Consider the following 115343-nt stretch of genomic DNA (forward strand, 5'->3'; position numbering starts at 1 on the left):
TGCCAAAAAACTTTTAAAATAGGATGGATGTGTCAAGAATTGAAATTTATTACTCCAGATTGGTAATAAATAGTACCAATCAACGTTTTGCAAAGAGAATACGAGCACGAGCAAAATAGATGGAATAAAAAGCAATGCATATAACATCGCTGCTCTAAAAATGGATCGTATGCCAAGTGCCGCTAAATAAGCCGAGATCAGCAACAGCAATGCCATCACACACCATAACGGAGTATTCGAAAGAAATATAATGATAATAATCTCTGAATAGGCTCTGACGGAAACTACCAATACGATGAAGAAGTAGAAAAATAACGGCAGCAAAAATAAGAATGAATAGACTTTTCCAGCCTCCGTAAAAATCGAGATCACCGATTGACCAGGGAAATAGCTTAATCCTTTCAGATAAAGAATTAATAAAATAAAATGGCTCGCTACAGCTACAAAAATCGGGATCCAATGACTGCTTTCCGTACTCTCAATAATATTCCTCGGATACATAAAAAAGATTAATCCTAAATGTAAAAGAAAATATAATATTGGAACTTGCAAATTTTTAGCCACTAAATGACATCACCCTGTTCTCCCTTTAGCGGAATATATGGTATATCGAACGTTCTAATGCTGGATAGGTATGAACAAATAATGAAGAGCCCTGCAAAGATTCCAAGTATCCCATAAATCGAGGCCAAAAAAACGAAAATATATTTGAAAAGGCGAATAGATATAGAATTTTGAAAACCAATAACCGTTGAATTAGCAATCATTGTTGCCGCCAACACAATGATCAACAAATTGCTTACTAATTTTGCGTCCACTGCTGCTTGGCCTAGAATAATCCCACCCACCATCGTAATCGTTGGACCGATACTTTTTGGTAAGCGAACGCTCGCTTCAATTATAAGTTCCAGTACCAATAACATAAGCAATACCTCAAGTAGGGCTGGGTAAGGAACTCCCTCTCGGCTCTGCGCAATGGATAAAGCTAGCTCAATTCGTAATACTTCTGGATTTACTGATACTAAGGCAATATATAATCCCGGGGCCAATACGGCTACAAATATTCCAATAACGCGAAGACAGCGCAGCATCAGCGTCATTGGAGACAAAAAATTCCGATCGTTCTCTGAAAAAAACATATCCGAAAGCTGGCTCGGCAGAACTAATGCGAACGGAATTCTATCTATGATAAAAACCACCTTCCCCTTCGTTAACGCTTGACTCGCCTCATGAGGCAGCTCTGTTATACGAAATTTAGGGATGAGTGTCCATGTTGAAATTCCAAGTAATTTCATCAAATCCTGCATCGTTTCCAAATTGGATTTTCTCTTATTTCGTAGATGCTCAGTAATGGATTCAACCAACTTCTTACTCGCTTTCTTTTTTACGTAAAGAAGTGTTACTTCCTTTTTATGCTCCTCTCCAATTAAAAAACTGTTGACGATCAAGTCCTTCGTCACGAGCTCTTTTCTCATTAAACCGAGATTTATGGATAAATCCTCAGTAAAAGAGTTCCTTGGTCCACTTAGTATCGTTTCGTTAGCGGGAGCCTCCACTGCTCTATCGAGAGTACGCGGTCTCGCCTTAATACTAATAAAGTATTTTTTACTTGAGGTACAGCAAACAAGATTCCCTTTTAATATTTCTGAATGAGCCTCTTCTTGATGTTCCAAGCGTTGACCTAACGATTGAAGAACCGATGCAAGTTCCTGTTCATTTCTCATATTTGTAACAACCTGTTCAATCTCTTGAATCGTGGAAGAAAAATCCATTAACGAATGCAGTCCAAAAAAAATAAGCTGAAGATCATCGACTAACTGTTCAATTTTAAAAAAGTCATCGTTTTCCCGAAAAGCTTCCCACAAATTTTTCCAAACTTCATCCATATTGGAATCTCCTTTTCATAAATATGGTATAGTATCCCAAAAATAGCAAAATTATATGTGAATCTCCCAAAACTATTACAACATCTTCAGTTTTATTGTGAGCGTATTGAATAAAACAAGCGCCAAAATGCAGCGTTATTCAGTAACTAAGGAAACAGTTGGAGCAAAGCATACTTCTAAAATAAAGGCTCTGTTATACGTCGGTGTTGATTTTTGGCTCATTTTCTCTCTGATTCCATGAAACGATAGGAGAAAACGAGATTTCTCCTATCGTTTCATGAAATCAGAAGACCTTTCAGTTATACTGAAAGGCATGTTTGAAACTTTGGTTTCACATGAAATGAGCCCAAAATCATTTTAACAACCATTCTATTTAACAAAGCCAAAATAAAAAAGCCTGCGAAATGTTACTAAACGTAAAATTTCACCGGCTATGAATAATGTTGAATTCACCTGAATCAGTCCTTATGTCTCCACCATTTAACTATCCTCTTCTCCGCTCCACTAGGTTAATACCAATTCCCATGTAAATAACAAATATAAGCAGTAAAATGGCAACAGTTAAGGAAATATCATTCCAACTTGCATTATACAAAGTAATATTTAACATCGCTTCGGCCGCATGTTTTAACGGGAAAAGGTCGGCAATAAATAACAGAATTGGATTGCTGACCGTCCCTGGCGGCATATATAATCCACTTACAACGGGAATCATCGGGATAAAAGAAGTGAAGACCATATTAAATTTTTCAGGTGTCCTTAGAAAACCGCTTATAAGCATGGCCAAACTGACGATACTTAACGTATAGATAGCAGCAACCATCATGATTAATCTCAAATCGCCCAGCTCAAACTTTAGTACATATTGAAATAATAAAAGGACGACGCTTATTTGAAAGAAACCAATACAAAAACTATAAAGCAAATGCCCTACATACATATTTGTTTTCGTAACAGGGGAAAGGATCAATCGATTCCATATCCCATTGACTTTATCTTCATTAATTCCATTTACTTTGAAGCCGATCGTAAACATGGCGGCGAAAAGTGTGAAAACAAACAGTAATTGCGTTCCCATATCATGCTTAGGAATTTCCCCACCACTAACGGATTTCACTTCGGCCTGTAGAGGTGGATTCTCTAAATAACTCTCAACAACCTTCCTGATTTTTGTCGTATCCTCCTCACCAACCACCGCTTGAAGCTGAGCTTCTTCTGAAAATATGGTATGGATCTCTTGCTCAACGAACGGAACAATTGAATTATTAGAAGCTGTAATGATACGATAATCATTCTCCATCAATTTGATCGCTACACTACTTTTTCCAGATGCCACATCTTCAAGTGCTCCTTCCTCCTCTGTAAGTACAAAATTTAAAGCTTCGCTATCTTTCAACAAATGAATCCATTTTTCTTCTATTTCTTTCCCATTAGGTTCGGTGCTAAATACAGGCACGGTTGGCGGTTTTCCAAATGTACTATTTCCGAATATAAGGGTTGCTAATATACTCACAACCATAAATACAATGATTGTAACCGGCTTTCGAACATCTTTTTTTAATTGTGCTTTAAATACCGCAAGCATTATAGACTCTCCCTCCTTGGAAACAGTACCAGACTAACAGCTAAAACAATTGAAAAGAACAACACAAGGACTAGCAGTGGCATCAAAAGATTGGAATACATTCGATTTTGAATCCAATCGATCAGTACCGTTTGAATTAATCCGTTCGGCGTCCAATCACCCATTTTCTGAAATACAACCGGAAGGCCTTGAAGAGGGAAAAAACTTCCGCCAAGCAGTCCCATTAACATAATAATTAAGCTAAAAATCCCGTTGGCTGCATTAAGGTTCTGCAGCCTTAAAGTAATCGTAGTAAACAATGCGGACAAGCCTGATACTGTTAAAACAAAGACTGAAATGATTAGCACCAATCCACTCCAAAACTGTATGGAATGATCCGGAAAAATATTAAGAAAAAGCTGAGTAACCATTAAGGTAAGCATTATTTGAAACCAACAAAAGCAAAAAGTGGATGCCATTTTCCCCATTAAAAAAGCGAAAGGACTGCTATTTGATAAAACAATGCGGTTAAATACCCGTTCTCTCTTTTCAGTGACCGTTTTCATTGCCACTGTTTGGGCAATGAACAACGAAAAAAGTGTCGCCACCGCAATCGTAAAGTATTGTGCCATCGTGTATGCTTCAGAACTTTCAATTCTTTCCACCCCACCAATTGGAAGAACAGGTTCGCCCCCGTTTGATTCGTTTGTATTTTCAAGAGCAAACTGAAAATTAAGGCTGTTCACAAATTGATTGATCATCTCCTGCAGGGTTTGGACTTCAGTCGAGTACTCCTCTGCGTGGATGGAGATCAGCGCTCCCACTTCATCCCCAAGTACCCCTGCCCTCAATACATCAAGCGTAAAACGGGCCGGAATTCTCATATAGGCGTCAAGCTTCCCTTCCTCAACTTGACTAACTGCTTCTTCCATAGATAACTCTCGCATATCAAGCCAATCCTTAAACTCTGGACGATGAAGCATATGGTAAAGAACCGTTCCTGGCTCATGAATTGCTGCCTGCTGGAGCAGTTCATCCTTTTCTTCTTCCATCAGCTCCATTTCTTCAACCAATGCTTCAAACTCCTGCATATCTGAAACGGGATCGTCCTCCTGAACAATTCCTAACCTTATGTTTACTGAATGATCATCACTAGTAAATAATCCGGCGTATGCAAAGTTAAGCACAACAATAAGAACAATCGGAAGGAATAAAGATAATAAAAATCCTTTGCGATCGCGCCAAAATACGATTAAATCTTTTTTGAAAAATGACCACATTTCCATTGCCCTCCTAGTCTCTTAAAGATTTTCCTGTTAAGTGCAAAAATACATCTTCAAGACTAGGAATCTCCATTTGAAAGTGGATGATTTCTACCCCTTCCTTTTCGGCTCCATGGACTAGAGTACTTAAAAAATGACTCCTCTTTTTGGCAATAATCCGTAAGCCATTCTCCGTTTCATCCACCTGTCGAACATCCTTTATTAATCTTACGGCATCAATCAATTTTTCACTTCTCTTACTAAGCTGAACATGGAAAGTATCATCGTTTGAAAGAATGCTTAATAGCTCTGATTTATTACCTGAAGCAACAATACTGCCGTGATCCATAATATAGACACGATCGCATAATTGCTCAACTTCTTCCATATAATGACTCGTGTAAAGGATTGATGTTTCATACTGTTCATTTAATTTTCTGACCGTCTCAAGAATGTGGTTTCTTGACTGGGGATCAATCCCTACAGTCGGCTCATCAAGAATTAAAACCTTGGGCTGATGAAGCAACGCAGCGGCAATATTAATTCTTCTTTTCATTCCTCCAGAAAAAGTTTTAATTAGTTCCTTCTGTCGATGTTGCAAACCAACCATTTCCAACACTTCCTGAATGCGGCTCTCAAGATCACCTTTACTGATCTTATAGATCTCTCCAAAGAAATTCAGATTTTCATGAGCGGACAATTCTTCGTATAAAGCAATTTCTTGAGGGACAACACCGAGTACCCTGCGAATTTCAGCAGGATTTTTAATAATGCTGTTTCCATTAAACAGCACATCCCCTGATGTTGGCTTCAACAAGGATGAAATCATCGAGATGGTCGTCGACTTCCCCGCCCCATTCGGTCCTAAAAGCCCAACTGATTCACCTTTATTGACATATAAATTTACGTCGTCAACTGCCTTTTTATCTTTAAACGTCTTGCTCAAATTTATCGTTTCAAGCATCCTAATCCCTCCTTCATCATACTATTACCTAGCTAGCTCTATCTAAGCGTAAAAAAAAAGAAACAGTCTTACTACTGTCTCTAGTCACTTCCCTCCAGCAAAACCATGACTTTCATCATTATATTTTTAAGCTGTCTCATTTTCTCCATCTTTTCATGGGAAGCAAAGAAATTTTTGCATAACCCATTTCGTGTGCAGCCAAGGCTTCACACGAAATGAGCCAAAATCGCTTGAACAACCGTAGTTTTAAACAAGATTATGACGAATGGCGTAAATTGCCAGCTGTGTCCGATCCCTAAGCTCAAGCTTATTCAAAATTTGACTTGTATTATTTTTCACAGTACCTACCGAGATTGCAAGTCGTTCAGCAATTTCCCCATTGCTAAGCCCTTCCCCAATGCAAGTCAAAATATCTCTTTCTCGCGGCGTTAAAGACGGGTCCGCCTCCTTCTCTTCCCCACGTTTGAGAAGAAGCGGCATCACTTTTGCCGCGACGCGATCTTCAATGGAAAGGCCTCCAGCTAATGCACTACGGATCGAGCGTAACAAAGATTCTGTATCACCCGATTTGAGAATGTAACCACTTACACCGATTTTCAACGCCTCTAATACATATTGATTATCATCAAATGTCGTAAGCATCAAAATTTTGATATGCGGCCAACGGGCATGTATCATTTTTGCGGCTTCAATCCCATCCATTACCGGCATTCTAATATCAAGAATAGCAATATCAAAAGCCTGGCGCTCACATAGTTGTACAGCCTCTTTACCATTATCCGCTTCACCTGCAACCACCAATTCACCATCAGACTCTATCATCATTTTTAGTCCTTGCCTAACCATAATCTGGTCTTCAGCCAATAAGATCCGAATCATTCTACTCCTCCGTATCCAATTTTTAAATAACCATTTACGATAAACTTCTCTCTCGTCATATATGTATCTAAAGCACCACCAAATTTTTGTAACCTTCTACGCATCTCCGTGAGACCAAAGCCTTCCTCAAAATGAGTATATTCGGTCACTGGATTGCTCACTTCAAAGCGAAAAATCCCACCACCTGGGGCCTCAAATGAAATTTCTGCTTCCCGGGCCTGACTATGCTTCATCACATTTGTCAACGCTTCCTGGACTGAACGGTAAATAATAAACGACTGTTCACCCGTTAGCGGAGCTGTAAAAGCACCATGTTTAACAGAAAAATGGATTCGCAAAAAGCTTTCCGTCTCAAGCTTGCGTATTAAACGTAAAATCCCTGGTAAACCACCTGCTTCATTCACCTTTAATGATTTCACCGCTCTTCTCGTTTCTTCTAAACTTTCATGTGCCAGTTCTTTCAAAAATTGAACCTGATCCCGATCCTGTTCCCCAGCTTTGAGGCGAAATGCTTCTAATTGAATCATTAAAGCAGACAGCTTATGTCCAACAGAGTCATGAATTTCATGGGCAATTAACATCCGTTCTTCTTGTCTTGTTGCTTCTTCTTCTGAGAGAACGCGTCGCTTTACATCTCGATATTCATTAAGAAGCGCCTCATATCTCGCCTCCAAATCTTGATTATGTTCAATCGTTTTTTTATAAAAAATCATTCCCACCAGAACTATGAGTATACAGACTACTACAAAAATTTGCATCGATTGGGCAATTTCTGCTTGAAAGGCAGTTAAACTTAAAACGATTGCACTTAAGATTCCTAATAACAGACCTACTCTAAATGTCAGACGGTAAAATCCTTCTCCAATTAATAGAGAGAGTACAAGAATAAAATATAAATTGAAACCGCCATCTCGTTCAGGAAAAAAAGTGATCATCGCGATCATTGCCTGCATAAAAAGAAACAAACTGACTATTTTCGGTTTGTTCAAAAATAATGGCAAAATAAAAAAAAGAATAAAATAACATGTCATTGCAATTAAACTTCCTGTCAGTTCCATTATCTCTTCATTTAAGTACCTTATCCCAAGTAACCAAACAATTAAATTGAGTAAGAGCCAGAGCCAATATGAACGCAAAATATCCCCCCTCTTCCAACATAATTGTACCGCATTTTATCCAGTTCTTTAGGACTTATTGTAATGAATTTGTTCCTTCATAATAACGGAAACCAAAAAAATTCATTTTTCATTCATGTTATAATCAGGTAGATACTCATCTAACACAAGGGAGAGAACATACATGAAGTTAATTGCTCTTGATATGGACGGTACAACCTTGAACTCTCATAAAGAAATAAGTTCAGAAAACATTGAAGCGGTGAAAAAGGCTCAGCAATATGGGCACATCGTCATGATTTTATCTGGTCGCTCATCCTTATTGATTCATGAACAGCTTTCCAAGCATCATCTAAATTGCCCTGTAGGCGGCAATAACGGTGCTGAGTTATATGCGGAAGGTAAATTAATCGAAACTACTTCTTTAACTTCCGTTCAAAGCCATCAGATTGCTATCGAAATAGAGAATGAGAAATTGCCTTACAAAATCGGCACAAACAAGGGAACATTTGTCCACAAGGACTGGTTTGAACGATTTGATCAAATTCTAGCATCCGGACGTGTACCTTCTGAATACTTTGAACATAAAGATTACCAAATATTTACCGCCTCTCCAACCGTCTATGGACAGGGATTTTTCCAACAGTTTGAAGACATTATTTACGGTAATTCATTAGTACAAAAGTTTTTTATTCTATCACTTGATCCTGAACAGAAGCAACGCTTACAAACCAAGTTACAAGCCATTGAAGGAATCTATGTCACTTCTTCCTCACCATTTAATCTTGAAATTACCCATATCAATGGAAATAAAGGAAACGGCCTTATAAAAATGGCGCGCCATTTTCACATCCCACTCAAAAATACGATTGCAATTGGAGATGAAAGAAATGATCTGCCAATGTTTCATACGGCAGGGTTATCTATTGCAATGGGAAACGCTGATGAAGAGGTGAAGAAGCATTGTGACCTTATTACCTTAACGAATGACGAAAACGGGGTTGCCTATGCAATTGAAAATTATATTTTAAAAGAATCCTATAAGAGCACATTATAGCATTGCCACAGATCACAAAAAGAAGCCGTGCAATTGATCAGCTTCTTTTTTACTAGGCTTTGTACGATGTCGGTGTTGATTTTTGGCTCATTTCCGCTCTCATTCCATGAAACTTTTAGGAGCAAACGAGATTTCTCCCACCGTTTCATGGAATGAACAAACCTTTCAGCTATACTAAGAAGGCGCCACACGAAATAAGCCTAAAATTGTTTGATTAACCATTCAATTTAACCAAACCTTTACTAAAACATTTTCTTTCATTGCTATCTCTTGTCCATTTCCTTAACACACCTGAGATAACCTAACGATATTTTAATTTTCTACATCCGTTTTCAGCAGCGAATATATAAACAGATTATCAAATTTACCCTTAGTAAACTCATAATCCCGCAATAACCCTTCTCGAGTAAATCCCAGCTTCTCAACCAGCCTTTGTGACGGAAGATTAGGTGGTTCAATTAAGGCTTCTATTCGATGTAGCGTCATATATTCCATCCCATATTGGATGATGGCTTCAATCGCTTCTCTTGCTAACCCTTGGCCCCAATATTTTCTACTAAGTTCAAAGCCAATTTCCGTTCGATAATGCTGTGAAACTTTGTTATGAAATCCACAGCTCCCGATCACTTCTCCTTGTTCTTTCAAAGTAATTCCCCAGCGAATTCCTTTTTTTTGATTGAAAAGTGATTGATACCATGAAATTTCGTCTAATGCTTCATCAATTGTTTTAAACGGCTCTAGTCCATAATACTTCATGACTTCTTCATCCGAAAGATAGTCAAAAATTTGCTGAGCATCTTTATTCGTCACTTCCCTTAAAACTAATCTTTCCGTTTCCAACACTGGAAATAATTCAGTTGCTTTATCCATCCTTTATGCTCCTTGCTTCTCTATTTATGCTTGCAGGCACTTCGTGACAGTATCCCCAAAACCTCTAATATTTGATAAATACGCAAAACCAGGCGTTGAGCCGAAACGATTATACATACGAACTGCTACTGTTTCATTTTTAGGGATAACAAGAGCAGCGACATTTGTATAACCTAAAATTTGATAGGAACCTTTAGGTACACGCTCTCCCATTTCAGTTTTCTCCACATCTCTATCTTTCACAAACCACAAAAAGCCGTTTTGAGGGCAGTCGTCCTTTAAGGCAGGACTTTGAAGTGATGTCGCCAATTGGAATATTTCTTTGGCTATGACCTGCTCTCCGCCTATCACTCCTTGTTTTAAATGAACATATCCCCAATAGGCCAGTTCTCTAGTTGATACGTACATATTCATCTGAGAACCATCTGTTTCTTTTTCAGTTGACCAAAATCGGTCGTCCTCATCTCTTATCACTTCTACTAATTTCTCCGTCTGCTCAGCGTACCAGCCAGTTTCTTTAAAACCTAAGGGCTGAAAAACCTCATCTTCAAGAATTTGAGCTACTGTCCTTCCTGTTGTCTTCTTCACGATCTCAGTTAGTAAATAAATATTTATCCCGCGATAAGCCCAATTCTCACCAGGATTGAATTCCTTAATCACTTTTCCTTCTTTGACATTCAAACCATGAGAATGGGTAAGCAAATGGCGAATCGTCACTACATCATTATGGACTGACAAATATTTGGAGAGTGGGTCATCAATCGAGTCTATATAACGATAGTGGATCGCATAAGCAACGGCGAACCCAATATAGCTTTTTCGAACGGAAGCCACATGAAATTGTGAGTCTTTTTGAACCCTCCTTGCATTGTCTCTATTTGCATGCTTGCCCCAATACGCTTCAGAAACAATTTTATCTTTATGAATAATAAGCATACTCGAGCCTGAGCAATCAAGAGCTTGTGCTGTATCCTTCACATGGGTGACCACCTCAGCAAATTTCCCGTTAAGCCTTTTTTCTATGTTCATTTTCCGCTCCTCTACCTGATTCGTCATAGATAATTTACCTTAACCCTATGCCAAATAGATGGCCAATTTTTCGTTTTAACTCTTTTTTCATAGAGAAAGTATTTTTCTTTCATAAAATCCGGGGTTGGATTAACCTCCAACTCAATAACGTCACGAACTCCATGGGGAGCAATTAATACGACATTGCTTTGTTCATCCAGCCTCACCCCTAAAGCCGTCACTGTTTCAGGAAACCTTGAAATGGCATCAAACGTCGATAAATACGGTTGATTACTATTTATCAAATGCATCCTTGCTTGATTTTTTACAGACCAAGGAACATCAGGCTTGATCATTTTCAACCTTTGTTCCAATTCTTTTTCATAAGACTCTTCAATATTAGCTCGATCGTAATAAACTACGTCCACGTCAGAAAGCGGCGTTCTTCGCTTAAATCCATGAAGAACATCCCATATTTTAGCACGGACAAAACCAGCACAGATCCACCAGTCTGGCAAATTCAATCCTTTGGCTATTTGTAAAACCTCGATCATCCATTGGTCCTTTTCAATCATTGCGATTATATCTTTTTCATTTTTTAGCATTCTTGAACCCCTTATCGTCTCTCTAGCTTCCATCGGAATACAGCCTCTCAAAGACTTTATCTTTTATACAAGCAAATTTAATGTCTTCTCCTACAGTACACTTCTTTAGTCAATCGTGAAAATCCTTCCAAACAAAGGGATGAATCAATTACATTTCCTCAGGTGCTGCCATTCCAAGTAATCTTAACCCTTCTTTGAGAACGATCTTGACTGAATATACGAGCGATAGTCTCGCCTGTTTTTGTTCAGAATCATCCAGTATACGAACGGAGGCATAGTATTTATTAAAAGCTTTTGAAAGATCAAGTAAAAATTTAGCTATTTGTGACGGGTCATACTGTTCATATGAGCGTTTAATGACATCTGGAAATGACATTAATGCAGTTATGATCGGCCAAGCTTCTTTATCTCCGATCATTCGTTCCTTGTCTTCTTGATAATTTCCTTTTCTCAACAGTGATGCTGCACGAGCATGCGTGTATTGTACATATGGCCCCGTCTCTCCTTCAAACCGAAGCATATCTTCTAAAGAGAATTCAATATCGTTAAGGCGGAAATTTTTCAGATCGTGAAAAATGATCGCCCCGACTCCAACTTGATGGGCCACTTCCTCTTTAGCCACTAAGTTCGGATTCTTTTTCAAAATATCCTCCCGAGCGAGTTGAATCGCTTCCTCAAGCACCTCTTCTAATAACACAACTTTCCCTTTTCGCGTCGACATTTTCTTACCGTCTTTCAAAATCATGCCAAACGGGACATGCGCCATTCCCTCATGCCACGGAAAGCCCATTTTCTTCAGCACCGCGAATAATTGCTTAAAATGGAGAGACTGCTCATGGCCAACAACATATAAGGACTCGGTGAAATGATAGTTTTCCTTGCGATAGAGAGCTGCTGCTAGGTCGCGGGTCGCATAAAGAGTCGTCCCATCCTTTTTCGTAATTAGACAAGGTGGCAACTCTTCCGCGCTTAGCTGAACAACCATCGCTCCTTGTGATTCTTCTAAAAGCCCCTTGTCCTCAATCATTTGCACGACTCGCTCCATCTTGTCATTGTAAAATGCCTCTCCATGATAGGAATCGAAGTGAATTCCTAGTAAATCATATATTTTTGTGAACTCCTTTAATGATTCATCTCTGAACCATTCCCATAAATGACGTGCTTCTTCATCCCTATTCTCTAACCTTTTGAACCACGCTCTTCCTTCATCATTTAGTTCAGGAGTTTTTTCGGCTTCTTCATGAAATTTTACATATAGCGTCAAAAGCTCTTTAATCGGGGCTTCCTTCACTTTCTTCTCATCGCCCCACATTTTATAGGCGACGATTAACTTGCCAAACTGTGTCCCCCAATCACCCAAATGATTAATTCGAATCGGAGAATAACCATATTTTTCAGCAATTAACGCTAATGAATGGCCAATAACGGTAGAGCGTAAATGCCCCATGGAAAACGGCTTGGCAATATTAGGCGAGGAAAAATCGATTGTAATCACTTCGTTCTTTCCTAAATTGAGATTCCCGTATTGCTCTTTCTGCAATAGAACTTCCTTCACAACTTTACTTGAAACATCCTTTCGATTTAAAAAGACATTTACATATCCGCCAACTGCTTCCACCTTTTCAAAAATAGGTGAATTTATCTTTTCTACGATAGCAAGTGCAATACCGTTCGGAGACTTACGATATATTTTTGCTAATTCAAAACAAGGAAAGGCCATATCGCCCTGCTGTTCAAACTTCGGTTTCTCAATCATTTTCACGATTTGCTTACGTTCCAATTGACCATTCAAAGCTGGATATAAACATTCAACTAAATCATGTTTAAAGTTCATTTTATTCCCTCCATAAAAAACCGTATTGTCAAAACTTTTATAAGAAATAGGTTATAAATGACCTAGTTAGAGGGCTTTGTAAGCAAAAAAATTGCCACCCCCTGAATTTTAAGGTTGGATGAGGTTACCACACGACATCAAAATCCCTAAAATAGGAAGTGACAAGTTGTACCCTCAACTTATAAACTATCTATTAACTTTTATAAACTGTTAAGAACAAATCATTCGAACATTGCTTCCTCTTCTTGTGGGGAAGAGTATGTTCGTAGAAACTCCCGTAAATAAACCTTTTCGAAAGCTTCAGGTGGACGAACCTCCCGTCATTGTCGTCCCTGAAAAACTTAATTATCAAATACTTCTCACGGAGCAAACCATTGAAACCAGTTCGAAGACATAGAAACGCAAAAATAAAAGTCTCAAAATATGAGGACAAGGTTGCTCTATTCTGGCTATTCTTTGTCCCCATGAACTCTTTATGAGGACACGCTTTGCTTTTTTTTGGCCTTCTTTGTCCTCATGAACCTCCTATGAGGACAAGGTTCGCTTTTTTTCAGCTTTCTTTGTCCTCATGAACTCTCTATGAAGACACGCTTTGCTTTTTTTTGGCTTTCTTTGTCCTCATGAACTCTCTATGAGGACAAGGTTTGCTTTTTTTCAGCCTTCTTTGTCCTCATGAACCCTCTATGAGGACACGCTTTGTTTATTTTCAGCTTTCTTTGTCTTCTTGAACCCTTTATGAGGACAAGGTTTGCTTTTTTTAACGTTCTTTGTCCTCATGAACCCTCTATGGGGACAAACTTTGCTTTTTTTCAGCCTTCTTTGTCCCCATGAACTCTCTATGAGGACAAACTTTGCTTTTTTTTGGCCTTCTTTGTCCTCATGAACCCTTTATGAGGACAAACTTTGCTTTTTTTTGGCTTTCTTTGTCCTCATGAACCCTTTATGAGGACACGCTTTGCTTTTTTTTGGCTTTCTTTGTCCTCATGAACTCTCTATGAGGACACGCTTTGCTTTTTTTCAGCCTTCTTTGTCCTCATGAACCCCCTATGAGGACAAGGTTTGCTTTTTTCAGCCTTCTTTGTCCTCATGCATCCCTAGAAGGGAAATCATCCAGAATTATCAGCCTTGCCAACGATGCCAGCCCGATCGACTAAACTCATTGGGTTCGCTCAACAATGGATTACCCAACAGAGGCTGCTTCACTAGCAGAGCCCTTGAGTTTTTGAGCTGTTCAGCAATCGGCGTCAGCGAACTCTTGACAGACCGAGCTTGCCAATGGTTTAAAATGGAAATAACCAAGGGCGATTTTGTATGCCTTCTTTTTGCCCCCTTTGCCCTTGTTACCCCACACACAAACCATTGGCGTGTTTGTCAAGAGCGATTGAGTGGCAATTCCACCTAATAAATGGGAGAAAACCTAAACATCTAAGTAATTTTCATAGAACTTTTGACACTACCAAAAAAACTCCCGTCTCTTAAAAAAAGAGACGAGAGTTTTATAATCCCGTGGTACCACTCTAATTGTTTTTAGAAATCTAAAAACCACTTCCGCTTGATAACGGGGCTGTCCCCGTCCTTTCCCTACTTACGTTCAGGAAAGAATCTCCAAAGTGCGCTTCATCATTTGCTCCGCATTAGGCTTCCACCATCCCTAACTCGCTCTTACTTTCACAAATAACTACTCTCTTTGTCATCGATTGTTTTTAAGTATTGTTATTATTATATCCATTCTTTTCGAATTTTCAAGATCATTTTTTTAATCCGGTCTTGAAATAACAACGATTTTACATCCCCGCCCCTGTTCGTCCTTATGATCGAAAAACAACAGGTTTCGTCGATGTATTCCTACACATATCTTCTGTTTTCTATTCATGAAAGCTATTAATAAGAAAACGCAGTGACAATGACTCCTCGTATCAAAACGGATTTTGGACCGAAACCGGTTCTTTTTTGCATGGAGGGCAAAATAATTGATTGGCATATTTATTAAATATAGGTTTTCAAAGTGCAGAAGTCTGAACTTGTGACCATTCCTTTTTTGCTGTATTTCTACTTATTCTAAATAAAATGGGTGGACCATTTCAGGCGCTTTATCATCTAAAACTCGGTACGTAGAGCGTCCAATATGAAGGGGTATGGCAAGTTTAGCAAGGTCAGGCAGTCCATTTTCTAAAAACACCTCTTTATCCTGATAACGTTGCACCACTTCTCCAACTATCCATTCCTGATCGGCTATCGTCGTGATGCTCTTCACTTCACATTCATAGGCAAAATAGGCATCCGTCAAAATAGGGATATCTGCTTTAATGCCGTTCTCATAGGAGATATTAAATGTTTGAAATTTATCAATTTCTGAACCGCTGCACGAACCAACAGCTTGAATAAGATCAGAAAAATTTGCTGGTAAAAAATGAACACCAAACACACCGCTTTTCTCAATCATATGGTACGTGTGTGCTTTCTTTTGCAGTGAAATCCCATACATACCTGGATTTGATCCTATATAGGTATGCCAACCAGAGGCCATGATGTTCTGTTCCCCATTATAACGAGCTGTTACGACAGCAACCATCCCGGGATAAGAATACCAAATTGGTTCTTGTATTGGGGTTCTCATTTTCGAAAATCTCTCCTTTTTCCGTTAAGATCCAGTTAAAAATTTTATTAATTACAACAGATAGTAAGGTTCATTCTGTTTACAGCTGGACTTTGAAAAGTATCATTCAGATTGCCGGTCCTCCTCCCCTCTCATTCTAAGATGTACTTAACTATAAGCGAACATTCCTTTATGTAACGCATTTTAAACCCTATAGTTGCTATAGGGTCAAGTGCTAAACTTGAAAAATTTTATTTTACAATCTCAGCAAAATTAATTTAAAAACCTACATATTCGGGAATGAATCACGATGTAATTTACACCTTAATAATTATGAGCCGTTCGATTTTTTTATCCTGATTTCTGTAATAAAACGGTCTTCTCTTAGGGCACTGTAATTAATTGGGACTGAGACTTCATACACATTCCCTTCTGTTTGGATTTGATTAGAGTTAATATATTGATACAATTTTTGATAATGGTTGATGTATTGTTGAAGAGACCAATTAAAAGCGATGCATACATATTCTCCTGATGAAATGGTACCAAATTCAAACTGTTTTTCTTTTGAGCTTAATTCGATATTTTTGTGAGGGATAGTTGTATAAAAAAAATCGTATTCAATTTGATTCGTATTTTGATAATCTTTCATTTCATATGTATAACCGCATTGGTTATCAATCATTAAACATTTATCCTCAAGTGTGTCGGCTAATTTACGAATGTGGAAGTAAGGTACAGAATTTGGGCTCGAATTGGAAGTGGCAATTTTTAATATAGTTTGCTCGTCTATATAGCGTGTGTAAATTTCCTTCTCATCACTTTTTTTGCATATCTCAAGCTGCTCAGCTAATTGAAGCTTCCTCCTTTCAAGCAACTGTTCTGCTTGAACAAGCCTTGCCTTTTCTTCTTGTATAGCTTTTTCTTGTTTTTTAAGGGAGTGCAGCATATTTTCAGGAGTATCTACTAAAATCTTTTTTATTTCTTCCAATGGTGTTTGGATATATTTTAATGACTTTATAATGTCAAGATAAAAAAATTGTCTAATATGGTAGAATCTATAACCATTTTTCAAGTCAACATGATCTGGTTTGAATATACCTAATTTATCGTAGTAACGAAGAGTCTGAACGGATATATTATTTAATTTGGCTGTTTCACCAATCGAATAATATTCTTTCAAATTGATTTCCTCCCAAATGTAAGAAATTTAATCCCTGCCCAAGAAAGTAATTAGCAACTGAACGGTTCGTCTTCAATCGGTTCAATTATACCTTCTCGAATCGCTGTTACAAGCACCCTTTCGATATGCAAACATTTGAAACAGTTTTTTAACATTATCCTTTTTATTTCTTACCTAAAACTAGATTTGAAAATATTTGCTGAATTGTTTTGATAACGCAGTTCAACTGAAATTTGCATATCCTTGCCCCATTGATTTATAAACGGATTAAAGTCTATATACCGTACCATCCTTAATTGGATAGCTGTCCGTCATATTTTATCAAAATAGTGCATGTATATTTTTTTATAACATGTTACATTCAAAATGGAATATCATTAACGAACAAGGAGGCAAAAATTTTGAATATGAAAGTGGAGATTCTTCCAAATTATCGACTTGCCTATATGCGAAGAGTTGGTCCCTATGGTCCAGGCAATAACGAAGTAATGGCCAGATTAAAAACATGGGCATTAGAGAACAACCTTATGTCATCAGCGATCCTTTTCGGTATCCCACAGGATAATCCACAAGTAACACAACCTGAAAAATGCAGATATGATGTCGGCATTGTCATAACAAAAGCATATCAACTAGATGATTCAATAGCTGAGCAAACATTTTCTGGAGGAAAATACGCTATTTATTTAGTAAAGCATACAGAAGAGTCCCTGCAGCAAGCATGGTCAGAGATATTTCCTCTCTTGCAAAATAGCGGACATCAAATCGACAAGAAACCCATTGTTGAAAGATATTCTGCAGAAATGCTCGCTCATGGATATTGTGAGCTCTGCGTGCCAATCCTTTAACGTAGAAAACTTAGAGGGGAAAGTTACCTCCCTTCATTCATTCGTTTTCTGTTAATTCTTATGTCAGAAACGTTTAGTTTACAAAAGCTTCCTCACCCTTAATCAAAATAAACTGGCTCAGCCAAATTTCGAAGATACTTGAAGACCCATTTCAATTGAGATTCGGTGTTTCTCCCTAGTGACAACAAAGGTAAATCGTCTTCAGGGAAGAAATTAACTTCACTTGTCTCCATCCCTTTCGTTGCTTCTCCACCAATGATTTCACATTGGATAAATAGCTTGTACACATAATAAGGCGACGGAGGGTGTGGGTGGCATTTTTTATCTTGCACCCCTAATAGTTTGATTGCTTTGACATCAAAACCAGCTTCCTCTTTTACCTCTTTGACGGCTACTTCACTAGGGGTTAGCCCTATATCTCCCCAACCACCTGGCATGGCCCAAGCGCCATCACTTTTTTCTTTTACTAATAAAATTTTGTTGTCTTTAAAGACGACCGCTCTAATATCTACCTTCGGCGTTGCATACCCTGTTTCATTAGCAAAAAGATTTCTTATGACTCTTTGGTCCAGTTCAGTTTGTTGTGACATCATTTCAATGCTTATATTGCGGATCATCTCGAATCTCTCTAAATCATAAATATCTTTTGAGTACGTCAATCCCGCTTGTGCAATCGCTTGAAGCTGCTTCGCCCACTCAAGCCACTTTGTATCCATCCAGATCCTCCTACACTTATATTTTCTAAACTTTGATAAACAGAAGTGTTGATAAAACCATTTTGGCTCATTTCGCATGAATGTCCGCATCTTTTTAGTATACCTGATTCCATGAAACGTAGGAGAAATTTCTATTGCCCCTTTGCTTCATGGAATCAGAAAGAAAAATAAGTCGAAAATAAACATCGACATATAACAAAACCTTATCTAAAGAACATATTCAATAAAAAGTATGGTAATCCTCTGACTTTGTAAAAATTTCAATGTACAGTTAAGCTTTGTCCAATAAGTAATGAGCACCGGACAAGGCGACAACATAGAAAGTGTTCGCTTCCGGGTAAGGAAATTAATCCATGTATTAATTGGTATAAAAACACCCTAATATTCCTAAGCTGCCAAATGATCTGCTCGATATAGCAGCAATGGCAAAATGCTCAAAGCAAACATGTTCACACGAAAAGCAAGCGAACCATCAGTCGACTTGCTCTGCTTTTTTCTTATACCAAATTAAAGCAATGAAATGAAGATGGTTATTAAATTGATCCAATAAACATGAGTCACAGCTGGCACCCCAGAAAACTCGTATGTAGTTCATACTCCCATAAAAATAATAGCGTTAATCCTTCTTGGATCAACGCTACTCAATCGTTTTGTCTTGATTGCAGGGATATTAACCACTCACTTTACTTACCTTCACCCCTTGGCCTCTCTCTCCAGGTTGCTTCTTCCAGAACCATGTTATCACAATTCCAATTACAAGAATGACTGTCGCAAAGTAATAAGGATAGTTAATATCGATATCGAACAACATACCGCCGATAATCGGGCCACTGATGTTCGCTAAACTGGTAAACATGGAGTTCATTCCTCCAACAAAACCTTGTTCATTTCCAGCAATATTTGTCAAATAGGAAGTAACAGCTGGTCGAAATAAATCGAAACCGACAAAAACAATAAATGTAACGAGTAAGATAGAGAAATAGGAATGAACAACTGTCATGAGATAAACAAGCACGGCAGATAAGATTAAACTGTACCGAATCAGCTTAATTTCACCCCAAATCCGTGTTAGCTTATCAAATAATAATACCTGTGAAATAGCACCAAAAATCGCACCACCTGTAATTACAATCGCGATATCGGCCGGTTTGAATTGAAACTTATGATCAACAAATAAACTAAAAAAAGACTCGAATGCTGCTAAGCCAAAAGATGCAATAAAAATGAGAATAAACGCCAGAAGATATTTTGGTGCCAAAATCCGCCGCAAACCAAATTGACCTTCGGTAGCTTGCTCAGTATACTCTTCTGAGCGAGTTGGTTCCGATAATAACATAATCGATAGAACGGCCGCCGTTGTACCTAAGCCGCCTGCAAAAAAGAACGGTATACGTGTACCAAATTCAGCTAAAAATCCGCCAATTCCAGGACCGATGATAAAACCTGTGCTGATTGCAGCCGACATATAACCAAGAGCTTTTGGTCGCGTATCCATATTCGTAATATCTGCAATAAAGGCGGTGACTGCCGGCATAATAAAGGCCGCACTAACTCCCCCCAAAATCCGAGAAATAAATAGTACTTCAATTTCTTTCCCAAGTCCGAATAACAACTCCGAAATACCAAAAATGAATAAACCAATAACAATCATTATTTTTCGGCCGAATTTATCAGCTGCTTTCCCTGCAAACGGGGAAACAATTAATTGAGCTATCGCAAATGCCGCCGTTAAATAGCCAACGGTTGTACCTGTAATCCCTAATTCATTCATCAAGGTAGGCAAAACTGGAATGACAAGGCCAATCCCTAAAAAAGCAATAAACAAATTCATTAATAGTAATCCTAACGTGACTTTATAACTTCTCATCCTGTATAAGCTCCTTAATAAACGACTTTCCGTATTTACTCTTTCCATCTTAATGTATATAGTAACTATATAGTCAAGGAGGTAAATTTTAAATGAGTAAAAAAAGCGGCAAATATTTAACGACAGGAGAATTTGCGAAACTTTGTAAAATCAATAAACAAACCCTCTTTTATTACGACCAAATTGGACTTTTTTCTCCCGAATTCAAAAATGAAAAAGGCTACCGTTTTTACTCTATTCATCAAATAGAACTCTTCTTTGTTATAGAATTATTAAAGGATCTTGATATGTCATTAAGTGATATTCAACATTACATGCAAAACAAATCACCGGAAACATTTTTAACGATGATGTATCAAAAAAAGGATGAGATCGTGAAAAAACGGCAAGAGATTGAGATAAAGGAAACGATGATTGATGCCAAAATCAGACTCATGCAAGAAGCGGCAAAGCTTGATTTCAATCGAATCATTTTGGAGGAATTACCTAGAACAACCCTTTATTTGAGTCGAAATATTGAAAATATTGCCGATGAAGGTTTTGTTGAAGCAATTTCAAACTTTGTCGATGAATTATATTTATCTCATCTCGATACAGGGTACCCTATCGGGGTCTTAACGAAGCGTGAACAGTTAGTAAAAGGGGAGTTCTCCAATTATAGCTATTTATACATGGAACAACCTAAACCAAAGAAAGGGTATTCCTATTTTGAAACAGTTCCAGGAAACTATCTCACTGGATACCATATCGGCGATGAAAAAGCAATCGATCAAACATACAAGCGTCTTTTTTCTGAAATGGAACGGCTGAACTTAACATTAGGAAACTACGCTCTTGAAGAATATATTTATGATACGGTCGTAAAGAACGAGAAAGAAGAATACATTACCAAAATCATGATCCACGTGAGAGAAAAAGATTAAGTGACTCCACATCACGCAGCAATTTGTCGACAAAGGCATCGAGAGTACTACCTCTGTGTCTTTTGGCATTTTTGGCTGGATTTGCATCTGTTGATTTCCGCTTTGGGGGCGGGTGATGATCCTCCTCGGAGCAGTCACTCCTGCGGGATCTCTCCTTGTCCCGCAAATGAGGCCATTGAAAAAGTTTTCAGCGGTCTTTTTTCAGATTTTTAGCGCTGCTGTCCCTCTGTTCTGTCTCCCGTAGAAAGCAAATAACGTTGTTCCGACAGTTTGTTTTCTATTGGTGCCATTAATCGGATTGAACTCTTGCATTCCTCAATTGTTCTGTCCGAATTCAACTCTTATTCGGACTGGAGTTTTTCTCGTTTCACTCGTTCTGTCTGGATACACCTCTCGCAAAGACTCGTTCAATCAACTCGTTACGGCATGCGAATATTTCTTTGACTTCATTCTAAGACCTTTTGCTCTTTTCTTTGACGCGACCAGATTACAACCGGAATGAGGATTAAAGATAAAGCTCCACCGGCTAATGACAATGTTTCATAATTCGAACCAGCAACAACCATTCCCGAAAAAGCTCCGCCTGAAGCCCCTGCCAAGGCAATTAATACATCGACTTTCCCTTGGGTTTTAGCCCGCGTTGCCGTGTTCGTTGAATCTACAATAAGAGCGGTTCCTGTTATTAATCCAAAGTTCCAGCCTAATCCAAGCAAGGACAGGGAAACGATTAGAAGAATCATTGAATCACCTGGTGCAATCGCGGCAACAATCCCTGACAAAAGCAAAGTAGCTGTCGATGCGATTGCCATCACAGTACGGCCAAACCTATCAACAAGAACGCCTGTCACTAAGGATGGGAGATACATCGCACCAATATGAAAGCCGATAACAAGTCCTACGGCTCCCAAACCATGACCATGATGCCCCATATGGACTGGGGTCATCGTCATAATGGAGACCATGACAATTTGCGTCAGCACCATCATTGTCGTGCCAACAATAATCCCCTTCTTATTTTCCTCTTCGTGCGCATCACCTAAAGCTCCCATAACAGGACGCTCTTGAGTTGATGCTTCAAGCGTTCTGGCAATCATCAACGGATCTGGACGAAGAAAGATGAAAATGACAAGGCCAGCTAGGATAAATGCAGTGGCAGATAAAATAAACGGACCCGCAAGAGATGGAATCCCGATTGATACAGCAAACTCTCCCATTACATTGACTAAATTAGGTCCTGCGACAGCTCCAAATGTAGTTGACACCATCGCAATACTGACTGCTGTGGCCCGCTGCTTTTGCTTTGCTAAATCGGTACCTGCATAACGTGCTTGCAAATTCGTCGAAGTGCCTGCACCATAAATAAACAGAGATACAAATAAAAGAATAATATGATTCAGTAAAGCGGCTACGACCACTCCGAATGCTCCCAAGCCACCTATTATAAAACCTGCTGTAAGACCTAGGCGACGTCCAAAACGTTGAGAAAGTCTGCCAACTAATAACGCCGATCCTGCCGACCCGAATGTAAACAAAGCAACAGGAAGTCCTGCCACCGCATCTGTTCCAAGCATCTGCTGTGCAAGAAGCGCTCCGACTGTTATACCTGCCGCTAGTCCTGCCCCACCAAATATTTGTGAAATAACAACAATGATCAATGTCCGTTTATACAGTTTTTTCTGTTTCTCTGGCTCCATATAATCTTCCGCCAAACTTTTTGACACATGAACACCCACTCTTTTTTCTCGATCTCCCATACCATTTCAACATCGTTCTTGAACGCTTCCTATCTTGTTATAACATCATCCTCACTTAGCTCCATTCATTCTGCATAAAAAGATCGCTAATAGATCGTAAATTAGTAAGGTATTTTGAAGAAGTTGACTATTCCTATCCATCACTGTACTTCTTAGAAAAGCAATTTCATTTATCTTATCATCCTGACAATCATTAGGGTAGAGAAAGATTTCTATTTTTAAAGAGAAAAAAGGAAACAGCGGGGTAAGTATCTCCTTTAAGCAAAATTTAAAGGAGATACTTTATAAGCATTTCTTACATTAAAAATGAGGAGATTCACTCAAAATTGAACTGCCATTTAAAATACTTTCCTTTGATAAATGACCGTGCTCATCCCCCAGGAGATACCATAAATTACGATAATCACCAGGGCGGTTCCAGTATATAAAACAAGGTCAGATAAATTCATAATAAAATTGGAAATGGCCGTTAAACGTTCGGCAAAAAATATCACAACAGGTGGCCCTGCAGCCGCTAACAAAAGAAAGCTAATAATGACTACTGTTGAGATGTAACCTGGTTTAAGGATATAGAATAACGGAAAAGTAAATGCCGCAAATGTTAAAAATAAGCCTCCTCCAATTGCCATATCCGTCAGTGTAAACGGTCTATCGAAAAAAAATAATGCCAGACCTGTCAGGCCGCAGGCTAAGCCCATATAAAAAATGGCACCAAGGTAGCGCGATGCAATGATTTCTTTACGTGTATAAGGCAAGGAATTTAATAATATATTCGTCTCTGATTTTTCGTCATAAGCATATGCGTTTAAGGGAATAAAAATACTGGCAACGAGAAAAATTAAAGCGGGATGTTTATCCATGTAGATAAAAAACAGAACAATCGGAATAAAAAGTATAAGTTGTTTCTTCTGCAGTATGATATCGCGTCTGATAAGATTAAACATGATGAACGCCACCTTTCATGTAATACATAATATCTTCAAGAGAAGCCTTTTCAATGACAACCGCATCCCCGAAAGTGTTTTGTACATCCTTTATATTATCTGTTAATGCTTCAAACCCTGTCGGTGCACGATGAACTTGTATAAAAAACTTTTCCGTATCCCTATCCAAAAGATCCGTCCCACCTTTAACAAGGGCATAATTTTCAGCTACATCATGAACAGAGCGATTGAAGATGATTTTCCCGCTCTGTATGAATGTAATATAATCAGCAATTCGATCCAGATCAGTCGTAATATGCGTGGAAAAGAAAATGGTGCGATTCTCATCAACCATTAATTCCTGCAATAGAGCCAGCAGTTCTCGCCTAAAAATCGGATCTAAGCCCGCTGTTGGCTCATCCATAATAATCAACTCTGCATGATGTGACAGTGCAAGTGCTAAGGAGGCTTTCATTTGCATTCCTTTAGAAAATGTTTTGATCGCTTTGTTTAACGGTAACTCGAACTGGTCAATATAATGATCAAATACTTGATTATCCCATCGTTTATAAGCTGGTCCCACAATTCGTTTGATATCTTTTAAATTCAACCCTTCAAAAAAGACATTGCCATCATAAACAAATCCAATTCGCTCCTTAATTTCCTTCTCATGTGTCCTGTAATCCAGTCCAAAAAGCTTAACCTCACCGGCATCCGGCCTTAACAAGTTCATCATCATTTTTATCGTTGTCGATTTCCCTGCTCCATTTGCACCAATAAACCCTGTTACAAAGCCTTGCTTCACATCCAAATTTATATTTTCAACGGAAAAACCTTTAAATTTTTTCGTTACATTTTTTAGTTCAACCACGTTCTCCATCATTTCACTCCTCATATAGTATCTTCAATAATTGTTGTAGTTCATCCAGTGATAAACCAATTTCTTTGCCATTTGTAATCACGGAGTTCATTTGATCCTCAATCGCTTTCAGCTTCTTCTCTCTTATGACCTCTAAATTTTGCTCTGCCACAAATGATCCTTTGCCAACAATCGAATAAATAAAGCCCTCTTTCTCCAATTCCTCATAGGCCCGTTTCGTCGTTATGACACTGATTTGCAAATCCTGTGCAAGTTTTCGCATCGAGGGTATTGCTGTTCCTTCTTGTAATTCACCTGCTAAAATAGACGATTTAATTTGATTCATGATTTGCTCATAAATTGGCTCCTTGGAACTATTAGAGATAATTATTTTCATGCCAATCCCTCTTTTTTGTTTTTAGCTTTGTTAAATAGAATTGTTGATAAAATGATTTTTGGCTCATTGCATGTGAAACTTTGGTTTCACATGCCTTTCAGTATAACTGAAAGGTCTTCTGATTCCATAAAACGATAGGAGAAATCTCGTTTTCTCCTATCGTTTCATGGAATCAGAGAGAAAATGAGTCAAAAATCCACATCGGCTATAACAGAGCCTTGTTTTTTAATATTAACCTTTGAGTGATTCAGTAAAGGGCATATTATTCATTGTTACTAATTGGTTAAGCTTATAAATGATATAATGTATATATACTATATATACATTATATATACTCTGAAAAATTTATGCAACCTTTTTAGGTTAACCATATTGTTAATAAAACGATTCATTGACTCATTTCTTATTGGCACCTCCCTCATGATCGATTTGCTTGTTTTTTCCTTTTAAAATGATATCCAGTGAAGATAGTGCAAAAGATTAGATAATTATGGCCTGTTAAAAAAAGAAAGAGCACGAGACCGAATTTAATCCTTGGTCTTGTGCCCTTTTGAATATATTGAACCCCATCTCTATTTCCTTTACAATCCCACCTGTAAGGATAATGTCACACCACTCCGAATTTACGTACTTATTCCACCTCTCTTAACAAAGATAAAATCGATTGTTTCGCAATCATTTGATAAAGAAGTCTGCTGCCGAACATGAGTAATATAAACAAAAAAAGAATGGATAAGAAAAAGTAATATAAGTAAAATGAAATGGGGAAAAATAAATTGATTGAGAGTAGAACTGTTATAAACACAATAAAGCCTATGATAGTGGCCAGAATATAATATATCACCATTTCGGCTGTTAAAAAATAGTAAACTTTTCTTTTTGACATCCCCATCGACAAGTAAATACCCCAGTCTTTTCTTTGAAGCTGGTACTTACTAAATACAATAATAATGATACTCGTAAGCGTCAAAAGTGAAGCAACTACAAAAGAAAAAATCCCAAGAAAGCGTAAAAGTGAAGTAATGCTCGTTTCTTTTTGGATAAATTCCGGTATATTTTGGAGCAAGCTTCCTGGCACTGTTGCCATTAATTGATTAACATTATCATCAATTTCCTTGAACTCTTCCTCTTTTATATCTTGCTCTAAAAAAATGTCTAACTCATGATAACCGACAAAAAGGTTTAAATCTTCCAGTGTACTCTTAGCAATCACAATCGTAAATTTATCATACCTGATGTCCTTCATCCCATCCAAATGCTTAACAAGCGCTTCGTTTCTTGCATCATATACTTCAAATTGCTGTTCAATTTTGCGTATATTTTCCTCTTCCTTTACTAATTTAACAAAGCTAAGCTCTTCGCCAATCAGCTTATGTAAATCTGAGTCTTTTGTGCCATTTTCGCTTGGGACGAACAACAGGATTTTCCCTTTAAAGTCTTCGTAATCTCCCTCTGGATAGACTTGTTTGAATTCTTTTTCATCAACAACTTCATATTTTACATTCGGAATGATCCATTTATTTTTGTATCTTAACGCTCCTCCGTTTTGATTGATCCACTGATCGATCGCTATTGTTTTTTTATCTGCCCCAATTAGCGGAACAACATCCTCCAGAAAAGGATTTTTTTCCACATGTTTAACTCCGGGAAGACGGGTCAATTTCATCACGTTCTCTTCAGAAAAAGTTAAACGTTGATCAAATAAGACAGGTAAATGATCTACCATATCAAATCGATAGATTTCTTGTGAATTTAAGTAGTAGTATTCATCCACATCCCAAATTCCCTCTGATTCTTTTTGCAAAACAATAGAAAATACGAACACGAGAATGGATAAACAAATAATAGAAACAGTAAAAGTAAATTCCTTAGGGAATAAAAATAATTGTCTTAATAATTGTTTTAATGCAAAAGGCTTTATTTTCTTTTCGATAAAGTGGTGAAGAGAAGAAATATTTCTCTTTCCCGCCATTATACTCCTGATTGAAAGATGTTTAGAACAAAATACAGACCTAAGAGAAATAATTAAGATCCATAAAAATAACAAAACAAAATAGCCGATCATGATCACATATGTATGATGAGGATATGAAGATTCTAGGCTTTCGATAAAACTCATTCTGATCATGTTAGTTTTAAAGACATACTGAAGTGGTATTGCCAAAACAAGGCTTGTCAAGAAAAGAATAAAAACTTGATAACAATAGATTTTATACAAGCTTATATCTTTGACACCGATTGCCTTCAAAATGCCTATTTTTTGCATTTGTTTTCTATTAAAGTATGTAAATATGCTTGTTAAAGCAACCGTTGAAATGAAAAGAAGGATGCTTTGAAAAACGATGGATAAGTTCCGAACGGTGTCATAATGCTTTAATCCCTCATCAAATAACTTAAAATTTTCAAATCCCTTATATTCATTTAACAAATCATCCATTTTTTCCATTGAAGTATTTTTATCACCCTCAAGCTTGACCAAGTAATTACTCTTAAGCTGAGGCTCAGCATACGTACCCATAAAAATATTTGGAAAGGCATGGACTCCTTGCTCTAAATCAATCGGGGCGTACCATCGAGAAGAATAATTATCTAGAATTCCGACTAATTTGATTTTCCATCGCTGATTCTCACCCTGCAGAGTTTTTGTTTCGCCAATTTTCCAATCTTTATCAATTAAATTTAAATAAGCAGATTCTATCGCTACTTCATTTTTTTCTTCCGGAAACCTGCCTTCCTTAATTTTTATATGGCTCAGCTCTAATGCATCATCATCCAGCCAGCCGATAACAGCTTTCTTATCTTTATTTCCAAAATGATAGAAATCAATTAATTGATAAGCGCCTACCTTCTTTATGCCTTTTTCGAGATCACTTTTTTTAGTCACTACATCAACCAAAATCCCACTATGTTCCCCATATTGCGAATAAGCGTTGGTTAACAGACCCGCTCTAATCGTTTCCGAAGCTGAAAATATCGAGAGGATAGAGGAAATGACCAATGTCAAAGTAAATACAAGCAAAACAAGCCAGCTTTTTCTCGAAAATAAAAACTTACATCCCAGCTTAAACATTCGATTTTATCCCCTTTAAAACTCCATCTTTCATGGAGTACAAATAATGCGGTGTTGGAAATAAGTTCGTTTCATGCGTAACAATCACCAAGGACAAATTTTTGTCCTTGTTTAATTTGATTAACAAATTCACAATACTCTTAGTTGTTATTTGATCGAGGTTCCCAGTTGGCTCATCAGCAAAAAGAATATCCGGTTCAGTGATCAATGCCCTCGCAATAGCAGCTCTTTGTTGTTCCCCTCCGGATAAAAAGCTTGGCCGCTTATCTAAGTGATGGACAATACCTAACTCATTGGCAAGTTCTTTGATCTTTGCTTTCAAATCAAATTCTTTCTTTTTTTGAAATTTTAAAGGAAGTTCTATATTTTCATAAACTGTAAGCTCGGGTATTAATTGAAAGGACTGAAAAACAAAGCCAAATTTTTCACCTCTAATGAGTGATTGCTTCGCATCAGACAATTCATAAAGCGATTCATGTTGATAATATACTTTTCCGCTTGTAGGAAACTCCATGCCACCAATAATGCTTAGAAAAGTCGATTTCCCGGAACCACTCTTTCCTTCAATAACATGAATCGTTCCTTTTTCGACCATAAAATTGGTTTTTTCTAAAACTTTTTTCTGCCGATTACTTCCATAATCCTTGGTTATCTCAACTGCTCTTAAAATTGCTGCCATCTGTTTAACCTCCATGGATTTTTTTGATCTTAATTTACCAGAATCAATTTCACCATGTACAACCGCTTAATAAAAATCTATATCCGAACTTTCACCAATTAAAATGCTGTAAAAATCGAATGACGTTCGTTTTTTAATTGAAGTGCACAATGATAGAATGGTTTCATCAATATATTTATATAACGTAATATCCTTCGAAATAATTTCTTATGACAAAGAAAAAAAGACGAGGATGTCCGAAAAGTTGGGCTATTCGACCTGAACGAGCGATGTGAACGCTGTAACTGTCACAATAGAGGGGCTATTCAACCTGAACGAGCAATGTGAACGCTGTAACTGTCCCATTAGAGAGGCTATTCGACCTGAACCAGCAATGTGAACGCTGGAACTGTCACAATAGAGAGGCTATTCGACCTGAACCAGCAATGTGAACGCTGGAACTGTCCCAATAGAGGGGCTATTCAACCTGAACCAGCAATGTGAACGCTGTAACTGTCCCATTAGAGAGGCTATTCGACCTGAACCAGCAATGTGAACGCTGTAACTGTCCCATTAGAGAGGCTATTCGACCTGAACCAGCAATGTGAACGCTAAAACTGTCCGAATAGAAGGGCTATTCGACCTGAACCAGCGATGTGAACACTGTAACTGTCACAATAGAGAGGCTATTCGACCTGAACCAGCAATGTGAACGCCAAAACTGTCCGAATAGAAGGGCTATTCGACCTGAACGAGCGATAAGAACGCTGTAACTGTCCCATTAGAGAGGCTATTCGACCTGAACGAGCGATGTGAACGCTGTAACTGTCCCATTAGAGAGGCTATTCGACCTGAACGAGCGATATGAACGCTGTAACTGTCACAATAGAGAGGCTATTCGACTTGAACCAGCAATGAGAACATTGAAACTGTCACAATAGAGAGGCTATTCGACCTGAACCAGCAATGTGAACGCTGGAACTGTCCGAATAGAAAAGCTATTTGACTTGAACCAGCAATAAGAACATTGAAACTGTCCCATTAGAGAGGCTATTCGACCTGAACCAGCGATAAGAACATTGAAACTGTCCCATTAGAGAGGCTATTCGACCTGAACCAGCAATGTGAACGCTGGAACTGTCCCATTAGAGAAGCTATTCGACCTGAACGAGAAATAAGAACTCTGTAACTGTCCGAATAGAGGCTATTCGACCTGAACCTGAAATAAGAACTCTGTAACTGTCCGAATAGAGAGGCTATTCGACCTGAACGAGCGATGTGAACGCTGTAACTGTCCCATTAGAGAGGCTATTCGACCTGAACCAGCAATGTGAACGCTGTAACTGTCACAATAGAGAGGCTATTCGACTTGAACCAGCAATGAGAACATTGAAACTGTCACAATAGAGAGGCTATTCGACCTGAACCAGCAATAAGAACGCTGTAGTTGTCCGAATAGAAAAGCTATTCGACCTGAACGAGAAATAAGAACGCTGGAACTGTCCGAATAGAAAAGCTATTTGACCTGAACCAGCAATAAGAACGCTGTAGTTGTCCGAATAGAAAAGCTATTTGACTTGAATCAGCAATAAGAACGCTGTAGTTATCCGAATAGAAAGGCAGCATAGCTTTAAAGACGAAGCTGTCCAACAAAAAAGCAAGAGACGAAAAACGGATCGTTTTTCGCCTCTTGCTCTATTTTAGGGGCTTTTCAGACAACCTCATCTCAGTTTGTCGACAAAAGGCACCGAAAGTTGAATGAACTTCGATACAATTGTTGATTTCCACTCTAGGCACTTGCTTTCCGGGGGGCGTTCCGCCAAGCCCCCTCGTCGCTTGACGCTCCTGTGTGGTCTCGGCAATAACGCTAAAAGCACCTTCCGCTCCAATCAACTACTGTTTTTAACGCACGACTACCGACACCATTAACATCATGTAGACGCTTAATACGCATAAGCTGCTAAAAAAGAAAGAGATGATGATCGGTGTTTTTTTGAAAAACGACCAGCCCATTAATCCCAGCAAGCTGATTGATAAGACGAGAAAGAACACCGTATTTAGATTTCCCGCAAAAGCAATGGTGCTTGATGCATCGATCATTTCATCGTGAAAAAGGCGAAATAATGGTGATACTGCTTCATTCGACATGTAGTTTCCATATGGCGGTGACTTTTGTGAAAAAACAGCTGTTATCGCAAAAATAACCAGCAATATAAGCCCTTCTAAGCGCACCCAAGGGATAGGATTAAAATGAGAGTTTCTTAATATTAAACTTTTCACTAGAGCCCCATTCACAAATGCATAAAAAATAAGTGGCAGCAAAAACACATGCTTGATTAATAGCCCCTGACCATATGAGACCCGCCAAGAGTTCGGATAATCATCCACCATAATACTCATCAGCATCAGCCCACTAATAGCTGTTATCACGAGACAACTAATCGCCACCATTGAAAACCAGCGTAAAAACTTAAGCCAGTTATGGTGATTTACTGAATTCCAGCCTACAACAAGAATCACTCCAACCCAAATACTAGAGGCTGTCAGATGGATAAAGTCGCTGATTATTCCTCTGACCGGATCTACTGCACCTGCATGGCTGGACCATGCAACCGTAAGGATAAGCCCTAGCGTAAGCCCAATTCCTAGAAAAGCAAACACTCCTTGCTCTGAACGTCTTGCGACGAGCATTAATAGAAGCAAAAGAACGGAAGCAAGGAGGGTAAAATTCCAAGCTGTTCCTACTGTATAGGTCGTTAACACCATTTTCAGCGAATCAACGAATCCGAGTCTTGGAGCGAGCAATCGCGTAATATCTAGAATCGGTATAAATGAAACAATAGGGACGGTGATGACACTAGCGCTCATAAAACCTTTTGAAATTCTCAGATCAGGTCGATAATTGTTTGGGACAAGCAATAGAAGAAAGCTTCCCGCTAAAAGCGAAAAGCATACATACAATAGTACTTGACTAATAATCGTTATGACTTCCATCTATTATTTCTTTCTTTTTGTAAAATAGATTAATCCGCCTGCCACCAAAACGATGGCAAGAACAACGAAAACAATTGTCAACGACGATGACTCCTTCTCGTCACTAGTCTTTGTAGAATCCAACTCTTCATTATCCACAGATTGTTCAGATGTTTCAGTACCATTATCCTCTTCCGTTACTTCTTCTTGGTCTTCCTCAACCATTTCGGGAGCATCGACTGTAAAGGAAAATTCACCATCTAAAGAGTGACCGTCTGCGCTAATAACACTCCATGTCACTTGATATTCACCGTTTGCAAGCGTCTCAGCAGCCACTGCAGTCAATTTATCTTCATCAATCAATGTATCCTGCAGTTCAACGGCTTGTCCATCTGTTGTTGTTACTTCAAGAAAGCTTCCCTGCTCAATTCCACCATCGAAATCAAGGACAATTTCATTCAGGGCTTCGGTTACTACCGCGCCGTCCGCAGGATTAGAGCTTTCTAAATGCGAGTGTGCAAAAGCATTGTTTGATATTGATGTTACGAATAAAAACGCGATTAGCGCGATAAAAAAACGTTTCAAAACAATTCCTCCTTGCTGATTTTGCCTATCTTTTTATTTGTATAGCACTAGATGATATTATAAATACAATCGTAATATTAAATAATACCCCGAAAGAGTGATTTTTTTATTATAACCATTAAAAAAGTGTAAATAGGTGTTAAAATATAGACACAATTTTATATAGTATTGTTAAAGATTATGATGCAGCCTGATTTTCGCTATATTTTAATTCAAATGCACAGCTTTCACCTAGCACTTGCTCAAGTCAGAGCAATCAACACGATCGTCTTTAACCCTATTTCCTCCGTAAGAATGAGAAAAAGCTTAGAAAAAAGGTGAGAACTTGAAATATAAACATATTAAATGGCTAATTTTAATTACACCATCGGTGACAATTGCCTTATGGGAATATATACGCCACGAATTTCTCCTTTCCTATATCTCCATGGAGTTGGGAAATTATCTCTCACCTCTTTTAGTCTTTATCGTTACACTTTTATTTGTACGTCATCTCTTCTCTATTTTAGAAAGAATGCAGGAAGAGCTTAGATTGGAAAAGACGAAGAAGGCGGCGCTCGTCGAGAGAGAAAAATTAGCACGGGAACTCCACGATGGCATTGCCCAATCTTTATTTCTATTATCAGTAAAAATGAATAAGTTTGGCAGAAAGAATGAATTGGAACAAGACCCTGATTTTCAAAGGATTAAACAAACCTTGCAGCATATTCATGAGGATACCCGCCAAGCAATTACGAACTTAAAATATTTGCCTGACAAAGAACCATTAAATTGGACGGAAGCGTTCTACCAATATGTTGAAGAAATTAAAAACCATCATTTGATCGATGTCCATTTGCAGTGGGAGATTCAGGAGCATACATTAACCTCAAAAGAAAAGATTGAGCTATTTGCCTGTATTAAGGAAGCGGTTATGAACGTCATAAAGCATGCGAGAACCAATGAAATATGGATTGATGCCAAAGAAACGGACGATGGATGGCATTGCGAAATTAAAGATCGCGGAATCGGATTCACGGATGAAATGATCGGGCATAACCGAGGATACGGACTTCAAATTATCCAAAACAGAGCCTTTGATATGGGCTGGAAGTTTTCCATAGAAAGAATAGAAAACGAAACGATCGTTACCTTAAAAAAGGAGTGTACGTAAATGCAACCGTTTCGCATACTTATCGTCGACGACCACGCACATGCCAGAGAAGGGATTCGAGAAATTTTAGAGGAGTTTGAGGACTTTCTCATTATTGGAGAAGCGAAAAACGGAAAAGAAGCCATTCAACTTACTGAACAATTATTGCCTGACATTATATTAATGGATATACAGATGCCTGAAATGGACGGGCTTGAAGCAACGAAAAGAATTAAGCTTCAATTCCCTGCAGTGAAAATTGTCATGATCACCGTTTCTGATGATATTACTGATCTATTCGATGCTTTAAAGAAAGGGGCGCAAGGATATTTACTAAAAAACATCCAGTCTGATCAATGGGTAGAACATTTAAGAGCTTTCGCCTTAGATGAAGTGCCGATGTCCAAAGAAATCGCCTTCCAAATTTTAAAAGAATTCCCACAAAAAAAGGCGCTATCAAAGGAAAATATCCCTCTGTCCACAAGAGAATTGGAACTGCTTCAATTAGTGGCCAAAGGGCTGTCAAATAAGGAAATTTCCAAGGCACTCTTCATTTCCGAAAACACGGTTAAAAGTCACTTAAAAAATATTTTAAGTAAGCTTCATTTGGACAATCGGGTCCAGTTGACGAGTTACGCTTTTCAGCAAGGCTTGGTCGACTAGACTAGCTTAAAAATATTCTAAACAAGAAATGTTTTTAGGGCAGGTTCAAGCAACGGATCTGCCTAACCCTCTTCTTGTTCAAAAAATGAGTCTTCCCTCTATTTAACTCTAACTTATTTATCCAATATTAAGAAATCATACGAAGCTGCATATTTTTTGCCCAAGCTATTCATAATCTCTTTGATTCCAGATAGTTCTTGCGTTGCCTCCAATTTTCCGCTATTCAAATTATATTGCTCTAACGTATAAATTTCAGTTTTGGGATCAAAGCTGAAGAAATAGATCAAATCATCTTTAAAAGCAACTTGTTCATCACAGGTTATATTTGGGTTCTCTTTTTCAAAGTTCAAATGAAAAGAATTAGAAACTTTTGCTTCTTTCGTGTCATATGAAAATACATGACCTAACCCATTAACATAATATAATTTATTATTTAATAAATAGATTGATTTTCCACTATCAAATGGGCTTTTTGCCGTAGAATCTGATGAAGTTTCTATTTTCTCTATAAAAAATGAGTCCCTCTTAAACGTCTTTTTGTCTATTCGAACAATGTTTGATTCACTATAATGATTTGTAGTTAATGCAGAAACCTCTTCAACATAATAATAATAGCTTTCATCCGTAACAATATTGGACATCAATGAATTATTTTCTGACTGCCTCCATTCTGTCAAAACTTCAATATTTAAACCATTTTTAAGAGAAACTCTACTTAGTTTTGCTGCCTCAAAATCCGAGACTTCATTTGTAATGATATAAATGAATTCTTCATCCTGCCCTGAACTTAAAATATAATTAGGGATAACTCCATTCTGTATTGCTTCATGATCTCCCCAATAAATATCTGATTTATATCCGCCATTGTCATCAAACCCTGAGTTAAAAATCGTATAAAATATGGCACTTTTAGGCAAGTAACCTACTCTTTCTCCTGTATGTTGATATTCTTTCAACTTAAATTCTTTGTAGTGCTCACCTAAAAATATTAGTTTATTTTTATCTTCCAATAATAATTGACCATTATGATTTGCCATGCCGCCGAGTTCTAATCCACCCATCTTATATGTACGAGTTTCGCCCTTTTTGTCAATAAAAGTGGCAAAACCTTTTCCATCATCAAACATATCTTGATCGGCCGTTGTTGAAAAGTAAATGACTGCTATTTTATCCTTTAAAAAATCTGTCTCCTTAATTTCTTCTTCATTTATGAGAAACTCTCTACTAGCATCGAAAACAAAATTTTTAAGTAAATAGAAAGCAGCTATTATTATAAAAAAGGTTACACAAACAAAAAACCAATTTTTTCTCCTCATACTTCCTCCATAAAAGAAAGCGATTCTTCTTCTGAAGTAATCGCTGATCTTTATTTAATTAACTTTATTTTATCGTTTTATAGGTTTTTGTATAATGAGAATCTCGAATATCTCTTGGATATACTCCTAGACCACCATCTTTATCTATATCAATCCCACCATATTGTATATATGCTGACCAAACTAATTTCGAACAATTTTTTTTACCAGTATGTGAGGTGGTACGGTTAGTTGCAAAATTATACGAATACTCATCTTTACCTACTCTGCTATACGCCCAACCAACAGCTTTATTTCTTTCACCTACTGTAACACTATTTACCGATTGTTGTACAGCACCAGCATGGACTCTTCTTTCACTTGTTTTAATTGTTCTTACTCCCTTTTTGGGAACAGATTCTACAAGTTCCTTGGGCATATAATACATACCTACATGTCCGTGGTTTACCTCAATATCAATTGCTCCTGTATATGCATCCGTATAATATATATCACCTTTCGTTCCAGGGTCTAAATAAAATTTTCCTGCCGATCCACCGAAAGTAGTATATTTTTTATTGCTTTGTTCTCTTTCTTTTTGTCCTTTTTCAATATCTGCTTTTAACTCATCATGCATCTGTTTCAATACATCTTCAACAGTTCTGTTTTGATCAATGGCAACATTTTCTGCAGCTTCTTTTACCTCATCTAAAGTAATACCAGGTTGCATTTCAACTAAATAGTTTAAATATAAATCACTACTTGACGCTTGTGCAGTATCTATATTAGTTCCGCCTAGTAAAATTGACATAATTAAAGTTGAATAAATCAATCTTTTCATTATTGACATCCTTCCCGCTCTATTTTTTTGGCATTCCTCTCTAACTTGTTTTTAATTAAAAATATTTAAAAATACAATTATTAAAATACTATTAAAAGTAATAGATTCATTTAAAATTGATCTGGAAAATCATAAGATTTGTAAGTATTCATCTCACTCGTTTTTTCCAGTACGTATAAATTAACAACAGCAAAGAATAAAGCAGAAAAATAAAATAGAGTATGCATTTTAAAATTCCTACTATCTATTGTAAACACCTCCCTAATTAAGATTAACTAGAGTCGAATGGTCAATATATCATTATAAGAGGTAATTAAGTACTAACTATTTTTTATAACTAGCACCATGTTTAGTGAGTGATTTATGACCAAAATTCAAAAATTAGAAACAATTCTAGTTAATAATTATTTTTGTGAAATGTTATAATTTAACTATACTCCCAGTTTATCCTAGTAAACTTAATATGCAAATTATATAATTCCACCTGAATCCTTTAAATGTGACAAATAAGTATTTATATCCCCCAATTTTTTAGAATCCCAAGAATTTTATGCAAATTATCATATTGGAGTGAAAAAAAGCGATTGAATCTTTAGGTGATAGAATAAAAAATTTAAGAAAAATGATCGGAATGCCACAAAAAGCTTTGTGCTTGGGTATATGTTCTCAATCAGAAATAAGCAGAATAGAAAATAATAAGTTAATTCCTTCCTCCTATGTAATCCAACAAATATCAGATAAACTAAATGTTAGTATTGAATATTTTTATGAAGATAATCAAACTCAAAGAAGTGATTATTTCAATGATGTTAAAACACAATTAGCAAAAGCAAGAAGATTGAGAAATTATAATGAAATTCGTGATATTATTCAAATTGAATTAAAAAATCCTTCTATACAAAAGAATATTTATATGAAAAAGTATCTTAAATGGCATGAAGGTATTGTACTATATATGATAAATCAAGATAAAAAAGCTGCGATTGACATTTTGTTCACTTGCATTGATATTAACGCAAATTATTTTTCTGAATTAGAGATTAATATACTTAATAGTCTAGGAATTTTTTATCGCAATGACTGTAATTTAGAAGACGCAACAAAATATTTAGAGATCGCTTATGATTATATAACTACATTTCCTCTTGCAAATAAAAATAGATTAAGATTGAAAACAAGCTATAATCTTTCAAAAGTTTATACTGATAGTGGATTATTTGATAAATCTTTAGTATTATGCGAGAGAGGTATTAATATTTGCAAAAATACGGAAGATATGTATTTATTTGCTGAATTTCATTATCAATATGGACGAAATTGGATAATGAAAGGTAATGATATTTTAGGATTAGAGTTTTGGAACAAGGCAAAAAATATTTTATCTTTAGTAGGAAAACAGCCATTAATAAAAATAATTGAAGCTGACATTGAATACTATTTAAAGACTAAAGAGGTAAATTGACTAACTCAACTTTTACATATTGAAGTCAACAATTGACCTCTGACCAAACTGCGGGGGTTGACCACTTATTACACCTGCGTTTCCTTCAGTCTTTTAAAACTGGTGATTAACTGGCTCACACAATTAAAAGCTGAACTGTCTACGGCCATTTTATATCTATCAAATAAAAGACTCTTGCAGAGACGACATAAAGTCTTTTATTCCACATGTGGAAATATCAGTGATATGGTCAATCCCGAGCCTAAATCGGATTTTGCATCGAACTGAATGGCTAAATCATTGGCCATTTTGCTTACTAAAAACAGACCCATTCCTGTTGCTTCTCTTGTATAAGCTCCACTTCTTCCAGTAAAGCCCTTATCAAATATAAATGGTAAATCTTCAGCGGATACGCCTGGTCCATTATCACTAATATTGAGAATTATCTGCTTACCCGCTTTATCATAAGCCGTTTCAAACCTCAGAGCTGGCTGTGCCTGATGCTGATTAACGTATTTCGTACTATTGGCAATGATTTGTTCTAATATAAAAGCCAGACCTTTACGGTCGGAGATAATTTCTGCTTCTTCACCGGTAAACTGTACTTGAAAGCCGGATTCATCTAATAGTGATTGATGGTTCTCTGCTGCTTGTTTACAAAAACGGAGTACATTTATTGGCTCGAATATATAATCTTTATGAGCTGCTCCAAGTCTGGCAAAATACAAAATTCGCTCAACATCTCCAAGCATTTGATCTCGAATGTGAAGCATGCGTTGTCTAACAAGGGGAGACATTTCATCACCACGATTATCAATGACCAACGTCATTAAGGACAGAGGCTTTTTAATTTCATGAACCCAGCCTTCTATGTAGTTTTCATAATCGGCCAACTCCATCACTTGGTCATTGAGTTTTTCTTGATACTCTCTGATTAAGTCTCCCATTCTCCGAATATACAATCGATGTATGTTAGGAATGGTTTGGCAAAATATTTCTTCGTTTGTCTCATTTGGTTCTAACAAAAAGGCTTGAAAGGCGGATTCGATGATTTTTTGCTTTCTAATCATCAGAAAGACTGGTAAACATATTATGATCAGCGTATAGACAATCATTAGTCCAACTAATGCCTTAAAAGTATCAGGGTAAGCCAGCCAAGCAAAAAAAATAAATAAAAGATTTGTAGCAATGATGATGAAAAACCATAACTTATATGCATGAAAGCAGTCATAGATTTGCTTTATCCATCCCACGGTATCATCTACCCCCTAAGTCGATAACCCTGTCCCCTTACAGTTTCAATTTGCTCTTCCAGATTTAGTTGACGCAGCGTTTTTCGCAGGCGTGTAAGGTTGACTTGAAGGGCATTTTCATCAATAAATTGCTCAGTTCCCCATAATAATTCACTCAATGCCTTTTTAGATACTAAATCAGGTCGATTCTGAACTAACGCCAATAAAATTTTTCCCTCATTTGGGGATAATACTAATGAGTGAGTGCCCTTATACAAGGTAAAAGTATTGGGATCGAGTGAAAAACTGCCCCCGTCGATTAAACCTGGCTGGCCTTCAAACCTTCTTAACAGATTCTGAATGCGCGCCAATAATCGATCGCGATTGCATGGTTTTGTGAGATAATCATCTGCACCTAAATGAAGACCATGCAGTTCATCTTGAAGCTTATCTCTAGATGTAAGTATTAAAATAGGACCGAGCCCCTTTGATTTTAAACTTTTGCATATTTCAAATCCGGATTGTTCCGGTAAATTGATATCTAATAAAACTAGATCCGGTGCTAAAGTAGCAATTTGATGAGCAATATCATGGAAGCTGGTAACGGCTGAAACTTCATATCCAGCTTTTCGCAATATGTCCATTAACTCCTCTCTCATCCATACATCATCTTCAATAATGGTAATTTTTGACATCTTTAGCACCTTCTCTTATGAAAAATGTGTAAAAATCTTTTAATCGATATTGGGCTTCCAACGTAATTTGTCGATTTCATGAACTGCTGAACGGGCTACTGCTACTCCATATATTGCCACAATGAAAATCACCATACAGGCAAAGGCAAAAGCAAGCGGATATAGAAATGGAACGTCCTCAAAATGAATAACCACAAATGAAATCATGGCCTTTATTCCAACAGCTCCACTTACGCATGCAAGAAACATCGGTAACAGAAAGGTCCATAACACCTGTTTCTGCATTGATTTTTTCATTTGCTGACGTTTGGCTCCCAACATGGAGAGTGTTACATAACGTCCGCCCGTCTGCTTCATTTGAGTCAAAAATTGTAAAGCCAATACCGTACATGCAATAATTAAAAATAAGAATCCCATATATAAGACTGTATAACTTCCAGCAACAATATAAAACAATTTACGTCCAAAGTTTTGTAAATAACTTTCAAAGGCGAAGCCCGAAGATTTCAATATGTCTCTTGCTTCCATCATCGGTTTCATCAACCCCTGCTGTGCCTGCATCTTTTGCGGGATACGAAAGTTCCAATAGGAAGCATACGTATCAGGATTGACTAATTGTTTGAACATAGGATCGGGAACAACAAAAGCCGAAAAAATTTCTACGGAACGATCAGCTACCAATCCTCTCATAGGAATAGATGGACGAATGGTAATGACCTGATCATCAATGCTTAACAAACTTCGCCCTTCCTTTACAGCCTTCTCAAGAATACCATTAAGTACAGGCATATAATCAAGCTTTTCCATAGGCATGAAATCCGGATTAAAATATAAGGCAATTTCATCTGAATGTAAGTTCAACGGCTGTTCTCCTACCGCTTTTAAAAGCCCATTATATGAGGATTCGGGAATGAGGTGAGGGGTTGTTGTATCCATTTCCAGAACTCCTAACAGATTAAGAGCTTCAGGGTTTTCCGAACTAATATCATAACTTTGCATTTCTCCGGATAAAACCTGCTCTTTATATGGGGCTGGCAAAGCCATCGTTAACTGTTCTTTTAATTTAGACCAATCCACCAATGACAAAGGCATACCATCTTCCATGCGCTCGCCCTTATGCTTCATTTTTCCCATTTCCAAAAGATTTGCGTCCTCTACATAGGTTACCATTTTTCCTGTACTCAAAAACTCTTCAACCTTCTGGCTGTCTCCATTAACAGTAAAATCATAGACCGACGAATTCCTATTATATAAACCGTCCAAACTCAAAATAGTTGAAGCACCGTTGGCAATCAAAATGATCGATAATGTGATAAGAATCGATGTGACAGCGACAGAAGTAGAGCGATTCGCAACGTTCTCTTGAAACTGCCTTAATGTAAAAGTGTGCAACCCTTGCAGCGATTTATGCTTGGACAGGCTTGCCAACAAGCCAAGTAGCTTTCCCAATCCCCTCATAAAAAGGATTGTTCCTATGCTTCCAAGAGCCAGTGCCACAAACAGAAGCAGTCCTGCAAAATCAGAAAAGCGATACAAAACGATCCAATAGGCTGCACCTAATAACGCTGCGCCTAGTAATATATGAAGGAGATTGCCTTTAACATGGCCCATATCAGTTGTCTCATCCATTTGCTCATAAAGCAATTGATGGATCTCTTGATAAAATAGTCTTCCTCCAAGAATGGCTAATGCTGTAAACTGAATCAATAAAAAACCAATGATCGTAAAAATAATCGCATTGACCGATAAGCTGATTTGATGACCGATAATTCCCTGTCCGACTAATTTAGAAACAGTCAGACTGATCATTTCTGCTAAAATGCCTCCAATTAAAATGCCTCCAGCAAGTGCCAAAATAGAAGTGATAAACCCCTCTGCTAAAAGCTGGCGAACAAGGCGCTCCTTGCGCATTCCTAACATGAGATAGAGCCCAAACTCTTTACTCCTTCGATTTAATTGGTAGCGATTCGCAAATAAGACCAAGAAAAACAGGATAAATAACGCAAATACATAGACAATGTTCATCTCATTTAACAGCTTATCAATCGCATCGCTTTCAAACTCTCTTAAAAATAAGATCACATCTTGTTTCCCCAGTGAAAGAATCATATAAAACGAGGCTACTGCAACTACAAGGGTTGCAAAGTAGATCAAATTTTCCCTGCGACTTCGTTTTGCATTACGGTAGATCAACTTAGAGAACATTTGCGCTTCCTCCCCCAAGCTGAGCTAACACCTTTAAAATTCTCTCATAAAATCTCTCGCGCCTTTCTTCTTGTTTGCGGCGCAGCTCATGAAAAATGACACCATCTTGAATAAAAAGAATTCTTGAGCAAAAGCTTGCTGCATTCGGGTCGTGGCTTACCATTAAAATCGTTCTGCCACTATCCTTATTAATGCCTTCCAGCTTATTCATCAAAGCTTTCGCTGATCGTGTATCCAAGGCGCCTGTAGGCTCATCCGCAAGTACAATATCTGGCTCCGAGATTAAACAGCGTGCAGCAGCTACCCTTTGCTTTTGCCCTCCAGACATCTGCGCTGGAAATTTGTTTAAAATCTCTGTTATCTCTAAATAACCTGCTAGTTCTTCTAATTTTCCCCGCGCTTTTGTATAGTTCATCCCATGAATGGCTAAAGGTAATAATATGTTTTCCTGCCCTGTTAAATTATCCAACAATTCAAAGTCCTGAAACAAATAACCAATTCGACTGCCACGATATTCAGATAAATCCCTGCTATCAAAAGCACTAATATTTTTGCCATTTAAAAGGACACGTCCTGAGGTTGGTTTTATAATGGTAGCAATACAGTTTAATAACGTTGTTTTACCTGAACCACTTGGCCCCATGATCCCTAAAAATTCCCCAGGGAGTATATCGAACCGAACACCGTTTAAAGCTTTTGTCAGATTGTTTTTCTTTCCATAATGTTTTTGCAAGTCTTGGACCTCTAACAACTTCCCTTGTCGAACCATGTATAACTCTCCTTTTTAATGCTCATTTTTCCAAAATTCCCATCGATCGATTGAGCTATACACATTATAACCAACGAAAAAGACTAGAAACACTTACAAGTAATGTAAGGAAACCATTCTCCCATTTCACTTGTCATCATAAACGCAATGCACCCATTCATGTCTTTATTTCTGCTCCTAATAAAAGCAGAACAAACGACGAAGGAATGGAATGTTAATAGTGGGAATTTTGATAGCGGGGAGTAAGAGTTTGGAAGCTGACAAAAAAAGAAATGAAGAAAAATGACTCCTGATTTCTTCACTTCTTTTTTTGTATTGAAAATTTTCGGACTACCTTTTTTTTATTTTATATTACTATAAAGCACACTTAGGCAAGCTTTTATTTTTTCACCGGTATCCATATCTCACTATAGTAATCTGCTGAAGATGGATCCGCATCACTTAAATAAACTTCCATTTCTGGCCCTCCAGCATGTTCATACCCAGTTGCCGGGAACCACTCAGAGAAGATCCTTTCCCACACCTTTGGCATGGCATCAGGCATGGCACCGTGCACTGGAAAGACTGCCCAAGTTGCGGATGGAATTCGCCGTTCCTCCCACCCAGCAGGGAGGCTTTCAATATTTTTTTCCGCACCAATGAAATAGGTGAGATTCTCTTGTTGCTTATCAAAATCCATACAAATTCCAATAAGTCCAAGGGAACCACTATTTTTAGCAAGCTCTCTTGAAAACCCGTTTCGATTCGACTCATCCCAAAAAGCCGCTATCTCCCGATGGTTTTCACCTCCGATCGTAGTTGTTTGAATACTCTTACCCACAACAGTGAAACAATTCTTTTCAACAATTTTATAATCCATCTCAACATCACCCTTTAGCTGAATTTGAAAGGAAAGCTTTGGATAGGCCTTCAAAAATTGACTGTTTTTCTTAGCAACCGATGGACTGATGCCATGAATTCTCCGAAATGCTTTCGTAAATGCTTCCGGACTCTCGTACCGATACTTCATCGCAATGTCAATCACCTTACAATTAGAATGAATTAACTCCTGCGTTGCTACTGTAATACGCCGATTTCGAATGTATTCACTTACGGAAAAACCAGTCAGCATACTGAACATCCGCTGAAAATGAAATTTTGACATGCAAGCAACTGCAGCGATATCTTCTATAGAAAGACTCTCTTCTAAATGACTCTCTATATACTTGATACTATCTAACATTCTTTGAAGTCCCTCCATATGAACTCTCCCTTCATACTCAGTCTAACAACAATGCCCTAAACCTTCCTGTTCATCTGTGCTCTTTCATGACAGGTTCATTTTTTTAAAAATTATAGCATTAGTCTAACATTAGAAACACGTCATTTTAGTTATTACAATGACTTTGATAATTCTTCTTTGCTAAAGGGCTATAAATCGATATTTTTAGTAAAAAGATGAAAAAATCCCCGTCCTTTATGGCGGGGATAAATACTTATTTGATTCTCACCGTTAAATGTTCAGTCCTCCATCATCATCGCATCTGCTTTTGTTGCATGAACAGTGCCAAATGGATGGTTAGGAGGAGCATAAATGGAGTAAAGCTTAAGTGGAATATTGCCCGTATTGGTTACATTATGCCATGTTCCAGCTGGGATCATAATTGCAGAGTCATCTTTCACTTTTCTTTTAAAATTTAAGTGTTCTTTACGTTTTCCCATTTGAACAATTCCCTGCCCCTGTTCAATACGTAAAAACTGATCTACATTTGGGTGAATTTCCAATCCAATGTCTTCACCAACATCAATACTCATCAATGTGACTTGCAAGTGATTCCCTGTCCATAGTGCTGTGCGAAACGTTTTATTTTGTTTCGAGGCTTCATTAATATTCACGACAAATGGTTCTTTGCCATAGTCCTTTAGCTTTAATTTATTATTCCAGTTTTGTTGCTGCAGGTGATAAAATCGCTGCGTATCTTCTGTGGCATTAGGCATTGTCCAATATCCAGGATATCTTGGAACGTTGTACAATGGGGTATTATTATAATAAAGATGTTGCGATGGATACACATAAGGAGTGTAGTACATGTTCAACCACCTTTCCTAGGTTTGATAAAATATCATATGCGAATAGCTGAATGATGTACTCTTTTAAAAAACCGTTGCATAAAAAAACAGCAGCAAAATCGCTGCTATCTCTTATCCTTCTGGCATTGGCGTTGGAGTAGAAGGGATATCTAAACTTTCATACTTTTTGTCAATATTTTCACGAATGGTTTGAAGATCGACTCCTTTTTCAAACTCTTGCTTCGCCTCACGGGCGATATCAACGCAAACCCCTCAACCAAAGCCCATCGTATCTAACACTGCTACATCTTCATGAACGGAATCAACGAAACATTGGGTATTATTCGTATGTCCATCTTCCTCATAACAGCCGCAATAGCACGGCATGTAATCAAGTACTTCTGGATGTTCAACTGCAAACTGATAGGCTTCTAAAACTTTCGGGCTATCAGTCAATGCTGTCACGACAGACCAGTCATTACTTCCTATTTTATATTCCAGCTTCGGCTGTTGTGGCTCGGCATGTTCATGTCCATCTTCAGCTTCTTGTGTATGGTTTGACGAGCATCCCGATATAATCAATGAACTGAGAAGCATTGGGAAAATGAATTTCTTCACTCCGCCACCTTCCTTTCTGTTTAATTAATATATGGCTTTGTTAAGCAGAATGATTAAAGAAATCTTTGGCTCATTTCATATGAAACCTTGGTTTCGCCAGCCATTTAAGTGTACTGAAGAGCGCGAAAACGAGCCCAAAACCAACACCGACATATCAATGTCTAAATTATTTAAAAATCACCAAAAAATAGCTAAATCTATGATTCTAGCTATCACATTCACCTGCCTTATTATATCAAAGTAAACAACACGTTCAGAAGTACAGCAAAATTTCTTTTTGACAAATTTGAGAACTTTACAATGGTTACAATCTCTCCAAGAATGCTAGTGTGGCTTTTAGTAATGTGTTCTTGGACTTATTCAGAGCATAATAACGTCCGTCCATCACATTGGGCATTGAAATTAAGAATTAAATGAATTAAAGACCTGTCCAACTGCATAGGATTTTACTGACTCTTCTCCCCTATCCGACTGACAAAACTACCTCTATTTACACAAATCCAAAAAGGATTTTAAACTAACACAAACTAGCTTCCCATCCATAACTCTACCTAATTAGACATATTCTTTGGAATTTTGCAAATATAAGGTTTACAAATACAGGAAACTACTATACGATAAAACTGGGATTTCAATTACCAAATAATTGGAGGCAATGCAATAAAATGGTTATTAGCTTTTACATTGTTGTTTCCACTCTTTGCATTTGGTTTTTTAGAAAAAGGCGAGGCTGCAGCATACATTTCACCACCCTCTCAAACAATATACGGATCTCAGGCTGTTGCAAAATGGAATTTCTCTTGGTCTGGAACATCACCTTTCAAAATTTATTTCAGAACAGACACTACTAATGGCTATACATTGATAAATGCTAGAAGTACAAGTCTCTCCATGTCTTACCAACGTGAGTATAGTTCCAGTGCCTCGTATGTAAGCTACACACCCGGACTCCTGGTGGAAGATAACAATGGCCATCTTCAAGTAGCAAGCGCAAAAGTATATAAGTATCTCACTAGGCCATAAAATACTCCAAGTTTTTATCTAAACTGTCCACCTAAGAATGATTGTAGGTGGACAGGCTTTATAGGGAGGCAAATCTATGAATATTGTTCAATTAACAGATGTACAGGTGGAATATACTGGTCTTCATACAGTGCAGGCTCTTAAAGATGTCACTTTATCCGTTGAAGAAGGGGAATGGATCACGATATTGGGTCCGTCAGGTTCAGGGAAAACAACACTGTTGAATATGATTGGTGGCATGGAACGACCTTCAACCGGAGAAGTTCGTGTTGCAGACATGCAGTTAAATAAGCTTTCAAATGAAGAACTTCAAGATTTTCGCAGAGAAAAAATCGGTTTTATATTTCAGCATTACCAGCTTTTAGAACAATTTACCGTCCTTGAAAATGTAATGCTCCCGCAATGGCCTTATTTGCCGAAAAAAGAAATTGAAAGTCGCGCAACTGAAAGATTGTCACAATTGCTTCTAGCTCACCGATTGCATCACTTGCCTGGGGAATTATCTGGAGGAGAAAAGCAGCGAACCGCGATTGCGAGGGCGATGATCCATTCTCCACAAATATTACTGTGCGATGAACCGACAGGAAATTTAGATCGCGACAATAGAGATAATGTTTTGGCATGCTTGCGAAGCCTCCATCAAAACGGGATGACGATTCTCATCGTTACTCACGATGAGGAAATAGCTACATACGGTGATCGAATTCTCTTTCTCCGAGATGGAATTCTGAAGGAGAGAGTTGAGGCATGAAAGGTTTGATCTTTAGGCAATTTAAACATCGTTTCGGGGCATCTTTATTATTTTTATGTGCTTTTATTCTAATATTTACAATCACACCTTTTGTGATGTTATTTTTAGAAAACTCGCAAAAACAAGTCGAATCCGACATCAGCTTTTATGGTCGCGGCAGCTATGATTTGCTTGTTCGACCCCTTGGGATTGAAAGCGAAATAGAAAAGAAACGTGGAATTGTCCATGAAAATTACATTGGCTTCGGGAAAGGCGGCATTTCCATCGATCAGTGGAAGGAAATTCAAGACCGCTCCGACATTGAAATCGCTGCACCAGTTGCTTCTCTAGGATATTTTACTGGGATTCGGTCAAATATCGGAATTCAAATGCCTGAGTCTTCAACAAGATATGTAGGTCAATTTAAAACGACTGACGGGATTAACCATTACCCCATCAGTGAAAAATATGTCTGCGCCATGCTTGAGACCGCTGGCACACTCCCTCTTGAAGTAAAAAGATTGTATCCAAAGTTTGAAATTATTTACTCTCATAGCTTATTAAATCTTTGTACTGGTGAAGCCGTTCAATTTCCACTGCCCGTTACCTATCATTTACTAGTCGGAATTGACCCAGTCGAAGAAGAAAAGTTAACTGGCATCGCCTTTGAGGGAATTAACGAAGAGAATCCCAAATCAGGATATGCAGCAATGAACCAATCTGCTTTCCCTCATGCTACACTTATTCCTGTCCTAGACAATCAGGATGCGACAGTATCTGTGGAACTTCATGCATTGACTGAGGAGTTGGATATTGGTCCTGAGGATACTAAAAAATATCGGAATGCACTCGAATTATCAGATGAGTATAAACGGGATGATGTGAACTTTGTCAGATTTGAAGACCTATGGAACCGAAGTCCGAAAGCTTATAACGATTTCCTTTCTGAAATCGAACAATTGCCACCAACTAACTCGAAAAAACTGACCATCGATATGAGTCCTATGGTAAACCCCTTTAATCAGGATAAAGCAATTATGTTGAATGCAGACGGTGAAATGAGCGAGCTTATTGCAGGAAACGGCTATGTTCAAGAATTAGACTTTAATTATACATCAGAATATTACCGTGCAAGTCAGCTTATATACGAAGAAAAAAACGGGATGCTGACAATCAAAAAGCTCGGTGAAGAAAATAATGTGCCGCTTTATCGGGAAATAGAAAAAGTCGGGATGACCTTAACAGAATCACTTGAACATAATGAGCCCGTCTGGATCATTGACCCAGTTGGAGAGTTTGCACCAGGCAAAAGACAGGACACTTTAGCATCTAGTCCACTCGGAATTTACCAACAGGCACCTGTAACATTGAAAGACAAAGATGGTAAAGAGAAGACTGTTCAAGCAACCGCCATTCCTGGAAGTTTTGTAACACCGGCTGCTTCAGGCGTAACCAACATTCACTTAGCAGCGTTGATTAAAGGAGAAAAAGCTATTGATGCCATTCGCGTAAAAGTAGCTGGAATCGACAGTTATACGAAAGCTGCTGCGAAAAAAATTGAAAAGGTTGCGAGCGAGTTAGAGGCAATGGGGCTTCATGTCTCTATCGTAGCTGGAGCGTCTCCACAAAAGCTAGATGTCAACGTAGAGGGTCTGGGCACTGTCACCGAATCATGGACAACACTTGGTGCAACTGGGACACTGGTGAATCAGTGGGATTTAACGAATATGGTTCTTAGTATCGCTTTCTTCTTTGTGGCGGCCACTTACGTCATTAACCGCATACTATTTTGGCAGGTTACCAAAGAACGTGAACTTAAAATCCTAAATCTTTTGGGTTGGAATCGAAGACATGTTATGAAATTTTTACGAATGGAGGTCTTCTTCTTAACAGGCATTGCCTGGATTATTTCACTAGCTGGGATCACGGTATTTCAAACATTGCGAGATACTTCTGTTTCAATTTATATATGGCATTCAGGCTTAACGCTAGCTACTTTTCTTTTTTTATCATACTTTGCCGGAAAAATTGGAAGAAAGAACACTCCGCAAAGAAAGAACGGAAAAATTGGAAAAGGCTTGTTCTTAAAAAATATAAGTTTTTATCGCAAATATATACGCTCTCCATTTATTCAGCTTATGTTTGTTAGTGGATTGTCCACATACGTTTACTTGTCACTAACTGAAACCGTTCAGCAAACAAGTGTAACAATACTAGGAGAATATGTAAATTTGCAATCGAGCAGCTGGCATATCCTCCTGATTATATGTGCCTATTTACTTGCTATATTAACCTTAGCTGAAGGTTTTACTTCATTATTAACCGCAAGACAGCAGGAAATTGGAATTTTTCGTTCAATAGGTTGGAAGAACCGACACATTATCCGCTTCTACCTGCAAGAAATTGGTTTATGGTCAGCGTGTTCTATTATAATTGGCAATGTTTTATGCATCATCTTGTTTTCTTCACTATTTGGCATCAATCATACAATGTGGATTGTCTGCTGCGTATCTGCCATCGGGTTTTTCTTAGTAGTTATTCTCTTTGCATTGATCAATCTAGTTTTCTTTCTAAAGAAAGATTTAACTTCAACTCTACAATTAAGAAGAAGAAATTCATTTAAAAAGTTGGGCAAGGAACAGATTAACCCTTCTAAATTAAATCAGTAGCTTATTCAGACTTACGAACTATCAAGCAAGCAGGAAAACAAATAAGCTGTTTTCCCGCTTGCTTTTCCATCTTCCTATGATTTTTTCTCATTAAGATGAATGGTAACTATTTAAATTGTACGGAATCCGCTTTGTTCTTATAAATGTTAGCCCTATTAAAAAAGTAACGTTAGTTTCTAATCCCTTTAGTTGATATCGATTTTACAAATTATTTAAAAATGAAAGTTATCTGGATCGGCACCTGTACGTTCATTAATATTTAAACCACTTATTCGCTGCATATCCTCTTCAGCAAGCGTAAAATCAAAAATATTTGCATTATCAACAATACGACTCTCTGTAATTGACTTGGGTATCGTAACAACATGATTTTGTAAATCCCAGCGTAAGATGACCTGAGCAGAGTTTTTATTATACTTGTTTGCAATTTCAACGATAGTTGGATCATTTAGAAGCTGCCCCTTTTTTAAAGGAGACCATGCTTCAAGTTGGATTTTTTCTCTTTCACAGTATGCGCGAACTTCCTCTTGGGTTAAATGAGGATGATACTCCACTTGGTTCACAGCTGGTTTTACTTCACAAACAGCTAAAATATCCTCTAAATGATGAACATTAAAGTTACTAACTCCAATTGCACGGACCTTTCCTTCTTTATATATTTTTTCCAAGGCTCTCCATGTATCAACATATTTGCCCTTTACAGGCCAATGAATTAAGTATAGATCAAGATAGTCCATATCAAGCTTTTCAAGAGTAGACTCAAATGCTTTTATAGTAGATTCATACCCTTGATCCGAATTCCAAACTTTTGAGGTAATAAACAATTGATCGCGCGGTACACCACACTCTTTAACTGCTCGGCCAACTCCTTCTTCATTATTATAGAAGGAAGCTGTATCAATGCTGCGATACCCATTTTTAATGGCTGTTTTTACTGCATCCACAAGCACTTGACCATCTTCTACTTTAAATACTCCTAAGCCCATCCACGGCATATGAACACCATTATTTAACACTGTTGTATCTTGTAAACTGTTAACCATCATATTTCCCCCTGCTTTTATTTCTCTATCAATATTTTTAACTCCGGCACAATATTTTCTGGTACTTTACCCGTGACACCTGCTACCAAGTTTTCTGCAGCTTTCATTGCCATATCGAACCGAGCTTTTGCAGTTGCCGAGCCAATATGAGGTAGTGTAACTACATTGTCCATTTTCAGTAGTGGATTATCTTTTTCAACAGGCTCCTCTTCAAATACGTCTAAGCCAGCACCACGGATTATTCCATTTTGAAGGGCTTTAATCAGCGCCTTTTCATCAACAACCTTACCGCGTGAGCAATTGATAAAAAAAGCTGTTGATCTCATCAAACTAAACTCTTTTTCTCCAATTAATTGATAGGTGGAATCTGTCAATGGCAGCATCACCAAAACAAAATCCGAATTTTTCAGTAAAAATTCTGTTTCACAATACTTGATTCCATATCTCTCTTCTAAATCGGGCTTCCTCGTTCGGTTCGTATATAAAACGTTCATTTCAAAACCCAAGGCTGCTCTTCTGGCAATCTTTTCGCCTATTCTGCCCATTCCAATGATGCCTAATGTAGCATGATGAACATCCTGACCATAAAAATCGTCTTCTATCCCCCTCCATTTTCCACTTTTTACAAACTGATCAAGCTCTGCTAATCTCCTGGCAGAAGTAAGTATTAACCCAAAAGCTAAATCGGCAACCGTTTCATCTAACACGTAAGGGGTATGGGTTCCAATGACATTTCTTGCCTTCATGGCTTCAATATCAAAAGCATCATATCCAACTGCGACATTGCTAACGACCTTTAATCGCGGTGCATATGCTAAAAACTCTTCAGTGATTATCCCTTTGGGTGTCATCAAGCCTTCAACATCTTCCACTTCCTTTAGTAAAACCTCTTTTGGAATAGGCTCTTCATGGTTCCATATTTTATAATCGCAGTAATTAGCAATTAATTCTTCCACTTCTTTAGGTATTGGTTTCGCAATATATACTTTTGGTTTCACTTTCTTGCTTTTCCCCCTTACACTTTTGAAAAACCCATAAAATTACCACTCGGCAATACTGCCGTCATTATGACGCCACACAGGGTTCCTCCAATTATGACTGGTTACCGCTTGTTTCCTTACTTGCTCTTCATCAACCTCAATTCCTAATCCTGGACCTTGCGGAATCTTCACAAATCCATCCTCATATTCAAAAACAGATTTATCCTTAATATAGTCCAGTAAATCACTGCCTTGATTATAGTGGATACCTAAACTTTGTTCCTGAATAAAGGCATTATGAGCAGTTGCATCTAGCTGTAAACACGAGGCAAGCGCAATTGGTCCTAATGGACAATGTGGAGCAAGAGCAACATCATAAGCCTCAGCCATACTAGCAATTTTTTTACACTCCGTTATCCCGCCTGCATGGGACAAGTCTGGTTGAATAATATCTGCATAGCCATCAGAAAGCAAATCTTTGAAATCCCAACGTGAAAACATCCGTTCACCGGTAGCAATCGGAATAGTTGTGTGATTGGCAATTTCGCGTAATGCTTCATTATTTTCAGCAAGAACAGGCTCTTCAATAAACATCGGACGAAACTGTTCTAATTCTTTCGCTAAAATCTTGGCCATCGGTTTATGAACACGACCATGGAAATCAACTCCAATTCCTATATACTGACCAACCGCTTCACGTACGGCAGCAATTCGTTCCACTGCTTGATCAATTTTCTCATAAGAATCAATATATTGAAGTTCTTCGGTGCCGTTCATTTTAACAGCAGTAAATCCTGCCTCTACAACATCCTTAGCTGCTTGACCGACATCTGAAGGACGATCTCCACCAATCCAAGAATACACTTTAATTGAATCTCGACATGCACCACCTAATAGTTGATAAATAGGCGTGTTGAAATATTTCCCCTTAATGTCCCAAAGTGCTTGATCAATTCCTGAAATCGCACTCATAAGAATCGGACCGCCTCGATAAAATCCTGAACGATACAATGTACTCCAGTGATCCTCAATTCGAAGCGGATCCTTACCAATTAAATACTCCATTAATTCCTCGACACATGCCTTTACTGTATGTGCTCTACCTTCGATCACTGGTTCTCCCCAGCCGGCTATCCCTTCATCCGTTTCTATTTTTAAAAATAACCAACGAGGCGGAACCTGGAAAAGTTCAAAACTACGAATTTTCATAACAACTCTCCTTTGCCATTTCTTTTATTCTGGAGTACTGCTTTAAATATTGGCGTAAATAACGTAATAATGGCAATTGTTAAGAGCACAACTGTAATTGGCCTTGTGAAAAATATGCTTATATCCCCTTCTGACATAACAAGAGAGCGTCTGAAATTACTTTCCATCATTGGTCCTAAAATTAAACCTAAAATAATCGGAGAAGCTGGGAACTCAAATTTTTTCAAGAAGTAGCCAATGACTCCTGCAACAAACATCACAACTACATCGAAATAATTGTTCCCTAATGAGTAGGAACCAACCACACATAGGACGATGATCATCGGTATCAATACCGCTTTAGGGATCAATAAGACTTTAGTAAATAAACGGATACCAGCTAAACCAATGAATAGCATAAAAACATTTGCTAGTAGCATTCCGACAAATAATGTGTAAACAATTGGCCCGTTAGTCTCAAACAACATTGGACCTGGCTGCAATCCTTGCACCATTAAAGCTCCTAAAAGAACTGCTGTAACCGCATCTCCAGGTATCCCTAACGTTAATAAAGGGATCATTGCTCCACCCGTTACACTATTATTAGCCGCTTCCGGTGCCGCAACACCCTTTAAGGCCCCTTTGCCAAATTCCTCTTTATTTTTCGAAAACCGCTTGGCTTCGTTATAGGCAACAAATGCCGAAATATCAGCTCCTGCTCCAGGAATCATCCCAATAAAGGTTCCTATTCCTGATGAACGAAGCATCGTGCCAATTAACATTTTAAATTCTTGCCATTTTAACTTTATTTTTTCAACCTTCATAGCTACTTGTCGAGAGGAAAACAAATTTTCCATTGAATGAAATGCTTCTGATGCAGCAAATAACCCAATCATCACAGGAATAAAGTTTACTCCTGTCATTAAATCCATCGAATCAAAGGTGAATCGAGGGAATCCTCCAATCGGATCTAAGCCAATTGTCGCAATTAACAATCCGATTAGACCAGCAATCAAACCTTTAGACATTGATTTCCCAGAAATACTCGAAACAATGGAAAGACCAAATAAGGCAAGAGCAAATGATTCAGGTGCACTAAATTTCAAAGCAAAGTTGGCTAGTTGAGGGGCAACTAAAATTAGAACAATAACACTCAATAACCCACCTATCGTTGAGGCAATCGTAGAAACGGTTAATGCTTTATTTGCTAATCCTCTTTTTGCTAAAGCAAAACCATCCAATGCTGTAGCGGCTGATGCAGGTGTCCCTGGGGTGTTGATTAAAATTGCCGTAAGGGAACCACCATAGACAGAACCAAAATAGACACCAACTAAAAGCAGTATCCCTGATACGGCTTCCATTCCAAACGTCACAGGTAAGATTAAAGCAACTCCCATCGTAGATGTTAATCCAGGCAAAGAGCCGATAGAGATTCCAATTAATAAACCGATAATTATTACAAGTAGAACTTGCCATTGCAAAGCGTTGGCTAAACCTTCTGTTAGTAAACTCATCAAAGCTGAATCACCTCCTGGTTACGAAAATAACGATCCTAATGGAATTGCTACTTTCAATAGTTTCTCGAAAACAACAAAGATAAACAAAGGGGTTCCTAACGATACGCTAATAAGCGCCATTTTATTTCGGACTTTTGAAAATACTAATAAAGCAAAAACAAATAGCGCTGTAGATAGGTAGAACCCGAGATAAGGGATCAGAATAAGATAGAGCAAAACAAATCCCATTGTGGCCAGTGCATAACCGATCGTGCGCTCTGTCCCTTCTTTTTTACTCTGATCACGAAATCCTTGAATTATTAGTAACCCACCAAGTAAGACAATAAGTCCACAATACACCCTCGGCATAAACGCTGGCCCAACATCCTGTGTCGCTGTTTCTGGAAACTGAAACGTTAACGAATAAAAGAAGCCTGCGATCATAATTACAACGACCCCACTAATTATGTTTGGAATTTTCATCTGCACCCAACCCCCAAATAAGTAAAGCTTTAAAGGGTTAAGTCCACCCAGAGAACCTCTAAATCTCTAAGTGGACCCACCCCATTTGTTTTAATAGAAATGCTTGGGATTTTCCCTTTAATGTAAGTCTAAATCCTTGATCATCTTTCCAAATAATTCGTAATTCTCATCCATAAATTGCTGAAACTCGTTTGAACTTTTCAATTGAATACCAAGACCGCTATTTTCCATGAAGCTCGTGAACTCTTCTTGTTCAGCCGCTTTCATAAATGCAGCTTCAAGCGTTGCTACAATATCATCTGGGGTATCCTTTGGAACGGTTAACCCTCTCCAAGTACCAATATTGCTGACTTCTAAACCAGCTTCACTAAAGGTGGGTACATCTGGAATAATATTTGATCTTTCATCAGACATAACAGCCAATGTTTTAAGGTTGCCAGCATCAAGCTGTGTCTTTACTTCTGCAGGACTAACTGTTACGGCATCAACATGACCGCCTACTAATGCTGTTACTGCAGGTGCAGCGCCCTCAAAAGGGACGTGATTTAATTCGATTCCAGCTTCTGCCCCAACGATTTCAGCAGCAATATGCCAGATTGAGCCTGTACCAGCGTTACCGATTTTCAGACCTGGATTTTCCTTTGCATAGGCAATAAATTCCTCTACCGTGTCATACGGTGCATCTGCAGGTACGGTCAGTGCAGCAGGATCTAGATTAATTAGGGCAATTGGCTTAAAATCATTATGAGTTAATGGGGAAAGCCCTAAATGTTCAAACATCGTTAATTCTACAAATACCATTGATACGGTATATCCATCCGGCTTAGCGTTCGCTCCTTCTGTCATCCCAACTGAACCGCTTCCACCTGTTTTATTAACGACCCCAATTGATTTCCCTAAAAACTTTTCTGCTGAAGCAACTAATGCTCTAGCCGTTGTATCTGTTCCACCACCCGCAGCTGCAGGAACGATCAAGGTGACTGGTTTACTCGGATAATCTTTATCTCCTGAATTATCTGTATTACCTGAACTTTCTTTAGTACTACAAGCAGCTAAAACAAAGATTAAAGTTGAAACAATAAATAAACCCAGAAATTTCTTCATTGAGTTTTTCATATATAAACCCCCAATTTTTTATGTTATTTTTTATAATTAAACGCTTCCATTACGATTAAGTGAAGGTTCTTATGCTTCTTGAACCAATTTCTTGAGCCCCATAAACTAAGGAATACTCAACTTGTTCATTCGTTGCCTCGATTATTTTCCAATCATAATCCAAACATTTTAAAAGATGCGTAAATACTTTTCTTAATGGATTAGTTCCACCAACAATAATCCATTCCATTTTTTCAAATCTATCAATTGATTTTAACAGCGCTTGAATATCCTCATAAATCACAGATCCTACGAAGTAGTTTGCTCGTTGATTCGCATCTAAACTAGAAAACAACTGCAACAGCCGAATATGGTAGAAGCTTCTTGTTAAACCAAATTGTTTCGAAGCAGTAAACCCTTGCTCTAACATCTTTTCATCAATACAATTGATGAGGTCTTGACTAAGTGCATCTGAGAGGATGGTTTCTTTTTGCATTGCAAGCAGGATCTCACCACCCAATGTTGATAGACATGAAGTCAATGTCTTATTTTCATCAACTACAACAAATTTTGTATGAGAACCAGGAAGAAGCATAATTCCTTTTCCCTGTACATCTATTTGTTTTAACAGGCCAAAGGTTTCTACTTCTTCACCACGCATAATATCAAACTGATTAATCGAATCGAAAGCATTTCCAACTTCTGTACTAATCTTATTTTTCATTCCTGGCACAAACACACATGGAATATTAAAAAACTCTTTCAGATGACTCACTTTAGAATGATTAACGAAATCTTCTAAACTAGCTGGACATGTGATGTGAGGTATCTCGTAAACCCCTAAATTTGAGGTGATCATTCCTGATGCAATGATATAGTTTATGTCAGAAGGCACTAGTTGGTTGTTCTCAAGAATTCTTTGAATTCCTGCCTTTAATTGATTAATCAAATTTCCATTGTGCCCTTCTATCGCTGTATTTCTGACACCTATTCGAATTTTCTCAATATCGATCACTTTGTTTTCATTCTTATTGAATAATCTAATACGAGAGTTTGTTGTTCCTGAATCAATTAATAATACATTCATTTTCTTTACCAACTCTTTTTTATAGTCTATTGGAAGGTTGAACTTTGTTAACAATATTCACAAATTTACTTGCTCGTTTTTCTATCTCTTCATAATTACCTTGATGGACAAGTGTATCTTCAACTAGAGAACTTCCTATCCCTAAGGCACTAACTCCCGCACTAAGATACTCCTTCACATTCTCTATTGAAATTCCACCGACTGCCATTATGGCTATATGTTGTAATGGACCTTTGATATCAGAGATAAACTTCGGTCCAAGTGTTCGAATTGGAAAAATCTTCACCATCTTCGCACCATATTCATAGGCAGTGAGGATTTCTGTCGGGGTAAACACACCCGGAACTATTGGGACGTCATATCGGTTTGCCATTTCGATTGTGCTTTGCTTAAGTGTAGGTGTTAGGATAAAACTAGCACCTGATAAAATGGCCGCTCTCGCAGTCTCAGAATCCAGCACCGTTCCAGCACCAACATGTAAATCGGGATATAATTCTTTGATCTTTTCAATTCCCTTCAAAGCACCCGGAGTATTCATTGTAACCTCAACAATTCGAATACCACCTCTATAAAGGCTATGGACTACTTCCACAATTTCATTAGAACGATCAGACCTTATAATAGAAACTAACTTATTTTGCTCAATATCATTCAATATGGAATTCAATTTCTCTCACCACCTTATTACGTTCCTTAATAAGGAACATCATTCCAAAACAAGTGTAAATTTTTACCGTTCCTTATTAAGGAACGGCGTTTCTTATATTTGATTCCCTCTTATTATAGAGATAAAAAGAAACCGCTGTCAACGAAAATTCAGAAAAAAAAATCATCTCCCTAATAATCTCGAAATTTCTTGAGACACACGAAGGACCTCCTTGGCGATTCTGCTTAACTTTTCTTTACTTATTCTCATTAGCGGGCCTGCTACACTGATTCCTGCGACCACTTCACCTTTATGATTTAAAATTGGTGCTGCTGCACAATTAATTCCTAATTCATGTTCCTCATCATCAATTGAGTAACCTCTCCTCTTAATCTCACTTAGATGAGCTAACATTTCTTCTTTATCGGTAATCGTTTTATCTGTAAATTTTTTCAACCCATTTTCATCAATAATCTGTTTGATCTTTTCCTCTGGAAGAAAGGCTAATACAGCCTTGCCTATCCCCGTACAATGAAGCGGTGCCCTCTTTCCTATTTTGGAATACATCCGAATCGTTGCAGAACTTTCGATTTTATCAATATAGACGATCTCATTATTGTCTAAAATTGCTAAATGAGCAGTCTCTCCGGAAATTTCCACAAGTTCATGAAGATAGCCAGATGCCAACTTTCTAATATCCAAATTCTCTGAGACATTTTGACCGAACTCGATTAATTTTAATCCCAATAAATACTTATCCGTCTCCATATCCTTTTGAACGAATCCTTTTTTTAACAGCGACATCAACAAGCGATGTGCAGTACTTTTTGATACATGTAATTGTTTGGCTAGGTCCGTTACACCTAATCCTTTTGAATTTTCTTGTAGAATTTCTAAAATCGTTAAAGCACGGTCTACTGATTGTACAGAACCTACGTCCTTATCCATTTTCCTGCCCCACCTTATAGTTCTATTATACGGAACATAGTTCCGTTATAATTTTACCATAAAAAAAGAATTCTGATAGCTATTTTATAAAATGATGCGGATTAATTCTTTAAATGTAGCGATTTAAAAATCTATAAATGATAAACATCCACTCCTGCCAATCTTGAAAAAGAGCAAATTTGGACAAAAATCTCCATATTCAATAAAATGAAGATTATTTCAATTCTTTATTTCTCCACACTCAAGAGCACAAAATGACTGCCGAGCAACTCCTCCAGCATATCCCTTACTTTCCAAATTACCATTAAATGTGTGTCATAACTGAATACAACAACATTGCCCCAATACCGAGGCATCAAAGCGTGCGATTCACCTCTCGAATAAAAGTGAAAATGGTTTTTAATGCTTGTTTAAAACGACCTTTTCCTCCTACAAAATAAAAAACGTCCTAATCGCATAGTCGATTAGGACAAGTATTAACGTGATACCACCCATTTTTCCAAATAGCTCACACTATTTGCCTCTGTCAGTACATGTTCATACTGCCACTGTTGTAACGAGTACACATCTCGTCGTAGCCTACTTTCAGTTCAGAGCAAAACTCAAAGACCATTATCAATAAATATAAATTATTTAATGATTTATTGGTTTTTTTCATACCATTTCAGTGCTTTTAGTTCTATGTCTTTGACAAGATAATCCTTGCCATTTATGTACGATTCAATATCATATGGAAATTGCTGTGCTAATTCTTCTTTTGTATTACCATAATATTCCATTTCATCCGGATGTGATTTTAAATAATCGCGAAAAGCAAGGTGACGTTTTATTTCATAGCTTCCCTTCTGATAGATATGAACGTGATGAGAGCGATTGTCTCCACCCTTTTGAAAGTATCTCCGTCCAACTATTCCGTTTTCACCTTTAGGATCATATCCGATTTCTTTCATCTTCATATTATATCGATCGATATGGTTAATATTTTTTACAACAATCATTATGTCTATTATCGGTTTTGCTTTTAACCCTGGAACCGCGGTGCTGCCAATGTGATGAATATCTATAATATCCTTCCTAAAAATATGATTTAGGCTTTCTGCCTCTTCTATAAACATCTGAGCCCATTTCTCATTGTATGGACATACTTCCACCTTTCGCAAGTTGTCTCTCTCCTCATCATTTTATTTTTTCGGTTTTATCATAAATAAATTCCACTGAATCTCAATATGAATGATTATTCTCGTTTTTATGAGGGATAATGGATTGATTTCTTCATGATACTGTAAGACAAAATTATTTTATAATAAACATCCAATAATATACAGAGGGCAATCATGAGCTCCTTTATTTTCATACTAGATAAAGATTTAAGCAAACTTAAAACATAATCATCCTCGTTTAGAAGAACTCCCAATGAGATACCTTGGTCCATATACAAAAAAATGCCAAGCATTTTTCCAATGCTCGGCCTTTAGTTAAGAGGGGAGTAAAACACACTCACCTATTCTTCCTATTTATTATGTTTGCTATTAATATGGATCATCCATATTTCAGCATGATCATGAAAGCTTTCGGGCCACAACCACCAATCGACCGTTTTCGGTTGAGTAATCGCATGTGGACAGGACAACAAGCTTGTCACCATACTCAGGAGTCACACTCGTATCATAAAGAGCACGCTTTTTAATATTTTGAACATATGAGTCGAACTCAGCAGCTGTTTCAACATGTTCAATCTCATAGTATTTAAATACGTTGTCCGATTTACGATAAACCTCTGAAAGGAAAACTGCAACTACCTCATACTCTGACTTTTCATAAAGTGTACTGAACTGAAACGTAGTATGCTCCTTATAAAAACTTTCATCTTTGTACTTCATTAAGTCTGCAAACATCAAACCACTTTTTATGTGATGTCCATGGATTAGCAAAATGCTTGAATCCTTTATATGACTGTGTTCGTCCAAAAAGAGGAGTCCGTTTTTATTTTTCTTTTTATCAAAGTCATGACCAAGATAGAAATCCGGATCTCGTGGGTTCTGCATGACTGGATAGTCAATTCTTGTACCAGCAATTTTCAGCCATCCAATGATATCAGAGTTTCGTCTATAAAGCTCCTGAAATTCCGGAAGTATAGCAGAAGGCAGGGATGTTACCACATCCCCGCCTGCGCCTGATTCCTTCAGCCTAGCCAATTCTTCGAGTTGTCTCTTAGCTTGATAATCACTTTGAATACTACTTGCAATCCCTGCAAGAGAAAAAACGAGCAGAAGAGTAGAAAGGACGATAAGAATTTTTTTTATTTTTCCCATGTTTCCTTACCACCTTTCCTTTGATACTACATAGATTTTTTCTTCCTGCTATTTGGTAGACAGAGACAAAGTGTTATCAAGGAAATAAGAGCCAAAATCATATAGAAGGTTAGGGATGGGCGATCATCTCCTGTTTTCGGAACATCATCCAATTTATTGTTGTCAGTTCCTTTTTTACTTCCCATTCCTTTATTAACTCCAGTTCCGTTGTTTCCTTCGGTTCCGTCATTTCCTCCTGGACCGTCGTTTCCTCCGGTTCCGTCATTTCCTCCTGGACCGTCGTTTCCTCCGGTTCCGTCATTTCCTCCTGGACCATCGTTTCCTCCGGTTCCGTCATTTCCTCCTGGACCATCGTTTCCTCCGGTTCCGTCATTTCCTCCTGGACCATCGTTTCCTCCGGTTCCGCCACTTCCGCCACTAGAGCTTTCTTTCACCAATTGGATATCATAGCGTACGATATCCTCCTCAACCGAGATGGTATCACTGGTATATCTCTTATACCCTGCTTTAGTTACAATTAAATAGTAATCCGTATGCGGGAACACCATGTAGGCATAGAAACCAGTTTTATCACTTTTCTGGGTTGGACTGGCGTTGTCATTAGGAGCAAAACCAGGAATTTCAGGCAAGGTTACTTTTGTATCCGGAACGATGCCATTGTCTCTGTTTCTTTGTGTATCTGCATAATACAGTGTTACTTCTGCACCTTCAATTACCACACCAGTAGCTTGATCGGTAATCGTACCATAAGGATCAACCAATACTTCTGAAATATTCAGTTCACCATTCGCCTTAATATTCAGTTCCGCTTTGCTGATGACCAGTTCCTTACCTGCTTCAAATTCATAACGAACTTCCATGTTATAGGTTTGTTCGCTTAACCCCTCTGCAGAGAAAGTACCATACGTAGTATTTAAAGGAAATGCCTTAGGATTTCCGGATGCATCCGTAATATAATTTCCTGACTCATCCTTTAGGTAAATTTTCAGAGTTTCAGCAAACTGATTTTGTATCATAGAAGATTTTCCATCAGGTTGCTTAAAGAGTACAATTCCTACTCCCGCAATGTCTGCCGGAATCTCCTTACCCTCTGCGATAATACTGTCCTCCGTATCAGCCTTTTGCGTGAATGGAACTGGTGTTTCAACACCACCGATGTTTACCATTTTATTGTAAGTAATGGTATATTCTTCATCTCTGTTTACAGGATAGCGATATCCACCATTTTCATCGGTTTTTATAATCACTTCTTCTTCGGTTTTTACATTTTTCACTATAATTTCTGCGTTTGGAATCACCTCACCGGTGTTGTTGTTTCGCAGAATACCAACCAGTACCGCCGGAGTTGCAATTACGGTCACTTCGTTAGATTCCTCATAAGGAATCCCTGAAGGACATAAAGCTGGACGTAGATCAATTTGAACGACTGATTCAATCGGATTTACCATTAAATGAAGAAACGATCCGTGATTACGAAGAAGCGGCTGACTTAGTGAATGATGATTACTTACAGGGGTATGATTATATTTGGACAGAAAATGAACGACAAAGACTGCAAGTACAGTGGCTTCAATTATCTTACAAAATCATCGCCTGGCACTATTCTCAACAGGAATGGGAAAAAGCGACTGCCCGCTCTCTGGATGTTTGTTCCCGTTACCCTCTGGAAGAAGAAGCCTCTTTATGGCTGATGAAAATTTTTGCAGCCAAAGGCAAGAGAGCTTCTGTTCATCAGCAATACGTGCGCCTAAAAGAATTAATGCAATCAGAACTACTTGAACAGCCTAGCCTTTTTATTACAGAATGGTATGAACAATGGAAACAGGATAATAAAGAGGGAACCTACATATGAAGTAACTTAATTAGTAAGCGTTTTATTAAACTTTTCATTGGCTGGTATGATTTCGGTTTCAACCGGACTCATAGCGGCCTATTTTTTTATTATCATCGATTTTTATTGATGTGTTGTCCTCAAAATAACAGGAATGATCCTCTAAAAAAAATTTCTTTTTTTTAGTTTTAAACTTATACAACGATTTAGCGGAGGAAGGTATCAAAGCATAAATAATTGAATTATATAATTAAGAGGTACCTTCTGGAAGAGATGCTACTTCTTCAAGTAGATGGACCGTTGAACAAAAAACGAGGGGGTGATATTAATGTGGGAAATTCCAATGTACTTAATCTTAGCACCCATTTTAACCATCTTTATTTCCTTACTTTGCACAATTAAATTTAAAAGGTATTTGATGGCACCTGTAATCATATTTTTTATGCTTAACATCCCAACAGTAGTAATTCCATTCATTTATAATGTGGGCTGGCTAAGTATTTTTGGGTGGGCAGTTTTTTATGCGATTGTATCACTTATTATTTCCTTCATTTTGTGGTGCTTTAAGAAAAGGAAAAAACTTGTTTTTTAAACTAACTTGTTCTCCGATGTCGTCAAGTCTTTACATGTAAAAAACGAAGGAGAAAGCTGATTTTTAGTCCATTATATTGATACTTTTCAAGGATTTGAACTCGTTTTTGACACTTTATTGATGGCTATAAAGGTACGATAACAAAAGAGCAATCTTCAAGAATCGTTAACATGCAAGAACGGCAGCCGTTTGGCTGCCGTTTTATTGATGATTATTTTTTCGTTAAAGAATCCACTACAAACTCTAGTTGATGTTCCAGTGTAATTGCGTCGTTAAACCAAAAAGATTCTGAATCAAATTTGAAGACATTCCCGTTCTTAACAGCAGGTAGTTCCTTCCACACACTTGTTTGAGTAAAGGACGGGTCTGCAGCATCCTCGCCTACGCCAACAAATATATAATCTGCTGCATAATCAGAAATAACCTCTGGTGAAATCGCTTTATATCCAGGTCCGAACACGTCAGTTTTTACTTTTTCAGGCGCTTTGATTCCTAAAGCTTGGTACATTACCTCTGTGCCACGGCCCCAGTTCTGTCCATAAATGTAAGTTACCTTTTCAACCTGCTCAATAACCAAAACGGTTGCATCTTCGCCAATCGCAGCTTTGACCTTTTCCTTTGCTTCTGCTGCCTTTGTATTCCATTCATCAACCCACTCTTGTGCTTCTTTTTCTTTTCCTAAAATTTTCCCAATTTCAAGATGCTGCTCAAGATAATCATAGTTCGTATTTGTTAATGCAACTACAGGGGCAATCTCAGAATATTTCTTTATATTTTGGTCATTTGTAAACGTAATAATTAAATCTGGTTCCAACTCGATTAATTTCTCAATCGCCCCATCAGGCACTACCTCAACCTCTTCCAGTTGATCACCGAAAAATTTATTTCCCTTTACCCACTCATTCACCGCCACAGGGGTAACACCAAGCTTTAATACATTCCCAACATAAATATGTGCTAAAACGGCAACTTTTTTAGGCTCAACAGGAATTTCCACATCTCCATTTTCAGCTTGATATACTCTTGTTTTAGCTTCAGATTCAGAAGCAGCCTCATCTGTTTTTTCTGTATCATTGCCACAAGCACTTAATAACCCAATAATCAAAAGTGCCATTATGCTTATAAAAAGAATTTTTTTGTCCATTGACTTTATCTCCTTGTATTTTTCAGTTGGCTCTTTACCCACTTCATTTCAGACATTCATTCACGAAAACAGATACTTCAAAGTTGCGCATCGCACCTGTTTGGTAATTGTAATTGATTATCATTATCAATAAGAATGATAAAGCATATTGTCCTTTTTGACAATATTTTTTTACAACCTTCTCTAAATTGTTCTATTAAAAATCTTTCAGGGTTTGTATTAAATACTGCAATGAGTTTTACTATGGTATTAGCCCTAAAGGGAATACATGAGCTTAGGGATTAGGAATGCTTTGGGGAATACGCCAATTGTTAAAACGCACATTAGTATGACTTTCGGAATTATGGATTGGGAAAACGATAGAGCAAAAGAGAAAAACTGGACCCGTATAGGATCCAGCTTGGATTTGTATTGATTTTTAGTTTGAACTAAATAATTGTCTGCCTACCCTTTTCTCACTTATGCTCTTCCCTCTCTCTTTCCTTTGGAATAGATAAGGTTAAACTAACTGCACTGTGTACAGATTGCCAGATTTTTTTCTTCTTTCTCCTAAACTAATAACTAATTTAACTGTAACACTCTGCTTCCATGCGTTACATCACCAAACCTAAGCGGCTCAATGTTTTCAAATGAGGTTGAATTTGTAATAATGACAGGTGTATAAATAGGATATCCTTTTGCTTTAATTTGTTCTAAATTAAATTCGGCAATTAAATCCCCTGCTTTTACATGCTGTTCTGGATGTACATGTGATGTAAATAACTCACCATTCAGTTCAACTGTATTTATACCAATATGAATCAATATTTCTGCACCGTCTGTCGTTGTAATTCCATAGGCATGTTTAGTTGGGAAAACTGTAGTCATCACTCCGTCTGCTGGTGCATATACTTTTCCCTCCGATGGAATAATGGCAATTCCTTTTCCTAATAGACCTTCTGAGAATACTCCATCTTCAACATCTTTTAAATCGATTACTTTTCCATTGATAGGACTGTTAATTCCTTTTTCTGAAAGGACTGGTTTTGATGCTACTGTGTTATTACTTGGTTTATCTTTCTTGATTGTACCTTCTTTTACTTCTTGGTCATCTTTAAATCCTAACACAAACGCAACTACTGCTGACACGACAAAACAAATTAATAAACCAATTAAATAATGAATTAAAGTATTGCCAGCAAATGCAGGTATGGTTGTTAATCCACCAAATACAAAAGCATTTGAGATAACTCCATTACCTCCCATATAAGCCCCACCTGCTGCACCACCAATAATAGCAGCTATAAACGGACGTTTTAATTTAATCATAACACCATAAATGGCCGGCTCAGTTATACCTGCAAAGAAGATGGATAATAGTGCAGAAGTTGAAAATGATCTCATTTTTTTATTCTTTGTTTTTAATAGAACACCAAATGTTGCACCTGCAGTACCGAAGTTAGCTGCAGCTGTCCATGGAACAATGCGATCATAACCAACTGTACTGATATTACTGATCATAATCGGATTCACAGCCCATTGTAATCCGAATACAACAAATACATTCCAAATACCACCCACAATGAGACCTGTTAACCAACCATTTGCTTCACTAAAATAGTTAATACCACCAGCAATCCACTCACCCACATACACTCCGAACGGACCAAATACAATAACTGTTAACGGAACAATGATTGCAAAAGAAATTAATGGAACAAATAAAATTTGAATACTTTTTGGTATTACTCTTTCTAAATATCTTTCTAAATAGGAATAAATCCAAATAGCTAACAGAATAGGAATAACCGTTGATGAGTAATTCATCAATATAACGGGCATGCCTAAGAAAGACGACATTGCACCATTACCTTGTTCACCCATCAACGCTGTAAAATCCGGATGCATAATAGCCCCACCAATAACAGCCGCAATATATGGATTTACGCCAAATCTTTTAGCCGATGTAAAAGCTAATAATATTGGTAAGAAGTAAAATACACTAAGTGATGCAGCAGATAAAATCCCATACGTTCCAGAATCTTCACTTATCCACCCTAATTGATTGCAAATCATTAATATTCCACGTAATACCCCTGCACCAGCTAATGCAGGTAATAATGGTGTAAATATCCCAGATATTACGTTGAAAAACCGACCAATGAGATTTCCCGAGGACCTTTCATTTTCTTCCGGCTTTTCTGGATTTGATGTATTTAATTGAATATTTGTCATTTTTAATAACTGCTCGTATACTTTAGAGACATGTGTACCTATAATAATTTGGAATTGACCGCCTTTATTCACAACTGATAAAACATCTGGAGATTGTTCTATTACACTTTTATTTACTTTAGAATCATCTTTTAATTTGAATCGAAGTCTAGTCGCACAATGAGTTACAGAGGATATATTGCTCTCACCGCCAACATTTTCAACGATCATTTGAACTAGATTTTCGTAGGCCATTGCTTTTTTCCCCCATCTTTTGTTAAATTTAAACGCTTTCTTTTCTTGTAAAAATGAATAATAGAAACACTATTATTCATTTTTACAAGAGATTAACATAGGTATGCTCGTTCAGTATCAGCTATCATCTTAACTCGATTCGCATGCCTTCCACCTTTAAACTCAGCATCTAACCAAGCCTTTACAATCATTTTCGCTAACTCACTACCAATAACTCTTGAACCAAAAGCCAATATATTCGTATTGTTATGTTCTTTCGACAATTGCGCTGTATATGGTTCACTGCATACAACTGCTCTAACCCCTTTCACTTTATTAGCAGCAATTGAAATACCTACTCCAGTACCACAGATCAAAATCCCACAATCTACATTTCCCGCTGCTACTTCCTCACCAACTTTTTTCCCATAAATAGGGTAATCTGTTCGTTCATTTGTTTGAGCTCCATAATCCACTACTTCATGACCTAAACTTTCCAAAAACTCTATAATAACTGGTTTTAATTCAATTCCAACATGATCATTTCCAACGGCAATTTTCATTTTTTAAACCTCCGGTAATTGTCTAATTTCGTTGACAATAGTCTTATAATCTTGTTCTTTTCCAAACAATGCAGAGGTTCCTAAAATAAATCCCTCTACTCCTAAAATGCTTAATTCTTTAATTTTTTCACGAGAAATTGCTCCATCAACCATAATTGTAAAATTTCTTTCCTTACGTAATTTAGCTAATTCCACAATTTTTTCATTAACAAAATCTAAATATTTTTGTCCTGCAAATCCTGGATTTACAGTCATGATTAATACATAATCAACTAAACCTAATAAAGGTTCAACAGTTGCAACAGATGTACCAGGATTAATAGCAATACCTGGCTTTACCCCGTTGGCACGAATTCGATCGATTGTTCTAGTGGGATGCATATCTGTTTCTGGGTGAAAATAAATAATGTCAGCACCTTTTTCTGAAAACAAATCGATATATTCCGAAGGATTTTGAATCATTAAATGCACATCAACTAATTTATTCGTTTTTTCTCGGATATACTCAAAATCTTGCAATCCCATCCCAAAATTTGGAACGAAATGGCCATCCATAATGTCAATATGATATATATCAACATTTGCTTCATCGAGAGCTAAAACTTCTTTTTCTAAGGATCTAAAATCAGCACACATCATCGATGGACATATTATCTTATTCATATTCACACCCCTTAAGAGTAATCGTTTACCCTTGGAAGATAATTATTCATTATAATCAAATAATTATCAATAAAAAAATTACTCTTTCATTTTTATTTGTCAGTTTTGGGTAATCGTTTACTCATTATGCAAAAAAATAGTAATAATAGTGATTATTATTAGTTGTTTAGGGTAATCGTTTACTCATTATAAAAAGGAAAACCATTTTGTTCCCTTTATGTCGTTTTACGTACGATTAATTCAACTGGAATCTTAATATGTTTCTTATTAATTACTGCGTTTTCTTCTGTCAGTAAATTGTAAAATAGCTCAGATGTTACCTCCGCTATTTTGTGCACATCTTGTCTAATTGTAGTGAGTGGAATCTCTGAATAATTGGCAATAGTATCATCATCAAATCCCACTACTTTTACATCTTCAGGAACCTTCAAATTAGAATCTAATAGCTCCCTTACAACACCAAGTGCCAGCCAATCATTTGTTGCAAAAACACCGTCGAACGTTCTTCCATTCTTCAATTCTTCATGAATTGCGTTCCTTGCCTTTTCAATATTGTGTTTTCGATCATCAGCAGTTTCTACAATTGAATGAGAGGTAAAAGGATACGAATGCTCTGCTAATGCCTTTTTAAATCCCTCTACACGATCATTAACAGATGATAGATTACTTTTTTTTGTTAATACAATAATACTTTTACATCCTCTATCAATCAAATGTTTGGTTGCTAAGTAGCCACCATTGAAATGATCCGATTCAATCATAGCTAAGTTATTTGTCATTCTAGGACGTCTATCAATAGTAACAATAGGAATATCTCTGCTTAATAGTGATGCTTCTATCTCCTCTTGACCTGAAATACAAATAAGACCATCTACCATTTTAGAATCTAAAGATGTGATATAAGCCATTTCTTTTTCTTTGCTTTTATCTGTGTTACAAATAAAAGTAGAGAATCCTCTGTCAAAGAAATAACTTTCAATTTCATGCACAATTGTAGAAAAAAATTCATTACTAATATCAGGAACAATAATCCCAATAGTCTTAGACTTATTCATTCTTAATGTTTTTGCAACCGTATTCGTGCTGTACTGGTATTTTTCAATTACATCAAGAACCTTTTTCCTTGTTTCTTCTGAAAATCGTCCGTTATTATTGATAACTCTGGAGACAGTAGCAACAGATACATCACACAGCTTTGCAATTTCTTTTATTGAGATTTGATTTGATTTCATAACTCATTTCTTCCTCTGCGTAAACGTTTACCCTAATACGATTTTATTTTAACAGTTTCTTCTTTGTTTTGCAAACGTTAATTTATTCGATTCATCGTATACTAGTTTTTGTGTTTAAAATCATCATCTATATAAGGAGCCATAATTATAATGTCACCAACAATGACATTCTTATATATTATTTCGTATTGATTAACCAAAATCATCCAGTATTTATTTCGTCAATGAAACGGCGAGTATTTTCTTTGAGACCAATACGCCATTTGATTGACAGGAGAGCACAAAGAAGCTGGCTTGTAAAACCAGCGAAAGATAAGTGTTTACAGTTCTTTAACAGTAAAAATGAAACTTTTCAAAATCAACTATCAAGGAGATTCCTAAAATTAATTCCTTTCTTTTTATCATTTTGAGGAGGGGAGATAATAAAAAACACAAAATTTAATCCATATTCATTTTTTTAATTACGCCTTCTATCTCTTGTTCTAATTCTTGACTTAACTCATCTTCATATATATATATTAATAGCAAATTTTTTACATTATATACTTTAAATGAGACTGTATTTGCTGACTCTGTTTCTTTTTGAAATTCCTCCAAAGCTTTTTTTCTTTTTTCTATTGAATTAAACTCATATATTAATAGTAATTTCTCATTCAACATAAATGTTAAGGGTTTTTCGTTTTCTAGTCTCGAACCAAAAATTCCAGTCAGGGTTTCAGATGTTTCTTTAAGGGCTATGTTTTCAATTTCAAAAGCTTGCTTTATTTGATTCACCGTTATAAGCTCTTCCGAATTCACAGATTGGCATGCTGTTAATAATAAAACTAATAACAACCCAATACATAATAGCTTTCTCATAATTTTTCCTCCAATATACGTCTTTTTATAGTTAAAAGAAGATGCCCGTAAGAAAATAAAGGACATCTTCTATTTTACTTATCACTCTTCCTTTAAATTAAACCTTTTCATCAACTCTTTTTTAAATTTTACTTTCTTATCACTGGTTGTTCGGTGTTCAGTGTCAGTACTAACTTTATTTATATCTTTTGAATCTTTGGAAGTAGATCAGAAACATGCCTAGGGGTTTTAATAAAGGTCAAAGCGTCGAAAATTAGTGTCTCAAGTAAGACCTCATATGTTGCACATAAAAAGAGAGAGGTAGTTTCAAATTCTTCAAAATCATAGATACTATTTAATAATACAAATTCATCCAAATCATGTATGTTGGCATATACAGCATTTAAAAAACTTGAGGCGGCTTTAATTGGATATATAACCAATGTATCCTCATCTGTGTTACCACATCGATTACATTCATAATGTGCAGCTTTACTGACTTCAGAGATAAATGAACAAATAATACATTTTCTGTCCTCACTTCTAGTAATTATTATAAATCGTGCACCAATATTAAAAATTGATTTTTCAATAATAATAAAAAAGCACACCAAAGAGATGTCATCATGTTATCCCAAAGGTGTGTTTCTTAAACGACTTTATTAATTTTTAAACAACGATTTTATTTTTTAAACAACTTTATTATCTTTCTACAAAAACTGTAGCTTTGAAATAAAGTTTGATTAAAAAATGCTATTGACTCCTTATTTAACAACGGATACAAAAAATACATTTTTTGAAGAAAGATTGAACAAAATGTATTTCCTTTTAATAACTATGTTAGATTATTTTATAAGAAAGTTTGATTATTTCTAGCTCCATGGCCAACTAACGCCCCCGTTAGTGCAATAAGAACATATTGATTTAAACAAAATAATAAGTAATAGCCCATAAGGGGTAGCTTCATACCTTAACTACAGTTAAAATACCAGTCATACACTAACCGTTTTTGTTACCTTTATTTTTTTGAGGCCGAAAAAGGGTCTCATCGTTTTCTAGCTTAGAATCAATAAACTCCACAATACGTTGAAGATCGTGTATTTGATTCATAACTTTTTCTTTATATTCTAAAAGGGTTCTTTTTAATTCGGGAACAGAACTAAGTTTATATTTTACAGGATATTGTAAAATATTTTTCATCTCATTTAATGACATTCCTGTTTTTTTCAGACAAATGATCAGTTCCATTAGCTCTATGTCTTCTTCATCGTATATTCGATGTCCATTTCGTTTTCTTTTTGCATAAGGAAGCAATCCAATTTTTTCATAATAGCGGATCGCATCTTCAGTTAATCCGGTTTTCTTGGAAGCTTGCTTGATAGAATAAGCATTCAAATCATCACCTACTAATTTTGTTTACAGATAGATTAATTAAAATCTAAACGAGAAACTCGTTTTGGTAAATATCAATCAGTTGATTAAGTACTTGTGCCTCATAACCAGAGAATTTGATTGCAGTTTCTTTGCCCTTGTTTACAAAAATCCCGGTAATTTCGTTGTTGAAATTGAAAGCAGCTTCATATAAGCGAGATGCCCCTTTGCTTGGAGGAGAAAAAATAAGGTTCCTTATTGGAAGAATATAACTGGGCATTCTTTTTCCTTTGGTCAACTTCGTCCTGTTTGGTCCTGGGCAGACACTGCGAATTTTTATTCCCTCGGTCAATAGCTTCGGAGCAATTCCATTCGTCCACAGGGAAAGGGCTAATTTACTGTTCGCATATGGACCTATAATCTTTTTAAATGGAATTGTCTTAGGATCGATTACTGTATTTAAGTCAAATTGCTTCAAAAATAATAAAGAATTGGAAGACGTATTGATGATCGTTTTCTCCTGCCCCTGTAGTAACAGTTCTTTAAGTTCCATTGTAACGATATAAGGCACTAATGTATTAACTTCAAAATGAATTTCACGCCCTTGTCTGGAATATTTGTATTCAGCAAAACTGACTCCTGCATTGTTAAAAATCAAGTCAATTTTGGTCTCGCTTTTCTTAATCTGGCTAAGTACGTTTCTAAGGCTGGAGAATTCGGCTAAATCAGCTTTATACACTCTTAATAGCTTCTTTTTAAGAGCATCAATAATTATTGGTTGATCATTTAGAAAGTCAGAACGAATTACAACAATTACTTCCCATCCTTGAGATAGCATCTTTTTCGTCAGTTCCAATCCAATCCCAGAGTTGGCTCCTGTAATCAATACCACTTTATTTTGTTCGTTCATTTTATTCTTCCTTTCTGTGTTTCCGATAGTAAACACAGATTACTACTTGGAGTGAACACCAAGTCAAGGAAAATTTATTTAATATATTTCCATAAACGATTTATATTCGTATCCTTTATAGTGTTATGAATAATCATTAAAATGGATACTAAACTAAGTTGCAACGTTAGTTGAATAAAACTGCTTAGTTCGCAATCCGAATTAAAATAGACTTACAAATGAATATTAATACTGATTAAACTTAAAAGGTTGGTACAACTGTTTAATCAAAATGTAATTAAAGGATTGTTATTCAGCACTATACTATCATCGATTTTTAGTCTTACTATTATTTTTAACAATTTACATCACACAAAGATAAGATAAGAAAATTGAATCAAGAATAAATCGCAATTTTCGTCTATTCTGTAGGTTTGAAATAAAGTTTGATTAAAAGAGAGCTGTAAACATTGATTTTATATAAATAGAAACCCATTTATTTTGAACAAATACTGACCAAAATGAATGAATTGGGTTTTAAAGTGGAGTTAGTTCTTATAAAAAAGATTGAATGTTTTTAACCTTAATCTAATAACTTAAAGTTCAAATCATAAACTACAGAATATAAAACTATTGATTTCTTCTTGCAATATTCTTTAATATCTTTCCACATTGGCCATCCATCAACCTGATTAAAATTACTTATATACCCTCGATACTCATAACTTTCTTCTGGTTCATCAAGAAACTTATACTTAATCAATATATCTAAATGTTTTTCCATTTGTTTATTCTTTAAATTTAGTAAGTCTTTTACTTCATCTAATTTTTCTTTTTGACATAAAAACACCCCTTTAGACAATCATATCTAAAGGGGAAAAGCTTCGCGACTTTATTCCAAATCTACAAAAACTTCCTTAAACCCCAATCTACCTACTCCACCGTAACGCTCTTTGCAAGGTTACGCGGCTTATCTACGTCGCAGCCGCGGTGCAGCGCTGCGTAGTAGGAGATTAGTTGTAATGGTACGACAGAGATAAGAGGTGTTAATAGTTCATGCACTTCTGGGAGAACGAATGTGTCTCCGTTCATTTCCAAACCTTTCATGGAAATGATGCATGGGTTTGCTCCACGGGCAACGACCTCTTTTACGTTCCCACGGATGCTTAAGTTGACAATTTCTTGGGTAGCTAAGGCAATGATTGGTGTACTGTCTTCGATTAAAGCAATCGTTCCGTGCTTTAATTCTCCACCTGCAAAGCCTTCTGCTTGGATATAAGAGATTTCCTTCAGTTTCAGAGAGCCTTCTAAACCTACATAATAGTCTATACCGCGGCCGATGAAGAAAGCGTTGCGTGTATCAGCTAAGAAATCACGGGCAATTTGCTCGAAGTCATCCTTCTCATCACAAAGAACTTCCATCGCATTAGCAATGATCCCAAGCTCTTTTGCTAGATCAAAATCAATTTCATGTCCACGGCTTTTTGCAGTTACAGCCGCTAAAATGGAAAGAACAGCAATTTGAGCTGTATAAGCTTTCGTAGAGGCAACAGCAATTTCAGGACCCGCATGTAAAAGCAGTGTATAATCTGCTTCACGTGATAAAGTAGAGCCTGGTACGTTTGTAATCGTTAATGCTTTATAGCCTTGCGCTTTTACATTAACAAGTACGGCACGGCTGTCTGCTGTTTCTCCACTTTGCGAAATGAAAATGAACAATGGCTTTTCAGATAGCAATGGCATATTGTAGCCGAACTCACTTGCAATATGCACTTCGACTGGAATTTTCGCCATCTTTTCAATCAGTTGTTTTCCAACCAATCCAGCATGATAAGAAGTACCTGCTGCGACAATATATACTCGATCTGACTCTTTCATGGCAGCAACAATTTCATCGTCAATGTGTAGAGAGCCATCTTCAGCACGATACTCTTGAACAATTTTGCGAATCACTAGTGGCTGCTCATCGATTTCTTTAAGCATGTAGTGAGGGTACGTACCCTTTTCAATGTCACTTGCATCAAGCTTTGCTGTAAATGGAGCACGGCTCATTACCTCACCGTCTAGCGTTTGGATCGTGACTTCGTTCTGCTTCACGATAACCATTTCTTTATCCATTAATTCAACAAATTGATTGGTCACTTGCAGCATCGCCATCGCATCACTTGCCACAACATTAAAACCTTCACCAAGACCAACTAATAACGGGCTTTTATTTTTGGCAACAAAAATCGTATTCGGATTGTCTGAATCTAAAAGAGCCAACGCATAAGAACCTTTTACAAGCTTTAGCGTTTTGCGGAATGCTTCTTCCACAGTAAGCCCTTCTTTTATAAAGATTTCGATCAACTGAACAACTACTTCCGTGTCCGTATCACTTTTTAAAGCTGTATCCATTAAAAATTCTTCTTTTAAAAGCTCGTAGTTTTCGATAACACCGTTGTGAACAAGGGTAAATCGTTCTGTTGTACTCTGATGTGGATGAGCATTAACCACACTTGGAACACCATGTGTCGCCCAACGGGTATGACCGATCCCCATACTCGCTGCCACTTTCGTATCAACAATATTGCGCAAATCGGCTATTCTGCCTTTCTCCTTAAAAACATGTACGCCTTCTGCATTCATTACAGCGATTCCTGCTGAGTCATAGCCTCTATACTCTAACTTTTCTAAGCCTTTAATTAAAATTTCTTTTGCATCATTATTTCCAATATAACCAACGATTCCGCACATATTTATTCTTCCTCCCAAACAAGGGGGCAAGAATCCTTTACATATAAGGGGCACTTGCCCCCTTATCTCTGTATTTTAAAATCTTATGATGTGATGCAGCTTTTCTTCTCTTTGTCCACCAAGTCGCCTTGATGTTTTAAAGAAGAAATGACGGTTGGCATCTACAACCGGGAGGTATCCGCCGAACATTCGATAAACCTCCTCCTCGTCAACTAACTACTCCTTCGCTCCAGTAATTAGTTCAGGCGCTTTAAAAAATCAATGCCTTCTGCCCACCTTTCTATTTTGAGTAAAGCTTTTGCAAAAAAAATTCTTGTTACAAATACAATAGACGAACCAAGATGGTGAAAGGTTACAAGAAAAAAGAATTTCTTACAAAAACAGGTTCATCATAACCTAGAATTCTATTCACGTCAACTAATAACTGGATGGCAAAAAGCTCTCTAATCATAAAATATGCATAAGGGCTGTCAAAAGTCCCTTATGCAAAACAAATGCGCAAGTGCCTTGAACATCGCCACACAAACTGGAAGGGTCTGGTCTTTCGATAACGAAAATCGATAAGCGATAGCGAATCGAAATTAATCTATCGTAGGAGAACCTAAAGTTATATAGGCGAAAGGCTACTTGCGCTAGACGTATAACACTAAATATTAGAGTTCAAAATAAAAATTTCTGCAGTATGTTTTTATCCTTAATAGGATCTCTCTCTTTATTCTTGAAGTCCCATTTCCTCTTTAACAACCTCAGCAATACGTTCTACGTATGATTGACACTGCTCTTCTGTCGGCGCCTCTGCCATAACACGAACCAATGGCTCCGTTCCGGACGGACGAACTAAAATACGACCATTGCCATTCATCTCAGCTTCTACTTCTGCAATAATCGCTTTTACTTTTTCGTTATCGGTGACATGATGTTTATCTGTAACACGAATATTGACAAGCTTTTGCGGGAATTTTTCCATTTCAGCGGCAAGCTCTGATAACTTCTTTTTTGTCATTTTCATAATATTGACGAGCTGCAGCCCTGTCAACAGACCATCACCTGTCGTATTGTATTCTAAGAAAATAATATGGCCGGACTGCTCGCCCCCCAAATTAAAACCGTTTTTCTTCATTTCTTCAACCACATAACGGTCGCCAACTGCTGTTTGTACGCTCTTGATTTCATTTGCTTCAAGGCCTTTATAAAAGCCAAGATTGCTCATCACAGTAGAAACAACAGTGTTATGCTTTAAGCGTCCATTGGCATGCATATATTTCGCACATATGAACATGATTTGATCACCGTCAACGATGTCTCCATTCTCATCAATGGCAATGAGGCGATCGCCATCTCCATCAAAAGCAAGACCGACATCTGCTTCTTTTTCTTTTAAGAAGGCCGCCAATGCTTCTGGATGAGTAGAACCAACCCCATCATTAATATTAAGACCATTAGGAGAAGCCCCCATTGTCGATAAATCCGCTTCAAGATCAGCGAATAAGTGTGCTGCCAATGAAGATGTCGCACCATGAGCACAATCCAAAGCAATATGTATGCCGGAAAAGTCCTCGTCCACCGTTTGCTTTAAGAATTGCAGGTACTTTTGACCACCTTCAAAATAATCATTAACTTGTCCAAGATTTTCACCGACTGGCCTTGGTAACTCATCCTCTGCCATGTCCAATAATTGCTCAATTTCCTGCTCTTGTTCATCCGAAAGCTTAAAACCATCTGAACCAAAAAATTTGATCCCATTGTCAGCAACTGGATTATGCGACGCTGAAATCATGACTCCAGCTTGCGCCCCGAGTACTTTTGTTAAATAGGCGACCCCTGGGGTGGAAATAACACCTAAGCGCATGACCTCCGCACCAATCGATAGTAACCCAGCAACTAACGCTCCCTCTAGCATATGACCTGAAATGCGTGTATCGCGACCAATTAAAACTTTTGGTCTAGGCTGATCCTTCGTTAGAACATATCCTCCAAGGCGGCCTAATTTAAAGGCAAGCTCTGGCGTTAATTCGCTATTGGCAACTCCGCGAACTCCATCCGTACCGAAATATTTACCCATCTATTCTCGCTCCTTTTCCTATTCAATCACTACTCATCTTCTTGAGTTATTAATATTTTCACAGTCTCTCTCGCTAATTTCCATTCCACATTGTTCGGTCCATCGACCTGAATCTTGACTTCATGCTCCCCTGGTTCCAAATTTGATGCATCAATAAAAAGGCGAAAGCTTGATGCTGATAAGGAGGCGATGTCTCCACTGCTGCCTGATAGCGTCAGGCTTGTCGAGCCATTCGCTGGTTCACGAAACACAGCTTCATATGAATTTGATAGTCCTTCTATACCAATAGGAATATTAGAAAACGTTCGATCTTCTGTTTTATTGGCCCGAATCGATACTTTTACGACTTGTGGGTCAACGGCAATAACCCCTTCAGAGATAATGACAGGTAGGGTCAGCTCAGTATCCTTTTCAATTTCACTTACATCTAGTTCTACCCGGACTGAATCGGTTTTGTCTAATACATCCTCAGGGGCGATGATTTTCGCTTCATCTTTTTCCAATCTGATCGATTCAATCGTGACACCCGCTGGCAATCTTCCCGATTGCACAATGTTGATCGGGACTGTCTTCGTTGATGCTTTTACCGGAATTGTCACTTGAACCGTGCTAGGTTCAACAAGAACATCCAATTTATTTAAAGCTTGATCAAGGACTAATATATTTGCTTCTCTTTTGATCGTTTCATTAATTGGCCCTTTTATATCTAATGTCGCCTTCACATACGTAATGCTCTCAACGACATCCTTCGCCCCTGTCACCGTTACTTTATTCGGCTCTACAACGGCAACATCTGAAACATAACCTTCTGCTAAAATATTGCTATCGAACTCTGCTTCGACACTAAATTCCTTCGATACTTTTTCTTGTACGGATACCGTAATGGTCGCAGGATCAATGCTAACCTTTAATCTTTCTGATATGTCCCGAATCTGAATTTGTACTTCTTGGGTACCAATTTCTGCTTCTGTTAAATCAACGTATACTTCAAATCCTCTTTGCGCTAGAGCTTGCTGAAGATTTGAGCGAGGACCCGATAACGTCAGCTTCACAGTTTCCGGCACACCTGTTACAACAAGATTGTCCGCATCATAATAGCTTGTTACCGGCACTGCTTCAATGACCTCAGATTCTTGATCCTGAGGAACATTGACAACCGATTTATTTTCCTCATTCACATTTTCAAAAAGTAATAATGCCAACACTAGCGCTATCACGCGAATAAACCATTTATTTTCGATCAATTTATTAATATATTTATCCATTCGCTTTCCCCCTCCAGTTCCAGCGACCTGAAGAAGTCTGTTTAGCTTTTACCCCGGACAGTAGTTCCGCTCCTATTAACTCTCTGAATTTATCGAGCTTCAGATCACGATGCAGCTCGCCATTCTTCGTTAATGAAATCGAGCCCGTTTCTTCTGAAACAATGACTGTTAAGCTATCTGTAACCTCACTAATACCTAATGCTGCCCGATGCCTTGTCCCTAGTTCCTTTGAAATAAAAGGGCTCTCCGACAAGGGCAAATAACATGCTGCTGCGGCAACAGAATTTTTTTGTAAAATTACTGCGCCATCATGCAACGGTGTATTTGGGATAAAAATATTGATTAATAGCTCTGATGATATATTCGCATTAAGTGGAATTCCAGTTTCTATATAGTCTGCTAACCCCGTCTCTCGCTCAACGGAAATAAGGGCTCCAATCCGTCGTTTTGCCATATAATCTGTTGCCTTCACAATGGCTTCTACCATTTTTTCTTGTTCATCCTCTTCCTGATGCCCAGAGCGCGAGAAAAAGCCGCCTCTTCCCAATTGTTCCAAGGCTCTTCTTAACTCTGGCTGGAATATAATCACAAATGCGACGACTCCCCATATGAGTACTTGCTCCATCATCCAATTAAGCGTTTGTAAATGAAACTTGTCACTGATCAAAGTTACAATCAAAACAACAAAGATTCCTTTTAACAATTGAACAGCTTTCGTTCCTTTTATCACCATGATGAGCTTGTATATCACGAAAGTTACTAGGAGAATGTCAATGGCATTAATCAGTAGATCAAAGAGATTGAAATTTCCAATCGACATGGGACTTCCTCCAATTATATATTTAAAAGCAAGCATGCTTTGATTTCGATTCATTTTACCCTATAGTATACCATATTTCAAAGAAACGCCATTTTAATCACATGTGAAAGATCCGCAATACAAAAAAAGCTCAGTGCGCCTTCGGAAAAATCGAAAAAAAACGTTACCTGCGAGAATGAACCCTTCATACATACTGGAGGGTATAGTGCTTTCGTTAAAAACTTCCTCTCTTCAATGCTCAAATAAAAAGGACCTTAAAGTTCAATAGATATCGATCCATTAAATATTATTCACCATAGAAAAGCAGTCACACCTTGTGACTGCTCCGACTCTTCGAAGAAGTTAATCGCTTCTTTCGCCATATTCTTCAAATGATACCATACCCATTCGAAGATCACATTGATTTCCTCAATCTCTCCGGTAACATCTCCGGCGGAAGCTAAATATTTCTCCCCGTTTATAACCGTTCCGTTTATAACGGTTACATTCCCATCAATCTGTCCGTCAATTCTAAGGCTGCCGTTTCGAACAACAACATCCCCTTTGACAACTTCGCCTTCTGGTACAATAACCGTATCATTTTTAACAATCAGGTTTGGCTGTTTCGAGACAGACAAATTATGGCCTGTGTTCCATGAGGAAAAAAGACTGCCCACCATCAAAACTAGAAACAAAGAGGCCGCGGTTAACAGCGGATGATGCCTCAACCATCTTTGGAAACCTACTTTTTTCTTTTCTTTTGGCAATCTATTCATCACATTCAATGTAAAGTCATCTGATGTTGTCACATGGGCAATACTCTTTACTAAAGCCAAAGATTTTTCTAGTTCCTGAAAATGCTTTTGACATTCAGGACATTTTAGAAGATGTTCTTTCAGTTCCTTTTCATGCTCTGTTGAGATCTCCTCATCTAAATATTCATGCATATAAGCAACATATTTTTCAGAACAACTCACTGTTCTCACCTCTCATTAAACATTCCGTAATTGGTGTCTCAACGCTTCTCGCCCTCTATGAATTCGGGTTTTAACTGTTCCTAAAGGCATATCCAGAATCTTACTGATTTCGTTTAACGAAAGTTCTTCGATATACTTTAAAACGATGACAGAGCGATACTTTTCAGGTAATTTTGCGATCTCTCTCTGGATCGTTTCATGTAGTTCAATACTTTCGACCTCTTCCTCTGGTAACGCTGAATCAGAAGGAACTTGCGAGTACATCGTTAACCCATCTGTACCAGAGACCTCCGCATCCAGGTAAAAATCCGGTTTCTTTTTTCTAATCCGGTCAATACACAGATTTGTGGCAATTCGATATAGCCACGTTGAAAATTTTAAATCAATATTAAAGCTTGCAATGTTTACATATGCTCGGATAAATGCCTCCTGTGCCATGTCCTCAGCCTCATGGCGATTCCCCAGCATTCGAAAGCATAGTTGAAATACTTTATCTTTATAGATTTCAACTATTTCCGCATAGGCATTTTGATCGCCTTTCAGTACTTGCTTAATTCTTTTTTTGACTATTGCATCCATTTTTCTATTTACCTCCGCTCTATGCGGCTAGTCGATATACGAATCGATAGCAGAAAAAGTTTCATTTATTTACGAGAACAATTTATTAATTCTCTATTCTAAGCTAAAGTATCAAAGTTACGTAAGTAAATGGAACCATGATTATTTATATACCTTCTATTTTAACAAAAAGGTTTAAGAATTTGGACATCGGGAATAAAGAATTTAAAGGATGGTGTTATGAGGACAAAATTATTACAGGAAATTGAATCGTGTCGTAATCAAATGATCTCCATTGCCGCCTCGACTTCACTTACAGATGAAGAAGTACTTAAGCTTAGCAAAGAACTTGATGTTTTGTTAAATCAGTATCAAGAATACGAAGAAACCCTAAAATAATAGTAAACTGCACCCCCCATACCTAACATCGGGGGTGCAGCCCTTACTATCAAATATGTCTCACTATTACATTTTATAATAATTTCTCACCAAATAAGGAACCCATTAAAGCCACCGCCACTGACGCTGTTTTGTTTTTCTCATCTAAGATTGGATTTACTTCAACAAATTCAGCTGAAGTGATAATTTCCGATTCAGCTAACATCTCCATCGCTAAATGGCTTTCACGATAGCTTATCCCTCCATTCACCGGAGTTCCGACTCCAGGCGCATCTGTTGGGTCCAACCCATCTAAATCCAGTGACAAATGTACCCCATCTGTCCGTTCCTGTAAATATTGAATTGATTCTTCCATGACCTTTGTCATCCCTAAACGATCAATTTCATGCATTGTATAGACTCTAATTCCCTTTTCTTTAATGAGTGCTCTCTCGCCTTCATCTAATGAACGAGCGCCAATAATCACGATATTTTCAGGTTTTACTTTTGGTTGATAACCGCCTATCTTCGTTAACAACGGATGCCCTAAACCAATACTGACAGCTAAGGGCATTCCATGAATGTTACCAGACGGTGATGTTTCAGCCGTATTTAGATCACCGTGAGCATCGTACCAGATTACGCCCAGATTCTGATAGTGCCTAGATACACCTGCTAGAGTTCCTATGGCAATACTATGATCGCCACCCAACACTAAAGGGAAGGCGCCGGATTGAATGACTTCATCTACTTTGTCAGCTAGGATAGCCGTTTTCTCAGCAATCAATTCAAGATTCCTTAGCTTTGACTCCTTATCAATCCGAACCTCCGGTCTCCCAATTGAAATATCACCAAGATCAATCACTTCATCAAATAACATTTGTAACCTTTCATTTACTCCCGCGTAGCGAATGGCACTTGGCCCCATATCTACACCACGCCTCATTTGCCCCAAATCCATCGGCATCCCGATAATAGATAACTTTCGCACCTGCTTTTCCCTCCCATCTTGTCTTACTCTTATTTTATACGCTTACATTCCTTTGACTCAACTCGACAAAATAATGTATATATATACGTTTGAAAATTCAGTAAAATCCAAATACCAGAGCATACACATTCATATAAATACATGGAGTATTTTGAACAATATTGAAGTTAATATTCGCATAAAATGGAGATTTAAAGCTTGGAAAAGAGAATCAGCTGAAGAGCAATAATAGCTCGAGACTATAAATGACTTATACATCGTAGAAATAATTAGATATGTACATACGGGCTTTCAATGATTTTTTATAAATAGACTTACTTACATGATGATTTAATGTAATAGTCACTTTATCGGACTTCCCTCACGAATCATTATTCTGGAAATAATTTAAGTCTAGAAATTTTTTGAAACCTATCGAAATTCTAAAATAACCGCCTTTATCATAGATTCATGATAGCATGATAAAACAAAAAACCTCTTAAGATAACTATCTTAAGAGGTATGAGCCATGAAGGACTCGAACCTTCGACCCTCTGATTAAAAGTCAGATGCTCTACCGACTGAGCTAATGGCTCTAAAATTGGCTGGGCTAGCAGGATTCGAACCTACGAATGACGGAGTCAAAGTCCGTTGCCTTACCACTTGGCTATAGCCCAATAATATGTAAAATTCAAAAATAAAAAGGACTACTTATAGCTTGTCCTGTTTTTATGTTTTTATGATATAACTCTTATTTCCACTAGCGCCCTATAATGAAAATTTGTTACTGACTTTGTAATTAATAATGGTGCCTTATTTTCGCTATTGCGAAAAAAGGTTGGTGGAGGGGGACGGATTCGAACCGCCGAACCCGAAGGAGCGGATTTACAGTCCGCCGCGTTTAGCCACTTCGCTACCCCTCCGAAACATAAAAATGGTGCCGGCCAGAGGACTCGAACCCCCAACCTACTGATTACAAGTCAGTTGCTCTACCAATTGAGCTAGGCCGGCATACATATTAACACAAAAAATTAAAAGATATATTATTTCATTGACGCGAAAAAATAAAGAAGTACATTATTTTCGCTACCGCGAAAAAATGTTGGTGGAGGATGACGGGATCGAACCGCCGACCCCCTGCTTGTAAGGCAGGTGCTCTCCCAGCTGAGCTAATCCTCCAAAGTTGCAACAAGTGCAACTTTAATATGACCCCTACGGGATTCGAACCCGTGTTACCGCCGTGAAAGGGCGGTGTCTTAACCGCTTGACCAAGGGGCCGCAATGTCATTTTCAAAGAGCTTCCAACCGGGCTCGAACCGGTGACCTCTTCCTTACCATGGAAGTGCTCTACCTGCTGAGCTATGGAAGCATGCATTCTAGCTCACAATTATACTACTAATAAAGTGACTAAAATGGCTCCGCGGGTAGGATTCGAACCTACGACCGATCGGTTAACAGCCGATTGCTCTACCACTGAGCTACCGCGGAAAATTAAAAATACATTCCTCTACCTTGAATACTTCCCGATTGTCCTCATCTCAGAAAATTAGCTCAAGTAGCAGCTCGATGAGTACAACTCGCAGCACTTTCATGATGCTTTGCTCGTTGCTCTACCACTGAGCTACCGCGGAAAATTAATAAAATGTTCGCCCGGCAACGTCCTACTCTCACAAGGGGACAGCCCCTCACTACCATCGGCGCTGAGAAGCTTAACTTCCGTGTTCGGTATGGGAACGGGTGTGACCTTCTCGCTATCGTCACCGGACTATTTGATTGAAGGAAATCGATTTTGCTTACGCAAAAAGCTTTGTCCCTTCAAAACTAGATAATGGATGAAGAAGAAAAAGACCGAGTAACCTATTTGGTTAAGTCCTCGAACGATTAGTATCAGTCAGCTCCACATGTCACCATGCTTCCACCTCTGACCTATCAACCTGATCATCTTTCAGGGTTCTTACTAGCTTGCGCTATGGGAAATCTCATCTTGAGGGGGGCTTCATGCTTAGATGCTTTCAGCACTTATCCCTTCCGCACATAGCTACCCAGCGATGCTCTTGGCAGAACAACTGGTACACCAGCGGTGCGTCCATCCCGGTCCTCTCGTACTAAGGACAGCTCCTCTCAAATTTCCTACGCCCACGACGGATAGGGACCGAACTGTCTCACGACGTTCTGAACCCAGCTCGCGTACCGCTTTAATGGGCGAACAGCCCAACCCTTGGGACCGACTACAGCCCCAGGATGCGATGAGCCGACATCGAGGTGCCAAACCTCCCCGTCGATGTGGACTCTTGGGGGAGATAAGCCTGTTATCCCCGGGGTAGCTTTTATCCGTTGAGCGATGGCCCTTCCATGCGGAACCACCGGATCACTAAGCCCGACTTTCGTCCCTGCTCGACTTGTAGGTCTCGCAGTCAAGCTCCCTTGTGCCTTTACACTCTACGAATGATTTCCAACCATTCTGAGGGAACCTTTGGGCGCCTCCGTTACTCTTTAGGAGGCGACCGCCCCAGTCAAACTGCCCACCTGACACTGTCTCCCACCTCGATCAGAGGTGCGGGTTAGAATGTCAATACAGCCAGAGTAGTATCCCACCGACGCCTCCACCGAAGCTAGCGCTCCGGCTTCCACGGCTCCTACCTATCCTGTACAAGCTGTACCAAAATTCAATATCAGGCTACAGTAAAGCTCCACGGGGTCTTTCCGTCCTGTCGCGGGTAACCTGCATCTTCACAGGTACTATAATTTCACCGAGTCTCTCGTTGAGACAGTGCCCAGATCGTTACGCCTTTCGTGCGGGTCGGAACTTACCCGACAAGGAATTTCGCTACCTTAGGACCGTTATAGTTACGGCCGCCGTTTACTGGGGCTTCAATTCAGAGCTTCGCGTAAGCTAACCCCTCCTCTTAACCTTCCAGCACCGGGCAGGCGTCAGCCCCTATACTTCGCCTTGCGGCTTCGCAGAGACCTGTGTTTTTGCTAAACAGTCGCCTGGGCCTATTCACTGCGGCTCTTCAGGGCTATGCACCCTAAAAAGCACCCCTTCTCCCGAAGTTACGGGGTCATTTTGCCGAGTTCCTTAACGAGAGTTCTCTCGCTCACCTTAGGATTCTCTCCTCGCCTACCTGTGTCGGTTTGCGGTACGGGCACCTGTTTTCTCACTAGAGGCTTTTCTTGGCAGTGTGGAATCAGGAACTTCGGTACTTGATTTCCCTCGCTGTCACAGCTCAAGCGTATGGCAAGCGGATTTGCCTACTTGCCGCTCTAACTGCTTAGACGCACATATCCAGCAGTGCGCTTACCCTATCCTCCTGCGTCCCCCCATCGCTCAAACAAAAACGAGGTGGTACAGGAATATCAACCTGTTGTCCATCGCCTACGCCTTTCGGCCTCGGCTTAGGTCCCGACTAACCCTGAGCGGACGAGCCTTCCTCAGGAAACCTTAGGCATTCGGTGGATGGGATTCTCACCCATCTTTCGCTACTCATACCGGCATTCTCACTTCTAAGCGCTCCACCAGTCCTTCCGGTCTAGCTTCAACGCCCTTAGAACGCTCTCCTACCGCGTACACCTACGGTGTACACCCACAGCTTCGGTGATACGTTTAGCCCCGGTACATTTTCGGCGCGGGGTCACTCGACCAGTGAGCTATTACGCACTCTTTAAATGATGGCTGCTTCTAAGCCAACATCCTGGTTGTCTAAGCAACCCCACATCCTTTTCCACTTAACGTATACTTTGGGACCTTAGCTGGTGGTCTGGGCTGTTTCCCTTTTGACTACGGATCTTATCACTCGCAGTCTGACTCCCACGTTTAAGTACTTGGCATTCGGAGTTTGTCTGAATTCGGTAACCCGATGAGGGCCCCTAGTCCAAACAGTGCTCTACCTCCAAGACTCGTTCTTCGTGAGGCTAGCCCTAAAGCTATTTCGGAGAGAACCAGCTATCTCCAAGTTCGATTGGAATTTCTCCGCTACCCACACCTCATCCCCGCACTTTTCAACGTGCGTGGGTTCGGTCCTCCATTCAGTGTTACCTGAACTTCAACCTGGACATGGGTAGATCACCTGGTTTCGGGTCTACGACTACATACTCAAGACGCCCTATTCAGACTCGCTTTCGCTGCGGCTCCGTCTTCTCAACTTAACCTTGCATGCAATCGTAACTCGCCGGTTCATTCTACAAAAGGCACGCTATCACCCAGCATGTTTCCAAAGGAAATATGCATAGGGCTCTAACTACTTGTAGGCACACGGTTTCAGGTTCTCTTTCACTCCCCTTCCGGGGTGCTTTTCACCTTTCCCTCACGGTACTGGTTCACTATCGGTCACTAGGGAGTATTTAGCCTTGGGAGATGGTCCTCCCAGCTTCCGACGGGATTTCACGTGTCCCGCCGTACTCAGGATCCACTCAAGAGGGAACGAAGTTTCAACTACAGGGTTGTTACCTTCTCTGACCAGCCTTTCCAGACTTGTTCGTTTACTCCGTTCCTTTGTAACTCCGTATAGAGTGTCCTACAACCCCAAGAGGCAAGCCTCTTGGTTTGGGCTAATCCCGTTTCGCTCGCCGCTACTCAGGGAATCGCGTTTGCTTTCTCTTCCTCCGGGTACTTAGATGTTTCAGTTCCCCGGGTCTGCCTTCCATCCCCTATGTATTCAGGTATGGATACCATCCCATTACGGATGATGGGTTTCCCCATTCGGAAATCTCCGGATCAAAGCTTACTTACAGCTCCCCGAAGCATATCGGTGTTAGTCCCGTCCTTCATCGGCTCCTAGTGCCAAGGCATCCACCGTGCGCCCTTTATAACTTAACCATTCGGCAAATGATCAGCTACACATCTCTTCGTCATCTTTACTCGTCAGTATCCTCGCGTACAGACTACGTACGCTCCGGTACTTCCTCGCTTGATTCCTCGACTTGTTTGCTTCTCATTTCCCTCAACTTTCGGCTTCCGATAAGCGGCGCATCTCTGCGTCAGCTCCCTCTCTACGCTCCTCACGTACCCATTACGTACGCTCCGATGCTCGTTCGGTCGCTTCCTTGATCTACTTGCTTCTCGAAACCCTCTTGTTCGGCTTTCAATACATCAACACAACTTTGTGTGATTTCTTGAAACCCTCGCGGTTTACTCTATGAATAAATCAATAGAGAGAAAAACTAAAATGGCGATTACTCGGTAATTTCTTGGTTCTTCTTCATTATCATTATCTAGTTTTCAAGGTACAAACGGCGAATGATAAGCTTCGCATCTTTAATCTGCTCGCTTCTAATTCACCTTCATTCTATTTTGAGAGATTGCACTCTCAAAACTAAACAAACCATACGGCTATTTTGACTTGGCAAAATAGCCTCATCAACTTTACGATTTATGAGACATCTAAGCCTCAATATTCCTTAGAAAGGAGGTGATCCAGCCGCACCTTCCGATACGGCTACCTTGTTACGACTTCACCCCAATCATCTGTCCCACCTTAGGCGGCTGGCTCTAGTGGTTTCACTGAATTTCCGACTACTTTTATCAGATACTCAGTGAAACCACCAGTTACCTCACCGACTTCGGGTGTTACAAACTCTCGTGGTGTGACGGGCGGTGTGTACAAGGCCCGGGAACGTATTCACCGCGGCATGCTGATCCGCGATTACTAGCGATTCCGGCTTCATGTAGGCGAGTTGCAGCCTACAATCCGAACTGAGAATGGTTTTATGGGATTCGCTCCACCTCGCGGCTTCGCTGCCCTTTGTACCATCCATTGTAGCACGTGTGTAGCCCAGGTCATAAGGGGCATGATGATTTGACGTCATCCCCACCTTCCTCCGGTTTGTCACCGGCAGTCACCTTAGAGTGCCCAACTGAATGCTGGCAACTAAGATCAAGGGTTGCGCTCGTTGCGGGACTTAACCCAACATCTCACGACACGAGCTGACGACAACCATGCACCACCTGTCACTCCGTCCCCCGAAGGGGAACGCCCTATCTCTAGGGGTGGCAGAGGATGTCAAGACCTGGTAAGGTTCTTCGCGTTGCTTCGAATTAAACCACATGCTCCACCGCTTGTGCGGGCCCCCGTCAATTCCTTTGAGTTTCAGCCTTGCGGCCGTACTCCCCAGGCGGAGTGCTTAATGCGTTTGCTGCAGCACTAAAGGGCGGAAACCCTCTAACACTTAGCACTCATCGTTTACGGCGTGGACTACCAGGGTATCTAATCCTGTTTGCTCCCCACGCTTTCGCGCCTCAGCGTCAGTTACAGACCAAAGAGCCGCCTTCGCCACTGGTGTTCCTCCACATCTCTACGCATTTCACCGCTACACGTGGAATTCCGCTCTTCTCTTCTGCACTCAAGTTCCCCAGTTTCCAATGACCCTCCACGGTTGAGCCGTGGGCTTTCACATCAGACTTAAAGAACCGCCTGCGCGCGCTTTACGCCCAATAATTCCGGACAACGCTTGCCACCTACGTATTACCGCGGCTGCTGGCACGTAGTTAGCCGTGGCTTTCTGGTTAGGTACCGTCAAGGTACCGGCAGTTACTCCGGTACTTGTTCTTCCCTAACAACAGAGTTTTACGATCCGAAAACCTTCATCACTCACGCGGCGTTGCTCCGTCAGACTTTCGTCCATTGCGGAAGATTCCCTACTGCTGCCTCCCGTAGGAGTCTGGGCCGTGTCTCAGTCCCAGTGTGGCCGATCACCCTCTCAGGTCGGCTACGCATCGTCGCCTTGGTGAGCCGTTACCTCACCAACTAGCTAATGCGCCGCGGGCCCATCTATAAGTGATAGCCGAAACCATCTTTCCGCTTTCGAACATGTGTTCAAAAGCATTATCCGGTATTAGCTCCGGTTTCCCGAAGTTATCCCAGTCTTATAGGCAGGTTGCCCACGTGTTACTCACCCGTCCGCCGCTCAAGCAACAAGAAAGCAAGCTTTCTTGTGCAAGCGCTCGACTTGCATGTATTAGGCACGCCGCCAGCGTTCGTCCTGAGCCAGGATCAAACTCTCCAATAAAGAGTAAGATTAGCTCTTATGTTTAAAATAAACGTTGGCTAGTTTCAGCTTCTTAAAGAAAGATAGCCTCCACTATAATTATTTGTTGACGTATGATTTGTTTAGTTTTCAAAGTGCAATAACAACGGATATTTCGCATTAACGAAATGCCATTTCTCAACTCTCCCAAGAAGGGAAATTTCTTTGCATCGCCCGTAAGCGACTTTTTTAATATAACACATCAATAATTCTTCGTCAACAACTTTTTAAAAACTTTTTTCGTTCTTGCTAAGTTGTTATCAGCGACGTTTATTAATATATCAAGATAGCAATACGAAGTCAATACTCTTTTCGCAAATTATTTAAATGCTTTTTGTTGAGCGAATATACGTTAAGCATTCCTTAGAAGGAGCCACTCGCTTAAACAGAGCAAACAATATTTTATATCTTTCTTCCATCGCTCTTTTAACAATATGATCTATACGCTCGTCTTCTAAGTCAAAAAGAATCTCATCCATTTCTCTCTTAATTAAATACTGAATTTCCTTTACTTCCTTATCATTCATCATCATCCCTAACACTTTAACCACTCCTATATGCTTAATGGTTATTGTAGTGTTATCCATTTTTATTATTTTTATGAGTAGTTAACATATTTTTCTTAGCATTGCATAACTATGAGACAAGGAGTGTATTGGACGAGGTGATGGAAATTGAACTTTTTTTTCGTACTAAATGGCAAAACCATTAAACAATTAACCCTAATTATTATCGCAGCCTTTTTTACAGCATGGTTTTTGTATCTAGAAAGTTATATTCATATTCCTACTTTCTCAGATAAAAATGAACCAAAGGCCATTTACAAAGGTGAGAAGAATCTTGCCTTAACGTTTAATATCGGCTGGGGAGATGAGAAGGCTGAGCCTATACTTGATATTTTAAAAAGAGAGGAGATAGCAACAGCTACCTTTTTTCTATCAGGAGCATGGGCTGAGAGACACCCTGATTTAGTCGAACGAATTGTAAAAGATGGCTATGAAATCGGATTATTAGGATACAATTATGTCGATTATACAAATGTCGAGGAAGAGGAAGTTCGCAAAGATTTAGCTACAGCCCTAGAAGCATTTAAAAAATTAAATATCAAAAATATTAAGCTTGCTCGTGCTCCCACTGGACATTTTGACCAAAAAACATTAAAGATAGCTGAACGTCTCGGCTTAACTTTTGTCCATTGGAGTGTAGATTCTAAAGACTGGACGAATCCAGGAGTTGAGGTCATTGTAAAAAATGTCTCGAAGGCGAAAAAAGGAGATATTATCCTTATGCACGCTTCCGATTCTGCTAAACAAACCGCTGATGCGATTCCTTCTATAATGAAGGAACTTCGAAAAAAGGGACTCAAGTTTGTAAACGTATCTGAAATGATTGTCAATGCTGATTCCAAAACAAAAGAGATTAAATAAGTATATGGACCGAGACAATTTTCAAAAAAAAGAAAATTGCTTTATCGGTGGAAGCAAACAGAAATCGCAAATCCTGGACAGGACCAAATCGACATTCAAACTTCTAAGCACTTCAAGAAAAGAAGCCTTACGCAGGCTTCTTTTCTTGTGCAGATTTTTGATTTAATTTATGAAGTATGAGCATTTGGTAGCCGTTGCATAATAACAGAGGGTATAGCATTAAGTACAGCCACCCTTCCTCATTCACACGCAAAACGGGCATCCATTCAATAACGGTAACAACAATCATAAAAAAGACGGCCGGAATAAAAGCCTCCTTATTGGTTTGCTTCGCTTTAAAAAAGGCAACAACTAGTGCGACAATTAAAATGAATGCAGGGTCCCATAGATAAGAAGTAACACTACCACCAAAGGCTCTATGACGGAAATAAACTAAATCAAATAAAACAAATAAAATGAGTACAACCTGAACAGCATTCCATAGTCTTACTGATTTAAAAATTCCCAACCCAAAGCGGTGTACAGTTAAGTAAGCAAAAAAGCCCATTTGGCTAATTAAACTAAAAATCAAACCTACTCCGATAAACCAAAACAGCGTCGACAAAATTTTCAGAATATCAAAATCCGTAAAATAGGATTGAAATTCATCCCAACGAACAATAAATCCTATTATCCCTGTTGCAAACCCACCGAGCAACAGCGTGGACATAAACAATTGAACAACATAACGGCTTTTCACGTTTGTTTTCCTCCAAGTTCTAGATTCCCCTCTAGATTGTACCAACCAAAGTTTGAAAAATCTAGGCATTCGGATCAAACGCATAAAAATTGTTAAAATTCTTCATGATAAAGAATAAGTGGGCTTATTTGTTCATCACTAATCGATTTACAACAATAGACCTATTTCAGCATTTAGTGAAAGGAGCTTTTGTTATGAGGAATAAAACGGTTTTGCTCCTCATCGGTTTACTTGTTATTGCAATCACTGGTTGTGCTCAAACAGAGGCAGGCAGCAAAGAACTTGATTACGAGGAAACAAAGAAAATGGTCGTAGATATTTTGAAAACAGATGATGGAAAGAAAGCTCTCCAAGAAGTTATGGGCGATGATGGAATGAAGGAGAAGCTTGTCATGGATCAGGCAGTTGTTTCAACCACTATTCAAGAAACACTTACATCTGAAAAAGGGGCAGAGTTTTGGAAAAAGCAATTTGAGGATCCTAAATTTGCAGAAGCCTTTGCTAAAGGTATGCAATCAGAGCACGAAAAGCTAATCAAGAGTCTTATGAAGGATCCTGAATACCAAGGAATGATGATTGAGCTCCTTAAAGATCCAGAGTTAACAAAAGAAGTCACAGCCTTAATGAAGAGCAAGGAGTACCGGGAGCATCTCCAAAAAGTTATGACAGAAACCTTCGAAAGTCCTCTTTACAAGGCAAAAATTGAAGATATATTATTGAAGGCCGCCACGGAAAAAGGAAGTGGAGAAGGGGAAAAGAAAGAAGAAGAATAATTCCTAAAGAGGATGTCCCATTGCAAAATGGAACATCCTCTTTGATTATTATTTTTCTAATTTCGAAATGACTTTTTGCGCAATATCTAAATATATTTTTCCAATCTTATGATCTTCTTGGTAGACTGACGGAGCAAAATCATCCTCGTTCCAATCTGGCTGACCTAATGGCAGCTGACCTAACACCTCTGTTCTAAGCTCATCTGCAAGCTTCTCTCCGCCACCTTGACCAAAAACATATTCCTTTTCTCCTGTTAATTGACTTTCAAAATAGGCCATATTTTCAACAACCCCGAGAATTTCATGCTCGGTTTTCAAAGCCATTGCTCCAGCACGGGCTGCAACAAAAGCTGCTGTTGGATGCGGTGTTGTTACGATCAATTCTTTGCAGGATGGAAGCATAGAGTGAACATCTAAAGCTACATCACCTGTTCCCGGAGGGAGATCGAGAAGTAAGTAGTCGAGTTCGCCCCACTCCACCTCATTGAAGAAGCTGTTCAACATTTTACCTAGCATTGGTCCACGCCAGATAATCGGTGCGTTATCTTCAACAAAGAAGCCCATCGAAATGACTTGTACGCCGTAGCGTTCCACTGGAATAATCTTTTCTCCACGTACGGCTGGTCGCTCTGTAATTCCCATCATATCAGGTACGCTAAATCCATAAATATCCGCATCCACAAGACCGACCTTTTTGCCGAGTCGGGCTAACGAAATAGCCAGGTTGACTGATACAGTTGATTTACCAACTCCGCCCTTACCACTCGCAATGGCAATAAAAGTCGTATTGCTTTTTAATAAACCCTCGGATTCATCTTCAGCGATACGGTGCTGTGCCAATACTTCCTCCGGAAGCTGGGAAAAGCGAATTCCAACCGTCTCAGCTCCACCTTGTTTTAGCAAGCGAACAACTTCTTGCTGAAGCTGTAGCTGTTCAGCGGTACCTGTTTTAGCAATCGCTATTTTTACACTGACGTGGTTTTTTTCTGCCTTTACTTTCACTTCTTCGATTGCATTCAATTCTTTTAACGTTTTATGTAAGAAAGGTTCCTTTATTCCGTTAAGAATCTCAACAACGTTTGCTTCTGATAACATGTATGACACCCTTTCTTGAATTCGTTTCCAATCATAGTATAACATAAACGCGTCGCCTGTCTGTTAATTCGATCACACCCTTTTTGGGCAAGCCAAAAAGAAGGCTTCTAACGCCTTCCTATTCGCTCTCCTCCAGCTCATCCTCTTTCGAGTAGTAGCGCAATATGCCTTTATAAACAGACGCGGCTATTTGTTCTTGATAGTCTTCCTGCATAAGTCTTTCACGCTCCGCCGGGTTAGACAAAAATCCCACTTCAACAAGCACGCCAGGTTTTTTCGCATATTTTAAAATATACACTTGATTAATCGGCTTTGCCTTTCTCGTCGTGTTTTCTAAATTATGACGAAGTTCATCTTGAATAAATTTTGCCGCCCGAGCATTTTCAGAAATTTGACTAGCATAAAAAGTTTGCGCTCCACTCCACCTTGGAGAAGGAATTGCATTCAAATGAATACTGACGTAAAAATCCGCTTCCGATTCATTGATCATCTCTAGTCTTCGCTTCAAATCCTCTGTTTTTCTGCGACTAAGACCCTTTGTTTCTTCATCTGCCAGATCAATATCTTCTTCCCTTGTCATCATCACTAAAGCACCCTGTTGCTGCAAATAATCTCTTAATTTAAAGGCAATCGTTAATGCGATATCCTTTTCTAGTGCTTCACTGTCGCCAGCACCTCCATCGGGACCGCCGTGGCCAGGATCTAATAAAATAATCTCTCCAGATAAAGGAAGGTTCCACGGCTTAATTGAGTTATCATTTCGAAAGTCGTATTGTAAAATGAAAATTAAGAGGGTAAGCCCTACAAGAAATGCAGCAATTTTTATCTTCCTTCTATTCATTCCCATAACCAACCCTTCCTGCTCGTCCTTTTCATTTCAATATATGGGACAAGAAGAAGGATTAGAACAAATAATCTTTGCTCTTTTCATCCCCCTAGTGAAGCCTTAGCTTATGTCTCCTTTCTCCCTTGCGAAAGCCTTCCATCCACCAACTATCCACATACTGCTCACATACATAATAGAGGGACTCGCTGTAAATCCCTTCCATCCCTTTCCCCCAATAAAGCAAGAAATTATATAATGTATCAATAAGATGTTTTTCTTCTTTTCTGCATCTATTCTTAACGCTCTCCACCGATTCGCCATAATAACCGAAACGGCTAAAATGAGCCCCTAATAAATACGCTTCTATCGCCACATCGTAACAAGCCTCTTCAATTCCGGCTTGTAAAATAAGACTGGACGTTAAATCAGACGAACCGAAAAATTGGTTCACACGTTCTTTTAACGTTTTAAGCGAGATTTCTCTTAAAACAGATTTTTCATATTTCATCTGTTTCTCTCTTCTTTTTTCATTTAAGGTTGTCACCAAATTCACGGATTACTCACCCCTTTTGCATAGTCTTTATCGACTTCAAAAGAGAAATACCAAAACGTCGCTTGATTCCGATTGCCAATTTTTAATCTGAATGGAAAGAAGAGCAACGATTCAAATTAACAGGAATAGCAATGGTCTTCATCAAACAGATTGATGGAGCCTTTAAGGAAATCAAGAAACGCTTAAAAAAATTAATTCAAATATGCTGTACCCCCAGAATTAAAGATATGGCAGTAATTCCAACCGACCTCATGTTAAAAAAAACAACTCCTAACGCTGTTTAGGCTTAAGCCCCTTTTCTGCCAACATCCAATAAACGAGATGATTGGCTAAGTCATGATTGCCACTTTTTTGTAAATTTCAGCTTGACCTCAAAGCTAAAATGAACCGAAATCAACATGAAAAAACAAATACAGCGATCATCCTTAGATGAACGCTGTAAGCGATTTCTAACTTAAGCAACTTCTTTTTTCGAAAGCTCGACTAAATCTGATTGTGGTATTTTAAATAATTGGCTCCATTTTCGTATAGCAGTTATGATAATGACCACACCAAGTACAAGCATGACAATCGAGATGATTCCATTCAGCACATTATACCCCGGGTTTGCTGAATTTAAATAGACATTTTTAACCATCCAATACCCTGCCACATTCACTGTTATATATAGATAAGCAAGTGGTACAAGACATGTCAGCATATACCAGCGCTTTTCAGCGACCTTCAATACAACTGTTGCCCCAACAACAAGACCGATAGAAGCCATCAATTGATTTGAAACCCCGAACAATGCCCATACCGAACTAATGTCCCCTGAGTAAAGAAGATAACCCCAGACAAAACAAGCCAGAGCACTTGCAAAAATATTGGCTCCTAATGAATCCGTGCGTTTTAACGGTTTAAAGAAGTTTCCAAAGAAATCCTGTATAAGATAGCGCGCAACCCTTGTTCCAGAATCTATGGCGGTTAGGATAAACACAGCTTCAAATAGGATAACAAACTGATAGAAGTAAGAGGCCATCTTTTCAAAGATGGGAATTTCCGTGAAGATATATGTCATTCCTACAGCAAGCGTAACCGCTCCACCTGTTCTACCTTCAAGATCCATTCCTACCTCTTCTTCAAGGGTTCTTAAATGTACCGTCTCCATTCCTAATGTCTCAAATTTTTCAGGTGTTGAATTGATGGCAAAGTAGTCTCCTGGTTGGAGAGAAACCGCAGCAATTAAAGCCATGATCCCTACTAAACATTCGACGAGCATGGCTCCGAACGCTACTCCCTTGGCATCACTCCAACGATTGACCATTTTTGGAGTTGTGCCAGATCCAACGAATGCATGGAAACCGGAAATCGCCCCACAGGCAATGGTAATTGATACAAATGGCCACACCGGACCCGCTATAACCGGTCCACCACCATTAATAAATTCTGTAAATGCAGGAAACTGAACATCTGGATTGACGATAAATACTCCAACAATTAAAGCTGCAAAAACACCAATTTTCATAAAAGTACTCAAGTAATCACGTGGTGCAAGTAATAACCAAACTGGAAGCGCAGCAGCAAAAAAGGCATAAATAGGTAAAATAATAGCTAGTGTACTCTTTTCAAGGGTCAGCAGATCACCTAAAGCTGTTCCTTGAATATTGGGTCCCCAGATAATCGCAGCCATAATTAATCCGAAACCAACGATAGTAGCAGCCTTTAAATTTCCTGTTTTTTTATGGTATAATCCAACTCCCATAGCAATGGGAATGGTGATTCCGACTGCAAAGGTTCCCCATGGGTTTCTTTCTAACGCGCTCAATACAACCAGTGACAAACCTGCCATGGTAATTGTGATGATAAACAACATCGCTAACCCTGCACAAAAGCCTGCTACAGGGCCAAGCTCTTCTCTTGCAACCTCTGATAGCGACTTTCCATCTCTACGCATAGAAGCAAATAACACAACTAAATCGTGCACCGCTCCACCAATTACAGCTCCGACAAGCAACCACACTAATCCTGGCAAATAACCGAATTGTGCCGCCAAAATCGGACCTACTAAAGGGCCCGCCGCCGCAATAGCCGCAAAGTGATGGCCAAATGTTACCCACTTGTTTGTAGGTACATAATCTTTACCATCCTCCAATTTATGAGCTGGTGTCGGCTTTGAATCGTCTAATTTTAATACTTTTGCCGCCATAAAGGTACCATATAAGCGATAAGCAATTAAAAGAATACATATCCCCGCAACTACAATTGTAACTGCATTCATACAATGACCCCCTTCACATTCTGTTATACATCAACAATAGTACACGATGTAAAGGCTTTCATGGCATTTTCAGGATAAATTGCAGAAATGGGCGGCTGAATTACCAACATGAACCGATGAATTACAAATAATAAAACGAAAAATTCAGAAACCTATCTTTCGCTTTAAATCTTTCACATAAGTTCTACTCACAGGAACGGTCGAACCATCTTTCAATCTTAAGTTATAAGTAGAATTAAACCATGGCTCTATTTCAACGATATGGTCCATGTGAACAATAAAGCTGCGATGAACACGAATAAACGCTGTGTTATTCAATTTTTTTTCTAATACAACTAGCGGCTCGCTTACCTTATACTCATTCTCTATCGTTTTAATAGTGCTTTTTCCCTCGGATGAATGCAAAAATAAAATATCATCATGGTGTAGTAAAACGATTCTTTCGTCCACAAGAATCACCAGCTTATCATTATTCTGTTTAATAAGCTTTGAAGCATCAGGCGTTTCTTGCCCTCTATACCTTAGGTTACTAATTTTCTCCAATGTTCTCTGAAGGCGATTTTCATCAAAAGGCTTTAAAATATAATCAACTGCATTTGATTCAAATGCTTGTAACGCATATTCATCATAAGCTGTTGCAAAGACTATAGCTGGCGGTGGATTCAAAAACTCCAAATGTTGAGCTAAACTTAAACCATTCTCAGAATCAAGCTCGATATCGATAAATATTAAGTCTGGCTTAAGAGAGGTAATTTCCATCAACGCTACATCTATACCATCACCTTCGCCAATAACTTCTACTTCCTTGCTACGATTTAATAAATATTTTAATTCATCCCTAGCTAAGGGTTCATCATCCACAATATAGGCTTTCAGCATTTTTCTCGAAAACTCCCTTTTCATCAAGTGGAATAGAAATCATAATTGTTGTCCCATCCCCTGCTTGACTTTTAATTTGCATACTTGCTTGACCGCTATAAATCCCATTTAGCCTTTCACTAATATTGAAAAGGGCAGTCCCATTCCCTTTTTTTGACTTTACGACTTGTTTACCTAAAAGTTCAATTTTCTCTTTAGGCACCCCCTGGCCATCATCTGACACCATGATTTGCAATTGTCCATCTACCGTTTTAATTTGAACAGAAATATGCCCCTCCTTTTTGCTACGCGGAAAACCATAGTGAATAGCATTCTCAACGAGAGGCTGTAAGGTAAATGGTGGTAGCAAAACGGTCTCTAAATTAGGTTCTACTGAAAAATCAATCATAAATTTATTTGGAAAACGACTCTGCTCCAAAGCGATATAGGCTTTAACATTTTCTAACTCTTTTTCAAGGGGAATGAGCATTTGCCTTGCTCCTTGAAGATTGCCACGAAAGAAAGAACTGAGCTCTAATAATAATTTACGTGCTTTATTGACATCTGTACGGCAAAGCGCAGAAATAGTGTTTATGCTATTAAATAGGAAGTGGGGATGAACCTGGGCCTGTAAAGCTTTAATTTCGGCATCCTTTAGTAGTTCTGCTTGCTTCTCTGCCTGAGCTAATTCTAATTGTGTAGAAAATAAGTTAGCTAGTCCTTCTGCCAATTGCTGCTCTACTTGGTCAAGCTTTTCTTGGGACGCATAGTACATTTTTAACGTTCCGACTGTTTTCCCTTTTACCTTTAAAGGTAAAACGATGGCTGCCTCTAGAGGGCACTCATCATGCAAACATGCAATTTCCCTTTTTGATCTTGCAATAGAGATTTTCCCACCCTCCAGAACTCTACGCGTTAAGTCCGTTTCCGGTTTCCCACCTGGAATATGGTGGTCCGAAGCTTTTCCCACGTGTGCCAAAACAAGTTTGTCATCAGTTATGGCTACAGCATCCGAATCCGTCAGTTTTAAAATAATTTCTGCAATTTCTGTGCAGGAATGAATATTTAACCCTTGACGAAAAAATGGCAGTGTTTGATCGGCAATAAGAAAGGCCCTGTTCGTTTGACTCGCACGCGTCCGTTCCTCATCTCGCTTAATAAATTGAATAATAAATAAAAATAGCATCATTCCAAAACCATTGACTAAAATCATCGGAAAAGCAATTAACTCAACAACATTCCAAGCTTGCTCAAAAGGTTTGGCGGTCAAAAGAATGATTAGCATCTGTACAGCCTCTAAAAACATCCCCACAAAAACCGCAAATGGGGTATCAATCTTTTTCCCCTGCTTTTTTCTCTTGTAGCCTAAGTATCCAGAGATCATTCCTGCTAAAATTGTTGAAAGCGAGCAAGAGAAAGCGGTAAATCCCCCAAGTGAATATCGATGTATGCCTGCAATGAGGCCGGCACCCAAACCCACCAATGGACCACCTAAAAGCCCACCAATTACCGTCCCCATTACTCTTGTATTTGCCAATGCATTATCCGCCTCTAATTCTGCCAGCCAGGCTGCTCTCTCAATCGTATCAGGATGAATGACAATCCCAGTATAATTACTCAGTATTCCAAAGCCTCCAAATAACATAATCAATATTAATTTCTCATTGGGATTGTTCTGATATTGAACAATTTGACGAAAAGATTTCATTTGTGAAAGCAGAAAAGCTACAATTACAATAATACCGACCTTTTCCAACATTATAGGGACTAAATTTATCATCCTTATCCAACCTTTATCCTCATCTAACCTCATTATAAAGATTTTTTAAGATTAAAAAAGACCTGAAGTTTTAGAATTATACTTATCGCTTAAAGCTAGATATAGATACAATCATTAACAGGTGATCCACAACAAACGAAATTTATCTATTTCTAGACCGTTAAAAAGCCGTCGAGATAAATCTCGACGGCAAAAGTAAATTTATTTTTTCAATTCCTCATATTGTGCAACAATCTCTTTTGTCAATTCATTTGTTGATTCCAAGCCAGATACTTCCTGCAAAACATAGTCTATACCGTGTTTTTGAAGCATAGCTTGAAGCTTAACTGCATCTTCATCTCCACTGAAATCGAACATTAATGCAGCAGCAATCGCCTTTGCTAAATTCGTATATGATAGACCAGCCTTTTGCGCCTGTACTGCTGGTCGAACTAATCGATCCTCATGCCCTAATTTTCGAAGTGGTGAACGTCCCACTCTTGTAACACCATCATTTAAATGAGCATTTTCGAAACGACCAATAATTTTATCAATATATTTCTGATGCACATCCGCATCTAACCGGTATTCATTAATTAAATAGGCGCCCGTTTCACCAAGGGTTGCTTTTACTTGCTTATAAATTTCTTCATCAGCCAATGTTTGATCGATTGTTTCTTTACCCGCCAAATATCCAAAATAAGCAATTACCGCATGCCCCGTGTTTACAGTAAACAGCTTTCTCTCGATGAACGGAGCTAGCTCAGGAACAATCGTCATCCCTTCAATTCGAGGGATTTCCTCCTTTGTTTCCACTACCCATTCATAGTAAGGTTCAACAAGAACATCAAGGGAACCTTCATTATTTTGAATTGGCACAATCCGATCGACAGCTGAATTCAAAAATGAAACTTGTGCAAGTACCTTCTCTTGTGCCTTCTGATCAAGATGCTCCATAATATAACCTTTTAACAAGTCCGTTGCTGAAATTTGATTCTCACAAGCAATGACGTACAGTCTTTCCTTGTTTTCCTCCACTCTAGCTGCCAACCCTTTTGCAATTAAAGGGGCAATTCTCGGGAGGATACTGGGACCAATCGCAGTCGTTAAATAGACGGCATCTTTTATGGCAGCAATCACTTCTTGTTCCTGCTTTAGATTATTTAAACCTGAGACATTGTCAATCTTCAGCGATTCCTTTGTATCTGTGGCAAGCACCACGCGGTATTCTTTCTTCTCATTCAGTTGGTCGATAATTTGGTCTGCAATGTCGACAAAGATAACCTCGTATCCTGATTGAGAAAAAAGAGCGCCGATGAACCCTCTCCCTATATTCCCTGCTCCAAAATGTACTGCTTTTCTCATCTGAATCATCCCTTTATTTCATGATTTTAAAATTGGTTTCAATATACTTCACAAGGATCGATTTCAACTTGTTATATATCAAATCCTCATTTGCCGAAGAAAAAATAAGCAGCGACTCATCTGTTTCGATGATACTCGTACTAATCAGACTTAATATCTCCTGTTCTCTCAAGCTTAATTCCGCAGGAGCAAGCATGAGAATCAAGTTCTTCATTAACACATCATTGCCGTCCATCCCCTTTACAAGACACGGATTCGGGAGGTGAGTGATTTGAAAAATAAGCTGATGGACATGCTTGTTCCTTGCATGAAAGAGGGCAATATTCGTTTGCGGAATTCCAAGTCCGCCTAGAGTCTCGCGCTCTCTTAAAGATTTGAGGACGTCTGTCCGGTTCTCAAGCAAGGATTCCTCTTCGGCCTTTTGCAACATCGCTTCCAAAATTTCCTCTTGACTTTCCCATCGTTCTCTCCGATAAAAGCGAAAATGATTTGCTATCGCCTCAACACTTTGTTGAACATCCTTCAAGTCTTGCAACATATCGTTTAAACCCAAATTTTCTTCATAAACTTTTGGAAAGTGATCCACTTCAGCATACTGCTTACCTGTTGTTAGCGAGGCAATATGATTTTGTAAAAACGACTTAATAGTGGCAATATTGGCCTCTGTTAACAGCGGATTCACCAGTGTGTACTCAACATTTATAAAAGGCAAACGAACAGTAGAAATAATCATGTCATATGATTTTAAATCCACCTGACTCTTTATATCTTTAATAGACATGATTTCAATCTGATTGATTTCGCTTATTTCTTTTTTTATGCGACTGGCCAGCATCTTTGATGTTCCAATTCCAGTAGGACAAATAACCAATGCTTTAATGATTAAATGCTCTTCACGCATGACAAGCGCTGAACCAAAATGCAAAACCATGAAGGCAATCTCATCTTCGGGGAAATAATCAATTTCTTGAAACTCTCGTTCAACACTGTTTTTTACCGCCATAAAGAGAACTGGATACTTCTTTTTAATTTCTTCTTTTAGCGGATTAAAGGTCTCCATCTTTTGTTTTATCCGAAACAAGGAAGGGCCCATATGAGCGAGCAATCCCTGAAACAGAGAAAAATCCTGTGTCAAATCTACATGTAATTGATTGGAAACGGATTGGATCACATTTTTTATTTTCTGGGCAAAAATGATGCTGTCATTCGGAACAGCATCAGAAGCCCGGAGCTTTGATCCCTTGAGAATAAGAGCTAAATAAAATATATCTTCCTTTGATACCTCTACATCAAATGTCTCTTCCAATTTTCTCACAATCTGTTCCATCAATTCGTATTCTGCCGCAACCTCACTTTCAGTTAAGCTTATTTCCTCGTCCATAAGGTTGTCAGCATCAATTCTCTGTAAAGTAATATAGATATGGAGAAGCATTTCCAAAAACCCGCTGTCAGCTAATCGTTCAGGAGCACTATGAAAGGCTTCCGTAACAAGAATGTTCACTTCTTGTAAATAGTCTGGCGTAAAATAAAATAATATTTTTTCTTCGTGAAGTGCATCCTGCTCTAAGAGAAATAACTTCTCTATCAACTCATCATGGAAGTTTTGCATAAAAAAGTAAGCGAGCGCTCTGCGCTTGTTTGCTTCATTGCCATCTAACTCAACGCCCACGCCTCTTTTCCTCGTAAGCTTTAACTGAAAATAACTAAGCCAAGCCGTGAGCTCATCTAAATAAACAGCTAAAGTAGCTGTGCTAACACCAAGATAATTTGCTAACAGCTGAGTCTTATACATATCCTCATTCAAGATTGCCAACAAGAGGCGCAACTTCCGTTCCTGTGGTGTTTCATCAATCGGATCACTAGAGGTTAAATGTTGAACAAGGCGAAAGATCTGTTCGTTTTTTCCTTCAATTACTAGTCCTTCGTTCTTGTTGCGCGACAATTTCAGATCATAATGTGCTAAGATCTTCTCCACTGCCTTCAAATCTCGTTGAATCGTCCTAGCACTTACATGAAGAGAGGAGGAAATCGATAAAGCTGTGTGCTTTCCTGATGTTTTAATAATCAGTTCAATGATCGCTTTTTCCCTCGAAGTAATGTGCATAGCCATCAACTCGTTCCTGATAAAATAGCAAAAACACTAAATAGAAAAGCGCCAGCGATACGCTTTTCTATTCAGTAAGCATTTATTTCTTCCCAATAATATCAATAATCTCTTGAGCCGTTTTTGCCTCAACCATTTTTTCAATATTCTCCATATCAGAGCATGTTACAGCTATTCCAGAAAGAATTTCAAGATGCGTTCCATCCTTTCCAGCAATACCAAAAATCAAGCGAACTTTTTGACCATCAAAATCAATACCTTCCGGCACTTGTATAACGGTAAATCCAGATTTAAGCACCGCTTTTTTTCCAGCCTCTGTTCCATGCGGAATCGCAACATCATTGCCCATATAAGTTGAAGTCATTTGCTCACGCTCAATCATTGCCTCGATATAGCTTTCTTCAGCATATCCTGCATTGACTAGCGCTTTTCCTGCAAAACGAATAGCCTCTTCCTTGTTGGCAAACTTTTGATTTAAAAAGACATTTTCCGGAAGGAGCAAACCTTCAAACTTCCCTGCTTCAGACTGATTTTCAGTTCCAGCATCCTCTGCATTATCAACGATTTCATAAAGTTCCGAATTGGCTGGAAATTGTAATTTACTTATCAACTTATCATATTCTGGGCTTGATAAAAAATTATCCACTGAAATATGGTAAGCATTCGGCACTTTGTTTCGTGCTCTTGGCGTTAATTCCTCCTGCGTAATAACAACCTGGGCATCTGCAGGAAGATTGCTGATCGATGTATTGGTTACCGTTACATCCATGCCTGCCTCTTTCACTTTTTTACGAAGAAGAGATGCGCCCATTGCACTTGAACCCATTCCAGCATCACAAGCAAAAATAATTTTAGTCACATGATCCGGCATTGCTCCTTGACTTCCTGCAAATGCATTGGCAACAGAGCTTTTCTTGCCTTTCATTTCCTGCATTTTTTGAGCGGCTGCTTCGATATCATCTTCGTTTTGTTTTCCTGTTTTTAAAATAAAAGAGGAAGCAAGGAATGATACAACCGCAGCCACAATAACACCTGCAAAGTTAGCCAAATAGGCACTTGCATGATGTGGTGTTACCGCAGTAATTGCAAAAATACTTCCCGGCGAAGACGGAGCAAATAATCCACCATTAAGTAGAACTAATGTGAAGACGCCGCTCATCCCACCTAGAATAACAGCCACAATCAGAAGGGGACGCATTAAAATATACGGGAAATAAATTTCATGAATTCCTCCGAAGAAATGGATGACTCCTGCACCTGGAGCAGACCTTTTCGCAGCACCCTTTCCAAAAAACATATACGCAAGTAGAACACCGATACCAGGACCAGGATTTGCTTCTAATAAGAAGAGAATCGACTGTCCTGTTTCTTTTACCTGTTCAATCCCAATTGGTGAAAGGACACCATGGTTAATAGCATTGTTTAAGAATAATACTTTTGCTGGTTCAATAAGGATACTTGTTAACGGCAGTAATCCTGTACCAACCATCCAGTCAACTCCAGCTATAAGCATGTTCGTAAACGTATTAATAACTGGACCCACACCTAAGAAAGAAAGAATAGCAATAATAGCTCCTAAAATACCAGCAGAGAAGTTATTCACTAACATTTCAAACCCTGCACGGATCTTTCCTTCAATCATTTGGTCAAACTTCTTGATGACCCACCCACCAAGTGGACCAATAACCATTGCCCCTAGGAACATCGGGATTTCTGCACCGGCGATTACTCCCATTGTTGCGATCGCACCAACAACTGCCCCGCGTTGATCATATACAAGTTTACCACCTGTATATCCGATTAAAATCGGTAGTAAGTAAGTCACCATTGGACCGACCATAGTAGCTAATTCTTCATTTGGCCATAAGCCATCTGGTATAAATAACGCTGTAATCAAACCCCATGCGATGAATGCAGAGATGTTCGGCATCACCATCGAGCTAAGAAAATTACCGAACTTCTGTACAGCAACCTTAATATTAGACTGAGACATTTTCATCTCCCCTTTATAGTTCGTTCATGATCATCCTATCTTAGAATGACAGCGTTATCAACAAAGTCAAAATCTAGATTTGTCGCATGAACTAAGACAAAAGTAATGTATCTCACGTACGCATATTATTAACTGATTTTGGATGATACGAACTCAAAAAAAGATAGGAGAGCCTTTCTTGAGACTCACTTTACTTTTGCAACTCCGATGGCATAATGCTTAAATAGAATATTTTCGACAATTTCTGCTTTTTCTTCTTCACAATCCACAATGACAATGACTTCCGAATGATATCCTTTCAACTGTCTCCGTTTCTTTTTTAAAATGATCTCCGTAAACAGACGAATGGCAAAGCCCACCAAAAACCCAACAGCTGCTCCGATTAATCCCCAGTAAATCGGTCCCCATGCTAGCTTAAAGCCAATGCTCGCTCCAATAACAGCAAACGCTGTTGATAGCGCTGCGCCAATATCAATCAAAGATGTTCCATCAGAGCGGTTAATTGTATCGAATACCTTATGTTCCTCTTTTCGATTATCAAGGGGAACGACAAAGATATGTTCTTTTTTAATCCCCTTTTTCTCCAAAGTGGCAATAGCCAGTTCAATATAAGTGGTATGTTCAAATGTAGAAAATAGCTGCATATTCTAGTTCACCTTTTGCCCTTTTAATACTTTAAAAGTTGGAAATTGATAATTCTTTTTTAAAAACAACCGCTGTTCCTGATCAAACAATTTATTATTTTCTACCGTATTACTATATGAATCATAAACAGAGAAGCCGTAAAGCGAGGGAAAGAATAAAAACCATTCGGGATTTATCACACTTGTTGCTTCTGCAATTTCTCCTAAAAACAATAGTGAAATCGCTTCGAGACCTCGAGATTGATAAAAGAAAACTACGACCCAAATAATCACAAAAAAAGCTGTCGTAATTCTATGCAAATATAGCTGTCCCAGTCCCGGAATAAAAAGCGACCATATAATAGACATAGCCGGATTTCTTCTATCCAAATAATTAATTTCAAGAGCCCCTATACTAAAAGAATTAAACTGGTGATTTTCACGCTCCGCTAATATATACACTTTGTTCATGTCGATCGTTGTGCGATAACTATCCCAGATTCCAAATATATAAACGGGAATATAAATTAATAGCCACCTCGTATCTAAAATATCTTTCGCCTTATCAATTTCACCTTGGAAGGAATAGATCATGGCAAAATTGAGATTACATTTTATATTAACGACGACTTCCCAGATAAACAGCACGAAGCCACGAAGATATTTTGATAATAGGAGGTGGCCAAACCCTGGGAAGGCAGCGCTCCACCATGCGATAATGTAGGGGTTTCGACGATGAACTTGAGTGGTCCCAAGAATGCTGACATGTGCTTGATATCTTCTTGCTGTATTATCATTTGTAAAATTGTTCATTTTTTCACCCAATGAATTCTTTTTTCTTAGCATTGCTTTTGTCTTGCGTCTTTATGCAAAGGAGACTTCTGTCAACAATGAACCTTCGGGCCCATTTTCACAAATCACACTACTTGTACGCTGGGGCATACTGAGATTTCCGACGTAAAGCCTAAACTTATCAGCGCATAAGCAGACGCACCTTCAGAACAGTTCCTGCGAAAAAGGATCGAAGGAATCATGGTACAGGCGTTGCGAAAGAAGATACACAGTGATCTACGACTCTTAAACCACAAAAAACGGCTCTCAACCTAAATAGATTGAGAACCGCTCCTGTATATTTTTACGATACATGCTCAAATTGACTATTATATAGTTCAAAGTAGAAGCCTTTTTTCTTAAGCAGCTCATCATGGTTTCCACTTTCGATAATGTCCCCATCTTTCATCACCATAATCAAATCTGCATTTTTAATTGTAGAGAGCCGGTGAGCAATGACAAAGGATGTCTTTCCAACCATAAGCTTATCCATAGCCTTCTGGATTAATGCCTCTGTTCTCGTATCGACAGAGCTTGTCGCCTCGTCCAAGATCAGCAATGGCGCATTTTCAACCATCGCACGGGCAATGGTGATCAGCTGTTTTTGCCCTGAAGAGAGATTGGCCTTATCATCCAAAACGGTATCATAGCCCTGCGGTAATGTTTGAACAAAATGGTGGAGGCCAACTGCTTTACAAGCTTCCTCCACTTGTTCGTCTGTAACATAGTCCTTGGAATATTTAATATTCTCACGAATCGTTCCTTCAAAGAGCCACGTATCCTGCAGAACCATACAGAAAAGATTATGAATATTATCCCTTGTCAGCTTGCTGATCGGAACTCCATCAATTAAAATTTCTCCATCGTTTACCTCATAAAACCGCATCAGTAAATTTACGAGAGTTGTCTTTCCTGCTCCTGTAGGACCTACAATGGCCACCTTCTGTCCAGCTTTAATGGTTGCTGTAAAATTGTTAATAACGATTTTATCTTCATTATAACCAAATCGAACATTTCGAAACTCGACATCCCCTTTAGCTGTCTTGAGCTTCTCTTTTTTATCACTCTCATCTGCCAGCTCCTCTTCACGAAGAAATTCAAATACCCGTTCACTTGCAGCAGCAGTTGACTGTAAGCTCGTCGCTACCTGGGCAAGCTGAGAGAGCGGCTGAGTAAAGAGGCGAATGTAAATCATAAATGCAACAATGACACCAAATGAAATTGTACCGTTATGAACTAACAGCGCTCCCACAATACAAACCACCACATATCCGAAATTTCCGATAAACATCATGAGCGGCATCATAAGTCCGGACATAAACTGTGATTTCCATGCACTATCGTACAGCCTTGTATTGATATCGTGAAAAATCTTTTTTGCTTCCTTCTCTCCATTGTATACCTTGACGACATCATGGCCAGCATACGTTTCCTCGATATGTCCATTCAACTTCCCTAATTCCTTTTGTTGTTGAATAAAATGCCGTTGCGATTTTGAAATAATCAACGACATAAAACCGAAGCCAACGATCGTCGATAACACTGCTGATAGAGCCATGATCCAGTTCGTATAAATCATCATCACGAGCGATCCTAAAAACATCGTTACAGAAGTAACTAGCATCCCCAAGCTCTGATTCATCGTCTGGGCAATTAAATCAATATCGTTGGTGACACGGCTCAGAATATCACCATAGCTGGTTTTATCAAAGTATTTTAACGGCAGTCGATTAATCTTCGTTGAGATGTCCGCTCTCAATCTCTTTGTCACCCTTTGCGTAACGGTTGCCATAATAAATCCTTGTACATAATTAAATAAAAATCCTAAACCGTATAAAATCGCAAGAATAACAGCCAAATGGACAATGGCATCGAGATCCATTTCTGCCATGAGTCCCTCACCAATTAAATCCGTCATTTGACTGAGAAAATCCGGTCCTACGATATTAAAGATTGCTCCGGTCATCCCAAGAATTAACGCTAAAAGGATAATGGCTAAATACTTCCTACAGTAGCCGATTAGCTGCTTCATCGCTTTTTTTATATTTGTTGGTCTCGCTCCAGAAGCTCCCATCGGTTTCTCCTTTTTTCCTTGAGGAGGCATCTTTTCATCGTTTGTCACTTCTTTATTAGCCAACTTCAAGCTCCTCCTTCGTCAGTTGAGAATAGGCAATTTCTTGATAAACACTACAGGTTTGCATCAGTTCCTCATGTGTTCCGCTTCCAGCCACTTTTCCTTGATCGAGTACAATGATGCGATCGGCATCCTTAATCGTCCCGATTCTCTGGGCAACAATCAACATTGTCGCATTCTGTATTTCCTTTTTCAATGCATTTCGCAGTACCCGATCTGTTTTATAATCGAGTGCTGAAAAAGAATCATCAAATAGATAAATTTCAGGTCGTCTCGCTATCGCTCTGGCAATCGACAGCCTTTGCTTTTGCCCACCGGAAAAATTTGTCCCTCCTTGAGAAACGCTTGCTTCATACTGTCCTTCCATTTTTTCTACAAATTCTTGACCTTGGGCAATTTCAATTGCTTTTTTCACCATTTCTTCATCTGGAATATCCTCGCCATTATCACCATAGGCGATATTAGATAAAACCGTACCGCTAAATAACACCGCTCTTTGCGAGACATATCCTAACTTATTATGGAGCGCCTCTTGAGAATACTCCTTAACATTGATCCCATCGATTAATACTTCACCGTCTGAAGCATCGTAGAAACGGGGAATCAGGTTAACGAGCGTGCTTTTTCCACTTCCTGTTGAGCCAATGAAAGCAACCGTTTCTCCGGGGTGCGCTTTAAAACTAATGTTTTGCAAAATGTAATCTGCTGCATCAGGGTACTTAAAACTGACGTTCTTAAATTCAACTTCCCCTGCGAGCCCCTCCTTGCCTGCTGTTAAATTTCCATCAAGGATCTTTGCCTCAGTATCCAATACCTCGTTAATCCGCTTGGCCGATACAGATGCTCTTGGCAGCATAAAGAACACAATTGAAAGAAGCATAAACGCCATAATCACTTGCATCGCATAAGAAGAAAATACAACCATATCAGAGAATAGTGATAGCCGATCAACGGCCGCAGCATTATATATGAGATATGCACCAATCCAATAAATGGATAAGCTGATTCCTGACATAATTAAACCCATACTGGGCTGCATTAAGGCCATCAAACGAGTTGTAAACAAATTGGTTTTCGTCAAATCTTCATTTGCCTTTTCAAATTTTGCTTCCTGATAGCCTTCTGCGTTGTAAGCTCGCACAACGCGAATTCCTGTTAGATTTTCTCTTGTTACTCGATTCAAATTATCTGTCAGCCCTTGAATAATTTTAAACTTCGGCATCGCAATAAAAATCACGATCGACAGCAACAAAATTAAAAAGGCTACGGCTAGCCCAGTAGCAGCTGTCCATTGCCAGCTCTTACCCATAATTTTTGCAATTGCCCAAACAGCTAAAATCGGAGCTTTCACAATTGCCTGCAGCCCCATCGCAATCAATAATTGAATCTGTGTAATATCATTGGTGGAACGAGTAATTAAACTTGCCGTTGAAAATCCGTTTATCTCTTCCATGGAAAAGGACATCGTCTTTTCAAATACCTTTGCGCGTAACCGAACGGAAAATCCCGCTGCCACTTTTGCAGCGAAGTAACCGACTATGATAGCCGCGCCCATACTGCCAACCGCACATAAAAGCATATAGCTCCCTTGGAGTAATATATCGCTCATTTGACTTCCTTCTGTTTGCACAAGCATCGTAATTTCATACATATAATCAGGCAGCTTTAAATCGAGCCAAACTTGCATCACAATGAATACTAAACAGCCAAGTATGAGTAACGAATCTTTTTTCTCCAGATGTTTTAAGATTTTTACCATATTCTAATCCCCTTTTTCTTACTTTCTCTTGTTGGTAATTTCGGCAATCCGCCGCATAATTCTAATTAATTCCTTTGTGTCCTTTTCACCAAGTTCTTGAAGAAGCTCCTCCAACATCAGCATCGCTTTTTCATGCTCTTCTAAAACAAAGCTTCTCCCCGTCTCCGTAATATGGACGACAACAAAGCGTTTATCTTTTGAATCACGAGTGCGCTCGATAAATCCTTTCTTTTCCAAACTTTTCAAAACAGATGCAATGCGGGGGGTGCTAAAGTTAAGCTTTTCACTGAGCTCACCTGCCGTTAGCCCGTCTCCTTCAAATATCAGGGAGCCTAAAATTCTTCTTTCTCCTTGTGTGATGTCCCCCACTTTTTTCTGAAAAGGCATGTGAATAATCTTTTTCATTGTCCCGAACAATTCATTTGCCAACTCACGATAGCTCATGATTTTCCCCCTTTATTTATCTAACACTATTAGATAATATTCTTGTTTGCCGTCGAAGTCAACTAATCACACTTCAAAGACAAAATGAAAAGAGGCCTCCTAACAAGAAGAGCCTCCTCTTTTTCGGTTAATATAATAAATATTTCTTTCGATCCTTGTTAAATTCAGCTAAATCAGCCTGCCACGCTGCTTTCATTTCATCAATCGATTTGCCGGCTTTAATATCAGCGCGGATTGAGCCATTTCCGACAAGATTATCAAAGAAAGAAATTCCTGCTGCGTTTTCTGCTCTAAATTGGAATTCATTTGGATACAGATCATGGATTGCTTTTACAATATACAATCCTGTTTCAAACGGCTTAAACGAATGTCTATTTTTCACATGGATTTGAACTCCATGACTTAATTCATTGGCATGTTTCGAGAAAGTCGGGATAAACGATGCCGCTCGGAAAGTAACACCAGGTAATCGATAGGAGTTCAATTTTGCAGCTAACTCATCGCTATTAATAAATGGCGCTCCAATCAACTCAAATGGTTTTGTTGTTCCCCGTCCTTCAGAAACATTCGTGCCTTCAATGAGGGCTGCCCCTGGATAAACAAGCGCCGTTTCCAATGTTGGCATGTTAGGTGAAGGGAGAACCCATTCTAATGGCGTTTCATCATAATACATATTACGCTTCCAGCCATCCATTTTCACAACAGTCAAATCTGCTCCAATTTCAAATTCACGATTAAAAAGCTTTGCCAGCTCTCCGACCGTCATTCCGTGGCGTACAGGAATCGGATATTCACCAATGAATGAAGAATACTGATCCTCGAGTACAGGTCCCTCAACTTTTGTTCCACTAATTGGATTCGGACGATCAAGAACGATTATGGGAATATTATTCTCTTGCGCTGCTTCCATCGCTAATGCCATCGTATAAATATATGTGTAAAAACGAGCTCCCACATCTTGGATATCAAATAACAATACATCGACATTGCTTAACATTTCAGGTGTTGGCTTTTTCGTCGCCCCATATAAGCTGTAAACAGGCAGCCCTGTTTTTTCATCAGTATACTGCTCAACATATTCACCTGCTTGGGCACTTCCTCGAACTCCATGCTCAGGACCATAGAGTGCTGTTAAATTTACATTTTTGTGATTGTAGAGAAGATCGACGATACTCGTTAAGTTTTGATCCACCCCTGTTGGATTCGTGATTAAACCGACACGCTTATCTTTGATCAAATCGATCCTATCCTGCAATAAAACCTCTACACCTAAACGAAATTTTTTCTTCTTCTCTTTATCGTTCTTTGCAACAGCGGCAGATACAATCGATAGTAACAAAGTAAGAACTAATAATCCTGCAAACCACTTCTTCAAAACTACCCCTCCTCTTCGTCCCTTCAAAATTTTAGGAAAAGAGCTGTATCTCTTAGCAGTTACAGCTGAATTCCCCTTTCTCTCTTAGTATCCTAATCCATGATTAAATCCGTATAAAACACTGCCATCATGATTGTAAATCGTAATCGGAAGCTTTCCAGTTGGATGATTTTCACCAAAAATGGTATTTACAGTTGCTTCAAAGCTTGCTGGTCTAAAACCATATTGAACAAGATAGGCATCTACTTCACTGTAGGACATCACATCATATGGATTTCTTGCCCCTACAGCAATAACAGGAATACCCGTCTCGATCAGTTGTCTTGTCATCACCATTTGACTAGCATTTTCTGCTCTATCGTTCACACTAGATGTATAAGTGCCAACTATGATATATTTCGCCCCTTCTACCTGTTCTAATTGCGCCTCTGTAAGTCTCCCTGAAGCGTTGATGTAGACAGCACCTGGATGATGCCTCTGTACCTCCGTAGCAAGAAGGTTTATAGAGTATCCAGATCCACCGACCACAACAACCTTATCTTCCGAAGATACGGAAAGAGGAAGAACGGAATTATTTTTTACAAGAGTAATGGACTTTTCGGCCGCTTCTTTTTCAATCGCTCTATGTTCATCTGAACCTACTACGTTAAGGGCATTCTCAATCTTTTCATCAAGGCTTTTTTCGACTTCAGCCTTAACAATCCCTCTATTTAACTTCAGCGTTAAGATTCTCTCAACAGATTGCTCTAACCGCTCATCCGATATCTCGCCTGCGTTCACAGCATCGTAAAGACCATTTGCTACTTCTACGATGCCAACCGGCATTAACACGATATCAGCACCTGCCTTAACAGCACGAATCGCAGCATCTACAGGTCCAAAATGATCTGCAATGGCAGCCATATTCATTGCATCCGTTACGATCACCCCATTAAAATCCATTTCCTCGCGCATTAAACCCGTTAAAATCTTATGGGACAGTGTACCTGGTACTGCGACTTCCGTTCCGTCTTTCCTTGAGATTGCCGTCGTATCATCAATCTCTGGGAATGTCACGTGTGCTGACATAATCGCATCGATTCCCGCATTCATCGCTTCTTGAAAAGGATATAATTCTACTTCCTTCAAACGATCGAGATCGTGAGGCACCGATGGAAGTCCCACATGCGAGTCAACTGCAGTATCTCCATGACCCGGAAAATGCTTTGCTGTTGCCGCAGTGCCGGTTTCTTGAAGCCCTTTAAGATACGCCTTCCCCAAATGTGCCACTAACTCAGGGTCCTCACTAAATGAGCGAACACCAATAACCGGATTATCTGGATTATTGTTCACATCCAGCACAGGGCCAAAATTCATATTGATCCCAAGAGCGTTAAGTTCTTGACCAATCGCCCTTCCAACCTTTTCAGCTAGTTCTTCAGAACGCGTTGCTCCAAGGGCCATGTTTCCAGGAAAGTCCGTACCTGTTTGAAGCCGCGTTACAATTCCACCTTCCTGATCAATGGATACTAATAATCCATACTTTTCCGCTGCCTCCTGATAAGCATGCACAAGCCTAGTTGTTTGCTCTGCCGTTACTGTATTTTCGCGGAATAAAATGACGCCGCCGAGGTGATAGTCTTTGACAAGACCAGCAATTTCCGCATTCACTTCCGTTACATTTTGGCCATTCCAAATTCTAAAATCAGGCATTAGCATTTGTCCAACCTTCTCTTCCATTGACATATGCCGGATAGCATTATCAATCAGGTCATAACGCGCCCCTCTTTCTTTTCCTACGATGATTTTATCCTGCTTTTTCTTAAATTGAATCGAAATTCTGTCCCTATATTTGCCATCACTGACAGAGATAAACGTCTTGCCATTGTGGCCCGTTAGATTTACTACCCCATCTTGGGACACAGAAGCAACATTCTTATTAGAGGATTGCCATTTTAAATTTTCAGATGCAATCATGAAGTGGCCATCCTTATAAACATGGAGTGCGTTTAAATCGAGTTTATAATCAGTTACATCCCTTCTAACCTGTGGAACATTGAGATCAATCACTAAATCTTTAATCCTTGAAGCTGCTGTCGCCCCTGAAAAGGGAATACCTGATAAAAAAAGGACAAACGCTAGAAAGGAAATCATAAATGTTTTTAAAAAGATCCGCATGGTTTTTCTCCTCCAGTCATTTTCTTCATTTAATAGTTCCTTAGCTCCCACTCATTTATCGCAAAGGAAAGCTTCCTTCCTGAATCTAGCTTTGGATTTTTAATATACCAGCCGCGTAAATTCGTTGAGCCATCTGTTCGATAAACAAATCGTAATTTCGTTGCATCTCTAGGTATTTCCAATTCCTTCTTCTCCCAGCCATTACTTATTCCCGTTAATACAGCAAGCTGCTGCCAACGGCCCTCTCTAAAAATTTCTATAGAACCCACATCCCAAACATTCTCAATCATATGCCATGTAGAGAAGGTGAGCTTAGCGTCCTTGGATAAATGAAGCTTAGTTTCCATCGTACGGTTGAGCATATCGCCGTATCCTGCAAACCACGCACCACCTTTACCCGGAATCGAGACCGGAATCGAATCAGCTACATGTCTTGCAAATAAACGACGAGTTTGATTGATTGAGCCCATATCCCTTGATGGATGGACGCGATTGGTGAGCAAGATTGCTACTGTTTTATTGTTTGGGCTTACAACAATTGAAGTCCCCGTATACCCTGTATGTCCAAAAGAATAGGTTCCTTCTGTTAGAGCATCCATATACCAGCCTTGACCTAATTCCCAACCAAGACCGTGGTCATTTCCTGCGAATTCTTCCGTTTGATTCTCCAACAACAGCTCTACTGTTTCTGGCTTCAATATCCTCTTTCCGCCATACTTTCCTTTGTTAATAAAAATATGGGCAAGCTTTGCCAAATCGTTTGCAGTTGAAAAGACACCTGCATGTCCAGCAACTCCATCTAAAGACCACGCGTTTTCATCATGAACCTCTCCCCAGACAAGACCACGATTCGGTACAGCTTGGTACTCTGTCGCAGCAATGCGACTTTTTAATGAGGCTGGTGGATTATACATT

The 115343-nt window shown here is 38.6% G+C and carries 91 protein-coding genes, 8 tRNA genes, 3 rRNA genes and 1 other annotated feature (2 of these 103 running past the window's edge); of the genes, 12 read left to right on the plus strand and 90 right to left on the minus strand.

Features of this window, described 5'->3' with window-relative positions:
• From NST02_RS00620 to NST02_RS00650, 7 genes are all read right to left on the minus strand, one after another.
• Positions 1 to 564: the 5' portion of a GerAB/ArcD/ProY family transporter gene (locus NST02_RS00620; protein ID WP_340947664.1), read on the minus strand. Its footprint begins 516 nt before the window's first position; 564 of the gene's 1080 nt are visible here — the first part of the coding sequence; the start codon lies at positions 562 to 564; the stop codon falls past the left edge of the window.
• Entirely contained in the window at positions 564 to 1886 is a 1323-nt protein-coding gene (locus tag NST02_RS00625; protein ID WP_340947666.1) for a spore germination protein, read from the minus strand. The genes NST02_RS00620 and NST02_RS00625 overlap by 1 nt, the downstream gene beginning before the upstream one ends.
• Positions 1887 to 2370: 484 nt before the next feature.
• Positions 2371 to 3471: an ABC transporter permease gene (locus tag NST02_RS00630; RefSeq protein ID WP_095311559.1), complete on the minus strand. Its 1101-nt coding sequence runs from the start codon at positions 3469 to 3471 to the stop codon at positions 2371 to 2373.
• Entirely contained in the window at positions 3471 to 4730 is a 1260-nt protein-coding gene (locus NST02_RS00635) for an ABC transporter permease (RefSeq protein ID WP_340947668.1), read from the minus strand. The genes NST02_RS00630 and NST02_RS00635 overlap by 1 nt, the downstream gene beginning before the upstream one ends.
• A gap of 13 nt (positions 4731 to 4743) precedes the next feature.
• The gene (locus NST02_RS00640) at positions 4744 to 5676 is read right to left on the minus strand and encodes an ABC transporter ATP-binding protein (RefSeq protein WP_095311555.1); all 933 of its coding nucleotides are present in this window, start codon (positions 5674 to 5676) and stop codon (positions 4744 to 4746) included.
• 246 nt (positions 5677 to 5922) lie between these two features.
• Positions 5923 to 6555, minus strand: coding sequence for a response regulator (locus tag NST02_RS00645; protein WP_095311553.1), 633 nt, complete (start codon positions 6553 to 6555; stop codon positions 5923 to 5925).
• Positions 6552 to 7691, minus strand: coding sequence for a sensor histidine kinase (locus tag NST02_RS00650; protein WP_095311551.1), 1140 nt, complete (start codon positions 7689 to 7691; stop codon positions 6552 to 6554). The genes NST02_RS00645 and NST02_RS00650 overlap by 4 nt, the downstream gene beginning before the upstream one ends.
• A 163-nt stretch (positions 7692 to 7854) precedes the next feature.
• Between NST02_RS00650 and NST02_RS00655 the strand changes: the two genes are divergently transcribed.
• Complete coding sequence (locus NST02_RS00655; protein ID WP_137744802.1) at positions 7855 to 8727, plus strand: Cof-type HAD-IIB family hydrolase; 873 nt, start codon at positions 7855 to 7857, stop codon at positions 8725 to 8727.
• A 312-nt stretch (positions 8728 to 9039) separates the two neighbouring features.
• On the opposite strand, the gene NST02_RS00660 is transcribed toward NST02_RS00655, so the two are convergent.
• The 6 genes from NST02_RS00660 to NST02_RS00685 all read right to left on the minus strand — a co-directional run bounded on the left by NST02_RS00660 (position 9040) and on the right by NST02_RS00685 (position 16823).
• Positions 9040 to 9597 (minus strand): GNAT family N-acetyltransferase, encoded by a 558-nt coding sequence (locus tag NST02_RS00660; protein ID WP_340947672.1) that lies wholly within the window; start codon positions 9595 to 9597, stop codon positions 9040 to 9042.
• A gap of 24 nt (positions 9598 to 9621) precedes the next feature.
• Positions 9622 to 10626 (minus strand): serine hydrolase domain-containing protein, encoded by a 1005-nt coding sequence (locus NST02_RS00665; protein WP_340947675.1) that lies wholly within the window; start codon positions 10624 to 10626, stop codon positions 9622 to 9624.
• A gap of 23 nt (positions 10627 to 10649) precedes the next feature.
• Complete coding sequence (locus tag NST02_RS00670) at positions 10650 to 11210, minus strand: nucleotidyltransferase family protein (protein ID WP_095311543.1); 561 nt, start codon at positions 11208 to 11210, stop codon at positions 10650 to 10652.
• Between the two features lie 148 nt (positions 11211 to 11358).
• Positions 11359 to 13044 (minus strand): arginine--tRNA ligase, encoded by a 1686-nt coding sequence (gene argS, locus NST02_RS00675; RefSeq protein ID WP_340947678.1) that lies wholly within the window; start codon positions 13042 to 13044, stop codon positions 11359 to 11361.
• 1480 nt (positions 13045 to 14524) lie between these two features.
• Positions 14525 to 14747 (minus strand) — a binding site (T-box leader).
• A gap of 350 nt (positions 14748 to 15097) precedes the next feature.
• Positions 15098 to 15661, minus strand: coding sequence for a flavin reductase family protein (locus NST02_RS00680; protein WP_095314563.1), 564 nt, complete (start codon positions 15659 to 15661; stop codon positions 15098 to 15100).
• Positions 15662 to 15971: 310 nt separating this feature from the next.
• Positions 15972 to 16823: a MerR family transcriptional regulator gene (locus NST02_RS00685; RefSeq protein WP_137744661.1), complete on the minus strand. Its 852-nt coding sequence runs from the start codon at positions 16821 to 16823 to the stop codon at positions 15972 to 15974.
• 401 nt (positions 16824 to 17224) lie between these two features.
• On the opposite strand from NST02_RS00685, the gene NST02_RS00690 reads away from it, so the two are divergent.
• The gene (locus NST02_RS00690; protein ID WP_095314565.1) at positions 17225 to 17671 is read left to right on the plus strand and encodes an AraC family transcriptional regulator; all 447 of its coding nucleotides are present in this window, start codon (positions 17225 to 17227) and stop codon (positions 17669 to 17671) included.
• Positions 17672 to 17769: 98 nt separating this feature from the next.
• Here NST02_RS00690 and NST02_RS00695 read toward each other — a convergent pair whose 3' ends face one another.
• Positions 17770 to 18387: an NUDIX hydrolase gene (locus NST02_RS00695; RefSeq protein WP_095314566.1), complete on the minus strand. Its 618-nt coding sequence runs from the start codon at positions 18385 to 18387 to the stop codon at positions 17770 to 17772.
• A 670-nt stretch (positions 18388 to 19057) separates the two neighbouring features.
• Positions 19058 to 20254, minus strand: coding sequence for a multidrug efflux MFS transporter NorA (norA, locus tag NST02_RS00700; protein WP_095314567.1), 1197 nt, complete (start codon positions 20252 to 20254; stop codon positions 19058 to 19060).
• A gap of 92 nt (positions 20255 to 20346) precedes the next feature.
• Between norA and NST02_RS00705 the strand changes: the two genes are divergently transcribed.
• Positions 20347 to 21177, plus strand: a complete 831-nt coding sequence (locus NST02_RS00705; protein WP_137744663.1) for a MerR family transcriptional regulator — start codon at positions 20347 to 20349, stop codon at positions 21175 to 21177.
• Between the two features lie 446 nt (positions 21178 to 21623).
• On the opposite strand, the gene NST02_RS00710 is transcribed toward NST02_RS00705, so the two are convergent.
• The 8 genes from NST02_RS00710 to NST02_RS00745 form a co-directional block, all read right to left on the minus strand.
• Positions 21624 to 22871: an MFS transporter gene (locus tag NST02_RS00710; protein WP_137744664.1), complete on the minus strand. Its 1248-nt coding sequence runs from the start codon at positions 22869 to 22871 to the stop codon at positions 21624 to 21626.
• Between the two features lie 398 nt (positions 22872 to 23269).
• The gene (locus NST02_RS00715; RefSeq protein ID WP_095314570.1) at positions 23270 to 23875 is read right to left on the minus strand and encodes an ABC-2 transporter permease; all 606 of its coding nucleotides are present in this window, start codon (positions 23873 to 23875) and stop codon (positions 23270 to 23272) included.
• Complete coding sequence (locus NST02_RS00720; protein WP_095314571.1) at positions 23868 to 24734, minus strand: ABC transporter ATP-binding protein; 867 nt, start codon at positions 24732 to 24734, stop codon at positions 23868 to 23870. Before NST02_RS00720 ends, NST02_RS00715 begins: the two co-directional genes overlap by 8 nt.
• A gap of 4 nt (positions 24735 to 24738) precedes the next feature.
• The gene (locus NST02_RS00725) at positions 24739 to 25110 is read right to left on the minus strand and encodes a GntR family transcriptional regulator (RefSeq protein WP_340947688.1); all 372 of its coding nucleotides are present in this window, start codon (positions 25108 to 25110) and stop codon (positions 24739 to 24741) included.
• A gap of 631 nt (positions 25111 to 25741) precedes the next feature.
• A complete protein-coding gene (locus NST02_RS00730) occupies positions 25742 to 28180 on the minus strand; it encodes an ABC transporter permease (protein ID WP_340947690.1) in 2439 nt (812 codons plus the stop codon).
• The gene (locus NST02_RS00735; RefSeq protein WP_095314574.1) at positions 28173 to 28859 is read right to left on the minus strand and encodes an ABC transporter ATP-binding protein; all 687 of its coding nucleotides are present in this window, start codon (positions 28857 to 28859) and stop codon (positions 28173 to 28175) included. The genes NST02_RS00730 and NST02_RS00735 overlap by 8 nt, the downstream gene beginning before the upstream one ends.
• A 1881-nt stretch (positions 28860 to 30740) precedes the next feature.
• On the minus strand, positions 30741 to 31832 hold the full coding sequence (locus NST02_RS00740; protein ID WP_095314575.1) for a copper resistance D family protein: 1092 nt from the start codon (positions 31830 to 31832) through the stop codon (positions 30741 to 30743).
• 3 nt (positions 31833 to 31835) lie between these two features.
• Positions 31836 to 32396 carry a copper resistance CopC family protein gene (locus tag NST02_RS00745; RefSeq protein ID WP_142946963.1) on the minus strand — a complete coding sequence of 187 codons (561 nt, stop codon included), beginning with the start codon at positions 32394 to 32396 and terminating at the stop codon, positions 31836 to 31838.
• A gap of 325 nt (positions 32397 to 32721) precedes the next feature.
• On the opposite strand from NST02_RS00745, the gene NST02_RS00750 reads away from it, so the two are divergent.
• Positions 32722 to 33549 carry a sensor histidine kinase gene (locus NST02_RS00750; RefSeq protein WP_095314577.1) on the plus strand — a complete coding sequence of 276 codons (828 nt, stop codon included), beginning with the start codon at positions 32722 to 32724 and terminating at the stop codon, positions 33547 to 33549.
• Positions 33550 to 34191, plus strand: coding sequence for a response regulator (locus NST02_RS00755; protein ID WP_095314578.1), 642 nt, complete (start codon positions 33550 to 33552; stop codon positions 34189 to 34191). It begins immediately after the preceding gene.
• Positions 34192 to 34304: 113 nt separating this feature from the next.
• Here NST02_RS00755 and NST02_RS00760 read toward each other — a convergent pair whose 3' ends face one another.
• Together NST02_RS00760 and NST02_RS00765 are read right to left on the minus strand one after the other, a co-directional pair.
• The gene (locus NST02_RS00760) at positions 34305 to 35507 is read right to left on the minus strand and encodes a hypothetical protein (protein ID WP_340947696.1); all 1203 of its coding nucleotides are present in this window, start codon (positions 35505 to 35507) and stop codon (positions 34305 to 34307) included.
• A gap of 64 nt (positions 35508 to 35571) precedes the next feature.
• Positions 35572 to 36327 (minus strand): YiiX/YebB-like N1pC/P60 family cysteine hydrolase, encoded by a 756-nt coding sequence (locus NST02_RS00765; protein ID WP_095314580.1) that lies wholly within the window; start codon positions 36325 to 36327, stop codon positions 35572 to 35574.
• 604 nt (positions 36328 to 36931) lie between these two features.
• On the opposite strand from NST02_RS00765, the gene NST02_RS00770 reads away from it, so the two are divergent.
• Positions 36932 to 37789 carry a helix-turn-helix domain-containing protein gene (locus tag NST02_RS00770; protein ID WP_340949974.1) on the plus strand — a complete coding sequence of 286 codons (858 nt, stop codon included), beginning with the start codon at positions 36932 to 36934 and terminating at the stop codon, positions 37787 to 37789.
• A gap of 197 nt (positions 37790 to 37986) precedes the next feature.
• Here the strand turns inward: NST02_RS00770 and NST02_RS00775 are convergent, their stop codons facing one another.
• The 7 genes from NST02_RS00775 to NST02_RS00805 all read right to left on the minus strand — a co-directional run bounded on the left by NST02_RS00775 (position 37987) and on the right by NST02_RS00805 (position 45336).
• Positions 37987 to 39021, minus strand: a complete 1035-nt coding sequence (locus NST02_RS00775; RefSeq protein WP_095314582.1) for a sensor histidine kinase — start codon at positions 39019 to 39021, stop codon at positions 37987 to 37989.
• Between the two features lie 8 nt (positions 39022 to 39029).
• A complete protein-coding gene (locus NST02_RS00780; protein WP_212934146.1) occupies positions 39030 to 39695 on the minus strand; it encodes a response regulator transcription factor in 666 nt (221 codons plus the stop codon).
• A 39-nt stretch (positions 39696 to 39734) separates the two neighbouring features.
• Positions 39735 to 41900 (minus strand): ABC transporter permease, encoded by a 2166-nt coding sequence (locus NST02_RS00785; protein ID WP_340947700.1) that lies wholly within the window; start codon positions 41898 to 41900, stop codon positions 39735 to 39737.
• The gene (locus NST02_RS00790) at positions 41890 to 42669 is read right to left on the minus strand and encodes an ABC transporter ATP-binding protein (RefSeq protein ID WP_095314585.1); all 780 of its coding nucleotides are present in this window, start codon (positions 42667 to 42669) and stop codon (positions 41890 to 41892) included. The genes NST02_RS00785 and NST02_RS00790 overlap by 11 nt, the downstream gene beginning before the upstream one ends.
• Before the next feature lie 379 nt (positions 42670 to 43048).
• Positions 43049 to 43909 carry an AraC family transcriptional regulator gene (locus NST02_RS00795; RefSeq protein WP_095314586.1) on the minus strand — a complete coding sequence of 287 codons (861 nt, stop codon included), beginning with the start codon at positions 43907 to 43909 and terminating at the stop codon, positions 43049 to 43051.
• Between the two features lie 260 nt (positions 43910 to 44169).
• Entirely contained in the window at positions 44170 to 44739 is a 570-nt protein-coding gene (locus tag NST02_RS00800; RefSeq protein ID WP_095314587.1) for a cupin domain-containing protein, read from the minus strand.
• A gap of 111 nt (positions 44740 to 44850) precedes the next feature.
• Positions 44851 to 45336 (minus strand): PCYCGC motif-containing (lipo)protein, encoded by a 486-nt coding sequence (locus NST02_RS00805; RefSeq protein ID WP_340947701.1) that lies wholly within the window; start codon positions 45334 to 45336, stop codon positions 44851 to 44853.
• A 1099-nt stretch (positions 45337 to 46435) separates the two neighbouring features.
• On the opposite strand from NST02_RS00805, the gene NST02_RS00810 reads away from it, so the two are divergent.
• Entirely contained in the window at positions 46436 to 47110 is a 675-nt protein-coding gene (locus NST02_RS00810) for an ABC transporter ATP-binding protein (RefSeq protein ID WP_137744673.1), read from the plus strand.
• Positions 47107 to 49758, plus strand: coding sequence for an ABC transporter permease (locus tag NST02_RS00815; RefSeq protein ID WP_340947705.1), 2652 nt, complete (start codon positions 47107 to 47109; stop codon positions 49756 to 49758). Before NST02_RS00810 ends, NST02_RS00815 begins: the two co-directional genes overlap by 4 nt.
• 212 nt (positions 49759 to 49970) lie before the next feature.
• Here NST02_RS00815 and NST02_RS00820 read toward each other — a convergent pair whose 3' ends face one another.
• The 12 genes from NST02_RS00820 to NST02_RS00875 form a co-directional block, all read right to left on the minus strand.
• Positions 49971 to 50804 carry an aldo/keto reductase gene (locus NST02_RS00820; protein WP_137744675.1) on the minus strand — a complete coding sequence of 278 codons (834 nt, stop codon included), beginning with the start codon at positions 50802 to 50804 and terminating at the stop codon, positions 49971 to 49973.
• A 14-nt stretch (positions 50805 to 50818) separates the two neighbouring features.
• Positions 50819 to 51799, minus strand: coding sequence for a 2-hydroxyacid dehydrogenase (locus NST02_RS00825; RefSeq protein WP_137744676.1), 981 nt, complete (start codon positions 51797 to 51799; stop codon positions 50819 to 50821).
• A 42-nt stretch (positions 51800 to 51841) separates the two neighbouring features.
• Positions 51842 to 52990, minus strand: a complete 1149-nt coding sequence (gene dgoD / locus NST02_RS00830; protein ID WP_137744677.1) for a galactonate dehydratase — start codon at positions 52988 to 52990, stop codon at positions 51842 to 51844.
• Positions 52987 to 54483 carry a tripartite tricarboxylate transporter permease gene (locus NST02_RS00835; RefSeq protein ID WP_137744689.1) on the minus strand — a complete coding sequence of 499 codons (1497 nt, stop codon included), beginning with the start codon at positions 54481 to 54483 and terminating at the stop codon, positions 52987 to 52989. The genes dgoD and NST02_RS00835 overlap by 4 nt, the downstream gene beginning before the upstream one ends.
• Positions 54484 to 54504: 21 nt before the next feature.
• Positions 54505 to 54948: a tripartite tricarboxylate transporter TctB family protein gene (locus NST02_RS00840; RefSeq protein WP_137744678.1), complete on the minus strand. Its 444-nt coding sequence runs from the start codon at positions 54946 to 54948 to the stop codon at positions 54505 to 54507.
• Positions 54949 to 55065: 117 nt separating this feature from the next.
• Positions 55066 to 56064, minus strand: coding sequence for a tripartite tricarboxylate transporter substrate binding protein (locus tag NST02_RS00845; protein WP_235879561.1), 999 nt, complete (start codon positions 56062 to 56064; stop codon positions 55066 to 55068).
• 55 nt (positions 56065 to 56119) lie between these two features.
• On the minus strand, positions 56120 to 57130 hold the full coding sequence (locus tag NST02_RS00850) for a 2-dehydro-3-deoxygalactonokinase (protein WP_137744679.1): 1011 nt from the start codon (positions 57128 to 57130) through the stop codon (positions 56120 to 56122).
• Positions 57131 to 57149: 19 nt separating this feature from the next.
• Complete coding sequence (locus NST02_RS00855) at positions 57150 to 57797, minus strand: bifunctional 4-hydroxy-2-oxoglutarate aldolase/2-dehydro-3-deoxy-phosphogluconate aldolase (RefSeq protein ID WP_137744680.1); 648 nt, start codon at positions 57795 to 57797, stop codon at positions 57150 to 57152.
• A gap of 162 nt (positions 57798 to 57959) precedes the next feature.
• Positions 57960 to 58724 (minus strand): IclR family transcriptional regulator, encoded by a 765-nt coding sequence (locus NST02_RS00860; RefSeq protein WP_137744681.1) that lies wholly within the window; start codon positions 58722 to 58724, stop codon positions 57960 to 57962.
• 641 nt (positions 58725 to 59365) lie between these two features.
• Positions 59366 to 59884, minus strand: a complete 519-nt coding sequence (locus NST02_RS00865; RefSeq protein ID WP_137744682.1) for a GrpB family protein — start codon at positions 59882 to 59884, stop codon at positions 59366 to 59368.
• Positions 59885 to 60283: 399 nt separating this feature from the next.
• Positions 60284 to 61036: a class B sortase gene (gene srtB / locus NST02_RS00870; RefSeq protein ID WP_137744683.1), complete on the minus strand. Its 753-nt coding sequence runs from the start codon at positions 61034 to 61036 to the stop codon at positions 60284 to 60286.
• 26 nt (positions 61037 to 61062) lie between these two features.
• Complete coding sequence (locus NST02_RS00875) at positions 61063 to 62484, minus strand: carboxypeptidase-like regulatory domain-containing protein (RefSeq protein ID WP_137744684.1); 1422 nt, start codon at positions 62482 to 62484, stop codon at positions 61063 to 61065.
• Between the two features lie 14 nt (positions 62485 to 62498).
• On the opposite strand from NST02_RS00875, the gene NST02_RS00880 reads away from it, so the two are divergent.
• A complete protein-coding gene (locus tag NST02_RS00880) occupies positions 62499 to 62888 on the plus strand; it encodes a bacterial transcriptional activator domain-containing protein (RefSeq protein ID WP_235879562.1) in 390 nt (129 codons plus the stop codon).
• Between the two features lie 782 nt (positions 62889 to 63670).
• On the opposite strand, the gene NST02_RS00885 is transcribed toward NST02_RS00880, so the two are convergent.
• From NST02_RS00885 to sigW, 15 genes are all read right to left on the minus strand, one after another.
• Positions 63671 to 64603 (minus strand): iron-hydroxamate ABC transporter substrate-binding protein, encoded by a 933-nt coding sequence (locus NST02_RS00885; RefSeq protein ID WP_137744686.1) that lies wholly within the window; start codon positions 64601 to 64603, stop codon positions 63671 to 63673.
• Between the two features lie 561 nt (positions 64604 to 65164).
• Positions 65165 to 67051, minus strand: coding sequence for a beta-glucoside-specific PTS transporter subunit IIABC (locus tag NST02_RS00890; protein WP_340947709.1), 1887 nt, complete (start codon positions 67049 to 67051; stop codon positions 65165 to 65167).
• A gap of 92 nt (positions 67052 to 67143) precedes the next feature.
• Positions 67144 to 67593 carry a ribose 5-phosphate isomerase B gene (rpiB, locus tag NST02_RS00895; protein WP_095314590.1) on the minus strand — a complete coding sequence of 150 codons (450 nt, stop codon included), beginning with the start codon at positions 67591 to 67593 and terminating at the stop codon, positions 67144 to 67146.
• Positions 67594 to 67596: 3 nt separating this feature from the next.
• On the minus strand, positions 67597 to 68256 hold the full coding sequence (gene rpe / locus NST02_RS00900) for a ribulose-phosphate 3-epimerase (RefSeq protein WP_095314591.1): 660 nt from the start codon (positions 68254 to 68256) through the stop codon (positions 67597 to 67599).
• A gap of 215 nt (positions 68257 to 68471) precedes the next feature.
• Complete coding sequence (locus NST02_RS00905) at positions 68472 to 69488, minus strand: LacI family DNA-binding transcriptional regulator (RefSeq protein ID WP_137744687.1); 1017 nt, start codon at positions 69486 to 69488, stop codon at positions 68472 to 68474.
• A 438-nt stretch (positions 69489 to 69926) separates the two neighbouring features.
• Positions 69927 to 70346, minus strand: coding sequence for a hypothetical protein (locus tag NST02_RS00910; protein ID WP_095314593.1), 420 nt, complete (start codon positions 70344 to 70346; stop codon positions 69927 to 69929).
• Between the two features lie 978 nt (positions 70347 to 71324).
• Complete coding sequence (locus tag NST02_RS00915; protein ID WP_073203836.1) at positions 71325 to 71720, minus strand: MerR family transcriptional regulator; 396 nt, start codon at positions 71718 to 71720, stop codon at positions 71325 to 71327.
• Positions 71721 to 71763: 43 nt separating this feature from the next.
• Positions 71764 to 72606 (minus strand): SDR family NAD(P)-dependent oxidoreductase, encoded by an 843-nt coding sequence (locus tag NST02_RS00920; RefSeq protein WP_095314595.1) that lies wholly within the window; start codon positions 72604 to 72606, stop codon positions 71764 to 71766.
• 562 nt (positions 72607 to 73168) lie between these two features.
• On the minus strand, positions 73169 to 73447 hold the full coding sequence (locus NST02_RS00925; RefSeq protein WP_137744585.1) for a hypothetical protein: 279 nt from the start codon (positions 73445 to 73447) through the stop codon (positions 73169 to 73171).
• Between the two features lie 71 nt (positions 73448 to 73518).
• Positions 73519 to 75321 (minus strand): glutamine--fructose-6-phosphate transaminase (isomerizing), encoded by a 1803-nt coding sequence (gene glmS, locus NST02_RS00930; RefSeq protein WP_340947715.1) that lies wholly within the window; start codon positions 75319 to 75321, stop codon positions 73519 to 73521.
• 712 nt (positions 75322 to 76033) lie between these two features.
• Positions 76034 to 77383 carry a phosphoglucosamine mutase gene (glmM, locus tag NST02_RS00935; protein ID WP_095314597.1) on the minus strand — a complete coding sequence of 450 codons (1350 nt, stop codon included), beginning with the start codon at positions 77381 to 77383 and terminating at the stop codon, positions 76034 to 76036.
• A 29-nt stretch (positions 77384 to 77412) separates the two neighbouring features.
• Positions 77413 to 78648, minus strand: coding sequence for a CdaR family protein (locus tag NST02_RS00940; RefSeq protein ID WP_095314598.1), 1236 nt, complete (start codon positions 78646 to 78648; stop codon positions 77413 to 77415).
• Positions 78641 to 79468, minus strand: coding sequence for a diadenylate cyclase CdaA (cdaA, locus tag NST02_RS00945; RefSeq protein WP_137744582.1), 828 nt, complete (start codon positions 79466 to 79468; stop codon positions 78641 to 78643). Before cdaA ends, NST02_RS00940 begins: the two co-directional genes overlap by 8 nt.
• Before the next feature lie 290 nt (positions 79469 to 79758).
• Positions 79759 to 80424 (minus strand): anti-sigma factor family protein, encoded by a 666-nt coding sequence (locus NST02_RS00950; RefSeq protein WP_095314600.1) that lies wholly within the window; start codon positions 80422 to 80424, stop codon positions 79759 to 79761.
• A gap of 15 nt (positions 80425 to 80439) precedes the next feature.
• Positions 80440 to 81003, minus strand: coding sequence for an RNA polymerase sigma factor SigW (sigW, locus tag NST02_RS00955; protein WP_137744581.1), 564 nt, complete (start codon positions 81001 to 81003; stop codon positions 80440 to 80442).
• Between the two features lie 219 nt (positions 81004 to 81222).
• Here sigW and NST02_RS00960 point away from each other — a divergent pair, with 219 nt between their 5' ends.
• Positions 81223 to 81381: an aspartyl-phosphate phosphatase Spo0E family protein gene (locus NST02_RS00960; RefSeq protein WP_095314602.1), complete on the plus strand. Its 159-nt coding sequence runs from the start codon at positions 81223 to 81225 to the stop codon at positions 81379 to 81381.
• 73 nt (positions 81382 to 81454) lie between these two features.
• Here NST02_RS00960 and rocF read toward each other — a convergent pair whose 3' ends face one another.
• The 13 genes from rocF to NST02_RS01025 all read right to left on the minus strand — a co-directional run bounded on the left by rocF (position 81455) and on the right by NST02_RS01025 (position 89895).
• Positions 81455 to 82351 carry an arginase gene (gene rocF / locus NST02_RS00965; protein WP_095314603.1) on the minus strand — a complete coding sequence of 299 codons (897 nt, stop codon included), beginning with the start codon at positions 82349 to 82351 and terminating at the stop codon, positions 81455 to 81457.
• A gap of 502 nt (positions 82352 to 82853) precedes the next feature.
• Positions 82854 to 82926 (minus strand) — tRNA-Lys (locus NST02_RS00970).
• A 6-nt stretch (positions 82927 to 82932) separates the two neighbouring features.
• Positions 82933 to 83007: transfer RNA gene (locus NST02_RS00975), tRNA-Gln, on the minus strand.
• A 162-nt stretch (positions 83008 to 83169) separates the two neighbouring features.
• Positions 83170 to 83253: transfer RNA gene (locus NST02_RS00980), tRNA-Tyr, on the minus strand.
• 12 nt (positions 83254 to 83265) lie between these two features.
• A tRNA-Thr gene (locus tag NST02_RS00985) sits at positions 83266 to 83341 on the minus strand.
• A gap of 92 nt (positions 83342 to 83433) precedes the next feature.
• Positions 83434 to 83509 (minus strand) — tRNA-Val (locus tag NST02_RS00990).
• A 27-nt stretch (positions 83510 to 83536) separates the two neighbouring features.
• Positions 83537 to 83608 (minus strand) — tRNA-Glu (locus tag NST02_RS00995).
• Between the two features lie 18 nt (positions 83609 to 83626).
• A tRNA-Thr gene (locus tag NST02_RS01000) sits at positions 83627 to 83699 on the minus strand.
• Between the two features lie 44 nt (positions 83700 to 83743).
• A tRNA-Asn gene (locus NST02_RS01005) sits at positions 83744 to 83818 on the minus strand.
• 160 nt (positions 83819 to 83978) lie between these two features.
• Positions 83979 to 84095: ribosomal RNA gene (rrf, locus tag NST02_RS01010) — 5S ribosomal RNA — on the minus strand.
• Between the two features lie 96 nt (positions 84096 to 84191).
• Positions 84192 to 87146 (minus strand): 23S ribosomal RNA (locus NST02_RS01015).
• A 585-nt stretch (positions 87147 to 87731) separates the two neighbouring features.
• Positions 87732 to 89335, minus strand: a 16S ribosomal RNA gene (locus tag NST02_RS01020).
• Together the 16S, 23S and 5S rRNA genes with 8 tRNA genes alongside form the textbook arrangement of a ribosomal RNA operon.
• A gap of 341 nt (positions 89336 to 89676) precedes the next feature.
• Positions 89677 to 89895: a hypothetical protein gene (locus NST02_RS01025; RefSeq protein WP_095313849.1), complete on the minus strand. Its 219-nt coding sequence runs from the start codon at positions 89893 to 89895 to the stop codon at positions 89677 to 89679.
• Positions 89896 to 90027: 132 nt separating this feature from the next.
• Here NST02_RS01025 and pdaB point away from each other — a divergent pair, with 132 nt between their 5' ends.
• Positions 90028 to 90780, plus strand: coding sequence for a polysaccharide deacetylase family sporulation protein PdaB (gene pdaB / locus NST02_RS01030; protein WP_095313847.1), 753 nt, complete (start codon positions 90028 to 90030; stop codon positions 90778 to 90780).
• 127 nt (positions 90781 to 90907) lie between these two features.
• On the opposite strand, the gene NST02_RS01035 is transcribed toward pdaB, so the two are convergent.
• On the minus strand, positions 90908 to 91519 hold the full coding sequence (locus tag NST02_RS01035; protein ID WP_095313845.1) for a KinB-signaling pathway activation protein: 612 nt from the start codon (positions 91517 to 91519) through the stop codon (positions 90908 to 90910).
• A 194-nt stretch (positions 91520 to 91713) separates the two neighbouring features.
• Between NST02_RS01035 and gerD the strand changes: the two genes are divergently transcribed.
• Complete coding sequence (gene gerD / locus NST02_RS01040; RefSeq protein ID WP_095313843.1) at positions 91714 to 92292, plus strand: spore germination lipoprotein GerD; 579 nt, start codon at positions 91714 to 91716, stop codon at positions 92290 to 92292.
• Positions 92293 to 92340: 48 nt separating this feature from the next.
• Here the strand turns inward: gerD and NST02_RS01045 are convergent, their stop codons facing one another.
• The 17 genes from NST02_RS01045 to NST02_RS01125 form a co-directional block, all read right to left on the minus strand.
• A complete protein-coding gene (locus tag NST02_RS01045) occupies positions 92341 to 93387 on the minus strand; it encodes an Mrp/NBP35 family ATP-binding protein (RefSeq protein WP_212934454.1) in 1047 nt (348 codons plus the stop codon).
• Positions 93388 to 93505: 118 nt separating this feature from the next.
• The gene (gene cwlD / locus NST02_RS01050; protein ID WP_095313857.1) at positions 93506 to 94228 is read right to left on the minus strand and encodes an N-acetylmuramoyl-L-alanine amidase CwlD; all 723 of its coding nucleotides are present in this window, start codon (positions 94226 to 94228) and stop codon (positions 93506 to 93508) included.
• A 94-nt stretch (positions 94229 to 94322) separates the two neighbouring features.
• Positions 94323 to 94766 carry a YbaK family protein gene (locus NST02_RS01055; RefSeq protein ID WP_212934455.1) on the minus strand — a complete coding sequence of 148 codons (444 nt, stop codon included), beginning with the start codon at positions 94764 to 94766 and terminating at the stop codon, positions 94323 to 94325.
• 454 nt (positions 94767 to 95220) lie between these two features.
• A complete protein-coding gene (locus NST02_RS01060; protein WP_095313827.1) occupies positions 95221 to 97026 on the minus strand; it encodes a carbon starvation CstA family protein in 1806 nt (601 codons plus the stop codon).
• Positions 97027 to 97170: 144 nt separating this feature from the next.
• Positions 97171 to 97905, minus strand: coding sequence for a LytR/AlgR family response regulator transcription factor (locus NST02_RS01065; RefSeq protein WP_095313823.1), 735 nt, complete (start codon positions 97903 to 97905; stop codon positions 97171 to 97173).
• Positions 97880 to 99664 carry a sensor histidine kinase gene (locus tag NST02_RS01070; protein WP_212934456.1) on the minus strand — a complete coding sequence of 595 codons (1785 nt, stop codon included), beginning with the start codon at positions 99662 to 99664 and terminating at the stop codon, positions 97880 to 97882. The genes NST02_RS01065 and NST02_RS01070 overlap by 26 nt, the downstream gene beginning before the upstream one ends.
• 201 nt (positions 99665 to 99865) lie before the next feature.
• Positions 99866 to 101008 (minus strand): mannitol-1-phosphate 5-dehydrogenase, encoded by a 1143-nt coding sequence (locus NST02_RS01075; RefSeq protein ID WP_095313817.1) that lies wholly within the window; start codon positions 101006 to 101008, stop codon positions 99866 to 99868.
• A gap of 13 nt (positions 101009 to 101021) precedes the next feature.
• Positions 101022 to 103118 carry a BglG family transcription antiterminator gene (locus NST02_RS01080; protein ID WP_340947722.1) on the minus strand — a complete coding sequence of 699 codons (2097 nt, stop codon included), beginning with the start codon at positions 103116 to 103118 and terminating at the stop codon, positions 101022 to 101024.
• 76 nt (positions 103119 to 103194) lie between these two features.
• Complete coding sequence (locus NST02_RS01085; protein ID WP_340947723.1) at positions 103195 to 105105, minus strand: PTS mannitol transporter subunit IICBA; 1911 nt, start codon at positions 105103 to 105105, stop codon at positions 103195 to 103197.
• Between the two features lie 185 nt (positions 105106 to 105290).
• Entirely contained in the window at positions 105291 to 105749 is a 459-nt protein-coding gene (locus NST02_RS01090; protein WP_095313813.1) for a hypothetical protein, read from the minus strand.
• A gap of 3 nt (positions 105750 to 105752) precedes the next feature.
• Positions 105753 to 106541, minus strand: a complete 789-nt coding sequence (locus NST02_RS01095; protein ID WP_340947727.1) for a hypothetical protein — start codon at positions 106539 to 106541, stop codon at positions 105753 to 105755.
• A gap of 322 nt (positions 106542 to 106863) precedes the next feature.
• The gene (locus NST02_RS01100) at positions 106864 to 108663 is read right to left on the minus strand and encodes an ABC transporter ATP-binding protein (RefSeq protein WP_340949975.1); all 1800 of its coding nucleotides are present in this window, start codon (positions 108661 to 108663) and stop codon (positions 106864 to 106866) included.
• Positions 108664 to 108688: 25 nt separating this feature from the next.
• Positions 108689 to 110452 carry an ABC transporter ATP-binding protein gene (locus NST02_RS01105; RefSeq protein ID WP_137744319.1) on the minus strand — a complete coding sequence of 588 codons (1764 nt, stop codon included), beginning with the start codon at positions 110450 to 110452 and terminating at the stop codon, positions 108689 to 108691.
• Positions 110453 to 110470: 18 nt separating this feature from the next.
• Positions 110471 to 110896 carry a MarR family winged helix-turn-helix transcriptional regulator gene (locus NST02_RS01110; RefSeq protein ID WP_340947729.1) on the minus strand — a complete coding sequence of 142 codons (426 nt, stop codon included), beginning with the start codon at positions 110894 to 110896 and terminating at the stop codon, positions 110471 to 110473.
• Between the two features lie 127 nt (positions 110897 to 111023).
• Positions 111024 to 112271, minus strand: a complete 1248-nt coding sequence (locus NST02_RS01115) for an exo-beta-N-acetylmuramidase NamZ family protein (RefSeq protein ID WP_095313807.1) — start codon at positions 112269 to 112271, stop codon at positions 111024 to 111026.
• An 84-nt stretch (positions 112272 to 112355) separates the two neighbouring features.
• Positions 112356 to 114428, minus strand: a complete 2073-nt coding sequence (locus NST02_RS01120) for a glycoside hydrolase family 3 protein (RefSeq protein ID WP_340947732.1) — start codon at positions 114426 to 114428, stop codon at positions 112356 to 112358.
• Between the two features lie 29 nt (positions 114429 to 114457).
• A protein-coding gene (locus NST02_RS01125) for a serine hydrolase (RefSeq protein ID WP_340947733.1) crosses the window boundary here: on the minus strand, positions 114458 to 115343 show its 3' portion. It continues 800 nt past the right edge of the window; the window shows 886 of its 1686 coding nt (coding positions 801-1686); the start codon falls outside the window, past its right edge; the stop codon is at positions 114458 to 114460.

Source organism: Robertmurraya sp. FSL W8-0741, from assembly GCF_038004005.1.
GTDB classification, from domain to species: Bacteria; Bacillota; Bacilli; order Bacillales; family Cytobacillaceae; genus Robertmurraya; species Robertmurraya siralis.

Excerpts from the sequence above, each read along its gene's own strand:
- NST02_RS00625 (WP_340947666.1), bottom strand. The coding sequence starts at position 1,886 with ATGGATGAAGTTTGGAAAAATTTGTGGGAAGCTTTTCGGGAAAACGAT.
- NST02_RS00630 (WP_095311559.1), bottom strand. The coding sequence starts at position 3,471 with ATGCTTGCGGTATTTAAAGCACAATTAAAAAAAGATGTTCGAAAGCCG.
- NST02_RS00635 (WP_340947668.1), bottom strand. The coding sequence starts at position 4,730 with ATGTGGTCATTTTTCAAAAAAGATTTAATCGTATTTTGGCGCGATCGC.
- NST02_RS00640 (WP_095311555.1), bottom strand. The coding sequence starts at position 5,676 with ATGCTTGAAACGATAAATTTGAGCAAGACGTTTAAAGATAAAAAGGCA.
- NST02_RS00645 (WP_095311553.1), bottom strand. The coding sequence starts at position 6,555 with ATGATTCGGATCTTATTGGCTGAAGACCAGATTATGGTTAGGCAAGGA.
- NST02_RS00655 (WP_137744802.1), top strand. The coding sequence starts at position 7,855 with ATGAAGTTAATTGCTCTTGATATGGACGGTACAACCTTGAACTCTCAT.
- NST02_RS00660 (WP_340947672.1), bottom strand. The coding sequence starts at position 9,597 with ATGGATAAAGCAACTGAATTATTTCCAGTGTTGGAAACGGAAAGATTA.
- NST02_RS00665 (WP_340947675.1), bottom strand. The coding sequence starts at position 10,626 with ATGAACATAGAAAAAAGGCTTAACGGGAAATTTGCTGAGGTGGTCACC.
- NST02_RS00670 (WP_095311543.1), bottom strand. The coding sequence starts at position 11,210 with ATGCTAAAAAATGAAAAAGATATAATCGCAATGATTGAAAAGGACCAA.
- argS (WP_340947678.1), bottom strand. The coding sequence starts at position 13,044 with ATGAACTTTAAACATGATTTAGTTGAATGTTTATATCCAGCTTTGAAT.
- NST02_RS00680 (WP_095314563.1), bottom strand. The coding sequence starts at position 15,661 with ATGAGAACCCCAATACAAGAACCAATTTGGTATTCTTATCCCGGGATG.
- NST02_RS00695 (WP_095314566.1), bottom strand. The coding sequence starts at position 18,387 with ATGGATACAAAGTGGCTTGAGTGGGCGAAGCAGCTTCAAGCGATTGCA.
- norA (WP_095314567.1), bottom strand. The coding sequence starts at position 20,254 with ATGAGAAGTTATAAAGTCACGTTAGGATTACTATTAATGAATTTGTTT.
- NST02_RS00705 (WP_137744663.1), top strand. The coding sequence starts at position 20,347 with ATGAGTAAAAAAAGCGGCAAATATTTAACGACAGGAGAATTTGCGAAA.
- NST02_RS00710 (WP_137744664.1), bottom strand. The coding sequence starts at position 22,871 with ATGGAGCCAGAGAAACAGAAAAAACTGTATAAACGGACATTGATCATT.
- NST02_RS00715 (WP_095314570.1), bottom strand. The coding sequence starts at position 23,875 with ATGTTTAATCTTATCAGACGCGATATCATACTGCAGAAGAAACAACTT.
- NST02_RS00720 (WP_095314571.1), bottom strand. The coding sequence starts at position 24,734 with ATGGAGAACGTGGTTGAACTAAAAAATGTAACGAAAAAATTTAAAGGT.
- NST02_RS00725 (WP_340947688.1), bottom strand. The coding sequence starts at position 25,110 with ATGAAAATAATTATCTCTAATAGTTCCAAGGAGCCAATTTATGAGCAA.
- NST02_RS00730 (WP_340947690.1), bottom strand. The coding sequence starts at position 28,180 with ATGTTTAAGCTGGGATGTAAGTTTTTATTTTCGAGAAAAAGCTGGCTT.
- NST02_RS00735 (WP_095314574.1), bottom strand. The coding sequence starts at position 28,859 with ATGGCAGCAATTTTAAGAGCAGTTGAGATAACCAAGGATTATGGAAGT.
- NST02_RS00740 (WP_095314575.1), bottom strand. The coding sequence starts at position 31,832 with ATGGAAGTCATAACGATTATTAGTCAAGTACTATTGTATGTATGCTTT.
- NST02_RS00755 (WP_095314578.1), top strand. The coding sequence starts at position 33,550 with ATGCAACCGTTTCGCATACTTATCGTCGACGACCACGCACATGCCAGA.
- NST02_RS00760 (WP_340947696.1), bottom strand. The coding sequence starts at position 35,507 with ATGAGGAGAAAAAATTGGTTTTTTGTTTGTGTAACCTTTTTTATAATA.
- NST02_RS00765 (WP_095314580.1), bottom strand. The coding sequence starts at position 36,327 with ATGAAAAGATTGATTTATTCAACTTTAATTATGTCAATTTTACTAGGC.
- NST02_RS00780 (WP_212934146.1), bottom strand. The coding sequence starts at position 39,695 with ATGTCAAAAATTACCATTATTGAAGATGATGTATGGATGAGAGAGGAG.
- NST02_RS00785 (WP_340947700.1), bottom strand. The coding sequence starts at position 41,900 with ATGTTCTCTAAGTTGATCTACCGTAATGCAAAACGAAGTCGCAGGGAA.
- NST02_RS00790 (WP_095314585.1), bottom strand. The coding sequence starts at position 42,669 with ATGGTTCGACAAGGGAAGTTGTTAGAGGTCCAAGACTTGCAAAAACAT.
- NST02_RS00795 (WP_095314586.1), bottom strand. The coding sequence starts at position 43,909 with ATGGAGGGACTTCAAAGAATGTTAGATAGTATCAAGTATATAGAGAGT.
- NST02_RS00800 (WP_095314587.1), bottom strand. The coding sequence starts at position 44,739 with ATGTACTACACTCCTTATGTGTATCCATCGCAACATCTTTATTATAAT.
- NST02_RS00810 (WP_137744673.1), top strand. The coding sequence starts at position 46,436 with ATGAATATTGTTCAATTAACAGATGTACAGGTGGAATATACTGGTCTT.
- NST02_RS00815 (WP_340947705.1), top strand. The coding sequence starts at position 47,107 with ATGAAAGGTTTGATCTTTAGGCAATTTAAACATCGTTTCGGGGCATCT.
- NST02_RS00820 (WP_137744675.1), bottom strand. The coding sequence starts at position 50,804 with ATGATGGTTAACAGTTTACAAGATACAACAGTGTTAAATAATGGTGTT.
- dgoD (WP_137744677.1), bottom strand. The coding sequence starts at position 52,990 with ATGAAAATTCGTAGTTTTGAACTTTTCCAGGTTCCGCCTCGTTGGTTA.
- NST02_RS00835 (WP_137744689.1), bottom strand. The coding sequence starts at position 54,483 with ATGAGTTTACTAACAGAAGGTTTAGCCAACGCTTTGCAATGGCAAGTT.
- NST02_RS00840 (WP_137744678.1), bottom strand. The coding sequence starts at position 54,948 with ATGAAAATTCCAAACATAATTAGTGGGGTCGTTGTAATTATGATCGCA.
- NST02_RS00845 (WP_235879561.1), bottom strand. The coding sequence starts at position 56,064 with ATGAAAAACTCAATGAAGAAATTTCTGGGTTTATTTATTGTTTCAACT.
- NST02_RS00850 (WP_137744679.1), bottom strand. The coding sequence starts at position 57,130 with ATGAATGTATTATTAATTGATTCAGGAACAACAAACTCTCGTATTAGA.
- NST02_RS00860 (WP_137744681.1), bottom strand. The coding sequence starts at position 58,724 with ATGGATAAGGACGTAGGTTCTGTACAATCAGTAGACCGTGCTTTAACG.
- srtB (WP_137744683.1), bottom strand. The coding sequence starts at position 61,036 with ATGGGAAAAATAAAAAAAATTCTTATCGTCCTTTCTACTCTTCTGCTC.
- NST02_RS00875 (WP_137744684.1), bottom strand. The coding sequence starts at position 62,484 with ATGGTAAATCCGATTGAATCAGTCGTTCAAATTGATCTACGTCCAGCT.
- NST02_RS00885 (WP_137744686.1), bottom strand. The coding sequence starts at position 64,603 with ATGGACAAAAAAATTCTTTTTATAAGCATAATGGCACTTTTGATTATT.
- NST02_RS00890 (WP_340947709.1), bottom strand. The coding sequence starts at position 67,051 with ATGGCCTACGAAAATCTAGTTCAAATGATCGTTGAAAATGTTGGCGGT.
- rpiB (WP_095314590.1), bottom strand. The coding sequence starts at position 67,593 with ATGAAAATTGCCGTTGGAAATGATCATGTTGGAATTGAATTAAAACCA.
- rpe (WP_095314591.1), bottom strand. The coding sequence starts at position 68,256 with ATGAATAAGATAATATGTCCATCGATGATGTGTGCTGATTTTAGATCC.
- NST02_RS00905 (WP_137744687.1), bottom strand. The coding sequence starts at position 69,488 with ATGAAATCAAATCAAATCTCAATAAAAGAAATTGCAAAGCTGTGTGAT.
- NST02_RS00910 (WP_095314593.1), bottom strand. The coding sequence starts at position 70,346 with ATGAGAAAGCTATTATGTATTGGGTTGTTATTAGTTTTATTATTAACA.
- NST02_RS00920 (WP_095314595.1), bottom strand. The coding sequence starts at position 72,606 with ATGAACGAACAAAATAAAGTGGTATTGATTACAGGAGCCAACTCTGGG.
- glmS (WP_340947715.1), bottom strand. The coding sequence starts at position 75,321 with ATGTGCGGAATCGTTGGTTATATTGGAAATAATGATGCAAAAGAAATT.
- glmM (WP_095314597.1), bottom strand. The coding sequence starts at position 77,383 with ATGGGTAAATATTTCGGTACGGATGGAGTTCGCGGAGTTGCCAATAGC.
- NST02_RS00940 (WP_095314598.1), bottom strand. The coding sequence starts at position 78,648 with ATGGATAAATATATTAATAAATTGATCGAAAATAAATGGTTTATTCGC.
- cdaA (WP_137744582.1), bottom strand. The coding sequence starts at position 79,468 with ATGTCGATTGGAAATTTCAATCTCTTTGATCTACTGATTAATGCCATT.
- sigW (WP_137744581.1), bottom strand. The coding sequence starts at position 81,003 with ATGGATGCAATAGTCAAAAAAAGAATTAAGCAAGTACTGAAAGGCGAT.
- NST02_RS00960 (WP_095314602.1), top strand. The coding sequence starts at position 81,223 with ATGAGGACAAAATTATTACAGGAAATTGAATCGTGTCGTAATCAAATG.
- gerD (WP_095313843.1), top strand. The coding sequence starts at position 91,714 with ATGAGGAATAAAACGGTTTTGCTCCTCATCGGTTTACTTGTTATTGCA.
- NST02_RS01045 (WP_212934454.1), bottom strand. The coding sequence starts at position 93,387 with ATGTTATCAGAAGCAAACGTTGTTGAGATTCTTAACGGAATAAAGGAA.
- cwlD (WP_095313857.1), bottom strand. The coding sequence starts at position 94,228 with ATGAATAGAAGGAAGATAAAAATTGCTGCATTTCTTGTAGGGCTTACC.
- NST02_RS01060 (WP_095313827.1), bottom strand. The coding sequence starts at position 97,026 with ATGAATGCAGTTACAATTGTAGTTGCGGGGATATGTATTCTTTTAATT.
- NST02_RS01065 (WP_095313823.1), bottom strand. The coding sequence starts at position 97,905 with ATGCTGAAAGCCTATATTGTGGATGATGAACCCTTAGCTAGGGATGAA.
- NST02_RS01070 (WP_212934456.1), bottom strand. The coding sequence starts at position 99,664 with ATGATAAATTTAGTCCCTATAATGTTGGAAAAGGTCGGTATTATTGTA.
- NST02_RS01075 (WP_095313817.1), bottom strand. The coding sequence starts at position 101,008 with ATGAGAAAAGCAGTACATTTTGGAGCAGGGAATATAGGGAGAGGGTTC.
- NST02_RS01080 (WP_340947722.1), bottom strand. The coding sequence starts at position 103,118 with ATGGCTATGCACATTACTTCGAGGGAAAAAGCGATCATTGAACTGATT.
- NST02_RS01085 (WP_340947723.1), bottom strand. The coding sequence starts at position 105,105 with ATGTCTCAGTCTAATATTAAGGTTGCTGTACAGAAGTTCGGTAATTTT.
- NST02_RS01090 (WP_095313813.1), bottom strand. The coding sequence starts at position 105,749 with ATGCAGCTATTTTCTACATTTGAACATACCACTTATATTGAACTGGCT.
- NST02_RS01095 (WP_340947727.1), bottom strand. The coding sequence starts at position 106,541 with ATGAACAATTTTACAAATGATAATACAGCAAGAAGATATCAAGCACAT.
- NST02_RS01100 (WP_340949975.1), bottom strand. The coding sequence starts at position 108,663 with ATGCCTCCTCAAGGAAAAAAGGAGAAACCGATGGGAGCTTCTGGAGCG.
- NST02_RS01105 (WP_137744319.1), bottom strand. The coding sequence starts at position 110,452 with ATGGTAAAAATCTTAAAACATCTGGAGAAAAAAGATTCGTTACTCATA.
- NST02_RS01110 (WP_340947729.1), bottom strand. The coding sequence starts at position 110,896 with ATGAGCTATCGTGAGTTGGCAAATGAATTGTTCGGGACAATGAAAAAG.
- NST02_RS01120 (WP_340947732.1), bottom strand. The coding sequence starts at position 114,428 with ATGCGGATCTTTTTAAAAACATTTATGATTTCCTTTCTAGCGTTTGTC.